109 protein-coding genes and 1 rRNA gene (1 of these 110 only partly in view) are annotated in these 112,779 nt (G+C 70.2%); 77 read left to right on the plus strand and 33 right to left on the minus strand.

Annotated elements, in window-relative coordinates:
* The 9 genes from rrf to ACIBI4_RS07375 form a co-directional block, all read left to right on the plus strand.
* Positions 1-94 (plus strand): 5S ribosomal RNA (rrf, locus tag ACIBI4_RS07335); the annotation flags it as partial.
* A gap of 81 nt (positions 95-175) precedes the next feature.
* A complete protein-coding gene (locus ACIBI4_RS07340) occupies positions 176-820 on the plus strand; it encodes an HAD family hydrolase (RefSeq protein WP_399202670.1) in 645 nt (214 codons plus the stop codon).
* 43 nt (positions 821-863) lie between these two features.
* The gene (locus ACIBI4_RS07345) at positions 864-2,063 is read left to right on the plus strand and encodes an MFS transporter (protein ID WP_399202671.1); all 1,200 of its coding nucleotides are present in this window, start codon (positions 864-866) and stop codon (positions 2,061-2,063) included.
* Positions 2,032-3,201 (plus strand): acetoin utilization protein AcuC, encoded by a 1,170-nt coding sequence (locus tag ACIBI4_RS07350; protein ID WP_399202672.1) that lies wholly within the window; start codon positions 2,032-2,034, stop codon positions 3,199-3,201. The genes ACIBI4_RS07345 and ACIBI4_RS07350 overlap by 32 nt, the downstream gene beginning before the upstream one ends.
* A 124-nt stretch (positions 3,202-3,325) precedes the next feature.
* Entirely contained in the window at positions 3,326-4,141 is an 816-nt protein-coding gene (locus ACIBI4_RS07355) for a phosphatase (protein ID WP_399202673.1), read from the plus strand.
* A 130-nt stretch (positions 4,142-4,271) separates the two neighbouring features.
* Positions 4,272-4,481 carry a helix-turn-helix domain-containing protein gene (locus ACIBI4_RS07360; protein ID WP_176954010.1) on the plus strand — a complete coding sequence of 70 codons (210 nt, stop codon included), beginning with the start codon at positions 4,272-4,274 and terminating at the stop codon, positions 4,479-4,481.
* 121 nt (positions 4,482-4,602) lie between these two features.
* Positions 4,603-4,701 carry a 30S ribosomal protein bS22 gene (locus tag ACIBI4_RS07365; RefSeq protein WP_003948845.1) on the plus strand — a complete coding sequence of 33 codons (99 nt, stop codon included), beginning with the start codon at positions 4,603-4,605 and terminating at the stop codon, positions 4,699-4,701.
* A 223-nt stretch (positions 4,702-4,924) separates the two neighbouring features.
* Positions 4,925-6,019, plus strand: coding sequence for an NAD-dependent epimerase/dehydratase family protein (locus ACIBI4_RS07370; protein WP_399202674.1), 1,095 nt, complete (start codon positions 4,925-4,927; stop codon positions 6,017-6,019).
* Positions 6,020-6,033: 14 nt separating this feature from the next.
* A complete protein-coding gene (locus ACIBI4_RS07375) occupies positions 6,034-7,131 on the plus strand; it encodes a lysophospholipid acyltransferase family protein (RefSeq protein WP_399202675.1) in 1,098 nt (365 codons plus the stop codon).
* Positions 7,132-7,188: 57 nt separating this feature from the next.
* Here the strand turns inward: ACIBI4_RS07375 and ACIBI4_RS07380 are convergent, their stop codons facing one another.
* The 3 genes from ACIBI4_RS07380 to ACIBI4_RS07390 form a co-directional block, all read right to left on the minus strand.
* Positions 7,189-8,376, minus strand: coding sequence for a DUF5667 domain-containing protein (locus ACIBI4_RS07380; RefSeq protein WP_399202676.1), 1,188 nt, complete (start codon positions 8,374-8,376; stop codon positions 7,189-7,191).
* Between the two features lie 279 nt (positions 8,377-8,655).
* On the minus strand, positions 8,656-9,465 hold the full coding sequence (locus ACIBI4_RS07385; protein WP_399202677.1) for an ECF subfamily RNA polymerase sigma factor, BldN family: 810 nt from the start codon (positions 9,463-9,465) through the stop codon (positions 8,656-8,658).
* A 350-nt stretch (positions 9,466-9,815) separates the two neighbouring features.
* Positions 9,816-10,757 carry an HAD family hydrolase gene (locus ACIBI4_RS07390; RefSeq protein ID WP_399202678.1) on the minus strand — a complete coding sequence of 314 codons (942 nt, stop codon included), beginning with the start codon at positions 10,755-10,757 and terminating at the stop codon, positions 9,816-9,818.
* Positions 10,758-10,862: 105 nt separating this feature from the next.
* On the opposite strand from ACIBI4_RS07390, the gene ACIBI4_RS07395 reads away from it, so the two are divergent.
* The 6 genes from ACIBI4_RS07395 to hemB all read left to right on the plus strand — a co-directional run bounded on the left by ACIBI4_RS07395 (position 10,863) and on the right by hemB (position 17,570).
* On the plus strand, positions 10,863-11,144 hold the full coding sequence (locus ACIBI4_RS07395) for a glutaredoxin family protein (protein ID WP_399202679.1): 282 nt from the start codon (positions 10,863-10,865) through the stop codon (positions 11,142-11,144).
* 305 nt (positions 11,145-11,449) lie between these two features.
* Positions 11,450-12,217 (plus strand): redox-sensing transcriptional repressor Rex, encoded by a 768-nt coding sequence (locus tag ACIBI4_RS07400; protein ID WP_399202680.1) that lies wholly within the window; start codon positions 11,450-11,452, stop codon positions 12,215-12,217.
* Positions 12,214-13,851 carry a glutamyl-tRNA reductase gene (locus ACIBI4_RS07405; RefSeq protein WP_399202681.1) on the plus strand — a complete coding sequence of 546 codons (1,638 nt, stop codon included), beginning with the start codon at positions 12,214-12,216 and terminating at the stop codon, positions 13,849-13,851. Before ACIBI4_RS07400 ends, ACIBI4_RS07405 begins: the two co-directional genes overlap by 4 nt.
* Positions 13,848-14,807 carry a hydroxymethylbilane synthase gene (gene hemC / locus ACIBI4_RS07410; RefSeq protein ID WP_399202682.1) on the plus strand — a complete coding sequence of 320 codons (960 nt, stop codon included), beginning with the start codon at positions 13,848-13,850 and terminating at the stop codon, positions 14,805-14,807. The genes ACIBI4_RS07405 and hemC overlap by 4 nt, the downstream gene beginning before the upstream one ends.
* The gene (locus ACIBI4_RS07415) at positions 14,804-16,483 is read left to right on the plus strand and encodes a uroporphyrinogen-III synthase (RefSeq protein ID WP_399202683.1); all 1,680 of its coding nucleotides are present in this window, start codon (positions 14,804-14,806) and stop codon (positions 16,481-16,483) included. The genes hemC and ACIBI4_RS07415 overlap by 4 nt, the downstream gene beginning before the upstream one ends.
* 88 nt (positions 16,484-16,571) lie before the next feature.
* Positions 16,572-17,570, plus strand: a complete 999-nt coding sequence (gene hemB, locus ACIBI4_RS07420) for a porphobilinogen synthase (RefSeq protein WP_399202684.1) — start codon at positions 16,572-16,574, stop codon at positions 17,568-17,570.
* Here hemB and ACIBI4_RS07425 read toward each other — a convergent pair.
* From ACIBI4_RS07425 to ACIBI4_RS07435, 3 genes are read right to left on the minus strand one after another with little or no spacing between them, the layout of a single operon-like run.
* Positions 17,552-18,145 carry a hypothetical protein gene (locus ACIBI4_RS07425; protein ID WP_399202685.1) on the minus strand — a complete coding sequence of 198 codons (594 nt, stop codon included), beginning with the start codon at positions 18,143-18,145 and terminating at the stop codon, positions 17,552-17,554. The genes hemB and ACIBI4_RS07425 overlap by 19 nt on opposite strands.
* Before the next feature lie 60 nt (positions 18,146-18,205).
* Entirely contained in the window at positions 18,206-18,631 is a 426-nt protein-coding gene (locus tag ACIBI4_RS07430) for a VOC family protein (RefSeq protein WP_399202686.1), read from the minus strand.
* Positions 18,632-18,657: 26 nt separating this feature from the next.
* Positions 18,658-19,473: a DUF4253 domain-containing protein gene (locus ACIBI4_RS07435; protein ID WP_399202687.1), complete on the minus strand. Its 816-nt coding sequence runs from the start codon at positions 19,471-19,473 to the stop codon at positions 18,658-18,660.
* 239 nt (positions 19,474-19,712) lie between these two features.
* Between ACIBI4_RS07435 and ACIBI4_RS07440 the strand changes: the two genes are divergently transcribed.
* On the plus strand, positions 19,713-20,927 hold the full coding sequence (locus tag ACIBI4_RS07440; RefSeq protein ID WP_399202688.1) for a PLP-dependent aminotransferase family protein: 1,215 nt from the start codon (positions 19,713-19,715) through the stop codon (positions 20,925-20,927).
* Positions 20,928-20,986: 59 nt separating this feature from the next.
* On the opposite strand, the gene ACIBI4_RS07445 is transcribed toward ACIBI4_RS07440, so the two are convergent.
* Entirely contained in the window at positions 20,987-21,526 is a 540-nt protein-coding gene (locus ACIBI4_RS07445; protein ID WP_399202689.1) for an RBBP9/YdeN family alpha/beta hydrolase, read from the minus strand.
* Between the two features lie 123 nt (positions 21,527-21,649).
* Here ACIBI4_RS07445 and ACIBI4_RS07450 point away from each other — a divergent pair, with 123 nt between their 5' ends.
* Positions 21,650-22,090 carry an Lrp/AsnC family transcriptional regulator gene (locus ACIBI4_RS07450; RefSeq protein ID WP_399202690.1) on the plus strand — a complete coding sequence of 147 codons (441 nt, stop codon included), beginning with the start codon at positions 21,650-21,652 and terminating at the stop codon, positions 22,088-22,090.
* A gap of 65 nt (positions 22,091-22,155) precedes the next feature.
* Here ACIBI4_RS07450 and argS read toward each other — a convergent pair whose 3' ends face one another.
* The gene (gene argS, locus ACIBI4_RS07455; protein ID WP_399203218.1) at positions 22,156-23,919 is read right to left on the minus strand and encodes an arginine--tRNA ligase; all 1,764 of its coding nucleotides are present in this window, start codon (positions 23,917-23,919) and stop codon (positions 22,156-22,158) included.
* Positions 23,920-24,049: 130 nt separating this feature from the next.
* On the opposite strand from argS, the gene lysS reads away from it, so the two are divergent.
* Entirely contained in the window at positions 24,050-25,876 is a 1,827-nt protein-coding gene (gene lysS / locus ACIBI4_RS07460) for a lysine--tRNA ligase (protein WP_399202691.1), read from the plus strand.
* A gap of 111 nt (positions 25,877-25,987) precedes the next feature.
* On the opposite strand, the gene ACIBI4_RS07465 is transcribed toward lysS, so the two are convergent.
* The 3 genes from ACIBI4_RS07465 to ACIBI4_RS07475 all read right to left on the minus strand — a co-directional run bounded on the left by ACIBI4_RS07465 (position 25,988) and on the right by ACIBI4_RS07475 (position 29,396).
* Entirely contained in the window at positions 25,988-27,376 is a 1,389-nt protein-coding gene (locus ACIBI4_RS07465; RefSeq protein ID WP_399202692.1) for a DUF2637 domain-containing protein, read from the minus strand.
* 200 nt (positions 27,377-27,576) lie between these two features.
* Complete coding sequence (locus tag ACIBI4_RS07470; RefSeq protein ID WP_399202694.1) at positions 27,577-28,332, minus strand: DUF3558 domain-containing protein; 756 nt, start codon at positions 28,330-28,332, stop codon at positions 27,577-27,579.
* Between the two features lie 212 nt (positions 28,333-28,544).
* Positions 28,545-29,396 (minus strand): DUF3558 domain-containing protein, encoded by an 852-nt coding sequence (locus ACIBI4_RS07475; protein ID WP_399202695.1) that lies wholly within the window; start codon positions 29,394-29,396, stop codon positions 28,545-28,547.
* A 216-nt stretch (positions 29,397-29,612) separates the two neighbouring features.
* Between ACIBI4_RS07475 and ACIBI4_RS07480 the strand changes: the two genes are divergently transcribed.
* Positions 29,613-30,806 carry an RtcB family protein gene (locus tag ACIBI4_RS07480; protein WP_399202696.1) on the plus strand — a complete coding sequence of 398 codons (1,194 nt, stop codon included), beginning with the start codon at positions 29,613-29,615 and terminating at the stop codon, positions 30,804-30,806.
* Positions 30,807-30,852: 46 nt separating this feature from the next.
* Here the strand turns inward: ACIBI4_RS07480 and ACIBI4_RS07485 are convergent, their stop codons facing one another.
* From ACIBI4_RS07485 to ACIBI4_RS07495, 3 genes are all read right to left on the minus strand, one after another.
* On the minus strand, positions 30,853-31,722 hold the full coding sequence (locus tag ACIBI4_RS07485; RefSeq protein WP_399202697.1) for an LAGLIDADG family homing endonuclease: 870 nt from the start codon (positions 31,720-31,722) through the stop codon (positions 30,853-30,855).
* A gap of 155 nt (positions 31,723-31,877) precedes the next feature.
* The gene (locus ACIBI4_RS07490) at positions 31,878-32,585 is read right to left on the minus strand and encodes an AAA family ATPase (RefSeq protein ID WP_399202698.1); all 708 of its coding nucleotides are present in this window, start codon (positions 32,583-32,585) and stop codon (positions 31,878-31,880) included.
* Positions 32,586-32,633: 48 nt separating this feature from the next.
* Positions 32,634-33,107 (minus strand): hypothetical protein, encoded by a 474-nt coding sequence (locus ACIBI4_RS07495; RefSeq protein WP_399202699.1) that lies wholly within the window; start codon positions 33,105-33,107, stop codon positions 32,634-32,636.
* 270 nt (positions 33,108-33,377) lie between these two features.
* Between ACIBI4_RS07495 and ACIBI4_RS07500 the strand changes: the two genes are divergently transcribed.
* Entirely contained in the window at positions 33,378-34,154 is a 777-nt protein-coding gene (locus tag ACIBI4_RS07500) for an SDR family NAD(P)-dependent oxidoreductase (protein ID WP_399202700.1), read from the plus strand.
* Positions 34,155-34,213: 59 nt separating this feature from the next.
* Here ACIBI4_RS07500 and ACIBI4_RS07505 read toward each other — a convergent pair whose 3' ends face one another.
* Positions 34,214-37,801: an AfsR/SARP family transcriptional regulator gene (locus ACIBI4_RS07505; protein ID WP_399202701.1), complete on the minus strand. Its 3,588-nt coding sequence runs from the start codon at positions 37,799-37,801 to the stop codon at positions 34,214-34,216.
* Positions 37,802-38,113: 312 nt separating this feature from the next.
* Between ACIBI4_RS07505 and ACIBI4_RS07510 the strand changes: the two genes are divergently transcribed.
* Together ACIBI4_RS07510 and ACIBI4_RS07515 are read left to right on the plus strand one after the other, a co-directional pair.
* Positions 38,114-39,136: an NADP-dependent oxidoreductase gene (locus ACIBI4_RS07510; RefSeq protein ID WP_399202702.1), complete on the plus strand. Its 1,023-nt coding sequence runs from the start codon at positions 38,114-38,116 to the stop codon at positions 39,134-39,136.
* Positions 39,133-39,729 carry an NAD(P)H oxidoreductase gene (locus ACIBI4_RS07515; RefSeq protein ID WP_399202703.1) on the plus strand — a complete coding sequence of 199 codons (597 nt, stop codon included), beginning with the start codon at positions 39,133-39,135 and terminating at the stop codon, positions 39,727-39,729. Before ACIBI4_RS07510 ends, ACIBI4_RS07515 begins: the two co-directional genes overlap by 4 nt.
* A gap of 114 nt (positions 39,730-39,843) precedes the next feature.
* Here the strand turns inward: ACIBI4_RS07515 and ACIBI4_RS07520 are convergent, their stop codons facing one another.
* Positions 39,844-41,292, minus strand: a complete 1,449-nt coding sequence (locus ACIBI4_RS07520) for an FAD-dependent oxidoreductase (RefSeq protein WP_399202704.1) — start codon at positions 41,290-41,292, stop codon at positions 39,844-39,846.
* 103 nt (positions 41,293-41,395) lie between these two features.
* Between ACIBI4_RS07520 and ACIBI4_RS07525 the strand changes: the two genes are divergently transcribed.
* Together ACIBI4_RS07525 and ACIBI4_RS07530 are read left to right on the plus strand one after the other, a co-directional pair.
* Positions 41,396-42,073, plus strand: coding sequence for a TetR family transcriptional regulator (locus ACIBI4_RS07525; RefSeq protein WP_399202705.1), 678 nt, complete (start codon positions 41,396-41,398; stop codon positions 42,071-42,073).
* Between the two features lie 4 nt (positions 42,074-42,077).
* Positions 42,078-42,509: a GNAT family N-acetyltransferase gene (locus tag ACIBI4_RS07530; protein ID WP_399202706.1), complete on the plus strand. Its 432-nt coding sequence runs from the start codon at positions 42,078-42,080 to the stop codon at positions 42,507-42,509.
* A gap of 66 nt (positions 42,510-42,575) precedes the next feature.
* Here the strand turns inward: ACIBI4_RS07530 and ACIBI4_RS07535 are convergent, their stop codons facing one another.
* Positions 42,576-43,673: a magnesium and cobalt transport protein CorA gene (locus ACIBI4_RS07535; protein WP_399202707.1), complete on the minus strand. Its 1,098-nt coding sequence runs from the start codon at positions 43,671-43,673 to the stop codon at positions 42,576-42,578.
* A 225-nt stretch (positions 43,674-43,898) separates the two neighbouring features.
* On the opposite strand from ACIBI4_RS07535, the gene ACIBI4_RS07540 reads away from it, so the two are divergent.
* Positions 43,899-44,441, plus strand: coding sequence for a hypothetical protein (locus tag ACIBI4_RS07540; protein WP_399202708.1), 543 nt, complete (start codon positions 43,899-43,901; stop codon positions 44,439-44,441).
* Positions 44,442-44,491: 50 nt separating this feature from the next.
* Here ACIBI4_RS07540 and ACIBI4_RS07545 read toward each other — a convergent pair whose 3' ends face one another.
* Positions 44,492-45,088 (minus strand): hypothetical protein, encoded by a 597-nt coding sequence (locus tag ACIBI4_RS07545; RefSeq protein WP_399202709.1) that lies wholly within the window; start codon positions 45,086-45,088, stop codon positions 44,492-44,494.
* Positions 45,089-45,446: 358 nt separating this feature from the next.
* On the opposite strand from ACIBI4_RS07545, the gene hemL reads away from it, so the two are divergent.
* From hemL to ACIBI4_RS07600, 11 genes are all read left to right on the plus strand, one after another.
* Positions 45,447-46,763, plus strand: coding sequence for a glutamate-1-semialdehyde 2,1-aminomutase (gene hemL / locus ACIBI4_RS07550; RefSeq protein ID WP_399202710.1), 1,317 nt, complete (start codon positions 45,447-45,449; stop codon positions 46,761-46,763).
* A complete protein-coding gene (locus ACIBI4_RS07555; RefSeq protein WP_399202711.1) occupies positions 46,760-47,452 on the plus strand; it encodes a histidine phosphatase family protein in 693 nt (230 codons plus the stop codon). The genes hemL and ACIBI4_RS07555 overlap by 4 nt, the downstream gene beginning before the upstream one ends.
* Positions 47,453-47,664: 212 nt before the next feature.
* A complete protein-coding gene (locus tag ACIBI4_RS07560) occupies positions 47,665-48,867 on the plus strand; it encodes a hypothetical protein (RefSeq protein WP_399202712.1) in 1,203 nt (400 codons plus the stop codon).
* Between the two features lie 66 nt (positions 48,868-48,933).
* The gene (locus tag ACIBI4_RS07565; protein WP_399202713.1) at positions 48,934-49,533 is read left to right on the plus strand and encodes a TlpA family protein disulfide reductase; all 600 of its coding nucleotides are present in this window, start codon (positions 48,934-48,936) and stop codon (positions 49,531-49,533) included.
* Positions 49,534-49,538: 5 nt separating this feature from the next.
* Positions 49,539-50,318, plus strand: coding sequence for a cytochrome c biogenesis CcdA family protein (locus ACIBI4_RS07570; protein WP_399202714.1), 780 nt, complete (start codon positions 49,539-49,541; stop codon positions 50,316-50,318).
* 1 nt (position 50,319) lies between these two features.
* Positions 50,320-52,065 carry a cytochrome c biogenesis protein ResB gene (locus ACIBI4_RS07575; protein WP_399202715.1) on the plus strand — a complete coding sequence of 582 codons (1,746 nt, stop codon included), beginning with the start codon at positions 50,320-50,322 and terminating at the stop codon, positions 52,063-52,065.
* A complete protein-coding gene (ccsB, locus tag ACIBI4_RS07580) occupies positions 52,062-53,141 on the plus strand; it encodes a c-type cytochrome biogenesis protein CcsB (protein WP_399202716.1) in 1,080 nt (359 codons plus the stop codon). Before ACIBI4_RS07575 ends, ccsB begins: the two co-directional genes overlap by 4 nt.
* 103 nt (positions 53,142-53,244) lie before the next feature.
* The gene (locus ACIBI4_RS07585) at positions 53,245-53,850 is read left to right on the plus strand and encodes an RNA polymerase sigma factor (RefSeq protein WP_399202717.1); all 606 of its coding nucleotides are present in this window, start codon (positions 53,245-53,247) and stop codon (positions 53,848-53,850) included.
* Positions 53,847-54,923 (plus strand): CU044_5270 family protein, encoded by a 1,077-nt coding sequence (locus tag ACIBI4_RS07590; protein ID WP_399202719.1) that lies wholly within the window; start codon positions 53,847-53,849, stop codon positions 54,921-54,923. Before ACIBI4_RS07585 ends, ACIBI4_RS07590 begins: the two co-directional genes overlap by 4 nt.
* Before the next feature lie 20 nt (positions 54,924-54,943).
* Positions 54,944-55,459: an SRPBCC domain-containing protein gene (locus ACIBI4_RS07595; RefSeq protein WP_399202720.1), complete on the plus strand. Its 516-nt coding sequence runs from the start codon at positions 54,944-54,946 to the stop codon at positions 55,457-55,459.
* A 17-nt stretch (positions 55,460-55,476) separates the two neighbouring features.
* Positions 55,477-56,445, plus strand: coding sequence for an isopenicillin N synthase family dioxygenase (locus ACIBI4_RS07600; protein ID WP_399202721.1), 969 nt, complete (start codon positions 55,477-55,479; stop codon positions 56,443-56,445).
* 24 nt (positions 56,446-56,469) lie between these two features.
* Here ACIBI4_RS07600 and ACIBI4_RS07605 read toward each other — a convergent pair whose 3' ends face one another.
* The gene (locus ACIBI4_RS07605; protein ID WP_399202722.1) at positions 56,470-56,874 is read right to left on the minus strand and encodes a PLD nuclease N-terminal domain-containing protein; all 405 of its coding nucleotides are present in this window, start codon (positions 56,872-56,874) and stop codon (positions 56,470-56,472) included.
* A gap of 85 nt (positions 56,875-56,959) precedes the next feature.
* Between ACIBI4_RS07605 and ACIBI4_RS07610 the strand changes: the two genes are divergently transcribed.
* Genes ACIBI4_RS07610 through mqnP form a run of 3 tightly spaced genes read left to right on the plus strand, consistent with a single transcriptional unit; the run spans position 56,960 to position 59,768 of the window.
* A complete protein-coding gene (locus ACIBI4_RS07610) occupies positions 56,960-58,411 on the plus strand; it encodes a menaquinone biosynthesis decarboxylase (RefSeq protein ID WP_399202723.1) in 1,452 nt (483 codons plus the stop codon).
* A complete protein-coding gene (locus ACIBI4_RS07615; RefSeq protein WP_399202725.1) occupies positions 58,408-58,860 on the plus strand; it encodes a hypothetical protein in 453 nt (150 codons plus the stop codon). The genes ACIBI4_RS07610 and ACIBI4_RS07615 overlap by 4 nt, the downstream gene beginning before the upstream one ends.
* Positions 58,857-59,768 carry a menaquinone biosynthesis prenyltransferase MqnP gene (mqnP, locus tag ACIBI4_RS07620; RefSeq protein ID WP_399202727.1) on the plus strand — a complete coding sequence of 304 codons (912 nt, stop codon included), beginning with the start codon at positions 58,857-58,859 and terminating at the stop codon, positions 59,766-59,768. Before ACIBI4_RS07615 ends, mqnP begins: the two co-directional genes overlap by 4 nt.
* 13 nt (positions 59,769-59,781) lie before the next feature.
* Here mqnP and ubiG read toward each other — a convergent pair whose 3' ends face one another.
* On the minus strand, positions 59,782-60,561 hold the full coding sequence (gene ubiG / locus ACIBI4_RS07625) for a bifunctional 2-polyprenyl-6-hydroxyphenol methylase/3-demethylubiquinol 3-O-methyltransferase UbiG (RefSeq protein ID WP_399202728.1): 780 nt from the start codon (positions 60,559-60,561) through the stop codon (positions 59,782-59,784).
* 96 nt (positions 60,562-60,657) lie between these two features.
* Positions 60,658-61,101 carry an SRPBCC family protein gene (locus tag ACIBI4_RS07630; protein ID WP_399202730.1) on the minus strand — a complete coding sequence of 148 codons (444 nt, stop codon included), beginning with the start codon at positions 61,099-61,101 and terminating at the stop codon, positions 60,658-60,660.
* A 131-nt stretch (positions 61,102-61,232) separates the two neighbouring features.
* Here ACIBI4_RS07630 and ACIBI4_RS07635 point away from each other — a divergent pair, with 131 nt between their 5' ends.
* A complete protein-coding gene (locus ACIBI4_RS07635) occupies positions 61,233-61,637 on the plus strand; it encodes a hypothetical protein (RefSeq protein WP_399203220.1) in 405 nt (134 codons plus the stop codon).
* Positions 61,638-61,664: 27 nt separating this feature from the next.
* Here ACIBI4_RS07635 and ACIBI4_RS07640 read toward each other — a convergent pair whose 3' ends face one another.
* Positions 61,665-62,192 (minus strand): rhomboid family intramembrane serine protease, encoded by a 528-nt coding sequence (locus tag ACIBI4_RS07640; protein ID WP_399203221.1) that lies wholly within the window; start codon positions 62,190-62,192, stop codon positions 61,665-61,667.
* A gap of 224 nt (positions 62,193-62,416) precedes the next feature.
* On the opposite strand from ACIBI4_RS07640, the gene ACIBI4_RS07645 reads away from it, so the two are divergent.
* Entirely contained in the window at positions 62,417-63,103 is a 687-nt protein-coding gene (locus ACIBI4_RS07645; RefSeq protein ID WP_399202731.1) for a UbiX family flavin prenyltransferase, read from the plus strand.
* Here the strand turns inward: ACIBI4_RS07645 and ACIBI4_RS07650 are convergent.
* The gene (locus ACIBI4_RS07650; protein ID WP_399203250.1) at positions 63,100-63,237 is read right to left on the minus strand and encodes a hypothetical protein; all 138 of its coding nucleotides are present in this window, start codon (positions 63,235-63,237) and stop codon (positions 63,100-63,102) included. The genes ACIBI4_RS07645 and ACIBI4_RS07650 overlap by 4 nt on opposite strands.
* Before the next feature lie 140 nt (positions 63,238-63,377).
* On the opposite strand from ACIBI4_RS07650, the gene ACIBI4_RS07655 reads away from it, so the two are divergent.
* From ACIBI4_RS07655 to ACIBI4_RS07675, 5 genes are all read left to right on the plus strand, one after another.
* Positions 63,378-63,833: an Lrp/AsnC family transcriptional regulator gene (locus tag ACIBI4_RS07655; protein ID WP_399202732.1), complete on the plus strand. Its 456-nt coding sequence runs from the start codon at positions 63,378-63,380 to the stop codon at positions 63,831-63,833.
* Between the two features lie 103 nt (positions 63,834-63,936).
* Positions 63,937-65,100 carry an aminofutalosine synthase MqnE gene (gene mqnE, locus ACIBI4_RS07660; RefSeq protein WP_399202733.1) on the plus strand — a complete coding sequence of 388 codons (1,164 nt, stop codon included), beginning with the start codon at positions 63,937-63,939 and terminating at the stop codon, positions 65,098-65,100.
* A gap of 6 nt (positions 65,101-65,106) precedes the next feature.
* Positions 65,107-65,631 (plus strand): GNAT family N-acetyltransferase, encoded by a 525-nt coding sequence (locus ACIBI4_RS07665; protein WP_399202734.1) that lies wholly within the window; start codon positions 65,107-65,109, stop codon positions 65,629-65,631.
* A 61-nt stretch (positions 65,632-65,692) separates the two neighbouring features.
* Positions 65,693-65,980, plus strand: coding sequence for a DUF4229 domain-containing protein (locus ACIBI4_RS07670; RefSeq protein ID WP_399202735.1), 288 nt, complete (start codon positions 65,693-65,695; stop codon positions 65,978-65,980).
* 371 nt (positions 65,981-66,351) lie between these two features.
* Positions 66,352-67,665, plus strand: a complete 1,314-nt coding sequence (locus tag ACIBI4_RS07675; protein ID WP_399202736.1) for a dicarboxylate/amino acid:cation symporter — start codon at positions 66,352-66,354, stop codon at positions 67,663-67,665.
* Positions 67,666-67,758: 93 nt separating this feature from the next.
* On the opposite strand, the gene ACIBI4_RS07680 is transcribed toward ACIBI4_RS07675, so the two are convergent.
* Both ACIBI4_RS07680 and ACIBI4_RS07685 read right to left on the minus strand, forming a co-directional pair.
* The gene (locus ACIBI4_RS07680) at positions 67,759-68,394 is read right to left on the minus strand and encodes a disulfide bond formation protein B (RefSeq protein WP_399202737.1); all 636 of its coding nucleotides are present in this window, start codon (positions 68,392-68,394) and stop codon (positions 67,759-67,761) included.
* Complete coding sequence (locus ACIBI4_RS07685) at positions 68,394-68,558, minus strand: DUF5993 family protein (RefSeq protein WP_399202738.1); 165 nt, start codon at positions 68,556-68,558, stop codon at positions 68,394-68,396. Before ACIBI4_RS07685 ends, ACIBI4_RS07680 begins: the two co-directional genes overlap by 1 nt.
* 214 nt (positions 68,559-68,772) lie before the next feature.
* On the opposite strand from ACIBI4_RS07685, the gene ACIBI4_RS07690 reads away from it, so the two are divergent.
* A complete protein-coding gene (locus ACIBI4_RS07690; RefSeq protein WP_399203222.1) occupies positions 68,773-69,390 on the plus strand; it encodes a TetR/AcrR family transcriptional regulator in 618 nt (205 codons plus the stop codon).
* 3 nt (positions 69,391-69,393) lie between these two features.
* Here the strand turns inward: ACIBI4_RS07690 and ACIBI4_RS07695 are convergent, their stop codons facing one another.
* Entirely contained in the window at positions 69,394-70,260 is an 867-nt protein-coding gene (locus ACIBI4_RS07695) for a MaoC/PaaZ C-terminal domain-containing protein (protein WP_399202739.1), read from the minus strand.
* Positions 70,261-70,486: 226 nt separating this feature from the next.
* On the opposite strand from ACIBI4_RS07695, the gene ACIBI4_RS07700 reads away from it, so the two are divergent.
* Positions 70,487-72,103, plus strand: coding sequence for an alpha/beta hydrolase (locus ACIBI4_RS07700; RefSeq protein WP_399202740.1), 1,617 nt, complete (start codon positions 70,487-70,489; stop codon positions 72,101-72,103).
* A 138-nt stretch (positions 72,104-72,241) separates the two neighbouring features.
* On the opposite strand, the gene ACIBI4_RS07705 is transcribed toward ACIBI4_RS07700, so the two are convergent.
* On the minus strand, positions 72,242-72,445 hold the full coding sequence (locus ACIBI4_RS07705) for a cold-shock protein (RefSeq protein WP_052580872.1): 204 nt from the start codon (positions 72,443-72,445) through the stop codon (positions 72,242-72,244).
* A 328-nt stretch (positions 72,446-72,773) separates the two neighbouring features.
* Between ACIBI4_RS07705 and ACIBI4_RS07710 the strand changes: the two genes are divergently transcribed.
* Positions 72,774-73,622 carry a menaquinone biosynthetic enzyme MqnA/MqnD family protein gene (locus tag ACIBI4_RS07710; RefSeq protein WP_399202741.1) on the plus strand — a complete coding sequence of 283 codons (849 nt, stop codon included), beginning with the start codon at positions 72,774-72,776 and terminating at the stop codon, positions 73,620-73,622.
* Positions 73,623-73,640: 18 nt separating this feature from the next.
* Here the strand turns inward: ACIBI4_RS07710 and ACIBI4_RS07715 are convergent, their stop codons facing one another.
* Positions 73,641-74,684: an alpha/beta hydrolase gene (locus tag ACIBI4_RS07715; RefSeq protein WP_399202742.1), complete on the minus strand. Its 1,044-nt coding sequence runs from the start codon at positions 74,682-74,684 to the stop codon at positions 73,641-73,643.
* Between the two features lie 226 nt (positions 74,685-74,910).
* On the opposite strand from ACIBI4_RS07715, the gene ACIBI4_RS07720 reads away from it, so the two are divergent.
* The 6 genes from ACIBI4_RS07720 (at position 74,911) to ACIBI4_RS07745 (ending at position 83,091) form a co-directional block, all read left to right on the plus strand.
* Complete coding sequence (locus tag ACIBI4_RS07720) at positions 74,911-76,674, plus strand: protein kinase (RefSeq protein WP_399202743.1); 1,764 nt, start codon at positions 74,911-74,913, stop codon at positions 76,672-76,674.
* Positions 76,675-76,765: 91 nt separating this feature from the next.
* A complete protein-coding gene (gene mqnC, locus ACIBI4_RS07725; protein WP_399202744.1) occupies positions 76,766-77,965 on the plus strand; it encodes a cyclic dehypoxanthinyl futalosine synthase in 1,200 nt (399 codons plus the stop codon).
* A gap of 7 nt (positions 77,966-77,972) precedes the next feature.
* Complete coding sequence (locus ACIBI4_RS07730) at positions 77,973-78,563, plus strand: imidazolonepropionase-like domain-containing protein (RefSeq protein ID WP_399202745.1); 591 nt, start codon at positions 77,973-77,975, stop codon at positions 78,561-78,563.
* Between the two features lie 262 nt (positions 78,564-78,825).
* Positions 78,826-79,521 (plus strand): demethylmenaquinone methyltransferase, encoded by a 696-nt coding sequence (locus ACIBI4_RS07735; RefSeq protein ID WP_399202746.1) that lies wholly within the window; start codon positions 78,826-78,828, stop codon positions 79,519-79,521.
* A 4-nt stretch (positions 79,522-79,525) separates the two neighbouring features.
* Positions 79,526-80,461 carry a glutaminase gene (locus tag ACIBI4_RS07740; RefSeq protein WP_399202747.1) on the plus strand — a complete coding sequence of 312 codons (936 nt, stop codon included), beginning with the start codon at positions 79,526-79,528 and terminating at the stop codon, positions 80,459-80,461.
* Between the two features lie 413 nt (positions 80,462-80,874).
* A complete protein-coding gene (locus tag ACIBI4_RS07745) occupies positions 80,875-83,091 on the plus strand; it encodes a hypothetical protein (RefSeq protein WP_399202748.1) in 2,217 nt (738 codons plus the stop codon).
* A 54-nt stretch (positions 83,092-83,145) separates the two neighbouring features.
* Here the strand turns inward: ACIBI4_RS07745 and ACIBI4_RS07750 are convergent, their stop codons facing one another.
* Both ACIBI4_RS07750 and ACIBI4_RS07755 read right to left on the minus strand, forming a co-directional pair.
* Positions 83,146-83,466, minus strand: a complete 321-nt coding sequence (locus ACIBI4_RS07750; RefSeq protein ID WP_399202749.1) for a PASTA domain-containing protein — start codon at positions 83,464-83,466, stop codon at positions 83,146-83,148.
* A 116-nt stretch (positions 83,467-83,582) separates the two neighbouring features.
* Complete coding sequence (locus tag ACIBI4_RS07755; protein ID WP_399202751.1) at positions 83,583-84,113, minus strand: GNAT family N-acetyltransferase; 531 nt, start codon at positions 84,111-84,113, stop codon at positions 83,583-83,585.
* A gap of 99 nt (positions 84,114-84,212) precedes the next feature.
* Here ACIBI4_RS07755 and ACIBI4_RS07760 point away from each other — a divergent pair, with 99 nt between their 5' ends.
* Entirely contained in the window at positions 84,213-85,526 is a 1,314-nt protein-coding gene (locus tag ACIBI4_RS07760) for a geranylgeranyl reductase family protein (RefSeq protein WP_399202752.1), read from the plus strand.
* Position 85,527: 1 nt separating this feature from the next.
* Here ACIBI4_RS07760 and ACIBI4_RS07765 read toward each other — a convergent pair whose 3' ends face one another.
* On the minus strand, positions 85,528-85,863 hold the full coding sequence (locus tag ACIBI4_RS07765) for a DUF952 domain-containing protein (protein WP_399202753.1): 336 nt from the start codon (positions 85,861-85,863) through the stop codon (positions 85,528-85,530).
* A 102-nt stretch (positions 85,864-85,965) separates the two neighbouring features.
* Here ACIBI4_RS07765 and ACIBI4_RS07770 point away from each other — a divergent pair, with 102 nt between their 5' ends.
* Positions 85,966-86,490: a hypothetical protein gene (locus ACIBI4_RS07770; protein ID WP_399202754.1), complete on the plus strand. Its 525-nt coding sequence runs from the start codon at positions 85,966-85,968 to the stop codon at positions 86,488-86,490.
* A 40-nt stretch (positions 86,491-86,530) separates the two neighbouring features.
* Positions 86,531-86,953, plus strand: a complete 423-nt coding sequence (locus ACIBI4_RS07775) for a hypothetical protein (RefSeq protein WP_399202755.1) — start codon at positions 86,531-86,533, stop codon at positions 86,951-86,953.
* Positions 86,954-87,051: 98 nt separating this feature from the next.
* Here ACIBI4_RS07775 and ACIBI4_RS07780 read toward each other — a convergent pair whose 3' ends face one another.
* Positions 87,052-87,840 carry a C40 family peptidase gene (locus ACIBI4_RS07780; RefSeq protein ID WP_399202756.1) on the minus strand — a complete coding sequence of 263 codons (789 nt, stop codon included), beginning with the start codon at positions 87,838-87,840 and terminating at the stop codon, positions 87,052-87,054.
* Positions 87,841-88,536: 696 nt separating this feature from the next.
* Here ACIBI4_RS07780 and ACIBI4_RS07785 point away from each other — a divergent pair.
* From ACIBI4_RS07785 to recQ, 15 genes are all read left to right on the plus strand, one after another.
* On the plus strand, positions 88,537-88,923 hold the full coding sequence (locus tag ACIBI4_RS07785) for an NADH-quinone oxidoreductase subunit A (RefSeq protein ID WP_399202757.1): 387 nt from the start codon (positions 88,537-88,539) through the stop codon (positions 88,921-88,923).
* An 18-nt stretch (positions 88,924-88,941) separates the two neighbouring features.
* On the plus strand, positions 88,942-89,496 hold the full coding sequence (locus ACIBI4_RS07790) for an NADH-quinone oxidoreductase subunit B family protein (RefSeq protein WP_003998928.1): 555 nt from the start codon (positions 88,942-88,944) through the stop codon (positions 89,494-89,496).
* Positions 89,493-90,230, plus strand: coding sequence for an NADH-quinone oxidoreductase subunit C (locus ACIBI4_RS07795; protein ID WP_399202758.1), 738 nt, complete (start codon positions 89,493-89,495; stop codon positions 90,228-90,230). Before ACIBI4_RS07790 ends, ACIBI4_RS07795 begins: the two co-directional genes overlap by 4 nt.
* Positions 90,230-91,552 (plus strand): NADH-quinone oxidoreductase subunit D, encoded by a 1,323-nt coding sequence (locus ACIBI4_RS07800; protein ID WP_399202759.1) that lies wholly within the window; start codon positions 90,230-90,232, stop codon positions 91,550-91,552. The genes ACIBI4_RS07795 and ACIBI4_RS07800 overlap by 1 nt, the downstream gene beginning before the upstream one ends.
* Positions 91,553-91,581: 29 nt before the next feature.
* Entirely contained in the window at positions 91,582-92,304 is a 723-nt protein-coding gene (nuoE, locus tag ACIBI4_RS07805) for an NADH-quinone oxidoreductase subunit NuoE (RefSeq protein ID WP_399203223.1), read from the plus strand.
* Positions 92,301-93,653 (plus strand): NADH-quinone oxidoreductase subunit NuoF, encoded by a 1,353-nt coding sequence (gene nuoF / locus ACIBI4_RS07810; protein WP_399202760.1) that lies wholly within the window; start codon positions 92,301-92,303, stop codon positions 93,651-93,653. The genes nuoE and nuoF overlap by 4 nt, the downstream gene beginning before the upstream one ends.
* Entirely contained in the window at positions 93,650-96,148 is a 2,499-nt protein-coding gene (locus tag ACIBI4_RS07815) for an NADH-quinone oxidoreductase subunit G (RefSeq protein ID WP_399202761.1), read from the plus strand. Before nuoF ends, ACIBI4_RS07815 begins: the two co-directional genes overlap by 4 nt.
* Complete coding sequence (gene nuoH, locus ACIBI4_RS07820; RefSeq protein WP_399202762.1) at positions 96,145-97,518, plus strand: NADH-quinone oxidoreductase subunit NuoH; 1,374 nt, start codon at positions 96,145-96,147, stop codon at positions 97,516-97,518. Before ACIBI4_RS07815 ends, nuoH begins: the two co-directional genes overlap by 4 nt.
* Positions 97,511-98,206 carry an NADH-quinone oxidoreductase subunit NuoI gene (gene nuoI / locus ACIBI4_RS07825; protein ID WP_399202763.1) on the plus strand — a complete coding sequence of 232 codons (696 nt, stop codon included), beginning with the start codon at positions 97,511-97,513 and terminating at the stop codon, positions 98,204-98,206. Before nuoH ends, nuoI begins: the two co-directional genes overlap by 8 nt.
* Positions 98,203-99,024, plus strand: coding sequence for an NADH-quinone oxidoreductase subunit J (locus ACIBI4_RS07830; RefSeq protein ID WP_399202764.1), 822 nt, complete (start codon positions 98,203-98,205; stop codon positions 99,022-99,024). Before nuoI ends, ACIBI4_RS07830 begins: the two co-directional genes overlap by 4 nt.
* A complete protein-coding gene (nuoK, locus tag ACIBI4_RS07835; protein ID WP_399202765.1) occupies positions 99,021-99,320 on the plus strand; it encodes an NADH-quinone oxidoreductase subunit NuoK in 300 nt (99 codons plus the stop codon). Before ACIBI4_RS07830 ends, nuoK begins: the two co-directional genes overlap by 4 nt.
* Before the next feature lie 16 nt (positions 99,321-99,336).
* Complete coding sequence (nuoL, locus tag ACIBI4_RS07840) at positions 99,337-101,235, plus strand: NADH-quinone oxidoreductase subunit L (protein ID WP_399202766.1); 1,899 nt, start codon at positions 99,337-99,339, stop codon at positions 101,233-101,235.
* A gap of 5 nt (positions 101,236-101,240) precedes the next feature.
* Positions 101,241-102,824: an NADH-quinone oxidoreductase subunit M gene (locus tag ACIBI4_RS07845; protein ID WP_399202767.1), complete on the plus strand. Its 1,584-nt coding sequence runs from the start codon at positions 101,241-101,243 to the stop codon at positions 102,822-102,824.
* Positions 102,821-104,503: an NADH-quinone oxidoreductase subunit NuoN gene (gene nuoN, locus ACIBI4_RS07850; protein WP_399202768.1), complete on the plus strand. Its 1,683-nt coding sequence runs from the start codon at positions 102,821-102,823 to the stop codon at positions 104,501-104,503. Before ACIBI4_RS07845 ends, nuoN begins: the two co-directional genes overlap by 4 nt.
* Before the next feature lie 270 nt (positions 104,504-104,773).
* Positions 104,774-106,687 (plus strand): DNA helicase RecQ, encoded by a 1,914-nt coding sequence (recQ, locus tag ACIBI4_RS07855; protein ID WP_399202769.1) that lies wholly within the window; start codon positions 104,774-104,776, stop codon positions 106,685-106,687.
* A 117-nt stretch (positions 106,688-106,804) separates the two neighbouring features.
* Here recQ and fahA read toward each other — a convergent pair whose 3' ends face one another.
* Positions 106,805-108,034 (minus strand): fumarylacetoacetase, encoded by a 1,230-nt coding sequence (gene fahA / locus ACIBI4_RS07860; protein WP_399202770.1) that lies wholly within the window; start codon positions 108,032-108,034, stop codon positions 106,805-106,807.
* Positions 108,035-108,191: 157 nt separating this feature from the next.
* Between fahA and ACIBI4_RS07865 the strand changes: the two genes are divergently transcribed.
* From ACIBI4_RS07865 to ACIBI4_RS07880, 4 genes are all read left to right on the plus strand, one after another.
* Entirely contained in the window at positions 108,192-108,998 is an 807-nt protein-coding gene (locus tag ACIBI4_RS07865) for an HAD family hydrolase (RefSeq protein WP_399202771.1), read from the plus strand.
* A gap of 271 nt (positions 108,999-109,269) precedes the next feature.
* Entirely contained in the window at positions 109,270-110,280 is a 1,011-nt protein-coding gene (locus ACIBI4_RS07870; RefSeq protein ID WP_399202772.1) for a polyprenyl synthetase family protein, read from the plus strand.
* Between the two features lie 238 nt (positions 110,281-110,518).
* Complete coding sequence (locus tag ACIBI4_RS07875; protein WP_399202774.1) at positions 110,519-111,778, plus strand: outer membrane lipoprotein carrier protein LolA; 1,260 nt, start codon at positions 110,519-110,521, stop codon at positions 111,776-111,778.
* A gap of 172 nt (positions 111,779-111,950) precedes the next feature.
* On the plus strand, positions 111,951-112,779 hold the 5' portion of the coding sequence (locus tag ACIBI4_RS07880) for an alpha/beta hydrolase family protein (RefSeq protein ID WP_399202775.1). It continues 629 nt past the right edge of the window; the window shows 829 of its 1,458 coding nt (coding positions 1-829); the start codon lies at positions 111,951-111,953; the stop codon falls past the right edge of the window.

The raw sequence follows: 112,779 nt of genomic DNA on the forward strand, positions 1-112,779 counted from the left end.
AACGCCCGGTTACATTCCGAACCCGGAAGCTAAGCCTCACAGCGCCGATGGTACTGCAGGGGGGACCCTGTGGGAGAGTAGGACGCCGCCGAACTAATTTTGATAAAGCCTCAACCCCCAGACATTGTCTGGGGGTTGAGGCTTTTTTGCGTTCTGTCCGTTTACAGTTCGTCGTATGCGCTACGACCTGGTGATCTTCGACAACGACGGCGTCCTCGTGGACAGTGAGCCGATCTCCAACACCATCCTCGCCCAGTACCTGACCGAGCTCGGTCACCCCACCACGTACGAGGAATCGCTCAGGGACTACATGGGGGCCGCCGTGCACCGCGTGCACGACCTCGTGCGCGAGCGGACCGGTCAGGAGCTGCCGGCCGACTTCGACGAGAACCTGCATCAGCGGGTGTTCTCCGCGTTCGAGCGGGAGCTCACGCCCGTCGCCGGCACCGAGGATGTGCTCGGGAAGCTCACCGCCGAAGGGATCTCGTACTGTGTGGCCTCCTCCGGGAGTCACGAGCGGATCCGGGTCGGACACCGCACGACCGGGCTCGACCAGTGGTTCGAGGAGGAGTGGATCTTCAGCTCCGAGGACGTGGGGCAGGGGAAGCCCGCGCCGGACCTGTTTCTGCACGCCGCCGACCAGATGGGGGTGCCGCCGGAGCGCTGTGCCGTCGTCGAGGACAGTCCGCTCGGCGTGCAGGCCGCGCGGGCTGCGGGGATGGATGTGTACGCGTATACGGCGATGACTCCCTCCGAGCGGCTGGCCGGGGCCAACGCGTACTTCTTCGACATGGGACAGTTGCTCGAATTGTTGCGCTGATCCATCTACCCGTCGGTAGGCGGCGGCTCTACGCTGTGCGGCCATGACAGAAGCGCGGCTGCGGCAGGGCAGAGCCTCCCTGGTGTTCAGTTTCTTCGTGCAGGGCGTGACCTTTGCGCTGCTCGTGACCCGGATTCCGGCGATCCAGGACCGGTACGGGATATCCGACGGGCTGCTGCCCGCCTTCCTGGCCGCCGTGCCGGTCCTCGCCGGTGTCGGCAGTGTCGTGACCGAGCATCTGGTGAAGCGGATCGAGCCGCGGCTGATGCTGCGGTGGTCGCAGCCGGTCGTGTTGCTCTCGCTGCTCGGTGTGGGTGCGGGGAGCGAGCTGTGGGAGGTCGCGCTGTCGCTCGGGGCCTTCGGGCTCGCGGTGGGTGCGCTGGATGCCTCGATGAACATGATCGGGGTGAGCCTGCAGCACGCGTACGGGCGCAGCATCATGCTCGGTTTCCACGCGGCGTACAGCCTCGGCGGGATCGTCGGGGCCTCGCTCGCCTGGGTGGGGGCGCACTGGGATCTCTCGCTGTTCGTGTCGTATCTGCCGGTGGTGGTGGTTCTTGCGCCGGCGGCGCTGATCGGGAGCCGGTGGTACGCGGACGGGGGCCGGCCCGCGGCCGCCGAGGGTGGCAAGGGTGTCGCGCAGCCCGTGGTGTTCAAGGCGCTGCTGCCGCTGTGCCTGGTGATGACGTTCGCGTATATCGGGGACTCGACCGTCTCCAATTGGAGCGCGAAGTATCTGGAGGACGTGCTCGGCAGCTCCGATGAGGTCGCGACCGTTCCTTACAACGTCTATATGGTGACGACGCTGCTGGGGCGGGCCGTCGGGGATCTCGGGGTGCGCCGGTTCGGTGCGGTGTCCGTGGTGCGGGGCGGGACGGTGCTCGCGGCGCTCGGCTTTGCGGTAGTGGCCGTGGCGCCCGGGGCGTGGACGGGGATCGCCGGGTTCACGCTGCTCGGGTTCGGGCTGTGTGTGATCGTGCCGCAGACGTTCGCGGCGGCCGGGCGGATGTTCCCCGAGGATTCGGATACGGCGATCGCGCGGCTGAATATCTTCAACTACGTGGGCTTCCTGATCGGTTCGCCGCTCGTCGGGGCGATCGGGGACGCGTGGAGCTACCGGGGCGCGATGCTCGTGCCGATGGTCCTGGTGCTGCTGACGCTGGTGTACGCCCGGTCCTTCGCGGCCGGTGCCGACCGATACGGTGAGGGACATGAGCGGCCGCGCGCAGTTGATGTGGGATGACGCAGTCACGGGGTACGACTTCGGGCCCGAGCACCCGATGGATCCCGTACGACTGGACCTGACCAGGAAGCTGATCGGCGCCTTCGGCCTGGACCAGGAGCTGAAGGTGGTGGCCGCGCAGCCGGCCGGGGACTCGACGCTTCAGCTGGTGCACCGTGAGGACTTCATCGCCGCGGTGAAGGCGGCGTCCGCGGATCCGGGCGCCGCGGATCCTTCGTACGGCATCGGGACGCCCGACGATCCTGCGTTCGCGGGCATGCACGAGGTGTCCGCGCTGATCGCCGGGCAGTCCGTGGCGGCGGCCGAGGCGATCTGGCGCGGTGACGTGGCGCACGCGGTGAACTTCGCGGGCGGACTGCACCACGCGATGCCCGGGGGCGCGGCGGGTTTCTGCATCTACAACGACGCGGCGCTGGCGATCGCGCGGCTGCTTGAGCTGGGCGCCGAGCGGGTCGCGTACGTCGATGTCGACGTGCATCACGGGGACGGGGTGCAGGCGGCCTTCTGGGACGACCCCCGCGTCCTGACGATCTCGCTGCACGAGCACCCGCGGACCCTCTTCCCGCAGACCGGCTGGCCCGAGGAGACCGGGGGCGGGGCGGGTGAGGGCAGTGCGGTGAATGTGGCGCTGCCCGCGGGGACCAGCGACGCGGGGTGGCTGCGGGCCTTCCATGCCGTGGTGCCCGAGCTGATCGGGGACTTCCGGCCGCAGGTGCTGGTCACACAGCACGGGGCCGATACGCATTTCGAGGATCCGCTGGCGCATCTGGCGATCTCGCTGGACGCGCAGCGCATGGTGCAGTCCGCCTGTCATGATCTGGCGCATGAGCACGCGGACGGGCGGTGGCTTGCGCTCGGCGGCGGGGGCTACGCGATCGTCGATGTCGTGCCGCGGTCGTGGACGCATCTGACGGCGATCGCCGCGGGGGCGCCGGTCGATCCGGCGGCCGAGGTGCCGGAGGAGTGGCGGCATGAAGTCTTCGCGCGGACGCGGCAGTTGGCGCCGGCGCGGATGACGGACGGGCGGACCCCGAAGTGGCTGGACTGGGCGTCGGGTTACGACCCGGCGGACCGGCTCGACCAGACGATCCTGGCCACGCGGCGGGCGGTGTTCCCGCAGCGAGGGCTGCTGGCCTGAGCGCGGGAGTGCGCCGGGCCCGCGGACGAGGCGCGGCGCGCGGCACAGGGCGTTGTTAGCCCAACTGTGGGGTATTTAGTTTGTTTTGGGGCCTTCATGCCGTCAACTGCGCCAACATCAAGGGGTGTTGAGCGCCGGCGCCTTACGCGCGCATCTGCTGGCGGCCCGGCTCGCCGGCCCCATCGCCACCTCGCGGGAGAAATCTCTCCGCAACTATCGGCTGTTCGCGGCCCGGGACCCCAGAATGCTCCTCGGGCTCGATCCTCAAGGAGCTTGGGCGGCAGGGGACTTGCTGGCCTTGATGGCCGACAGGTGCGGAGTCTCGCCCGACCCGCGGGAGTGCGAGGGCGGCGATGTCATCGACCCCGAGCTCACCCTCGCGGCCCTGAACGCCTTCGCCGCACGGCTCGCGGCGGCTGCGGAGCGTCAGCTCCCGGTGCTCTTCGGGACCGGCCATCCGCACCGGCTTCTCGGCTTCTACGGTGCCCTGGCAGACGCTCTGTCGGCGGCGGGATGTGCTGTTCTCACCCCTGCGCAGGGTTGCAGTGTCGACATAACGACTCGGTTTGGTCTACGCACGTACAACCTTGATTACGTACGAGGAGTCGCGCTGCTGCGCGAAGCCGGCGCGGAAGGCGCCGGGCGTGAGCCGGGCGCACACAGTCACTCCCCGCTGCCGGTTCGGACCGCCCTGGGTGCCGCCGCGGCTGCCCGCGGACCGCTGCCCGGCCTTGTCGTGGGGGACCACGGATGGGTCTGCGGTGCAGGTCAGCTGGGTATTGAGGCGATCGGCCTGGCAGATACGGATGATCCGGCGCTGTTCGTCGGAGAGGCCGAGGGGCGCGTGTCCGTCGCCGTTCCGCTTGATGACGCTGTGCGGTCTGATTACTACCGACCGCTTACTCGCTACGTACTCAATCGGGCGGGTCTGTCACAGTAGAGGACCGATCGCAGCACCTCTTCCCCACTCGCACCACCCGCCCCTACTCTGGGGAGTGAGCGCATGGCGACGAGGAGTCACCGGAAGGGGAAGCCGGTGCCCGTCCATGTGCGGAAGGTTCAGGTGTGTCATGGCTGCTGACCAGAGGCCTCTTTCCGAGGTGGCGTTCCTGACCGTGGCGGAAGTCGCCTCGGTGATGCGCGTATCGAAGATGACCGTGTACCGCTTGGTGCACAGCGGTCATCTGCCCGCGATCCGGGTGGGGAGGTCCTTCCGAGTCCCGGAGAACGCGGTTCACGAGTACCTTCGCGATTCCTATGTGGGGGTGGAGACGGCCTGATCGAGCCCTCGCGGGAACCTCGATTACGGGCTTGGAGCTCGGGCGGGTAGGCTTGCCCCTCGTAGGTCGTGTGGGCCTAGTCTGCCCCGCACCGAGTGAAGAGAAGTGAGCGAGGGTAGTCGTGGGCTCTGTTATCAAGAAGCGGCGTAAGCGGATGGCCAAGAAGAAGCACCGCAAGCTGCTCAAGCGCACTCGCGTTCAGCGTCGCAACAAGAAGTAAGCGACGCTGGAACAGCGCTCTGTGGCCCTCTCACCGTCCGGTGGGAGGGCCACAGCCGTTTTCCGGCCTTTCGTTTCCGGTCGTTTCCGGCCCCCGTTTCCCGTTTCCTGTGGCTGTGGTCACTTCGTGCATCGGTCGGTCATCACAGCGCAACATCGACCCGATACGGTGGCGATGGCGCGCGGTTCTACGGGGCGGTACACGGGGAAGGCAGGAGCTGATCTTGGGCAAGGTCGTGCTCGTCACCGGGGTGGCCCGGCAGCTCGGCGGTCGTTTCGTACGGCGGATCCAGCGCGACCCCGAGGTGGACCGGGTGATCGCCGTGGACGCGCAGGCGCCCGCGCATCTGCTCGGCGGCGCGGACTTCGTCCAGGCCGACATCCGCCAGCCCGCCATCGCGCGGGTCCTCGCCGAGCACTCCGTGGACACCGTGGTGCACATGGACGTCAGCGGGACGCCGTTCGGCGGCGGCAGCCGTGGCTCGGTCAAGGAGACCAACGTCATCGGCACGATGCAGCTGCTCGGTGCCTGCCAGAAGTCGCCCACGGTGAAGCGGCTCGTGGTCAAGTCCTCGACCAATGTCTACGGCTCGGCGCCGCGCGACCCCGCCGTGTTCACGGAGACCACACCGCCCAAGTCGCTGCCCAGCGGCGGCTTCGCGAAGGACGCGGTCGAGGTCGAGGGGTACGTGCGCGGCTTCGCCCGGCGCCGGCCCGACGTGGCCGTCTGCGTGCTGCGTTTCGCCAACATCCTCGGGCCGACCGCCGAGACCCCGCTCGCCGAGTACTTCTCGCTGCCCGTCCTGCCGACCGTGTTCGGCTATGACCCGCGGCTGCAGTTCGTGCACGAGGACGATGTGATCGAGGTGCTGCGGATCGCGTCACACGATCCCGTCCGCGGCACCCTGAACAGCGGGACGTTCAACGTGGCAGGGGACGGGGTGCTGCTGCTCTCCCAGTGCTCGCGGCGCCTCGGCCGGCCGACCGTGCCCGTGCTGCTGCCCGCCGTCACCTGGGCCGGGACCGCGCTGCGCACGGTCGGGCTGACGGATTTCTCGCCGGAGCAGGTACGGCTGCTCACACACGGCCGGGTCGTCTCGACGGTGCAGATGCGCGAGACACTGGGGTTCCGGCCGAAGTACGGCACCGCCGAGACCTTCGCGGACTTCGCCCGCAGCCGCGGGCCCGGGCTGCTGCCGCCCGAGGCCCTGGCCGCGGCGGTCGATCGGGTCGCCACGGTGCTGCCCTCGGGCGGCGGCGCGGCGGCCGGGGGATCAGGCGGCGACAGCAGTACGCACCCGACGCAGAGCGCCAACTGAGGAGCGCAGGAGCAATGGCGGACGCCAAGGTCATTCCGTTCGACGACGACCGGTCGCGCGGTGGTGCCAAGGGGCAGGGACCGGGGCGGCGGCGGTCGTCGCGGCGTGCGGGGCCGGGTGCTTCGGGTACTTCGGGTACGGCTTCCGGTGCCGCCGAGCCCGTCTCCGTACGGGAAGTGCGCGGGGCCTCCGAGCAGCCGGTGCAGGCGGTGCCCGGGCAGGGGCAGCAGGCGTCCGCGCGGGCCGAGGTGCCCGCGTCGACCGGTGGCGGGGGCGGCTGGGAGCGGAAGCTCGCCGGCGGGCTCGCGTTCCTCCGGCGGCGGATCACCGGGGAGTACGAGGTCGACGAGTTCGGGTACGACGAGGAGCTCACCGACCAGGTCCTGATGTCCCTGCTGCGGCCCGTGTACGAGAAGTACTTCCGGGTCGAGGTGAAGGGGATCGAGAACATCCCGGCCGACGGCGGTGCGCTGATCGTCGCGAACCACTCCGGGACCCTGCCGCTCGACGGTCTGATGCTGCAGGTCGCCGTGCACGACAACCATCCGGACCAGCGGCATCTGCGGCTGCTCGCGGCCGACCTGGTGTTCATGCTGCCGGTGGTCAACGAGCTGGCCCGCAAGGCCGGGCATACGCTCGCGTGCGCGGAGGACGCGCAGCGGCTGCTTGAGGCCGGTGAGCTGGTGGGTGTGATGCCCGAGGGGTTCAAGGGGATCGGCAAGCCGTTCAGCGAGCGGTACAAGCTGCAGCGCTTCGGGCGGGGCGGCTTCGTGTCGACGGCGCTGCGGGCCGGGACGCCGATCGTGCCGTGTTCGATCGTCGGGGCGGAGGAGATCTACCCGATGATCGGGAACGCGAAGACGCTGGCGCGGGTGCTCGGCTTCCCGTACTTCCCGATCACGCCCACGTTCCCGTGGCTCGGGCCGCTCGGTGCCGTACCGCTGCCGACGAAGTGGACGATCCAGTTCGGTGAGCCGATCCCGACGGACGGATATCCGCCGGAGGCGGCGGAGGACCCGATGCTGATGTTCAACCTGACGGATCAGGTGCGGGAGCAGATACAGCACACGCTGTACAAGCTGCTGGTGCAGCGGCGGTCGGTGTTCTTCTGAGGACATGACGAAGGTGGGCACCCTTTTCGCAAAGGGTGCCCACCTTCGTACGACCTGCTACTCCGCGTCCTCGCCATCGATGCCGAGGCCCGGAAGGAGGCCCGGCAGGAGCGGAGGCAGGGTGATGTCGGGCTCCGGGGACTTGCTGCCCTTGCCGGAGGGGCTGGGGCTCGCCTCGTCCTTCGGCGGGTCGAGGAGACCGCCGGTGGAGCCGCCGAGGAGGCCGTCCTCCTCCTCGCCCGCGCTGGGCGGCGGCTTGGGCTTGCTCTCGCCGCTGGGGCTGCTGCCCTCCGTCCCCGCGGTGCTGGGCGTCGAGCGCTCGTCCCCTTCCGGGCGGCCGCTGTCGGTGCCGCGGCCCGGCTGCTCCTTGCCGCCGCCCGATGAGGGCGGGGTGGGCAGCAGGGACTCCAGCGGGCCGACCTCACGCTCTATGGCGTCGAAGACCGAGGCGACCTCATCGCCCACATCCGTCAGCTGCGGCGGCAGCGCACTGCGCAGAGCGCTCCAACTGCCGCGGTGCGACTGCGAGAACGTGGAGAGCGCCTGGATGGGGGCGAGCGAGCCGTCCCGGGCATAGGCCTCGCTGAGGAGGCGGTGGCCCTCGGAGGCGTCGTGCTTCATCCCGTTCAGCGCGCGTCGCACCTCGCCCAGCGACTCGTGGTCCAGGGGGCCGGACCGGCCGCGCTCCATCAGGCGGCGCGCCTCGGACAGGCGCGTGGACGCCTGGTCGAGGTAGAGCTCGCCACGCGAGGAGTCATTGTCGGCCAGGCCGAGCTTGAAGTCCTCCATGCCGCGCTTCAGCCCGTACAGCGAGTCGCCCGGCAGGGCGTCGGAGCTGGCGGCGGCGACGCCGCTGAACGCTCCGGCGGCCACGCCGACGGTGAGCCCGCCCGCGGCGATGCCCTTGGAAAGACGGGACCGCGGCCGGAATCTGCTCGCCGGGCTCGCCCGGTGGGCGCCCTTGCGTGCGCGCTGTTCCGGAACCGAAGCCTCGCCGCCCGCGAACATCGCCTCCATCGCGGCCACGAGCTGCGCCCGCTGCACGACCTTGACCTCGGGGTCGAGCTCGGGCTTGGGCAGCTCGGCGAGACCGTCCGCCAAGGCCAGCATCCGGCCCTGCTCCGAGGGTTCGGACCGGTCAGTCGCCTGCGACTGCTGTGCGGCCGCCGTGCCCTGGTCGGACTGATCCTCCAGGGCCTGGGCGAAGGCGTTCGCCCGCCGGTGTGCCGAGACATTCGCGATCACTGGCGGCACCTCCTCTCATCAAGACGTCCGACTCCCCAGGGGGTCCTGAGGGTTGCACGCCCGGCGCGGGTCCACTCCAACGAGTGAGGGGACCCGTCCAGGCTGCGACCACAGGGAGCCTGCATCCCGCACAACGACCGTCGCGGCACTTGGGTTACGGACGAAAGATGATCGGACCGCTGTCTCTTGAAGTGAGGCATCCGCTCGTCACAAGGGGTGAGTTGGGAGTTACGGGCCGTGGGGGGAGAGGGGCTCGTGAGGCGCGTGAGGCGCGCCCGCTCAGCGTGCGTCGTCCGGAAGGAGGCGGGCCAGGGTGCGCACGGCGCGGTACTGGAGGGTCTTGATCGCGCCCTCGTTCTTGTTCATGACCCGTGCGGTCTCGGCGACCGACAGACCCTGGAGGAAGCGCAGGGTCACGCATTCCTGCTGCTGCGGGTTGAGGCGGCGGACGGCTTCGAGCAGGGCCGCGTTGGAGAGGGACTCGAGGACCGAGTCCTCCGGGCTGCGCTCCACCTCGTTGGCGTCGAGCATCTCGCCGGTGGTGACCTCGAGCCGGAAGCGGCTCGACTTGAAGTGGTCGGCCACCAGATTGCGCGCGATGGTCACCAGCCAGGCGCCGAAGTCGCGGCCCTGCCAGGTGAAGGTGCCGATCCGGCGCAGGGCGCGCAGGAAGGTCTCGCTGGTCAGGTCCTCCGCGGTGGCCTTTCCGCCGGAGCCGACGCGGTAGTAGATGTACCGGTACACCGTGTCGCTGTACTGGTCGTACAGCCGGCCGAAGGCATCCGCCTCGCCGGCCTGGGCGCGCTCGACGAGCTCCATCATGCGCGCGCTGTCACTGTCGGCGGCGGGGCGGCGGGTGGTCGTGGACGTACCTCCCGTGGTGCGCCGACGTCTGCCGACCGAGGCGGTACTGCTCTCGGCCAGCGCATAGCAGGGACCGGCCGGGCCGCTTGCGACAGCGACCGGCACGGCGAAGGCGGGGACGGCGTACGCGGTGGGGACGAAGCCGCGCAACAGGTCCAGATGCGATTGGACCGTTGCGCGCAGCGTAGCCAGGCCCGAGGCGTCAACCCCGACGTGTGGGTACACGGGACTCCCAGAGGCAGAGCTTCCATCACGTGCAGTGGTGGACCGTTCACCCGTCGTAGCGACTGGTGGGGTCCTCAATGCGTCTGAGGAGAATAACGCTTCGTACAGGCAGCACTACACCCAGTTGCTCAAATCACCGGTTCCGTCTCTTCTGTTACCTAGTGCGGGCGGTTCAAGTACCACTGAGTGACCGGTTGTTGATCAGATGAGACCGTGATCTGTCTTTGCCCAGGGCCTGTTGTGGTCACTTTCCGCGAGGTCGCGTCAAGACGACTGGCGGGAGCGGTGCGCGGGTAAGAGACAGGGATTGCCGGTGTGGCGCGCCGATTCGCGCGCATATGCGGGTCGTCTCAGCGACGGCGGCGGTGGACCGCGATGGCGGCGGCCGTTCCGCCCGCGAGCGCGCCGACGCCGGCCGCGGCCGGAATGCCGACCTTGGCCGCCTTGCGGCCCGTCCGGTAGTCGCGCAGCCGCCAGTCCCGCTCGCGCGCGTGCTTGCGGAGTTTGCTGTCGGGATTGATCGCGTACGGATGTCCCACGAGCGACAGCATGGGGATGTCGTTGTGCGAGTCGCTGTACGCGGCGCAGCGGTCGAGGTCGAGATCCTCGGCGGAGGCCAACGCCCGTACGGCTTCCGCTTTCGCGGGGCCGTGCAGCGGTTCGCCGACCAGCTTGCCGGTGTAGACGCCGTCGACGGACTCGGCGACGGTGCCGAGGGCGCCGGTGAGGCCGAGGCGGCGGGCGATCACCGTGGCGATCTCGACGGGGGCGGCCGTCACCAGCCAGACCTTCTGGCCCGCGTCCAGGTGGGCCTGGGCCAGGGCGCGGGTGCCGGGCCAGATGCGCTCGGCCATGTACTCGTCGTAGATCTCCTCGCCGATGGACATCAGCTCGGAGACGCGGTGGCCCTTCACGATGGACAGGGCGCTGTCGCGGGCGTCCTGCATGTGCTCCGGGTCCTCGACGCCGGCCAGCCGGAACCAGGCCTGCTGCCAGGCGAAGCGGGTGAGCTCGCGGCGCTGGAAGAACTTCCGCTTGTACAGGCCGCGGCCGAAGTGGAAGATCGCGGCGCCCTGCATGACCGTGTTGTCGAGGTCGAAGAACGCGGCGGCTCTGTCGTCGCCCTCCACGGGGAAGGGCGTCTCCTCCTCGGCGGCGGGCTGGTCCTGCTCGTACTGCTCGTGCAGTTCCTGCTCGGATTTGCGGGCGGCCTCGGCCGAGGCCTCGCCTGCCAGGACGCTGCGCGCGGTGGCGGAGCGCCTACGGGGGGTGAGCCATCCCAGAGCGGCCATGTCGTGAGCATAGCTATTTCGGGCGGGCGTGCCGGATGCGGGCTGTGAACAGTGCGCTACCGAAGCGTTAAACCGGCCGGGGGCGCGGGGTTGGACAATGGGGGAATGAGCCCACTGTTTCGGCGGAGTCCGAGGAAGAACCCGGCGCAGAGCACGGTCACCTTGATCGGGAAGCCGGGGTGTCATCTCTGCGAGGTGGCGGCGGAGGTGGTCCGTGGCGTGTGCGCCGAGACCGGGGCCTCACTGGTGATGGAGGACATCACGCAGGACGCGGAGTTGCGCCGTAAGTACTGGGAGCAGATTCCGGTGGTCCTGGTGGACGGCGAACAGCATGACTTCTGGAAGGTGGATCCGGACCGGCTGCGGCGCGCGCTCGGCGTCGCGTGAGCGTCCGGTGAGGGTCCGGTGCCCGGAAAGTCCTTTAGGATCGGGGGCGGTTTGGTCTCGGGGGCGAGGAATCGTGAGGAGTGTGTGCGGTTTTGCCCCTGTTTCGTATGTCGAGAGCGCGGTGTCGCGCCGGTCGTCGCTTTGGTTCCACTCCGGCGCACAACTCGTGCGTGACCCCGGTCACTTTGGCCGGGCAAATCGGACACCATCTTTGTGCACGCGTTCACAAAGACATAGCCTGCATTCGACGGGGCGGTCCAGGGACACAAGACCGCCTGCAGCCCCGCTCTACCCGCAGGAGCACCGTGGCAACTGGCCGAACTCACCGACCGGCGACCCGCAGCCGAGGGATTCCCGAGGCCACCGTCGCCAGGCTTCCGCTGTATCTGCGCGCCCTGACCGCGCTGTCGGAGCGCTCCGTTCCCACGGTCTCCTCCGAGGAGCTCGCGGCTGCCGCCGGGGTCAACTCCGCGAAGCTGCGCAAGGACTTCTCCTACCTCGGGTCCTACGGGACGCGTGGCGTGGGCTATGACGTCGAGTACCTCGTCTACCAGATCTCCCGCGAGCTCGGGCTCACGCAGGACTGGCCCGTCGTGATCGTCGGTATCGGTAACCTCGGTGCGGCGCTTGCCAATTACGGCGGTTTCGCGTCCCGCGGGTTCCGGGTGGCCGCGCTGATCGACGCCGACCCCGCGATGGCCGGGAAGCCCGTCGCCGGGATGCCCGTGCAACACACCGATGATCTGGAGAAGATCATCGACGAGAACGGTGTGTCGATCGGTGTCATCGCGACGCCCGCCGGTGCCGCCCAGCAGGTCTGCGACCGTCTGGTCGCCGCCGGTGTCACCTCGATCCTGAACTTCGCCCCGACCGTGCTCTCGGTGCCCGACGGCGTGGACGTGCGCAAGGTCGATCTCTCGATCGAACTGCAGATCCTCGCGTTCCACGAGCAGCGCAAGGCCGGCGAGGAGAGCGAAGCGGCCGGTGCCGCAGCGCCCGCCGCGCGGACGGCCGCCGAGCAGGGCGACCGGAAGGGACCCGACGGGGACGTACCCGCCGTGATGCCCGCATGAGTCTCCTCGTCGTCGGTCTCAGCCACCGCAGCGCACCCGTGAGTGTGCTGGAGCGGGCTGCCCTGAGCGCGGACGCCCAGCTGAAGCTGCTGCAGGACGCGGTGGCCGCCGAGCCCACCGCCGAAGCCGCGGTGCTCGCGACCTGCAACCGGATCGAGCTCTACGCCGACGTGGACAAGTTCCACGCCGGTGTCGCCGAGCTCTCCACGCTGCTCGCCCAGCACTGCGGTGTCGGGCTCGAGGAGCTCACTCCGTATCTCTATGTGCACTACGAGGACCGGGCCGTCCACCACCTGTTCTCGGTGGCCTGCGGGCTCGACTCGATGGTCGTCGGCGAGGGCCAGATCCTCGGGCAGATCAAGGACGCGCTGGCCAACGCGCAGGAGCAGCACACCGCGGGCCGGCTGCTCAACGATCTCTTCCAGCAGGCCCTGCGGGTCGGCAAGCGCGCGCACTCCGAGACCGGGATCGACCGGGCCGGGCAGTCGCTCGTCACCTTCGGTCTCGAGCAGCTCGCGGACGGGCGTCCGGTCGCCGAGTGGGCCGCCGGCAAGCGCGCCCTGGTGATCGGTGCCGGTTCGATGTCCTCGCTCGCCGCGGCCACGCTCGCGCGGGTCGGCGCCGCCGAGGTCGTCGTCGCCAACCGGACCTACGAGCGGGCCCAGCACCTCGCCGAGCTGCTCGTCGAGCAGCACCCCGCGCTGGCCGCGCGGGCCGTGGCCATGGACGCCGTGGCCGATGAGCTGACACGAGTCGACATCGCCGTCTCCTGCACCGGCGCGACAGGTCTCGTCCTGACCGCGGACGTGATCACCACCGCGCTCGCCGGTCCGGTGCCCGCCGCCGTCGGCGCGCACGCCGCGCACTCCTCCGATCTGCGCGCGCCCGACGGCAGCCTCGTCGCACGCCTGGCCGCCGCGGCCGCGCGCGACGGGCGGATCGCCGAGGGGCACGACGTCACGCACGAGGGCCACGAGGCCTGCCCGGTCGGGCTCGACGACGCCGGGCACGCCGACTCCCTCGATCTGCACGGCAGTTGGGCGGACAACGGCACCGCGCTTGAGCGCGAGGCCGGTCTCGTTCGGGATGGGGCGAAGGCTCATGTCCCGCACCCGGGTGTGCGCCTCGCGCTGCTCGACCTCGCGATGCCGCGGGACATCGACGCCGCCGTGCACGCGATCGCCGGGGCGCACCTCGTCGACATCGAGTCGCTCGCCGAGGCCTCCGCCGACGCCCCGATGGCCGCCGACGTCGACATGGTGCGCGGCATCGTGGCCGACGAGGTCGCCGCGTTCGGCGCCGCGCAGCGGGCCGCGCAGATCACGCCGACCGTCGTGGCGCTGCGCACCATGGCCGCCGAGGTGGTCGACAACGAGGTGGCGCGGCTGCGCGGACGCCTTCCCGACCTGGACGAACGACAGCAGGCCGAGGTCGTGCAGACCGTGCGCCGCGTCGTCGACAAGCTCCTGCACGCTCCGACCGTGCGGGTCAAGCAGCTCGCGGGCGAGCCCGGCGGTGCCGGGTACGCGGACGCGCTGCGCACCCTGTTCGACCTCGACCCCGAGACGGTGGCAGCCGTGTCGAAGGCCGGACCCGCATACCTCGCCGAGATCAAGAAAAAGGGGCGGGCATGACCCAGCAAGCACTCCGGCTCGGGACCAGGCGCAGCAAGCTCGCCATGGCCCAGTCCGGTCATGTGGCCGACGCCGTACGCCAGTTGACGGGCCGCGAGGTCGAGCTCGTCGAGATCACCACCTACGGTGACACCTCGCGTGAGCACCTCGCGCAGATCGGCGGCACCGGGGTCTTCGTGACCGCGCTGCGCGACGCGCTGCTCGCCGGCGAGGTCGACTTCGCCGTGCACTCGCTCAAGGACCTGCCGACCGCGCAGCCCGACGACCTGGTGGTCGCCGCGATGCCGCGCCGCGAGGACCCGCGCGACGTCCTGATCGCCCGCGACGGCCTGACCTTCACCGAGCTGCCCGACGGCGCTCGCGTCGGTACCGGGTCGCCGCGCCGGATGGCCCAGCTCAACGCGTACGCCCGTAATCACGGGATGCGCATCGAGACCGTGCCGATCCGCGGCAACATCGACACCCGCGTCGGATACGTGCGCAAGGGCGAGCTGGACGCGGTCGTGCTGGCCGCCGCCGGGCTCAGCCGCATCGGCCGCACCGACGAGGTGACCGACTTCCTGTCGGTCGACACCGTTCTGCCGGCTCCCGGTCAGGGAGCCCTGGCGATCGAGACCCCCGCGGTCAACGCGGACCTCATCGCCATGCTCGGCGAACTCGACGACCCGTACACCCGGGCCGCCGTGACCGCCGAGCGTTCCCTGCTCGCCGCCCTGGAGGCCGGCTGCTCCGCACCTGTGGGTGCGCTCGCCGACCTCTTGTCCGACGGACAGGTTGTCAAGGAAATGCGCCTGCGCGGCGTCGTCGGCACGACCGACGGCTCGGCGCTGGTGCAGCTGTCCACCACCGGTCCCGTACCCACCACACATGACCAGGCCATGGCGCTCGGACGCGAACTCGCGGACGAGATGCTGGCCAAGGGTGCGGCCGGTCTGATGGGGGAGCGAGCACATTGAGCCCCACCGCCTCTGCCAATAAGGGCTATCCCGACCAGGGTTATCCCGCAGCACCCGCCACCGGGCACGTCACCTTCCTCGGTGCCGGCCCCGGCGATCCGGGCCTGCTGACGCTGCGCGCCGTCGAAGCACTCGCCGTCGCCGACGTGCTGATCGCCGAGCCCGCAGTGCTCGACGTCGTCCGCACTCACGCCCGCGAGGGCGTCGATGTGCAGGGCACGGCTGCGCCGGGCTCGCCTGACGAATCATCAACGGCGGCTGACGCGGCCAATCTTGTCATGGCGTCCGCGCGGGGCGGCAGGCGGGTCGTGCGTGCCGTGACCGGGGATCCGGGCCTCGACGCGAACGCCGCCGACGAGATGCTCGCGTGCGCATCGGCCGGTATCCCCTTCGAGGTGGTACCGGGTATCGCGTCCGCCGTCGGTGTGCCCGCGTACGCGGGAGTGCCGCTGCGGGACGGGTCCGTGACCGATGTGCGCTTCGTCGACGCCCGTACGGCGTCCGAGCGCTGCTGGACCGAGGTCGGTGCGTCCGACGGCACGGTCGTCGTCTCGACGACCCTGGAGACCGTGGCCGCGGCGGCGGGTGAGCTGGTGTCCGCGGGCCGCAAGCCCGACACCCCGCTGACCGTCACCGTCGCGGGGACGACGACGCGGCAGCGCACCTGGAACGCGACGCTCGGCACGGTCGCGCAGGTGCTCAAGCAGGCCAAGGTGCTGCCCTCGCCCGAGGGGCACCAGCCCGTCATAGCCGTGGTCGGTGAGCGTTCCGGTGCCGCCCGGCGTGACGAGCTCTCGTGGTTCGAGTCGAAGCCGCTGTTCGGCTGGCGGGTGCTCGTGCCGCGCACCAAGGAGCAGGCTGCCTCGCTCTCCGACCAGCTCGTCTCGTACGGCGCCGTGCCGCACGAGGTCCCGACGATCGCCGTCGAGCCGCCGCGTACGCCGCAGCAGATGGAACGCGCGGTCAAGGGGCTCGTGACCGGCCGCTACGAGTGGATCGCCTTCACCTCGGTGAACGCGGTCAAGGCCGTGCGCGAGAAGTTCGAGGAGTACGGGCTCGATGCCCGCGCCTTCGCCGGGATCAAGGTCGCTGCGGTGGGCGAGCAGACGGCCGCGGCGCTCATCGCGTTCGGTGTGAAGCCGGATCTGGTGCCGTCGGGTGAGCAGTCCGCCGCGGGTCTCCTGGAGGACTGGCCGCCGTACGACCCGGTCTTCGACCCGATCGACCGTGTCTTCCTGCCGCGCGCCGACATCGCCACCGAGACGCTGGTCGCGGGTCTGATCGACCTCGGCTGGGAGGTCGACGACGTCACGGCCTACCGCACCGTGCGGGCCTCGCCGCCGCCGGCGGACACGCGTGAGGCGATCAAGGGCGGTGGCTTCGACGCCGTGCTCTTCACGTCGTCCTCCACCGTGCGCAACCTTGTCGGTATCGCGGGCAAGCCGCACAACGTGACGGTGATCGCGTGCATCGGTCCGGCCACGGCCAAGACGGCCGAGGAGCACGGGCTGCGCGTGGACGTGATGGCCCCGGAGCCGTCGGTGCACAAGCTGGCCGAGGCGCTGGCGGAGTTCGGTGCCTCGCGTCGCGCGGCGGCCGTCGAGGCCGGGGATCCGGTGACGCGGCCGTCCGAGAAGCGGCCGGGCGCGCGCCGGCGCCGGGTGGCGACGCAGTAGGTTCGGGTGCGGCGGGGCGGGTGGTATGTCCCCGCCTGCCCCGTCGAGGCCTGTCCCCGCCGGCCCCGTTGACGAGAAGGTGAACACGATGACTACGTACGGTTCGTTTCCCGGGACGCGGCCGCGGCGGCTGCGCACCACCCCCGCCATGCGGCGCATGGTCGCCGAGACGCGGCTGCATCCCGCGGATCTGATCCTCCCCGCGTTCGTACGGGAGGGGATCAGCGAGCCCGTCGCCATCTCGTCGATGCCCGGGGTCGTGCAGCACACCCGGGACACCCTGAAGAAGGCGGCCGTCGAGGCCGTCGAGGCCGGGGTCTCCGGGATCATGCTCTTCGGGGTGCCGGTCGACGAGAAGAAGGACGCCGTCGGGACGGCGGGCACGGACCCGGACGGGATCCTGCAGCTCGCCATCCGTGACGTACGGACCGAGGTCGGCGACGACCTGATCGTCATGTCCGACGTCTGCCTCGACGAGACGACCGACCACGGCCACTGCGGTGTTCTCGACGCCGAGGGCCGGGTCGACAACGACGCGACGCTCGAGCGGTACGCGGAGATGGCGCAGGTGCAGGCCGACGCGGGTGCGCACGTGCTCGGCCCCAGCGGCATGATGGACGGTCAGGTCGGTGTCATCCGCGACGCGTTGGACCAGACCGGCCACGAGGACGTGTCGATCCTCGCGTACACCGCGAAGTACTCCTCCGCGTTCTACGGCCCGTTCCGCGAGGCCGTTGCCTCCTCGCTCAAGGGCGACCGCAAGACCTACCAGCAGGACCCGGCCAACCTCCGGGAATCCCTGCGGGAGTTGGCGCTCGACCTCGAAGAGGGCGCGGACATGGTGATGGTCAAGCCGGCCGGTCCCTATCTCGATGTCCTGTCGAAGGTCGCCGACGCGGTGGACGTGCCGGTGGCCGCGTACCAGATCAGCGGCGAGTACTCGATGGTCGAGGCCGCGGCCGAGAAGGGCTGGATCGACCGCGACAAGGCGATCATGGAGACCCTCACCGGGATCCGGCGCGCGGGCGCGAACATGATCCTCACCTACTGGGCGGTGGAGGCGGCGCGTCAGCTCCGGTCGAGCTGAGGCCGGTCCACGTACTCCGTGGTGACGAGGTCGCCGTAGGTCTTGCGCAGCAAGGGCTCGGCGACCTCCGGTTTGTCCACGCCGACCATGACATGGCCCTCCTCGGCCGCGTCGATCGTCCGGATCGCGAATTCGCCGTCCCAGCGCTTCATGTCGTCGGCGATACGGTCCTTGAGCGCTTCGAGCTCCGCCTGCGAGGCGGTCGTGGCGCGCAGGCGTACGGACACGTTCTCGGGGATGCCGCGGCAGGCGACGCGGTCGAAGGCGGCGTCCGGTATGCGGTACAGGATGAGGGCCCGGCCGTCGTGGTCGACGCGCAGGCCGGTGTAGACGTGCCGGAAGCGCTCCTGCGCGACCTTGTCGATATGGGCCAGCGCGACCTCGACGGCGTCCTTCGCCTCGGGTGCGCGCGGGCCCTTGCAGGACGAACTGCCTTGCCGCGTACGGACGGTGGGCTTGTCCTCCGCGTCCTGCCCCGCGCAGCCGGCCAGGCCGAGCAGGCCGGTCGCTGTCGCGAGGGTCAGGGCGAGGGTGGTGGCCGGCCGGGAGTGCCGTGCTGATCGTGTGCGCATCATTCTCGCCTCCGCGGATCTGACGCCGGGACCGGCCACCGGGTTCCGCTTCCCTCCGCTCTACTACTCCTCTTCCTCCTCTTCCTCCTTTTCCTCCTTGAACACGGCCTCGACGTTGTTCCCGTCCGGGTCGTTCACGAAGGAGCAGTACGCCCGGTACTCGGGCCACAGCCGCGGTGCCTCGCGCTCCGTGCCGCCCGATTCGAGCGCCGCCTTGTGGAACGCGTCCACCTCGGCCCGGCTGCGGGCCGTGAACGCGACGTGCAGCCCGCGGGTCGCCTCCTGCGGGGTCGGCGCGGTGTACATCCCGAAGGAGGGCGTGTCCGCATCGGAACGCCAGAGCTCCGCGGCGTTGCCCTCGTAGGCCTGGATGGAGACGTCGAGGGGCGCGAGGGCGGCGGCGTAGAAACGCTCGCTGGCCTTGAAGTCGCTCACGAGGAGGGTGACGTGGTGGATGAAGGGGAAGGGGGGCTGCGGCTGCTCGGTCATGGGCGGGAGCCTAGCTCCGTCCCTGTTCAGTCCCACCAGAACGACCAGGTGCGGGCCGTGAGCAGCTCTACCGCGTAGGTCTCGGGGGTGGTGGCGGGACCGGACTGGTCGATGGTGTCCGGGCAGAACGCGTAGTGCTCGGCGGCGAGTTGCTCCGCGGCGGTACGGGTCGTCGGCGGGGCGGCGACCGAGAGCAGCATCGTGTCGAAGCCGAGGGCGACGAGCCGGACGCCGAAGCGGTCCTCCCAGGAGCGCATGACCGCGCACAGCCGGGCCACGTCGTTCTCGTGGTTGAGCGGGCCCGTCCAGCCGATCGCGGCCGGGATGTCGGCGCTGCGCCGGGCCGGGACCAGGGCGATCCGGGCGTGCGGCAGCCATGCGACGCCGTCCGCCCCGGTGACGTACTCCGAGAGCTCCTCGGCGTCTGCATCCGGGTCGCAGGCGGGGGTGAGGGCGGGGGTGGCGAGGCCGTGCCAGGCCGGCGGGGTGTCCTCGTCCGCCTCCTCGGCTGCGTACGCCTCCCAGAAGCCGGCCAGGACCTCCTCGGCGTCGTGGTTGCCCGGGTGCGACATCATCCGCGGGCGCAGGTGCCCGAGCGTCCGGACGCCGCTGCCGCCCGCCCGGTCCGCGAGGAGCACCGGCAGCAGTCCGTGGCGCCGCGCGGGCAGCACTCCGGCCCAACTGCGGGGCCCTGCAGGGGAGTCGGCGATCCAGAGCAGAGGCTGGTCCGAGGGTCCGTCCGCGGTCGTGTCGACCAACCCGCCGGGCGGCAGGCGCAGACCCAGGGTGGTGCCCGTCGGATCGGCGGCGATCTGCGGCAAGGGATTCGGGAGCGAGGCCATGGTGACGACGGTAGGCGGCGGCACTGACATTGCGGCGGGGCGCCGGGCTGCGGGCGGGTGGCCGGGGAGTCGGCGGCCATTGCTCGGCGCCCTGCTGCGGCGGCCTGGCGGCGAACGCGCGTCCGGATCGTGGAATGTTGGATGTACACGGCAGGCAGCGTCCTTAGGCTGCGTGCGAGAGGCGCAAGCCGTCGCACGCCATCAGCGGCGTGCTGTCGACCGCAGAAGGAGCCGCCGCCGTGACCGTCGTTGAGCAGAGTGCCGCTGCATTCGTTCCCGCACCGCCGCTGGCCGCACGGGCACGGAACGTAGGGGGATCGCCCGTGCGCGACATCCTCGCCGTCACCGCGCGGCCCGAGGTGATCAACTTCGCGGGCGGGCTGCCCGCGCCCGAGCTGTTCGACGTGGCCGGGGTGGCCGACGCGTACGCGCAGGTGCTCGCGGAGAGTGCCGGGCAGGCGCTGCAGTACTCGACGACCGAGGGCGAGCCCACGCTGCGGGCCGCGCTCGCGGCGCGCAACAGTGCGCGCGGACTTCCCACGGACGCCGACGACTTGCTGATCACCAGCGGCTCGCAGCAGGCCCTGTCGCTGCTCGCGACGGCGCTCGTCGAGCCCGGGGACACGGTGGTCGTCGAGAGCCCCACCTACCTTGCGGCGCTGCAGGTGTTCGCGTTCGCGGGCGCGCGCGTGGTCGCCGTCGCTTGCGACGAGGACGGGATCGACCCCGAGGCCCTGGACGAGGTCGTGGCGCGGGAGCAGCCCAAGATGCTCTATACGATCCCGAGCTTCCAGAACCCGACCGGCCGGACCATGACCGCCGAACGGCGCGCCGCCGTCGCCTCGGTGGCCGCGCGGCGCGGGCTGTGGATCGTCGAGGACGACCCGTACGGGGAGCTGCGGTTCGAGGGCGAGCGGGTGCCGTGGGTCGCCACGTATCCGGGCGCCGAGGACCGGACCGTGCTGCTCGGCAGCTTCTCCAAGGTGATGGCGCCCGGGATGCGCCTCGGCTGGCTGCGCGCCCCGGGCGAGCTGCGGCGGGCGTGCGCGGTCGCCAAGCAGGCCGCCGATCTGCACACACCGACCGTCAACCAGCTCGCCGCCGCACGGTACTTGGCGGACCGTGACCTCGACGCGCACGTGGCGAAGGTCGCCGCCGCCTACCGCGAGCGGCGCGACGCGCTCCTCGACGGGCTCAAGGACGCACTGCCCGAGGGCTCGGTGTGGAACCGTCCCGAGGGCGGCATGTTCCTGTGGGCCCGCCTCCCGGAGGCGTACGACACCACGGAGTTGCTCCGTTCCGTGGTCGAGCACGAGGTGGCGTACGTGCCCGGGGCCCCGTTCTTCGCCGGGGCGCCGGACCGCTCCACGATGCGGCTGTGCTTCGTGACGCACGCGCCGGAGGAGATCGCGGTGGGTGTGGAGCGGCTGGGGCGGGCGCTTCGGGCGGTCTGATCAGCCGGTCGGGTTCGCCCTGATCAGCCGGTCGGATCGGCCGGTCGGGTTCGCCCTGATCAGCCGGTCAGGCCGGTGAGGAGCCGGCGCCCCTCGGGCCAAGTGCCCAGTCCGCTCGCCGAGTTGAGATGGCCGCCCCCGTCCGTCAGGTGAAGGTCCGCCTTCCACTGGTGCGCGAAGTGGGTGGCCATCTCTGCGGTGCAGTACGGGTCGTCGGGGCTGCCCACCACCAGGGCCGGGCAGGGCAGCGGGCGGGCGGCCGAGGCGAGGAACGTCGAGGCCGCCTCGCGGGGGAACGCCGGGCCCTCCGGGTCGGGCGGTGCGACGAGGAGGGCGGCTCGGACGCGGTCCGGTGCCGTCCCGGTCAGCCAGTCCGCGGCCGCCCAGCAGCCCAGGCTGTGCGCCACCAGGACCACCTCGTCGGAGGGGAAGCGGTCGTACGCGTTCTGCACGGCCGCGATCCAGTCGGAGCGGTCCGGAGCGGACCAGGACGCCGGGGCGATCCGTACGGCCGCGGGGCCCGACTCCTGTTCCCACAGGGTCTGCCAGTGCTGTTCGTCCGAGCCGTCGATGCCGGGGATGAAGACGTACGCGACCACTGCCTGCCACCGTTTCCTTCGTCGTCCCGTACCGTTCCGGGAGCGCCTGGCGCCGATTCTGGGGGAAGCGGTCGGACGGCGGGGGCCGCGCAAGTGATCTCAAGGCAGGGGGCGGGCAGAACGATGGAATCACTCGACCGTACGGACCGCGAGATCCTCGCGCTGCTCCAGAACGAGGGCCGGCTCAGCGGAGCCGAGGTCGGACGCCGGGTGGGGCTCTCGCAGCCCGCGGCCAGTGCGCGGATCCAGCGGCTCGAAAAGTGCGGGGTCATCGCCGGGTACCGGGCCGTCGTCGACCCGGTGGCGCTCGGCCTGAACATCCACGCCGTCATCCGGCTGCGCACGACGCATGCCCAGCTCTCCCGCGCGCTCGACCTCGCCGCGGCGACCCCGGAGATCACCTCCACCGTACGGATCACGGGCGAGGACTGTCTGATCTTCGACGTGCACTGCCCGCAGGCCGGACGCCTGGAGGAGGTCGTCGACTCCCTGGCCCGGTTCGGGCCGGTGACGACCTCGCTGGTGCTGCGGACGTATCCCCCGAAGCCGCTCACCGCTCCCTAGCGGCCGAGGGCAACGCGAAGGGCCCCGCCGGAATCCGACGGGGCCCCTCACCTGCGTACCGCGAATCAGAGCTTCTCGGGCGTCCGGATGCCCAGCAGGCCCATGCCCTTCGTCAGGGTGCGGGCCGTCAGGTCGACCAGGAACAGCCGGTTCTCCTTCTGGGCCTCGGTGTCGGCCTTCAGGACCGGGCAGTGCTCGTAGAACTTCGTGAGCAGCGTGGCCAGCTGGTACAGGTACGCGGCCACCTTGTGCGGTGCGTACTCCGCGGCCGCCTCGAAGACCGTCTCGCCGAACGCGTCCAGGTGCAGGCCGAGGGCACGCTCGGCCGGGGCCAGTGCGACCTCGGGGTGAGCGGCCGGCCGCGTGTCGCCCGCCTTGCGCAGGATCGACTGGATACGGGCGTACGCGTACTGCAGGTACACCGACGTGTCGCCGTTGAGCGAGACCATCTGGTCCAGGTCGAACTTGTAGTCCCGGTTCGCGGACGTCGACAGGTCGGCGTACTTCACGGCGCCGATGCCCACGTACCGCCCGTTCTCGACGATCTCCGCCTCGGTCAGGCCCACCTTCTCGGCCTTCTCGCGCACCACGGCGGTGGCCCGCTCGGCGGCCTCGTCCAGCAGGTCCTCCAGCTTGACCGTCTCGCCCTCACGGGTCTTGAACGGCCGGCCGTCGGCGCCGAGCACCGTGCCGTAGCCCATGTTGTGCGCGGTGACCTCGTCGGTCAGCCAGCCGGCCCGCCGGGCCGTCTCGAAGACCATCTTGAAGTGCAGGGACTGCCGCACGTCCACGACGTAGATCAGGTCCGTGGCCTTCAGGTCGAAGACCCGGTTGCGGATCGCGGAGAGGTCGGAGGCCGCGTAACCGAAGCCGCCGTCGGCCTTCTGCACGATCAGCGGGACCGGCTGGTCGTCCTTGCCCCGGATCTCGTCGAAGAAGACGACGAGGGCGCCCTCCGAGCGGACCGCGACACCGGACTCCTCCAGCATGCGGGCGGTCTCGGGCATCAGGTCGTTGTACGCGGACTCGCCGACGATCTCGTCGTCACGGACCTCCATGTCCAGCTTCTCGAAGACCGAGTGGAAGTAGACCTTCGACTCGTCCACGAACTGCTGCCAGAGCTTCAGGGTCTCCTCGTCGCCGGACTGCAGGGCGACGACCCGCTTGCGCGCCCGCTCCTTGAAGCCCTCGTCGGAGTCGAAGACGGCACGCGAAGCCTTGTAGACCCGGTTCAGGTTCGACATCGCCTGCTCGCCGTCGACCTCGTCGGCGGGGGCCAGCTCGCCCGGGTGCTCGATCAGGTACTGGATGAGCATGCCGAACTGGGTGCCCCAGTCGCCGATGTGGTGCCGGCCGACCGTCTGCTCGCCGGTGAAGTCGAGCATGCCGCGCAGGGCGTCGCCGATGACCGCCGACCGCAGGTGGCCGACGTGCATCTCCTTCGCCACGTTCGGCTGCGCGTAGTCGATCACCGTGAGGCCCGGGGCGGCCTTGGGGGCCACGCCGAGCCGGTCGGCGTCCGCGTACCGGGCCGCGAGCGTCTCGGTGATCGCCTGGTCGGAGACGGTGATGTTGAGGAAGCCGGGGCCCGAGACCTCGATGTCGGCGAGGAGGCCGCCGCTCTCGATCTCCGCCACGACCTGGGTGGCGAGCTCCCGCGGGTTCGCCTTGGCCTTCTTGGCCAGGGCCAGGATCCCGTTGGCCTGGTAGTCGGCCCGGTCGCTTCGGCGCAGCAGCGGGTCGGCGGAGCCGGCCTCAGGCAGGGCTGCCGTGAGGGCGTCCGCGATGCGCTGCTGGACGTTGGAGGCGATCGAGCTGACCGGGGCCATGGGGTGCCGTTCCTTCTTGGGTTGCTTGGACAACCCGAATTCTCCCATGAGACGTGGACGGGGTTCGCGTCCATTACCGCTCAGGGGAAGGAAGGCGAGAGGCGGGCGGGCCCGATACTCGCGGCGGGGAATGGCGGGCTTCTGGGAGAATGGGTGCGCGCGGGGAGCAACCGCGTCCAGACCCGAACCGAAAGGCCCCACGACCGTGGCCCAGAGCACAGGTGCGGAACCCCAGTCGAACGCAGACTGGGTGTCCCGTTACGCCGACGACGTCATCGCCGAGTCGGAGCGTCGTGCCCCGGGCAAACCGGTCGTGGTCGCCTCCGGCCTGTCCCCGTCCGGGCCGATCCACCTCGGCAACCTGCGCGAGGTCATGACCCCGCACCTGGTCGCGGACGAGATCCGGCGGCGCGGGTACGAGGTGCGGCACCTGATCTCGTGGGACGACTACGACCGGTACCGCAAGGTGCCCAAGGGCATCGAGGGCGTCTCCGACGAGTCCCACCAGCAGCACATCGGCCGGCCGCTGACGTCCGTGCCCGCGCCCGCCGGGTCCGCGTACCCGAACTGGGCCGAGCACTTCAAGGCCGCGATGACCGCGTCGCTCGCCGACCTCGGCGTCGAGTTCGACGGGATCAGCCAGACCGAGCAGTACACCTCCGGTGTCTACCGCGAGCAGATCCTGCACGCCATGAAGCACCGCGGCGACATCGACGCGATCCTCGCGCAGTACCGCACCAAGAAGGCCCCCGCCAAGAAGCAGGGCCAGAAGCCGGTCGACGAGGCCGAGCTGGAGGCCGCCGAGGGTTCGGGCGCCGCCGGCGAGGACGACGGCAGCGGTTCCGGCGCGGGGTACTTCCCGTACAAGCCGTTCTGCGGCGGCTGCGGCAAGGACCTGACCAAGGTCACGTCGTACGACGACGACACCACCGAGCTGGCGTACGTCTGCGAGGAGTGCGGGCACACCGAGACGGTCCGGCTCTCCGAGTTCAACCGCGGCAAGCTGGTCTGGAAGGTCGACTGGCCCATGCGCTGGGCGTTCGAGGGCGTGATCTTCGAGCCGTCGGGTGTGGACCACTCGTCGCCGGGGTCGTCGTTCCAGGTCGGCGGGCAGATCGTGACGCTGTTCGGCGGCAAGCAGCCGATCGGTCCGATGTACGCGTTCGTCGGCATCTCCGGCATGGCCAAGATGTCCTCGTCGAAGGGCGGGGTGCCCACCCCGGCCGACGCGCTGGAGATCATGGAGCCGCAGATCCTGCGCTGGCTCTACGCCCGCCGCCGCCCGAACCAGTCGTTCAAGATCGCCTTCGACCAGGAGATCCAGCGGCTCTACAACGAGTGGGACAAGCTGGAGGCCAAGGTCGCCGACGGCTCCGCGCTGCCGGCCGACGCCGCCGCGTACAGCCGTGCCGCCCGCACCGCCGCCGGCGAGCTGCCCCGCACCGAGCGCCCGCTGCAGTACGGCACGCTCGCCTCGGTCGCCGATGTGACGGCCGGGGACGCGGAGCAGACCCTGCGCATCCTCACCGAGCTGGACCCGGAGAACCCGGTGGCGGACCTCGCCGTGGTCCGCCCGCGCCTGGACAAGGCCGAGGCGTGGACCGCGAAGTACGTGCCGGCCGAGTCCCGCACCATCGTGCGGACCGCCCCGGACGCGGAGGCGCTGGCCGCCCTTGACGACCACAAGAAGGAGTCGCTGCGCCTCCTCCTGGAGGGCCTCGACGAGCACTGGTCGCTCGACGGTCTGACGCACCTCGTCTACGGCGTGCCGAAGGTGCAGGCCGGATTCGCGGCCGACGCCGGACCGAAGGAACTGCCGCCGGAGATCAAGGCCGACCAGCGCGCGTTCTTCGCGCTCCTGTACCACCTCCTGGTCGGCCGCGACACCGGCCCGCGCCTGCCCACGCTGCTGCTCGCGGTGGGGGCGGACCGGGTGCGGAAGCTGCTCGGCGCCTGACACCCGTCGCGCGAACGGCGCCGTCCCCTCGGGGGCGGCGCCGTTCTGTGCTTACGGGGGCGTGTCCTGTGCTTACGGGGGCGTGTCCTGTGCCTACGGGGGCGTACGGAGCTACGCGATGGACTCCTCCGCGTCCAGCTCCTGCTGGTAGCGGGCCCGGAAGTCGCGGATGAACGGGCGCAGGGTCGACTCCGTGAGCGGGCCTCCGCTGCGGCCCTTCACGCCGTACAGGTCCTGGAGGTAGATCCCGAACTGGCGGGCGTTCGGGAAGTCGCCGTGCTCGCTGACGTACTTGCGGAACGCGTTGAAGTACGCCTCCTCGCGCGTGACGTCGTCCGGCAGACCGGGCGGCGCCGGGGGCTCCTCCTCCGCCTCGGACTCGGCGACGGCGTCCAGGAGCTCCTCCGCGGGCAGCTGCTCCTGGCGCTGGCCCGGGATGTTCAGCGGACGGGTGCGGTTCGGGCCCGTGGGGATACGGAACTCACCGGTCTGCGAACTGTCGAAGGCCTCGGCGGGCTGCTCCTCGTACCACTCCTCGTAGGGCGGCTCGGGGGAGTACGTCTGCTCGTACCGCTCCTGCTGGTGCGAATGCGGCTGCTGCTGCGGGTCGAAGGCCTGCTGCGGATTGAGGCCCTGCTGCGGGTCGAGGCCCTGCTGGTCGTACGGGTGTTGCTGGGGGGTCGCGAACCACGGGCTGTCGTGGTTCGTGGGCCACTCCTGGGGGATCTCCACGGGCTGCGGCGCGGCCTGGACGGCCTGCGGGACCTGAGGCGCCTCCAACTGCGGCGTGGGCGCGGGCAGTTGGGGCACCTCGATGCCCGCCGCCGCGAGGCCCGCCGGCGCGGTCTCCGCCAGCGGGACGCCGTAGCGCGCCAGACGCAGCGGCATGAGGGACTCGACCGGGGCCTTGCGGCGCCATGCGCGGCCGTAGCGCGAGCGCAGCCGGGCGCGGTAGACGAGGCGCTCCTGTTCGAGCTTGATCACGGCGTCGTACGAGCGGAGCTCCCAGAGCTTCATCCGGCGCCACAGCAGGAACGTCGGCCCGGGCGAGAGCAGCCAGCGCGTGAGGCGGACGCCCTCCATGTGCTTGTCGGCCGTGATGTCGGCGATCCGGCCGATGGCGTGCCGCGCGGCCTCGACCGAGATCACGAACAGGACCGGGATCACCGCGTGCATCGCCGTACCGAGCGGATCGGGCCAGGCCGCCGCACCGTTGAAGGCGATCGTGGCGGCGGTGAGCAGCCACGCCGTCTGCCGCAGGAGCGGGAAGGGGATACGGATCCACGTGAGCAGCAGGTCGAGGGCGAGCAGGACGCAGATGCCCGCGTCGATGCCGATCGGGAAGACCAGTGAGAACTTCCCGAAGCCCTTCTCCTCGGCGAGCTCGCGCACGGCCGCGTACGAGCCCGCGAAACCGATCGCCGCGATGACGACCGCTCCCGCGACCACCACCCCGATCAATATCCGGTGTGTCCGCGTCAGCTTCAACGGCGCTGCCACCCGTGATCCCCTCCAAGTGCCTGCCCGCGCTTGCCGCCGCCCGGGCCCGTTTGCGCGCAACAGCCTGGCACACGTGTGCGGGTGGGCGTGGGCCGGTATCGCCGAAAGCCCGGCCATCGGGTGAACGGCCGGGCTCTTGACGTGCGGTTTTGCGGCGTTATGACGTGCCGTCCCGAGACGGCGTGCGGTCTGTCGACTCGCTACGAGGACTTGCTGGACGCCTTGTCCGACGGCTTCTTCGACGGGGAGTCCGACGGCGAAGCGCCCTCCGCGCCTTCCTTGTTGGCCGCCGTCACCGAGGCCACCACTTCCTTCGCGGCCTTCTCGGCGTCCTTGGCCATGTCCGTGGCCTTCGGAGCCTTCTCGCCCGCGAGACCGGCGCCGTTGTAGTCGAGCGTCACGACGACGTTCTCGATGCGGGTGACGACCGTCTGCTGCTTGTAGTCGCCCAACTTGCCCTTGTCGAGGTCGTAACGGACCGTCGTGGCCTGGTCGCCGACACCGGCGGCGGGCTCCGACTTCACGTTCTTCGCGCCCTCGGTGCCCGAGGCCGCGGCGACCTGCTTCTTGAAGTAGTCCTTGGCGCGGTCCTCGGCGCTGCCCAGGCCCTGTTCCGATTCGAACCGCATCAGCGACGCGGAAAGCCAGCGGAACTGGGAGCCGTCAACACCGTTGGTGTCCAGGCCCGTCCAGGAGCAGCTGCTCCGCGTGGTGACATCGGTGGACTTGCCCGTCTTGCCGGACTTGTCCTCGACCTTGGGCACCAGATCCTCGACCGTCTTCTCGGACAGGACCTTGCAGGCGGCGGGCAGCTGCTTGTACGCGGCCGCCTCCAGACTCGCCGGCTTGTCCTTGCCCTCAGCGCCCTTCGAGGCGGAGGAGCTCGCGCCGGAGTCGCTCTTGCCGCCGTCGTCGCCCGAGCCCGAGGAGCACGCAGCGGCGGCGGTCAGCGCCACCGGAACTACGGCACAGGCGGCGAGTATGCGGGTGAATCGCGGTCCTTTTCGGTGCATGGTTCCTTCGCTCATCATTCGTGCGGGTCCGTTCCGGGGCGCCAGGTGCGGCAGGAGCCCCCTGTGGTTCCGCCCAGCCACGGTACGCGGTGGTGCGCAGCGCCGTGGCGGAACGGACCCCGGACCGCGTGACCCAGGCCACCCCCGGCCCGCACTCACTCCGTGAACTGCTCGGCCAGCCGCCCGCCCAGAACCCTTGCCCTGTCCTGCAGTTCCTTGCTGTCCGGCGTCTCCCGCACGGAAGCGGGCTGCGCGCTGTACTCGATGGTCACCAGCACGTTCGACGTGCGGAACACCACAGTCACCATGCGCCGCCGGGCCGCCGAATCGGCCGCGCTCAGCTCGTCGTCGAGGTACGCCTCGTCGGCCAGATCGTCGAGCACGCGCGGTTCGAGACCCTCCGGGGGAGTGGACGAAGCGGAGGCGGACGGGTCCTTGTCACCGCTCTTGCCGTCCTCGGCGTCCGCGTCGCCCGCATCGTCCGACGGGTCCTCGGAGGCCGACTCCGACGCGTCACCCGAAGGCTCCTCGTCCGACCCTTCCTCCGCCGGCTCCGGCAGATCCGCCGCGATCTTCAGATCGAGGAACAGATCCGTCGCGAGCTCGTCATCGCTCACCGCCGGGTCGTACGACACCACGCGCTCGAAATCGACATGCAACCGGTGCGTCGCGTCCGCCGACTCCACCGTCCAACGGCAGCCCGCCCGGCGGTCGGTGTCGAAGGTGACCGTCGCCGCACCCGCGTACGCCTTCTCGCGCCGCTCGTCCGCCAGGTCCTTGATCCCCGGCAGCATCGCGTCCAAAGTGTCGCGCCCCACCGCGTTGCACGGCTCGGGCAGCGTGTCGTACTTCCCGGGCGCCGCCTCCGCGGGCGAGGTCGCGAAACCCTCGGGCTTGTCGTCGTCCGCGCCCGCGCCGCCACCGTCGGAGGTGCAACCCGTGAGCAGCACGGCGGCGAGCGCGGCCGCACCCGCCAGATAACCCTTGTGGCTGCGCCTGTGCCGCACGGTGCGGGCCCTCCTTCGGACACGGTTCGGGTGCTGTACCGCTGGTCTGGGACGGCCCCGTACGGCGAAAAGCGATGGCGCCGCGCGGAGACCGGTGAACATAATGTGTATCGCACGCGCCGCTGTGATGGCCGGTCAGCCGCCCCTTTTGCTGCCCTTGGCCCCGGTATTTGCGCTCCAAGACTTTTCTTCATTCATACGGGGATTGTGAGTTCCATGAGTTACGTAGAGGTGCCCGGGGCGAAGGTCCCCATCCGGATGTGGACGGATCCGTCCACGGTCGAGTCCGGCGCGATGCAGCAGCTGCGCAACGTCGCGACGCTGCCCTGGATCAAGGGCCTCGCCGTCATGCCCGACGTGCACTACGGCAAGGGCGCGACGGTCGGTTCGGTCATCGCGATGCACGGCGCGGTCTGCCCGGCGGCGGTCGGCGTCGACATCGGCTGCGGCATGTCGGCGGTCAAGACCTCGCTGACGGCCAACGACCTGCCGGGCGATCTCTCGCGGCTGCGCTCGAAGATCGAGCAGGCGATTCCGGTGGGGCGGGGGATGCACTCGGATGCCGTGGATCCGGGGCGGATGCATGGGTTTGCCACGTCGGGGTGGGGGGAGTTCTGGGGGCGGTTCGACGGGGTGGCCGGTGCAGTGAAGTTCCGCGAGGAGCGGGCGAGGCGACAAATCGGGACACTTGGCTCGGGAAATCATCTGGTTGAAGTTTGCACTGATAGCGAGGGTGCGGTCTGGCTGATGCTGCACTCCGGATCTCGCAACATCGGGAAGGAGCTGGCGGAGCACCACATCGGTGTCGCTCAGCGTCTCCCGCACAACCAGGGCTTGGTCGACCGCGACTTGGCGGTGTTCGTCTCGGACACCCCGCAGATGGCGGACTACCGCAACGACCTGTACTGGGCGCAGGAGTACGCCAGGTACAACCGGGCGATCATGATGGCGCTGCTCAAGGACGTGATCCGCAAGGAGTTCAAGAAGGCGAAAGTGACCTTCGAGCGGGAGATCAGCTGTCACCACAACTATGTGGCTGAGGAGCGTTATGAGGGGATGGACCTGCTCGTCACGCGCAAGGGCGCCATCCGGGCGGGCTCGGGCGACTACGGGATCATTCCCGGGTCCATGGGTACGAGCTCGTACATCGTGAAGGGCCTGGGCAACGAGAAGGCCTTCAACTCGGCCTCGCACGGGGCGGGTCGGCGGATGAGTCGCAGCGCGGCGAAGCGCCGGTTCACGGTGCGGGATCTGGAGCGGCAGACGCAGGGCGTCGAGTGCCGCAAGGATTCCGGTGTACTCGATGAGATCCCGGGTGCGTACAAGAACATCGACCAGGTGATGGAGCAGCAGCGCGACCTTGTTGAGGTTGTGGCGAAGCTCAAGCAGTTCATCTGCGTCAAGGGGTGAAGCCGGAGCGGGGTGCCGAAGGTATGGGCGCCCCGCTCCGCGTGCGCTACTGGGGCGGCATCGGCACCTTGCCGGTGCGAAGTCGCCAAAGCCGCATGGAGCAGCTCTGTTCCGTTCGACCCAGTGTCTTGGCTGCGGCTGCGGGGTGATTGAGTCGCAGCAGCTCGCGATCGTCCGTCTCGGTCCAGCGTCGACGAGGTGGAGCGATCCTCATGTCTGCCGGGCGCACCCAGGTCTGGATCGAGGCGGCGTTGGCCTTCTTGTGGTCCAGTGCGAGGCAGTCGGGATAGTAGAGATGACCGGCCAACTGCTGGGCGTGCTCCTTGAAGTACGTGGTCACGTAGACCTGGTCGCGGGCGTTGGGGCGGACATTGCGCTGTGTGCCAGTGATCTCCCTGCCGAAGCGGCACACGTACTCGGCCATGGAGGAGCTGGCAGTCGTGAAGGAGATGAACGGGATGCCTTTGCCGGTCCACCCAACGGACCCGTCGGCATCGAACAAGCCGCGAACGTAATCGACCTGGGAGAACTCGGCGCAAGGCGGCTTGATGATCAGCGACTTCTTGCCGTACGGGATCCCGAGTTCGTTGATGATGGTCCGGGCTTCCAGTGAACACAGTGACCACGTGGCCGAGTGGTGTTGTTCGGCGAAGTTGGTGGCGCGGACTCTTTCGCTGATGGAGCTGTAAAACGGGGTCAGGCGCTGGAACTTGCGGAGGATGTGGATGTCCCGCGCGTTGATTTCGGCGGTCAGCCTGCCCTTCTGCCCCGGCCCTTGGGCAAGGTGCCCATCGGCTTGAAGGAAGCCGAACATGTAGGCGTACTCGGGGATTTCGAGGTCCATGAACCTCGCCGACTCGGCGTCAGAGCCTTCGTCCAAGGCGAGTTGACGCGCGCTAGTCTCGTGCTCAGCCATGAGGAAGCGGTCCTTCCATGATGGTGAGGCCCTCGGTCCGGGTTGCCGCCCGGCCGGGGGCCGTATTTCTGCTGGTTGTGGCTGAGATTAGATAGCGCGTTCGTGCGTGGTGGCGGGATGGAACTCGTTCACTCGTACGTGTGTACGTCCGCGCCCTATCCCACAATGTGCCGCAAATACCCCTGCGGATCCGCCAGATACCGCCGCCAGTGATCCACCAGCTCCAGCTCGTCCCACCGCACCCGCCGTATCCCGTGCTCCCCCACCTCGACGATGTCCGCGCCGGGCAGAGCGGTGAGGAGTGGGGAGTGGGTGGCGCAGATGATCTGGCCGCCTTCGCGGGTCAAGTGGTCGATGTGGCCGAGCAGTTCGAGGCAGGAGGCGAAGGAGAGGGCGGCTTCCGGCTCGTCCATCACGTACAGCCCTGGGGTGAGGAACTTGCCGCGGAAGGCGGCGAGGAAGCCCTCCCCGTGGCTGCGCTCGTCCGGCGCGAAGCCCTCGCGGTGCAGCGCGTCAAGGGCCGTCTCGGCGCGCAGGAAGAAGCCCTTGCGCGCCGACCAGCTGCGCACCATGCGCCGCCCGCCGGCTGCCGCGTCGAAGCGCAGCCGCTCGCCGAGCGCGGACTTGGGGCGATGGCTCGCGTACTTCCAGTCGTGCGAGCCGCCGTACGGATCGAGGCCGAAGGCTTCGGCGAGCGCTTCGGCCAGGGTGGACTTGCCCGACCCGTTCTCCCCCACGAGAAAGGTCACCGGCGCCGTGAAGCGCAGCCCCTCGCGCAGCAGCTGCCGCACGCAGGGCACGCTCCACGGGTACTCCTCGGGGTCCAGCCCGTCCCCCTGGGCATAAGCACGCTCGACGATCACGCTTCGAGCCTGCCACGGGGGTCGGACAACGGGACGGAGCGCGAGGCCTCAGAAGAAGTAGGAATCCCCGGTGTCGAGCGTCAGCACCTTGTGCCGGTTGTTCTCCGCATTGCGGTCGGAGACGCCGCCGTTCCACAGGGTGTCGATCCGTACGGTCGCCTCCTCCGGCACGCCCTTGAGCTTGAGGTCGAGTGCGAGTTCGTCGCTCCAGCCGCCCGCCTTGATCTCTCCGGTGGAGCAGAGCACCGTGCGCGGTCCGCCGCGCAGGCACTGCTCCGGCAGCTTCTGGCGGCTCGCCAGCGGCACCGAGTAGCGCAGCCGCACCGTCGCGTCGTTCACGCCGGCCGGGCCGTGGTTCTGCGGGGTCAGCCAGATCCCGAGCCGGCCCTCCCACAGTGACGCGTAGCCGTGGTACGCCACGTCGGCCTCCGGCGCCGCGGCCTCGGCCGGCACCGCCACGGCCAGTACGGCGGCGGCCACCGTCGCCGCGGCCAGTCCCGCACCGTTCGATCGAGCTCGCATCTCCCGCTCCCACCGTTCCCGTCCGCGCCCGGCAGCTCCCGGAGCCCGGACTGACCGCCTGTCCGATACGCGCGCAACTTACCGATACTTCGCAATTGGCCGTGACCATGACGGAGTTCGGCGCGTACGGATGACCGCATGGCGAGCGGTTGACCGGGCCGCTGGGCGATCCGGTTAGCCTGACCGCGATCGACTCCGGTCACCCCGGACCACCGACACCGGTCACCCCGGACCACCGCACCCGCACTCTCCGCCTCCCAGGAGCAGCCCATGACCTCCGCCGCAGCCCGCCGCACCGCCGTCGTCACCGGCGCGAGCAGCGGCATCGGTGCCGCCACCGCCCGCAAGCTGGCCGAAGCGGGCTTCCGCGTGGTGCTCACGGCGCGCCGCAAGGACCGCATCGAGGCCCTCGCCGCCGAGCTCACCGCGGCCGGCCACGCCGCCGACGCCCGGGCCCTCGACGTCACCGACCGCGCGGCCGTCGACGCCTTCGCGGCCGCCCTCATGGCCGAGGGCGCCGTGCACGTCCTCGTCAACAACGCGGGCGGCGCGCTCGGCGCCGACCCCGTCGCCACCGGCGACCCGGAGGACTGGCGCCGGATGTACGAGGTCAACGTCATCGGCACGCTCCACATGACGCAGGCCCTGCTCCCCGCCCTCACCGACAGCGGCGACGGCACGGTCGTCGTCCTCTCCTCGACCGCGGGCCATGCCACGTACGAAGGCGGCGCGGGCTATGTCGCCGCGAAGAACGGCGCCCGGGTGCTCGCCGAGACCCTCCGCCTCGAACTGGTCGGCCGGCCCGTCCGCGTGATCGAGATCGCGCCCGGCATGGTCAAGACGGAGGAGTTCGCTACGACCCGCTTCGGCGGCGACGAGGAGAAGGCCGCCAAGGTGTACGCGGGCGTTGCCGAGCCCCTCACCGCGGACGACGTGGCCGACACGGTCGCCTGGACCGTCACCCGGCCCAGCCACGTCAACATCGACCTGCTCGTGGTCCGCCCCCGCGCCCAGGCGTCGAACACGAAGGTCCACCGGGAGCTGTGACAACTGGGCAGTGGCCGGTAGTCCTCGGCCGCCGCCCCTATCCGGCTGCGAGGGGTGTCCTACGGGGCGAACTCCTCCGCCGGGGTCTTGTAGCCGCGGTCGTACGCCGCCGTGTAGGCCTCGTCGCCGAGTGCGGCACGGGCACGGGCGGCGGCACGGTCGACATCCCTGCGTTCGCCGGGCGGCAGCGGGGAGTCCACGGAGGCGCGCAGGGCCGCCGCGGTGCCGAGTGCCTCGGCGGCGCGCTCGGCCGCACTCCGCTCCGTCACACCTCGTTCAGCCGCGCCCCGTAGGGACCAGGCGCCTGCCAGGCCCTCGACGGCGAAGGCGATGGCGCGGGCGTCACCGGTACGACGGGCCGCGGTGAGGCTCTCGGTGTGCAGGGACTCGGCCAGCCGGTCGTCGCCGCGCACCTCGGCCACGTAACCGCACTGCGCGAGGAGCAGGGCCGTGCCCGAGTCGACGCCGAGCCGCCGGTTCCAGGCGAGCCAGGGGGTGAGCAGGCGCTGGGCGGTGTCGAGGTCGCCTCGGTGGCGGGCGCCGAGCGCGAGGCCGATCTCGGCGAACTGGCGGGCGGGCGCGTTCCCTTGGCCGGCGGCCAGCCGCACGGCCCGTTCGTGGTACTCCGTTGCGCGCTCCTCCTCGCCGGTCAGCAGCGCGATCCGGCCGAGGCGCGACAGACTGAACGACGCCTGGGTCCACAGCTCCAGCTCCTCCGAGGCCCGCAGTGCCTTGTGGTGCAGCCGGGCCGCCGAAGGGTAGTCGCCGGTGATCTCCGCGAGCACGCCCAGCTGTTCGGTGGCCTGCGCCTGGCCCCACTGGTCGCCGAGTGTGCCGAAGCGCTCCGCGCCGGCTTCGGCGGCCTCGCGCAGCGATGCCAGGTCGCCCTCGTACAGCGAACGGGTCGCCCAGGTGCTGAGCGCCGCCGCCTCACCCCAGGGGTCACCGAGCGCGCGGAACTCGGCCTCAAGGTCGCGCAGCCGTCCGCGGTCCTGCATCTGTGTGAACCCGCACCGCGCGAAGGCGAGGAACCAGCGGCCGCGGGCATCGGCGTCGTCGAAGGCGTCCGCCTGGTGGGAGGCGTCGCCCGTGACCAGGGCGAGTGCGGCGCGGCGGATCCGGGCGGAGGCGAGGGTGCCGTGGTCGGTGACCTGGCCGTCCGGCCCGGTCGTCTCGGCGGTGGCGAGGACGCGGTTGAGGACGGCCAGACCCTCGCTGATGCGGCCGCTCAAGTACCAGTACCACGTAAGGGAGTTGACGGCGCGCAGGGCTGATGTGGGATCCGCGGTGTGGTCGAGGGCCGCGTGGAGGTTGCGGGACTCCGCCTGGAGCCGGTGCAGCCAGGCGCACTGGGCGGGGCCGTGCAGGGCGGGCGCCGCGCGCTCGGCGAGCTCCCGGTAGTGCACGGCGTGCCGCTCCCGTACGGCGGCCTCCTCACCCGCGGCGGCCAGCTGCTCCAGGCTGTACGCGGCCACGGACTCGAGCATCCGGTACCGCGCTCCCTGATCGCCGTAGGCCACGGTGACCAGGGAGCGGTCGACGAGGCGGGTGATCAGGTCGACGGTTTCGTGAGCGGTGATGGGGTGGGCGTCGGGTTCGGCGTCGGCGTTGGCGCTGGCGTTCGCGTCGGCGTCGGCGTCGGACTCAGCTTCGGCTTCGGCGGGTGAGGTCGGGGTGGCTGTCTCCGGGGTGGCTGTCTTCGGGGTGGCGCAGACCGCTTCGGCGGCGTCGAGGGTGAAGCCGCCCGCGAAGACCGCGAGCCGGCGCAGGACCGTGCGCTCCTGCGGGCCGAGCAGTTCCCAGCTCCAGTCGATCATCGCGCGCAGGGTGCGCTGACGGGCGGGCGCGTCCCGGCGGACCTGGCTGAGCAGCCGGAACCGGTCGTGCAGCCGCTCCGCGAGGGCCTCGACGCCGAGCGCCCGGACGCGGGTCGCGGCGAGTTCGAGCGCGAGCGGGATGCCGTCGAGGCGGCGGCAGATGAGCTCGACCGCCTCGCGGTTCGCCGCGGTGAGGCGGAAGCCGGGGGCGGCGGCCGCGGCGCGCGCGGCGAACAGGTCGACGGCCTCGGGAACGGCGAGCGGGGCGACCGCCTCGACCGTCTCGCCCGCGACGTTCAACGGCTCCTGGCTGGTGGCGAGCACCCGCACCCCAGGTGCGCCGCGCAGGAGTTGGCCGACCAGGGCGGCGACCTCGTCCACCAGGTGCTCGCAGTTGTCGAGGACGAGCAGCACCGCACGATCGGCCAGCGCACGGACGAGCCGCGAGCGGCGGTCCTCCGGATCCACGGGACCGGCCACCGTCTCGTCCCGCAGCCCCAGCGCGGCCGCGACGGCGGCCTCCGGATCACTCCGCACACCGGCGAGCTCGACGAGCCAGACACCGTCGGGGAGGTGCGGGCAAGGGGTGTCGGTGCGTTGGGGTGAGGGGGTGACTGGGGGAGTGGGCGGAGGGGTAGTCGGGGGAGCGGTCGGTGGCGCGGCCCGTGGAGCGGTCGGTGGGACGAGATGTCCGGCCGCCTCCAGCGCGAGCCGTGTCTTCCCGACTCCACCGGGCCCGGTCAGGGTGACCAACCGCTCCGCCACGAGCGCCGCACACACCTGCGCAACGGCCGCCTCCCGCCCGATCACGGCGTCGGTGCGGGCGGGGAGGTTGGTGGTGGGGCGGGGTGGGGGCGCAGCGGACGTTGTGGGCGGGGTGGGTACCGGAGAGGGGGCGAGTGTGGGTGTGGGCGTGAGCGTGGCGGCTGACGCGAGTGGTGGTGCGGAGTGGAGGGGCGACCCGAGTGGGAGGGGTGGCTCGACCCGAACGGACCCGGCCGAAGTCACCCCCGCCCCAACGGACCCGGCCGAAGTCAGCCTTGCCTCACCGGACCCGGCCGCCCCTCGAACGCCCACCTCAAGCCCTGGGTCCTGCCGGAGCATCGCCTCGTGCAGTGCGCGCAACTCCGGGCCGGGGTCCACGCCGAGTTCGTCTGCGAGGCGGCGGCTCAGGGCGTGGTACGACGCGAGTGCCTCGTTCTGGCGTCCCGAGCGGTACAGCGCACGGAGGTGGACGGCCCGCAGTCCCTCGCGGAGGGGGTGCTCCTTCGTGAGCGGAGTCAACTCGTCGGCCAGCAGGGCGTGTTCACCGAGGTCGAGCCGGAGTGCGGCCAGCTCTTCCTGCGCGGTGAGCCGCTGTTCCTCCAGGCGTGCGACGGCCGCCCGGGCGAACCCGGCGTCTCGGAACTCCTCGAACGCGAGGCCCCGCCACAACCCCAGGGCATCGCTCAGCAGCGCCCGGCGGGCGCGCGGGTCCTCGATCCGCTGTGCCTGGGCGACGAGTCGGCCGAACCGGCCGGCGTCCACGTCCTCCTCGGCGACCGCGAGCCGGTAGCCGCCGGGCCCATGTTCGACCAGCGCGCGCCCGCCGGGCTCGCCCTGCTCCAGGGCACGCCGCAGTTGGGACACCTTCGTCTGCAGGGCGTTGGCAGGGCGCGCGGGCAGCGCCGCGCCCTCCCACAGGTCCTCGACGATCCGGTCCACCCCGACGGGCTGCCCCGCGTGAGCGAGGAGCACCGCGAGCAGCCCGCGCACCTTGGCCTCCGGTACGGCGACCGCCGCCCCGTCCCCCGCCCGTACTCCCAGGATCCCCAGCACCTCGAAACGCATGACGCCCACGCTAACCGGCGCGCGGGGCCGGGGAGTCGGCGACGGCGGAAGCGAAGGGGAGGCCTGGTGACAGCCGGACCGAGTGCCGGGCGTCCGGACCGGCACCTGGCCCTGACCTGCCCGTCCGCCCGCCGTCAGTCGGCCGTCAGCCGGCCCATGTGCCGGCCCGTGCGCGGACCATGCGCACACCGAAAGCGGCCCGCAGGTGTTCCGTGAGCGGCCTCCCGCACGGTGGTTCCCGTGACCACACCGGTCACCCCACCGCCGGGCACGCCGCCGCGACCCCGGCCCTCCCGCTCCGGAAGGCACACCATGTCCACCCTCCTCCGCTCCCGTGAGATCCGCCTCGCTGCCCGCCCCGTGGGTGAGCCGACCGCCGCCACCTTCGAGTCGGCGACCGTCGACATCCCTGAGCCCGCCGACGGCCAGATCGTGGTCCGCAACACCTGGATGTCCGTCGACCCGTACATGCGGGGCCGGATGGACGATGCCCCCTCCTATATCCCGCCCTTCGTGCTGGGAGCCGCCCTGGAGGGCAGCGCTCTCGGTGAGGTGATCGCCTCGCGCTCCGCGGCGGTGCCGGTCGGGGCGACTGTCAGCCACTTCCTCGGCTGGCGCGAGCACGCCGTGCTCGACGCGGCCGACGCCACCGTCGTCGATCTCGCGCTCGCCCCGCCCGAGGCCTGGCTCGGACCGCTCGGCACCACCGGCCTGACCGCCTATGCCGCCCTCACCCGGACCGCCCCCGTACGCGAGGGAGACGTCGTCTTCGTCTCCGCCGCGGCCGGAGCCGTCGGCAGCGTCGCCGGCCAGCTCGCCCGCAAGCTCGGTGCCTCGCACGTCATCGGCTCGGCGGGCGGACCGGCCAAGACGAAGAAGCTGCTCGACACCTTCGGTTTCGACGCCGCGCTCGACTACCGCCAGGGCGCCCTGGACCAGCAGCTCGCCCAGGCCGCACCGGACGGGATCGACGTCTATCTCGACTCCGTGGGCGGTGACCATCTGCAGGCGGCTGTCGGTGCGGTGCGCACCGGCGGCAGGATCGCCTTGGTGGGCGCGGTCAGTGGCTACAACGCCACCACGCCCGTGCCCGGCCCGGACAACCTGTATCGCGCCGCGATCAAGGAGGCCACCTTGCGAGGCATGCTCGTCACCAGTCACTTCGACCTCTTCCCCGAGTGGATCGGCAAGGCGGCGAGCTGGCTCGCCGACGGTTCTCTGCGCACCGAACAGACCGTCGTGGACGGCCTCGACCAGGCCCCCGACGCCTTCCTCGGCGTCCTGAACGGAGCCAACACGGGCAAGATGCTGGTCCGCCTGGAGGCAGCCCGATGAACCCCACCCCCACTCCTGAGCCCACCGCCCTCCTCGTCGTCGCCCACCCCCGTACCGACTCGCTCACCGCCGAGATGGCGCGCCGGGCCCAAGCTCGCCTGGAGGGCTCAGGGTTCGTGGTGGACGTGCTCGACCTGTACGCCGAGGGCTTCGACCCGCGGCTCGGACCCGAGGACGAACCCGACTGGGCGGACCGGGAGAAGGAGTACTCCGCCGAAGTGCAGGCGCATATGCGGCGGGTGGCCGCGGCCGAGGTGCTGGTCGTCGTCTTCCCTCTCTGGTGGTTCGGTCCGCCGGCGATCCTCAAGGGCTGGATCGACCGGGTGTGGAATCACGGCTTCGCCTATGGACGGTCCCGGCCGCGGCTGGCCGGGAAGCGGATGCTCTGGCTCACGGGAGTGAGCTACACCGAGGCGGACTTCCTGTCGCTCGGCTGGGACCGGACGGTCACGCACACCCTGCGGACGGGCATCTCCGAGTACTGCGGGATCACGGAGGCCGCCGTCCACTTCGTGTACGACTCGCTGCACGCCGACGAGCCCGCCCTCAAGGCGGCGGACGAGGCGGTCGGCGCCCTCCTCGACCGGCCTTGACCGGCCCTGGCCGGCCACGGGAGCGCCGGGCGGCGCGCGAGCGGCACCGGGCGGGTGGGGATGCGAACTCCGCATCCCCACCCGCCCGTTCAGGCCATGACCCGTCCCAGGGACTCAGTCCCGGGCCCAGGCCACATACCCGTCGGGCCGCACCAGCTGCAGCGGCGCCTGCTCGCCCTCCGCCCACTGGGTCCGTATGCAGTCATCCCCGGCCAGCGTCTCCAACTCGGCGGGGAGCTCCGTGTCCTTGGGAGCCGTCAGGACGAACTGCCCTGTGCGCAGTGCCTCGTAGAGCCGGGTGCCGTCGGCCAGTACGCCGTCGGCTGCTCGGTGGCCGACCAAGGCGTGGGCGCCACGCGGCGCGTCGTACACGTACCCGACGCCGGTGATCTGGCCGATCGCCTTGCGGCTGACCGGTGCCGCGTTGTTGACCACCTTGGCGGCCAGCCAGCGGACCGCGAGCTGGGCCGGGTTGTGCGCCATCGCGAGGCGGACGATCGCGCCGCTGCTGCGCAGTACCGCGGAGCCGACGGGGTGCCGCTCCTCCTGGTAGGTGTCGAGGAAGCTGTCGGGGGCGCGGCCCGTGAGGACGGCGGCCAGCTTCCAGCCGAGGTTGTTGGCGTCCTGCAGGCCGGTGTTCATGCCCTGGCCGCCCGCGGGGGAGTGGGTGTGGGCGGCATCGCCGGCGAGGAAGACGCGGCCCGTGCGGTACTGCGGGACCTGCCGCTCGTCGCTGTGGAAGCGGGAGATCCAGCGCTCGTCGTGCATGCCGAAGTCGGAGCCGAAGGCGCGGCTGATGATGTCCTTCAGCTCGTCAAGGGAGGTGGGTGCGTCGTCCGGGATCTCGGCGCGCTCGCGGTTCCAGCCGCCCACCCGCCAGTACCCGTCACCGAACGGGATCATGAAGCCGAAGGCGCCCTTCCCGCCGTCGACCGCGACCGTCAGCTCCGGCTCGCTCTCGAGCAGGACGTCGGCGAGGACGATCGAGCTGATCACGGACTCGCCGGGGAACGGCTGCCCGACGGCTTCGCGGACCGCGCTGCGCACCCCGTCCGCCCCTACGACATAGGCCGCGCGGTGCGTGGTGCTCGTGCCGTCCGCGCTGCCGCGCACCTCAAGAGTGACGCCTTCGTCGTCCTGGGTCAGACCGGTGACCTCGGCATCGTGCACGAACCGCACCCCGTGCTCGGTCGCCCTGCGGTGCAGCAGCTTCTCCACCTCGTACTGCGGGGTGATCAGGAGGAACGGGAAGCGCGAGGGCAGGACGGAGAGATCGAGGGAGAGGGAGCTGAACAGGCGGAGCTGTGTGAGCTGCTGCCCGGTGGGGAGCAGCTCGTCGGCGAGGCCGCGGGTGTCGAGGACTTCGAGCGTGCGGGCGTGCACTCCGAAGGCGCGGGTCAGATTGCTGAGCCCGGCGGGGCGCTTCTCCAGAACGGTGACCCGTATCCCGGCGGCGGCGAGGTCGCCGGCGAGCAGCAGGCCGGTGGGGCCCGCGCCGACGATCACGACGTCTGCGGGGGTGGTGCCGTGCTGGTCGGTGCGGGTCTCGGTCGTGCCGGTCATGGCCGCCTCCTCGGGATACCAACGCTTGTTGGTCAACGCTTGTTGGCAACAGTACGAGGCCCGGCGGTGGACTGTCAACACCCGTTGGCCTACGCTTGTTGGCATGCAGAAATCCGAGACATCGACGAGGCCCGAGACCACGGGCACCGAACCTCGACCCCAACCCCGCCCGCGCCGCTCCGATGCCACCCGCGCCGCGATCCTGGCCGCCGCGCGCGAGCGCTTCGCGGCCGACGGCTACGAGCGCGCGACGATCCGCGCCATCGCCAAGGACGCGTCCATCGACCCGTCGATGGTGATGCGTTACTACGGCAGCAAGGAAGGTCTCTTCGCGGCTGCGGCCGACATCGACCTGAATCTGCCTGCGCCGATGGATGTACGGGTCCAGCTGGACGGCGGCGGCAGCGGTGCCGGCGTCCCCGCCGACCGGATGGGGCGCTTCCTCGTCTCGCACTTCCTCGACCGCTGGGAGCAGGACGAAGTCCTCACCGCGCTCCTGCGTGTAGGCGCCACCAACCCCGCGGGTGCCGAGCGCATGCAGCAGATCCTCAAGGACCAGATCGGCCCGATCGCCGCCCAGGTGTGTCCGGATCCGGCCGACGCACCGCGCCGCGCGGCGCTGGTCGCCTCGCAAATACTGGGCATGGCGCTCGCCCGCTTCGTCCTGCGCTTCCCGCTGGCGGTCGAGATGTCGAAGGAGGAGATCGTCGACTGGCTCGCACCCACGATCCAGCGCTATCTGACCGCCCGCAGCCCGAGCCCCGATCGCGCTCTACTCTGACCCCGTGAAGATCATCGATATCGAGCCGTCCGACCCGCGCCTCGTCACCGACGTCCTGCCCGTCCTGAGCGAGCTCCGCCCGCACCTCACCGAGGAGCTGCTGCACACCACGTACGAACAGGGCCATCCGCAGGGGCTCCGGTTCAGCGCCGCGTACGGCGACGACGGGCGGTGCGCGGGCGTCGCCGGCTGGCGGATCGTCTTCAACACCAGCTCACTGAAGAAGCTGTACGTGGACGACCTGGTCACGTCCGCGAGCGCGCGCTCCGGCGGGGTGGGCCACGCGCTGCTCACGTACCTGGAGGAGCACGCGCGCGAACAGGGCTGCCACGAGCTCGACTTGGACTCCGGCACCCACCGCACCGACGCGCACCGCTTCTACCTGCGCGAACGGATGGCGATCACGGCCTTCCACTTCAGCAAGGACCTGGACTGAGCGACGTCAGCCAGGTCGGGACCGAGCGACTTCAGCCAGGACCGGGACCGAGCGGCGGCCACCCCGCTACAGCCACCCCCTGCGCCGGAACGACCGGTGCACCAGGAAACACGCCACCGCCGTCACCGACAGCATCAGCAAGTACCCGTAGCGCCAGCCCAGTTCCGGCATGTGCTCGAAGTTCATGCCGTACACGCCGCACACCATCGTCGGTACGGCGATCACGGCGGCCCATGCGGTGATCTTGCGCATGTCCTCGTTCTGCGCGACGGTCACCTGCGCCAGATGGGCCTGCAGGATCGAGTCGAGCAGGGAGTCGAAGGACGCGATCTGCTCGACGGTGGTGGCCAGATGGTCGCCGACGTCACGGAAGTACGCCTGCACCCCCGGGTCGATCAGCGGACTGCGCCGTTCCGCCAGCGTCGCCAGCGGCCGGGCGAGTGGCTGCGCGGCCCGTTTCAGCTCCAGGAGCTCGCGCTTGAGCTGGTAGATGCGCCCCGGGTCGACCCGGCCCGCCTCCGGTGAGAAGACCTGTGTCTCGACGGCGTCGACATCGAGCTGCACGGCGTCCGCGACGCTCAGATATTCGTCGACCACGAAGTCCGCTATCGCGTGCAGCACCGCCGAAGGACCCTTGGCCAGCTGCTCGGGGTCCGCTTCGAGGCGCTCGCGCACCGGTCCCAGCGAGCCGTGCCGCCCGTGCCGGACCGTGATCACGAAGTCCCGGCCGGTGAAGACCATGATCTCGCCGGTGTCCACGACCTCGCTGGTCGCGGTCAGCTCGTCGTGCTCCACATAACAGACCGACTTGAACACGGCGAAGAGCGAGTCGTCGTACGGGTCCACCTTGGGCCGCTGATGCGCGTGCACCGCGTCCTCGACGGCCAGCGGATGCAGCCCGAACGGCTCGGCGAGCGCGGCCACCTCCTGCTCGTCCGGCTCGTGCAGTCCGATCCAGACGAAGCCGTCGCCCTCCTCGCGCACCCGCCGCAGCGCCTCCGGCCCCGACAGGCCCGCCCAGGAGCCGGACTGCCGCTTGCCGCCGCGGTACACCACGCAGTTGACCACCGCGCTGCCCAGCGGGGAGCGCGCCGGGTGGCTGAGGTCCACCGTTTTGCGCTGCACACGGCGCACGATGCGGCGCAGCTTGCGGATCATCGGCATCTGCGGAAGTCCCCCTCTGTCCTGTCCCGTCTGCGCAGCCTGCCACGCTCCTGCCCGTACGTCATCGGTCCATGCCTTGCCATCACCGCGGTGACCTGCGGTGATTACGGTACGAAAGGGATTGCGCATGCGGGCCGACGGCAACCTGCTTACAGTCGACACCCGGAGAACTCCGCCCGTACGGCGAGAGCCCCTGGCTCGGGGAGCCGAAGGAGAGCACGCGAAATGAGCAGCGGCATACCGGACGACTCCAAGCACGCCCGTCGCAGGCGCCTGCGGGCCACGGCGCGGGTGCGCGCCCACCGCGTGGAGATGGCCCTCGACAAGGCAAGGGCCCGTGCGGCCCAGGCGATCGGGCCGCACCCCGAGAGCGTCGCGGCACACCGCCAGGCGGCGGCGTCGGCGCAGCGCGAGCTGGCGGAATTGGACGCGCAGGGACGGGTGTTCACACGGCGGGACACCGGTGCGCGGGTGGTGCTGCGCGATACGCAGTCCACCGCGGGTGCGGGCGCGTCTGGGAGCGGTGACCGCTACGAGGTCGAGTGTCTGACGCACCGGAGCGATCCGCTGTACTTCGAGGACGCGGCGGCGGCGCAGCGGGCCGCTCGGCATTCCGATACGTGGTGTGAGGCGTGCCGTCAGCTGGCTGCCACGCCGCATACGGTGCGGGCTCGTGCGCGGAAGGTGCTCGCGCCTGCGAAGGGGGAGGTGCGGTATGTGCCGCCCTCGCCGGAGGGCCGGATGCGGTTCGATCCGCCCGCGGTGTGAGCGCTGCGTCCGAGCTCCGCTCGGATCGCCTCAAGCGCCGGTGGGGCCGATCACGGCCACACCAGGCAGTAAGGCTGATGCCCCGCCTCATGCAGCCGATGGCTGAAGTCCTGCCACTCGTGCAGCAGTTGGTACACGTTGAACGCGTCCCGCGGGCCCCCGCGGTCCGGGACCGTCGACCAGATGAAGGCGGCCGCGCCGACGGCCTCCTCGCCGATGCCCCGAAGGGGGTCGACGACGGTCATCGGGAGCTTGACGACCGCGTAATCGGGGTGGAGCACGACCAGCTCCAGCGGCGGGACCTTGTGCAGCGGTATGCCCTCGATGCCCGTGAGGACCATCGCGGCCATCGTCTCCGGCTTGATCTTGGTGAACATGCCGCCCATGCCGAGCTCGTCACCCCCGAGCTCCTCGGGGCGCATGGAGATCGGGACGCGGGCGGCGGTGGCCCCGTCAGGGGCGCCGAAGTACTTGTAGGTCACCCCCACCCGGCCACTCCTGATCCGCGCGTGCTCGGTGTCCTGCGGGCCGGCCGCCGGTGCCTCGCTGTCGTGCTGGTCGCGCCGGTGCTTCCCGCGACGGGCACGTCGCGGTCCGAGGGCACCCTGGTCACCGGTCCCCTCGCCCAGTCCGCCACCGCGCTGCATATCTCCACCCGACTGATGCCGCCTATTTGGTAACCCGGCCCCGGCCCCGCGACCCGATCATCGTGCCAATGACCTCCCCCGGATGAGTATGGCAAAACACGTGTACGCGATCGTGATTCGAGGACAAGTCACCTGGTCGTGTGAGTTGCCTCTACGATACGCAGATTTCCGTGTCCTCAGCCGGTCCCTGCACGCATAAATGATCACCTTCGGATGCCGAAGTGATCACCGCCGTGCGTCGGCCGGACGCCGGGGTGATCCCCGCCGGGTCCACCATGTGGCCGCAGGCTATACCCGGGGGCCTACGCTGAGAGGGCCCGCTGTCCGTGAACCGAGAGAGCCCGAGAGACCCGACGTGATGCACCAGGTGCCGGAACCCAGCCAAGCCCCCGTTTCGCAGGCGCTCTTCGACCGCGCTTCCCGGGTCACGCCCGGCGGCGTGAATTCTCCGGTCCGCGCCTTCCGGGCCGTGGGCGGTACGCCCCGCTTCATGGTGTCCGGTCAGGGTCCGTACCTCACGGACGCCGACGGCAAGGAGTACGTCGACCTCGTGTGCTCCTGGGGGCCGATGATTCTCGGCCATGCTCAGCCCGAGGTGATCGCCGCGGTCCAGGAGGCCGTCGCCCGCGGCACCTCCTTCGGTACGCCCGGTGAGGGCGAGGTCGCGCTCGCCGAGGAGATCGTCGCCCGGGTCGCCCCGGTCGAGCAGGTGCGTCTGGTGTCCTCCGGCACCGAGGCCACCATGTCCGCGATCCGCCTCGCCCGCGGGTTCACCGGCCGCGCCAAGGTGATCAAGTTCGCCGGCTGCTACCACGGCCACGTCGACGCGCTGCTCGCCGCGGCGGGCTCGGGCCTCGCCACCTTCGCGCTGCCGGACACCCCCGGCGTCACGGGCGCGCAGGCCGGCGACACCATCGTGCTCCCGTACAACGACATCGAAGCCGTCCGCGCCGCCTTCGCCGCGCACCCCGGCGAGATCGCCTGTGTGATCACCGAGGCCTCGCCCGGCAACATGGGCGTCGTACCGCCGCTGCCCGGCTTCAACCAGGGCCTCAAGGACGTCTGCTCCGCCAACGGTGCGCTGTACATCTCCGACGAGGTCATGACCGGCTTCCGTACGAGCAAGGCCGGCTGGTTCGGTGTCGACGGCGTCGCGCCCGACCTGATGACCTTCGGCAAGGTCATGGGCGGCGGCTTCCCCGCCGCGGCCTTCGGCGGCCGCGAGGACGTCATGGCGCACCTCGCTCCGGCCGGCCCCGTCTACCAGGCGGGCACGCTCTCCGGTAACCCCGTCGCCACCGCCGCGGGCCTCGCCCAGCTGCGCCTCCTCGACGACGCCGCGTACGCCAAGGTCGACGCGGTCTCCGCCGAGATCCAGGGGCTCGTGACCGGCGCGCTGGCCAAGGAAGGCGTGGCGCACCGGCTGCAGACCGCGTCCAACATGTTCTCGGTGTTCTTCACGGAGAACGAGGTGCGCAATTTCGAGGACGCCAAGGGCCAGGACTCGTTCCGGTTCACCGCGTTCTTCCACTCGCTGCTCGCCGACGGCGTCTACCTTCCGCCGTCCGCGTTCGAATCCTGGTTCGTGTCCACGGCGCATGACGAGCGGGCCGTCCAGCGCATCGCGGACGCGCTCCCCGCCGCCGCCCGCGCCGCCGCGGAGGCCACCGCATGAGCTCGCTGCACGACGGCACGGAGCTGACCGTCGTCCACCTGATGCGCCACGGCGAGGTGCACAACCCGGACGGCGTCCTCTACGGACGCCTGCCCGGCTACCACCTCTCCGAGCTCGGCCGGCAGATGGCCGACCGGGTCGCCGAGCACCTGGGCGGACGCGACATCACCCATGTCGTCGCCTCCCCGCTGGAGCGCGCGCAGGAGACCGCGACGCCCATCGCCAAGGCGCACGGCCTCGACGTCGCCTCCGACGAGCGGCTCATCGAGGCGGACAACGTCTTCCAGGGCAAGACCTTCGGGGTCGGCGACGGCGCGCTCAAGCGCCCGGAGAACTGGAAGCACCTGGTCAACCCGTTCAAGCCGTCCTGGGGCGAGCCGTATGTCGAGCAGGTCGTGCGCATGATGGGCGCGCTCGACGCGGCGAAGGACGCGGCGCGCGGGCACGAAGCGGTGTGCGTGAGCCACCAGTTGCCGATCTGGATCGTGCGCAGCTTCGTCGAGAAGCGCCGGCTGTGGCACGACCCGCGCCGCCGCCAGTGCACGCTCGCCTCGCTGACCTCGTTCACGTACCGCGGCGACAAGATCGTCTCGGTCGGCTACAGCGAGCCCGCAATCGATCTGGTGCCCGCGCACCTGCGTGCGGGTGCGAAGCCTGTGAAGGGCAAGGACAAGGCCTTCGGGGCCTAGATATTTCGCGTACGGACGAGGAGGGTCGGTCACCGCACGGTGGCCGGCCCTCCTTCTCGTGTGCCGCCGACCGCCTGGCAAACCGGCTCGGTCACAGGATCTCCTCGTACGGAACGCAAAGTTTGCGCAATCCGCTGGAACCTCGGTGCCGCTCTGTGCCTCTAAGGGGGCGTCCACCGTAAACGGGGAGCAACACGGAGGCAGGGGACAAAATGCAGCACATGACCCGAAGGGGAGTGTTCGGGCTGGGAGTCGGGGCCGCGGCGGCCGCCGCCGGCCTCACCGCCTGCAGCACGAAGGAGCGGGACAGCTCGCGGCCGGGTGACCACCGGCCCGCAGGGAACTCCAAGTCCCCTTCCGCGGACGGCAAGTTGATCGGCGACGGCTCCACCTCGTACACGGGGAAGCAGCCGCACCAGCCACCACCGCCCACACCGCTCGAACCGGGCGAGATACCCCCGCAGTTCGTCGTCTTCTCCTGGGACGGCGCGGGCGAGATAGGCAACGGCCTCTTCCCGCGCTTCCTCAAGCTCGCCGAGCAGCACGACGCGAAGATGACGTTCTTCCTCTCCGGCCTCTATCTCCTGCCGGAGTCCAAGAAACGTCTCTACCGCCCGCCGAACAATGCCGTCGGCGCCTCGGACATCGGCTATCTCAAGGACGAGAACATCAAGCGCACCCTGAAATACGTGCGCCAGGCCTGGCTCGACGGACATGAGATCGGCACGCATTTCAACGGCCACTTCTGCGCGGGCTCCGGATCGGTCGCCAACTGGACGTCCGCGCAATGGAAGGACGAGATCCGCCAGGCCAAGTCCTTCGTGCAGCAATGGCGTACGAACACGGGCTGGACCGATCTGCCGCCGCTGCCCTTCGACTACGACAAGGAACTGACCGGCGGCCGCACCCCGTGCCTGCTCGGCCAGGACAAGCTGCTGCCGGTCGCACGCGAGCTCGGCTGGCGCTACGACGCCTCGTCGCCGGGCGGCCGCCAGCGCTGGCCGCAGAAGAAGCAGGGCGTATGGGATCTGCCACTGCAGTCCATGCCCTTCCCCGGCCACTCCTTCGAGGTCCTCTCGATGGACTACAACATCCTCGCCAACCAGTCCGTGAACTCCACGCAGGCCCCGCCCGCCAACTACCCGGGCTGGCGCAAGCAGGCGACCGAGGCGTATCTCGCCGGGTTCAACCGCGCGTACGAGACAAATCGGGCACCGTTCTTCGTGGGCAACCACTTCGAGGAGTGGAACGGCGGGATCTATATGGACGCCGTCGAGGCCGTCATCAAGAACATCGCGGACAAAAAGGACGTGCGCCTGGTGTCCTTCCGGCAGTTCGTCGACTGGCTCGATGTTCAGAAGCCGGAGGTCCTCGAGAAGCTGCAGGGCCTGGACGTGGCGCAGAAACTGGCCTGAACTGGGTGTTCCGCGGCTTTCGGGGGGCGCCCGAAACCGCAGAAACCGTCATGCGAAACTTTTCACATGAGTCTTGGACGTCCTGCCTCCCGACGTGCCCTTTTCGCAGCGGGGACCGCGCTGGCCGCGCTCGCGCTGAGCGCGTGCACCGACGGCGGTACGCAGGGTGGCGGTGGGGACACGAACTTCGTCGCCGGCAAGGGGGGCATCCGGACCTCGGCCGAGGGTGAGCGGGCCGCTGCCCCGGAGATCAAGGGCGAAACCCTCGAAGGCAAGCAGCTCGATCTGGCCGATTACAAGGGCAAGATCGTCGTCCTCAACACCTGGGGCTCGTGGTGCGCGCCCTGCCGGGCCGAGGCCAAGTACCTGAAGTCGGTCTCGGAGGAGACGAAGTCCCAGGGGGTGGAGTTCGTCGGGATCAACACCCGTGACCCCGAGAAGGGCCCGGCTCTCGCCTTCGAGGAGGACTACGAGATCCCGTACCCGAGCTTCTACGACCCCATGGGCAAGCAGATCCTGAAGTTCCCGCAGGGCAGCCTCAGCCCGCAGTCCATCCCCAGCACGATCATCATCGACCGCGAGGGGAAGATCGCAGCGGGATTCTCCGGGCCCGTCAGCGACAAGCGCCTGTACGAGATGATCGACCCCGTACTCGCGGAGAAGTGACCTCCGTGCCCCCCACCGCCGTAACTGCCCTGGCCGCGGCCACCGACCCGAACGCCACCGTGCTCGGGGGCGCGCTCCTTCTCGCGATCCCGATCGCGCTGCTCGCCGGTCTCGTCTCCTTCTTCTCGCCGTGCGTGCTGCCGCTCGTGCCCGGCTACCTCAGTTACGTCACCGGGGTCACCGGCGCCGATCTGGAGGAGGCCAAGCGGGGGCGGATGGCGGCGGGGGCCTCGCTGTTCGTGCTCGGCTTCACCTTCGTCTTCGTCTCCGGAGGCGCCCTCTTCGGCGGCTTCGGCTCCACGCTCCTGGAGCACCGCGAGGTCATCTCGAAGGTGCTCGGCGCGCTGACCATCGTGCTCGGCCTGTTCTTCATGGGCGCCATGCCGTTCCTGACCCAGCGTGAGTTCCGCTTCCACAAGAAGCCCGCCACGGGTCTGATCGGCGCCCCCATGCTCGGCGTCCTGTTCGGCGTCGGCTGGACCCCCTGCATCGGCCCGACGCTGATGTCCGTGCAGACGCTCGCCCTGACCGAGGCCAGCGCCGGGCGCGGAGCCCTGCTCACCGTCGCGTACTGCCTGGGCCTCGGCCTGCCCTTCATACTGGCCGCCATCGCCTTCCGCCGGGCGCTCGGCGCCTTCGCCTGGGTCAAGCAGCACTATGTGTGGGTGATGCGGATCGGCGGCGCGATGCTGATCGTCACCGGCCTGCTGCTCGTCACCGGCGCCTGGGACCGCATCGTGCAGGAGATGCAGGTCTGGACTTCCGGCTTCACCGTGGGGATCTGAAATGAGCAAGACGGACACCACAGCCCCCGACACCGAGGACCTCGGCGCCGCCGGCTCCCAGCTGTCCACCGCACCCAAGGAAGAGCTGCCCAACCTGCCCGCGCTCGGGGTGATCGGCTGGGCCCGCTGGTTCTGGCGGCAGCTCACCTCGATGCGGGTCGCGCTGATCCTGCTCCTGCTGCTCTCGCTCGCCTCGATCCCCGGCTCGCTGATCCCGCAGAACAGCGTGGACGAGCTGAAGGTCGAGCAGTTCAAGCGGACCCACGAGTCCCTGACACCGTTCTACGAGAAGCTGCAGCTCTTCGACGTCTACAGCTCGGTGTGGTTCTCGGCGATCTACATCCTGCTGTTCATCTCCCTGATCGGCTGCATCGTCCCGCGCACCTGGCAGTTCGTCGGCCAGCTCAAGGGCCGCCCGCCGGGCGCGCCCAAGCGGCTCACGCGCCTGCCCGCGTACACGACGTGGCGTACCGAGTCCTCGCCCGAGGACGTACGGGACGAGGCGCTGAAGCTGCTCAAGGGCCGCCGCTTCCGTGCGCACATCGAGGGCGACGCGGTCACCGCCGAGAAGGGCTATGCCCGCGAGGCCGGGAACCTGCTCTTCCATATCTCGCTGATCGTGATGCTGATCGCGTTCGCGGTCGGGGTCCTGTTCAAGTCCGAGGGCGGCAAGCTGATCGTGGAGGGCGACGGGTTCGCCAACACGCTCGTCCAGTACGACGACTTCCAGTCCGGCTCGTTCTTCGACAACGACGACCTGGAGCCGTTCAGCTTCCGGCTCGACAAGTTCGAGGACGCCTACGAGCGAAGCGGCCCGTCCAAGGGCACCGCCCGTACCTTCAAGGCGCACGTCACGTACACCGAGGGTGTCGACGGGCCCGAGAAGAAGAAGGCGATCGAGGTGAACTCGCCGCTCACCGTCGGCGACTCCACCGTCTATCTGATCGCCCACGGTTACGCGCCCGTCGTCACCGTCAAGGACGCCCGCGGCAAGGTCGTCTACAGCGGTGCGACACCGCTGCTGCCGCTCGACGCCAACATCACCTCCACCGGCGCCATCAAGATCGCCGACGGCTACCGCAACAAGGACGGCAAGAAGGAGCAGCTCGGCTTCAACGCCTTCTTCGTGCCGACCTTCGCGGGTGACGGCAAGGGCGAGATGTTCTCGCAGTTCCCGGCCCCCGACTTCCCCGTCCTGGCGCTGTCCGCGTACCACGGTTCGCTCGGCATCGACTCCGGCATCCCGCAGAACGTGTACCAGCTGGACACGTCCAAGATGAAGGAGTTCAAGGACAAGAAGGGCGAGCTCTTCAAGCAGCGTCTGCTGCCCGGCGAGACCATGCAGCTGCCCGACGGCCAGGGCTCCGTCACGTACGAGAAGGAGCTCCGCGAATGGGCCTCCTTCCAGGTCAAGCAGCAGCCGGGCAACATCTGGGCGCTGGCCGGCGCAATCGCCGCGATCGCCGGTCTCGTCGGCTCCCTGTTCATCCAGCGCCGCCGCGTGTGGGTGCGCGCGGTGCGCGGCGACGACGGTGTGACCGTCGTCGAGATGGCGGGTCTGGGCCGCAGCGAGTCCGCGAAGGTGCCCGAGGAACTGGGCGACCTGGCCGCCGTCCTGCACACGAGCGCACCCAGTGCGCCGGATCCCGCATCCGAAGACCCCGCATCCGAAGACCCCGCATCCGAAGCCTCCGCATCCGAAGACTCCTCATCCGAAGCTGTTCCTGCCGAAGGGGCTGAGAAGTGACTCTCGCCGCCGCCACCAACGAGAACCTGGCGTCGATCAGCAACACGCTGGTCTATTCGTCGATGGCCGTCTACACGCTGGCCTTCCTCGCCCATATCGCCGAGTGGGTCTTCGGCAGCCGCAGCAAGGTGGGCCGTACGGCCGCCGCGCTCACGCAGACCACGGCCGCCGCCGAGGCGCCGAAGGTGCAGGTCCGCTCGGGCGGCGGGACCGCCACTCTGGAGCGCCCGAAGGTCGTGACCCGCTCGGCGAGCGGCTCGCGCGACGTGCCCGACGGTCCGGGGGCGCACGGCGGCACGGAGCAGGGCGACTTGTACGGCCGCATCGCCGTCGCGCTCACGGTCCTCGCCGCGCTCGTCCACATCGGCGGTGTGGTCACCCGCGCCATGTCCGTGATGCGGGCGCCGTGGGGCAACATGTACGAGTTCTCGATCACCTTCTCCGCGGTGGCCATCACCGCGTACCTGGTGCTGCTCTTCCTCGGCAAGAACGTCCGCTGGATGGGCCTGATCCTCGTCACCACGGTCCTGCTCGACCTCGGTATCGCCACGAAGTGGCTGTACACCGCGAGCGACCAGCTGGTCCCGGCCCTCGACTCGTACTGGCTGTGGATCCACGTCTCCACCGCCATCTTCTGCGGCGCGGTCTTCTACATCGGCGCGGTGGGCACGGCCCTCTACCTCTTCCGCGACTCCTACGAGGCCAAGCTGGCCCGCGGCGGCGAGCCCGGCAGCTTCGCCCGCTCGGTCCTGGAGCGCCTGCCGTCCGCGGCCTCGCTCGACAAGTTCTCGTACCGCGTCAACGCCGCGATCTTCCCGCTGTGGACGTTCACGATCATCGCGGGCGCGATCTGGGCCGGCGACGCCTGGGGCCGCTACTGGGGCTGGGACCCCAAGGAGGTCTGGTCGTTCGTGACGTGGGTGACGTACGCCTGCTACCTGCACGCGCGCGCGACCGCAGGATGGAAGGGCCGCAAGGCCGCCTACCTGGCGCTCTTCGCCTTCGCCACGTTCCTCTGGAACTACTACGGCGTGAACATCTTCATCACCGGCAAGCACTCGTACGCCGGGGTCTGAGCACCGGTCTGAGCACCGCCTTCCTCCGCGTCTTTCCACGACGGCCGGTTTCCGCAAGCCTCTTGCGGGAACCGGCCGTCGCGCTGTGGACAGGGGGAGGGGTGTGGACACGAATCTGCGCGCCGCCATCAGAGCGGGGGACTCCGATGCCTTCGCCCGGCTCTTCGACGAGTACGCCCGCTCCGTCTACAACCACGGCTACCGCCTCACCGGGAACTGGTCGACGGCCGACGACATCGTCTCGCTGACCTTCCTGGAGGCGTGGCGGCTGCGCGCCCGGGTCGACGAGGACGGCGGGTCGCTGCGGCCCTGGCTGCTGGGCATCGCCACCAACGTCGCCCGCAACACACGCCGCGCCGCCCGCCGCCACGAGGCGGCCGTGAGCCGGCTGCCCGCGCCCGAACCCGTCGCGGACTTCGCCGACGAACTCGCGGGCCGGATCGACGACTCGGCATCGCTCGCGGCGGTACGGACCGCGATGGCCGCGCTGCGCCGCCCCGAGCGCGAGGTGCTCGCGCTGTGCGTCTGGGGCGGTCTCGACTACGCGTCCGCCGCCGCGGCGCTCGGGATACCCGTGGGGACCGTCCGCTCCCGGCTCTCCCGGGCCCGTACGAAACTCGCAAAAGCGCTGGAACCGCCCGCGCCCCGCGGACAGGTAGGAGGTGGCCGCATCTCCGCGGTCGAGGCCATCCAGGAGGGGAACCGATGAACGACTTCCCGTCCCTCCCCGAGAGGGATCCGTCCGGGCGGGCACTGCCCGAGCGGGAGCTGCCGGAGGGCCGCCGAGACCTTCTCAGGGAGCACCTGTTGAACGAGATCAGGAACGAGTCCCGGCAGGACACGGCCGGCCCGCGCCGCGCCTGGCTGCGCCCGGCCTTCGCCGGACCCGCCGTGGCCGCGGCGGTGGCGCTCGTGGTGGTCGGCGGCTTCGCGCTCGCGGGCGGCGGCGAACAGGGCGGCCAAGGGGGCGGCGAGCGGGGCGGCGAGGGGGGCGCCCCGCCCGCCGCGGCGCCCGGCGCCCCGCGGAACGCGGCCCAGCTGCTCGACCGGGTCGCCACCGTCGCCGGGCGCGAGGAGGCGACGGCGGTCCGCGACGACCAGTACGTGTACGTGCGGACGAAGGCGGCCTGGACCGTGCAGGAGGCGTGCGAGGCGGCCGTCCTGGAGAAGCCCTCGCGGCGCGAGGTGTGGTTCGCGGTGGACGGCAGGCGGCCCGGGGTGCTCCGGGCGGAGCGCGAGGGCCCGCAGACCATCCACCTCGACACCCCGACACCGGGCGTCCCCTCGAACACGTACTACCGCCACCTGGAGACCCTGCCGACCGACCCGTCGAAGATGCTCGACTGGCTGCACAAGGCGAGCCAGGGCGGCAAGAGCGAGGACCAGAACACCTTCGTGCTCGTCGGTGACCTGGTGCGGGAGTCCCTGATCCCGCCGAAGGTGGCGGCGGCGCTCTACCGGGCGGCCGCGCAGATCGACGGCGTGACCCTGGTGAAGGACGCCACCGACGCGATCGGCCGCAAGGGCATCGCGGTCGGCCGCGTGGACGAGCAGTCGGGCCTGCGCCAGGAACTGCTCTTCGACCCGAAGACGTACGCGTACCTGGGCGAGCGCGGCGTCACCACGCGCGCCACCGACGGCGGCACCGAGCAGCTGCCCGGACAGCCCGAGAAGAAGTGCCCGGGCATGCCCGCCGGCCAGATCACCGCCAATACGGCGGTGATCGAGCGCTCGGTCGTGGACAGCGCGCCGAAGGCCGCCGAGCCCGTGCGGAAGTCCTGAAACAGCGGGAGGCTGGTGCCATGAGCGAAGCCGCAGATGTGGTCGCGCACGGCACCAGCCGTACCGAGGGCAGCACGCAGACCCTCCACTTCGTGCTGCACCTGCCCCACCCCGTGGAGCGGGTCTGGACCTCCCTGGTCAGGCCCGACGAGCTGCGCGGCTGGCTGGCCGCCGCAGAGGTGCTCGAACCCCGGCTCGGCGGCGCGGTCACGCTGCGCTGGCTGAACAACGAGACGGACCCCGTGCACACGGGCCATGTGACGGCCTGGGACGTCGAGCGGATCGTGGAGTACACGATCGATCTGCACGGCCGCTGCCGCTTCCACCTGGAGCACGCGGCCCCCGACACCCCGTCCTCGGTCCTCCGCTTCACCAACGAGTTCGAGGGCGACGACTCCCTCCGCCTGGACTGCCTGGCGGGCTGGCACGACCACTTCGAGTACCTCGCCGAGGAACTGGACGGCCGGCCGAAGGACTGGTCGACGTGGACGCCGGGGCGGTGGCAGGAGCTGCGGGAGTCTTACGTGAAGGGGTGAGCGGGCAGTCTGGACCCGTGACCGTGACCTCACGCATCCCCACCCTCGACCTGCGGCCCTGGCTCGCGGGTGACCCCACCGCACGCGCCGGTCTTGCCGCCACCGTCGACCGCGCCCTGCAGAACGCCGGCTTCCTGCTGGTGACCGGGCACGGGGTCGACCCGGACCTGCGCACCCGGATCCGTACGACGGCCCGGGAGTTCTTCCTGCTCCCGGACGAGACGAAGGCCGCGTACGCCGTGCAGGTCGGCGAGCGCGGCTGGCTCGGCCCGGGCGCCGAGGCCAACGGCTACGCGGAGGGCACCGAGACCCCGCCCGACCTCAAGGAGTCCCTGTCGTTCGCGGCCGAGGACCCGACGGGGGAGGCGGCGGTCGATGCTGAGTGGTTCAAGCCCAACACATGGCCCGCCGAAGTCCCGTCCCTGCAGGGCCTGGTGGAGGCGTACCTACGGCAGATGCGCACCCTCTCCGACCGGCTGCTCACCCTCCTCGGTGCCGCGCTCGGCGAGCCCGAGGACTTCTTCACACGGCACACCGGGCACCCCACCTGGGGTTTCAACATCAACTGGTATCCGGCGCGGGACGTCGTGGGGGAGCCGCAGGAGGGCCAGTTCCGGATCGGACCGCACACCGACTTCGGGACGGTCACCGTGCTCGACCGGCAGGACGGCAAGGGCGGTCTGCAGGTCTTCACGGACGACGGCGGCTGGCAGGACGCGCCGTACGATCCGGCCGCGCTGACCGTGAACATCGGCGATCTGATGGCCCGCTGGACCGGCGACCGCTGGCGCTCGGGCCGCCATCGCGTGCTGCCGCCGCCCGCCGACGCACCGGCCGAGGAGCTGATGTCGCTCGTGTACTTCTACGAGTGCGACCTGGGCACCCGGGTGGAGCCGCTGCCCGCGCCCACGGGCCGTATCGCCCACGAGCCGGTCGACTCGCACACGTATCTGCGGGCGAAGCTGGACGCGATCAGCGTCGAGTAGGCGGGTGGAGCGGGCGGGAGGCGGCTACTTGCCGGGCTCGTCCTTCGGCCCGTCCTCGCCGCCCGCCTCGCGCTTCTTCAGCTCCTCCTCGCGGCGGCGCAGATCCGCCTCCCAGTCCTTGAGGACGGCCTCGTCCTTGTCGTTCTCGTCCTTGATGGACTTCAGGAACTCGGGGTTGTCGTCCGGCGCCACCCACGTGGTGCGGTGGTTGCGGTGCCACTCCGACGGGGTACGGCCGCCCTGCGGCGGGGTGCGGACCTTGCCCGCGGCCAGCCAGACGATCGGGCCGACGATCCAGAAGAGCAGGATGATGAAGACCCAGGCGATCTTCGGCAGGTGCTTCGCCTCGTCCTCAGGGGTGTTCAGACAGTCGATGAACGCGAAGATCGTCAGCGCGAGCGGGATCAGGAACATCAAGACCCGGAGCATGGTGGCGCTTCCCCCAAGAGGCAGGTGCGGGGCATACGGCCCCCGGTGATGGGGCCAGGGTATCGGGTGCCGGATACTGGGAGGTATGGCTTATGACGATCTTCGCTCCCTGCTCCGTGCCCTGGAGCGCGAGGGCGACCTGAAGCGCATCAAGGCCGAGGTCGACCCGTATCTGGAGGTCGGTGAGATCGTCGACCGGGTCAACAAGGCGGGCGGCCCGGCTCTCCTGTTCGAGAACGTGCGCGGCTCGTCGATGCCGCTCGCGATGAACGTGTACGGGACGGACCGGCGGCTGCTGAAGGCGCTCGGCCTGAAGTCGTACGGGGAGATCAGCGAGAAGATCGGCGGGCTGCTCAAGCCCGAGCTGCCGCAGGGGTTCATCGGCATCCGCGAGGCCTTCGGGAAGCTCGGCGCCATGACCCACGTACCGCCGAAGAAGGTCAAGGACGCCCCGGTCCAGGAGGTCGTCCTCACCGGCGACGACGTGGATCTGGAGCAGTTGCCCGCGCTGTTCACCTGGCCGGAGGACGGCGGCTCCTTCTTCAATCTGGGGCTCACACACACCAAGCACCCGGAGACGGGCGTACGGAACCTGGGCCTGTACCGGCTGCAGCGCCACGACAAGCGCACCATCGGGATGCACTGGCAGATCCACAAGGACAGCCGGAACCACTACCAGGTGGCCGCGAAGAAGGGCGAGAAGCTGCCCGTCGCGATCGCTTTCGGCTGCCCGCCCGCCGTCACGTACGCCTCGACCGCCCCGCTGCCGGGTGACATGGACGAGTACCTGCTCGCCGGGTTCATCCAGGGCAAGCGGGTCGAGATGGTCGACTGCAAGACCGTGCCGCTGCAGGTCCCGGCGAACGCCGAGGTCGTCATCGAGGGCTGGCTGGAGCCCGGGGAGATGCTCCCGGAGGGGCCGTTCGGCGACCACACCGGGTTCTACACGCCGCAGGAGCCGTTCCCCGCGCTGAAGATCGACTGTGTGACGATGCGCAAGCGGCCGCTGCTGCAGTCCATCGTGGTCGGCCGGCCGCCGACGGAGGACGGGCCGCTGGGCCGGGCGACCGAGCGCTTCTTCCTGCCGCTCCTCAAGATCATCGTGCCGGACATCGTGGACTACCACCTGCCCGAGTCGGGCGGCTTCCACAACTGCGCGATCGTCGCGATCGAGAAGAAATACCCCAAGCACGCACAGAAGGTGATGCACGCCATCTGGGGTGCGCACATGATGTCCCTGACGAAGCTGATCGTCGTGGTCGACGCGGACTGCGACGTGCACGATCTGCACGAGGTGTCCTGGCGGGCGCTCGGGAACACGGACTACGCCCGTGACCTGACGGTCGTCGAGGGCCCGGTCGACCACCTCGACCACGCCTCGTACCAGCAGTTCTGGGGCGGCAAGGCGGGCATCGACGCCACGCGCAAGCTGCCCGAGGAGGGCTACACGCGGGACGGCGGCTGGCCGGAGATGGTCGAGTCCGATCCCACGACGGCGGCGATGGTCGACCGCCGGTGGAAGGAGTACGGGCTTTGAGCACCGGACCGGCCCTGTTCCTGGGCGACGAGGACTACGTCGCCCTGGTGCGGCCCGAGATCGACCCGGCGGACCCGGAGGTGCGGCAGGCCGCCGCGCAGGCCGGCGTCACCCCCGAGGAGTTCGCGGGACCGTCCGGCACCTGGGCCGTGCTGTGGGAGCTCGGTGGCGAGGGTGACGGCTTCGAGCTGCCCGGCGTCCGCGATGCCGAGCCCGTGGCCTTCGCCGAGGCGCTGCGGGCCGAGCTGGCGGCGGACCAGGGCGAGTTCACCGTCGACGGCGGCGCCGCCCTGCGGATCGACGGCAGGCAGGCCGGTGACGCCTGGGTCCTCACCGCGTACCTCACCCCGCCGGGCGACGAGCCGAGCACGCTCTCCGTGGTGACCGGCCCGCTGCCGGCCGCCGGACTCCTGGCCGACCTCGACGCCTTTCTGGAGAGCCTCGCATGATGACGACCGCCGACGAGGTCGTGGGTCCCGAGCCCTCCGGCCGGGTCAAGGCGTTCCTGCGCCTGGTGATGATCGAGCACTCGGTGTTCGCGCTGCCCTTCGCGTATATCGCCGCGCTGACCGCGATGTTCCAGCTCGACAAGAACGTCCACTGGGGGCGGCTGCTCCTCGTCACCATCTGCATGGTGGGTCTGCGCACCTTCGCGATGGCCGCGAACCGGATCATCGACCGCGAGATCGACGCCCGTAACCCGCGCACGGCCGGGCGTGAGCTCGTCACCGGTGCGGTGTCGGTGAAGTCGGCGTGGACCGGCGCGCTCGTCGCCGTCGTGATCTTCCTGGGCTCGGCGGCGCTGCTCAACCCGCTCTGCCTGGCGCTCGCGCCGCTCGCCGTCGTGCCCATGGTCGTCTATCCGTACGGCAAGCGGTTCACGAACTTTCCGCACGCGATCCTGGGCCTCGCCCAGGCCATCGGCCCGATCGGCGCCTGGCTCGCGATCACCGGCGAGTGGTCCTGGGACGCGGTGATCCTCGGGCTCGCGGTCGGTGTCTGGATCGGCGGCTTCGACCTGATCTTCGCCTGCCAGGACGTCGCGGCGGACCGGGCGGAGGGCGTGCGGTCGGTGCCCGCGCGCTTCGGGATCGCGGGCGCGCTCTACGGGGCGCGGGCCGCGCACGTCGTCACGATGGCGCTCTTCGCCTGGTACGCGTACGCGACCGACGCCGGGTTCTTCTTCTGGCTGGGCCTGATGATCGTGGCGGCGGCCTTCGCGTACGAGCACTCGATCGTCACGCCGCGCGACCTGTCGCGCCTGAACCGGGCGTTCTTCACGGTGAACGGGTTCATCGGGATCGCGCTGTTCGTGTGCGCGCTGCTCGATCTGATGGTGCGCGGGCTGACCCTCTAGCCGTACGGGGTGCTCACTCGCCCTTGACCGCCCAGCCCGCGTAGGACATCCCGAGGTTGCGGGACTCCTTGAACCGCAGCGCGCGGGCCACGTCGCCGTAGCCGATCTCGCCGCGGGCGCGGCGGCGCAGGGTGCGGAGCAGGGCGAGCGGGTTGTCGGCGGGTGCCAGGCCGACGAGGCCGCGGGGCCGCAGGCCGTGGTCCTGGAGGACGGGGCGCAGTTCCGCGGGCTTGATGAACTTGTCCCAGACGTGCAGGTTCGGTGTCATGATCCGGGTGGACTCGAAGTCCTGGAAGATCTTGATCGCCACGAGCCAACTGAGCGGTGTCCGGTTGATCGTGTCGAAGAGATACAGCCCGCTGGGCCGCAGCACGCGGGCGGTCTCGGCGATCACCTGCTCCAGGTCGTCCACGTGCTCCAGGACATCGCAGCAGTAGACGAGGTCGAAGCTCGCGTCCGGTACGGGCAGCGCCTCGCCGGTGCCGACCACGTAGTCGATCGCGAGGCCGCTCCTCGCCGCATGCCGGCGCGCGGCGGAGATCGAGGGCTCGGAGGGGTCGACCCCGGTGACGTGGAAGCCGAGCGCGGCGAACTCCTCGGCGAGCAGCCCGCCGCCGCAGCCGACGTCGAGCACCCTCGCGCCGGCCGGATCGATCTTCCGTTCGTCGAGGAGCACCCGGCGCATGAAGCCGAAGCGCACCGGATTGAGGCCGGTCCGCAGCAGATTCGGCAGGGCGTCGTCGGCCCACCAGTCGTCGTTCCACTGGTCGTAGACCGCGTTGTCGATGCTCATCGAGCACCACCTCCGGGCAGAGCGCTCTGCTGCCGAGCATTCTCGTCGTGCGGGAGGGGCGCAAGCCGGTTCCCTCGTGAGGGGGACGGCCGGGTGTCAGGGCTTCGCGGCCATACGGCGGGCCAGCTCGGCCAGCCGGTAGCGCTGGACCTTCGTGGCCTGCCCGATCACCAGGCGGCGCAGCAGCCTCGGATACGTCACGCGGACCGTCTCGGTGACGCGGGTCCCCTCGCCCTGAGGCTCCAGATCGACCGTCGCCGTCAGGCGGACGCGGCCGGGGCTGACGACCTCGCTGAGGATCTGCCGCTCCGGCTTCGGGAACGTCATGGTCACCTTGATGGGGTTGTCCCAGTGCAGGGGTCCGAGCGGAAACCGCTCCACCGCCACGTACCGCACGGCGTCGCCCTCCTGGACCACGTCCCGTACGGCGACGACCAGGGGCGAGAGGCCGATATAGCTCTCGGGGCGCGCGAGGTGCTCGAAGATCCGCTCGGGCGGGGCCTCGACGCTGACGTGGTGGCTGAACTCCTCGGTGGACACGGCGACATCATGCCCCCACAGGTGTGAACTGTCAGTGACTGTCGTAAAGTTCGGCCGGATCATCGGGACGCATACCCAGGGGGAAGTCCGTGCAGCTCAAGCTCAAGCCCCGGTCGTCGGCCGGCTGGACCATGACGGTCTTCGGGGTCCTGGCCGCCGGTATGGGCATCGTGGGTCTGATAGCCCCCGACGTGCTCATCAAGGTCATGGGTTTCGCCGCGGAGCCCGACGGGGGGCGGCCCGACGGCGACCACACGCTGACGTTCCTCACCGCCTCCTCGATGGCGGCGCTCAACATGGGCGTCTACTACGTGCTCGCGGCGGGCGCGGACTGGACCGCCTTCTTCCGCTGGACCGTCCCGTTCCGTCTCCTGACCTTCACGGTCTTCACGGTGGCGGTCCTCGTCGACCGGGCACCCGCGGGGTTCATCGGGGTGGGCCTGTGGGAGGGCGTGGGCGCCGTGGCGACGGCGGTGGCGCTGCGCGCGGACAAGCGGCGTGCGGGTGCGGCGGCCGTGGCGGCTCCGGCGAACTGAACGTCAGGCGGCTTCGGCGAACCGATGTCAGGCGGCGGGGTCGGTGCGGCGGAACACGAACGCCGCAAGGACACCGCCCAGCAGGCCGAACAGATGCCCCTGCCAGCTGATGCCCTCGGTCGTCGGCAGGACGCCCCACAGGATCGAGCCGTAGACCACGCCGACCAGCAGACCGATCACCACGTCGACCGCGCGGCGGTCCACGAAGCCGCGTATCAGCAGATAGCCGAAGAGGCCGAAGACGACGCCCGAGGCGCCCGCCGTCACCGAGTGCGCCGGGGCCGTGAGCCACACGCCCAGGCCGCTCGCCACGGTGATCAGCGCGACCACCGAGAAGAAGCGGCGCAGGCCCGAGAGCGCGGCGAGGAAGCCGAGGACCAGGAGCGGCATGCTGTTGGCGATCAGATGGTCCCAGCCGTAGTGCAGGAAGGCCGCCGGGATCACATCCCGCAGCTCGCCCGGCTCGCGCGGCGCTATGCCGTAGGTGTCGAGGGCGTGCCCGCTCGCCACATCGACCGCTTCGAGCAGCCACAGCAGCCCGAGCCACGCGGCCATGACCAGACCGGCCGCCTTCGCCCGGTCGCGGCCGCGCGGCCGCGGTGCGGCGGGCGGGACCGGCCCCGAAGGGCCGTATCCGGATCCCGGCCCATACCCCTGTCCGTTTCCGTACGACATGAGCGGTCCCCCTTGCCTGCGGGCCGTCCGAGCAGCACGGCCCTCACTTCGCTCAACGCATGGGAGGCGCGGCCTGGTTCCGGGCCTACGGATAGGCTCGGCCCATGAACGAAGGCGAGCGCATTCCCTGGGTCGTAGGGGTTTCCGGGGCCTCCGGGACGCCGTACGCCGCCGCGGTGCTGCGCGGACTGCTCGCCGCGGGCGAACCGGTGGATCTGGTGGTCAGCCGTGCCTCACGGCTGACGCTGCTCGACGAGACCGGCATCGCGTACCGCGACGCGCACTGGCGCGAGGACCTGGCGCAGTGGCTGGCGCGGGGGGCCGACGGGAAGCCCGGGACTTTTACGGGCATCGGCCTGGACGATGTACGGCACTGGGCCGCCGGTGACCTTGCGGCCGGGCCGAGTTCGGGCTCGTACAGGACCAAGGGGATGCTGATCGTGCCCGCCTCGACGGCCTGTGTGGCCGGAGTGGCGCTCGGTCTGTCGAAGGATCTGCTGCAGCGGACGGCGAGCGTGACGCTCAAGGAGAGCCGCAAGCTGGTGGTGGCGGTGCGCGAGACACCGCTGAACGGCCAGACGCTGAAGCATCTGGTGAGCCTGGACGAGGCGGGAGCCGTGGTGCTCCCGGCCTCGCCGGCGTTCTACGCGGGGGCGACGCACATCCAGGATCTGGTGGACTTCGTCGCCGGGCGGGTGCTCGACGCGGCGGGAGTGCCGCACGGGCTGTACCGCCGGTGGGAGGGCGAACTGGGCGGGGGCTCCCGTGAGGGGGAGCCCCGTGGCGGTTAGCGCTTGGCGGCGCGCGCCGTGCGGGACACCTTGTCCGCGCGGGCGGCTGCGGTCGGGGACTTGTGGGCACGCGAGCGGTCGGCCAGCTCCTGCAGCGAGCGCATGTGGGCGTAGGCCATCTCGAGCGTGTACACGGTGAAGCAACTCCTATAGATCTAGATCATCGTTGATCTGAATACGTCTGACTGAGAGAATCGCAGGGGGATCACCCTGCATGCCTTAGATTTTAGACCTAAAATCGTGTGATTGCTAATCAATGGAAGGTGCCCGGCGTATGGACGCGGTGGACAGGCAGCTCATCCAGGCCCTCAGGGAGAACGGCCGGGCGTCGTACGCCGAACTCGGCCGTCTCGTAGGTCTGTCGGGTCCCAGCGTCACCGACCGGATCAACCGGCTGGAGAGCGCCGGAGTGATCACCGGCTACCGGGCGACCGTGGACTCCGCCTCGCTCGGCCTCGGCGTGACGGCCCTCATCGGCATCTCGCTCTCCGACGCCACCGACCACGAGGACGTGGCGCGCCGGCTCAAGGACCTGCACGAGATCGAGGACTGCTGGTTCATCGCCGGCGACGACTCGTACATGCTCAAGGTGCGCGTCGGTGACGTGGACGGTCTGGAGAAGACCATCCGCCGGCTCAGCGGCACGAAGGGCGTCTCGCGCACCCGCACCACGATCGTGCTCTCCACGAAGTGGGAGAACCGCGTCGGGGAACTGCCCGAACAGCTCTGACGCCGCGCCGCGGAACGCTACGGGGGGCCGCCCCGCCGGACCGTCGGCGGCGGGGCGTACCGTGGGTGGTCCGCACAAGACGTAGTAATTGGAAGGCGGCCACGTGGACGCGGGACTCAAGCGAGAGCTGGAAGACAAGGTCCGCTCCGGCGAGCGGCTGTCCCGCGAGGACGGCATCGCGCTCTACGAGAGCGACGACCTGGCCTGGCTCGGCGGCCTGGCCCACGAGGTGCGGACGCGGAAGAACGGCGACGTCGTCCACTTCAACGTCAACCGCCACCTCAACATGACGAACGTGTGCACCGCGTCCTGCGCGTACTGCTCGTTCCAGCGCAAGCCGGGCGAGAAGGACGCGTACACGATGCGCATCGAGGAAGCCGTCCGCCTCGCCAAGGCGATGGAGAACGACAACCTCACCGAGCTGCACATCGTCAACGGCCTGCACCCCAACCTGCCGTGGCGCTACTACCCGCGCTCGCTCTCCGAGCTCAAGAAGGCCCTGCCGAACGTCTCGCTGAAGGCCTTCACCGCCACCGAGATCCACCACTTCGAGACCATCTCCGGGATGTCGGCCTCCGACATCCTCGACGAGCTGATCGAGGCGGGCCTCGAATCCCTCACCGGCGGCGGCGCCGAGATCTTCGACTGGGAAGTGCGCCGGCACATCGTCGACCACCGCACCCACTGGGAGGACTGGTCGCGCATCCACCGCCTCGCGCACTCCAAGGGTCTGAAGACCCCGTGCACGATGCTGTACGGGCACATCGAGGAGCCGCGCCACCGCGTGGACCACGTGCTCCGGCTGCGTGAGCTGCAGGACGAGACCGGCGGCTTCCAGGTCTTCATCCCGCTGCGCTACCAGCACGACTTCGTCGACATGCAGGACGGCAAGGTCCGCAACAAGCTCCAGGCCCGCACCACCATGGCCACCGGAGCCGAGGCGCTCAAGACCTTCGCGGTCTCCCGCCTCCTCTTCGACAACGTGCCGCACGTCAAGGTCTTCTGGGTCATGCACGGCGTGCAGACCGCCCAGCTCGCGCTGCAGCACGGCGCGGACGACATGGACGGCTCCGTCGTCGAGTACAAGATCACGCACGACGCGGACAACTACGGGACGCCCAACAAGCTCTCCCGCGAGGACCTGCTCGACCTGATCCGCGACGCCGGCTTCCAGCCCGTCGAGCGCAACACGCGCTACGAGATCATCCGCGAGTACCCGGGCCCGGACGCCGACCGCCGCGAGTCGCCGCAGCCGATGCGGGTCTGACGCCCCGTGTCCCTGCGCTTCGAACTGGACCCCTCCATAGGTCCGGAGCTCCGTGACGGCCTGCTCGCGCTCTGGGCCGATGTGTCCGACGCGGGCGGGGCCGTCGGCTTCGTACCGCCCGTCACGCACGAGGACATCCGGCCCGAGCTGGTCAAGCACTTCATCGCGATGGCGGAGGGGCGGATGCGCCTCCTCGTCGGTTACGACGCGGAGGGCCGGGTCGCCGCCACGGCGTTCCTGGCGTTCAACACCCACCGCCTCATGCGGCACTGGATCTGGGCGTACACCGTGATGGTGCACCCCCGCCACCAGGGCAAGGGGTACGGGCGTGACCTGATGGCCGCCGTCGAGCAGGCCGCACGCGGCTTCGGCGGGATCGAACTGATCCGGCTCACCTGCCGCGGCGGCACCGGCATCGACCGGTTCTACGCGTCCTGCGGATACAAGGAAGCCGGCCGCGTCCCCGGCGCGATCCGCGTCGCACCCGGCGACGACCGCGACGACATCACCATGTACCTGCCGCTGTATTGAGCCCGAACCGCCCATGGTTCACTGGTCGGGCAGTAACCCGTAGAAGGAAAAGAGGCCAGCCGTGGCACCCAAGATCAATGCCACTCTCCGCTACAGCCTGATGCGCATCGGCGTCTTCGCCGGCAGCTTCCTCGTCCTGTGGGCCCTGGTCTACTTCGGCGTGCTGCCCCGCGGCCTCGGCGACTCCAACTACCTGTGGGTCCTGCTGCTCGCCATCGTCATCTCCGCCCCGCTCAGCTTCGTACTCCTCCGCAAGCAGCGCGACGAGATGTCCGAGCAGATCGTCACGCGCGTCGACCGCGCCAAGACCCGCCTGGCCGACAACCGCAGCATGGAAGACGGCATCTGAGGCGGAACGCCACGCCGTATCCGACGTAAAGAGTCTGTAAGACGCGTCACACTCGACGACCCCCGGGCCCATGGTTCCGGGGGTTTCGCCGTCCCGGACCCCGCGAACCCAAAGCAGCCCTTTGAGTTCCTCAAAGTTCAAGTGTTAACGTACTGAGCATGAAGACAGCAGCTGCGCCCCGCGACCCGAAGAGCGTTCCGCTCGTCGCGCGCCTGCATGTCGATCTCTGCCGCTGCATGTCCGCGGCCTGTTGCCGCGCTTGAGCTAGCGACACAATGCAGCGGCGCCGCTTCTTGTCACTTGGCTGACGCCGCTCCACTTTGAAGTCCGTACGTCCCCATGCCCCCGCGCACCTCAACTGGAGTGCCCCCGTGTCCTCGACTGTCAAGGACTCCCCGCAGAAGTCCTCCGGCTTCCGCATACCCGTGCCCTTCTGGGCGCAGATCCTCATCGGCCTCGTGGTCGGTATCGGCCTCGGCGCCATCGCCCGCAACGGCGATGTCACCTGGCTCGTCACCACGCTCGACAAGATCGGCTCGATCTTCGTCCAGCTTCTGAAGCTGGCCGTCGCGCCGCTCGTCTTCTTCGCGATCCTCGTGTCGATCACCAACCTCCGCAAGGTGAACAACGCGGCCCGCCTGGCCTCGCGCACCCTGCTCTGGTTCATGATCACCTCGCTGATCGCGGTGACCATCGGCCTCGTCATCGGCCTGGTCACCAACCCCGGCGCCGGCACCGGCCTCACCCCGAAGGACGGCGCCAAGCCGGAGCACACCGGCTCCTGGATCGACTTCCTGACCGGCATCGTGCCGACCGACATCATCACGCCGTTCACCGAGCTGAACGTGCTCCAGATCGTCTTCATGGCCGCCGTCGCCGGTATCGCCATCCTGAAGATCGGCGAGAAGGCCAAGCCGGTACTCGACCTCAGCGAGTCCATCCTCGCGCTGCTGCAGAAGGCCCTGTGGTGGGTCATCCTGCTCTCCCCGATCGGCACCATCGGCCTCATCGGCACCGCCATCGCCACGTACGGCTGGGACCTGATCAGCAAGTACGCGACGTTCACCGCCGACATCTACATCGGCTGCGCCCTGGTCCTCTTCGGCGTCTACCCGCTGCTGCTCGCGACGGTCGCCAAGGTCAACCCGCTGCAGTTCTTCAAGGGCGCCTGGCCCGCGATCCAGCTGGCCTTCGTCTCCCGCTCCTCGGTCGGCACCATGCCGCTCACCCAGAAGGTCACCGAGCGCCTCGGCGTCCCGAAGGACTACACCTCCTTCGCCGTCCCGTTCGGCGCCACGACCAAGATGGACGGCTGCGCCGCGATCTACCCGTCGATCGCCGCGATCTTCGTCGCGCACATCTTCGACGTGCAGCTCGGCATCAAGGAGTACCTGCTGATCGTCTTCGTCTCGGTCATCGGCTCCGCGGCCACCGCGGGTCTGACCGGCGCGACGGTCATGCTCACCCTGACCCTCTCCACCCTGGGCCTGCCCATGGAGGGCGTGGGTCTGCTCCTGGCGATCGACCCGATCCTGGACATGATGCGCACCGCCACGAACGTGGCCGGCCAGTCCGTGGTCCCGGTCATCGTCGCGGCCCGCGAGGGAATCCTCGACAAGGAGGCCTACGGCAAGGCCACGGCCTCCCCGGTCGACGAGCCCCAGCTGGCCCCCGCGGCGGCCTGATCCCCGCACTGCCCGGTGCCCGTACCCCCGTTGCCGGGGGTGCGGGCACTTCGGTGTCCGGGGGCCGGTCGGTGAGGCCCTCGCCGTTGCGGGTCAGTCGGTGATGCCCACGTCCTCGAAGAACCGGTAGCTCTCCGGGTCGTCCGGCAGGAACCAGTGGAAGCCCTCCAGGAGGAACACCGCGACCAGGTTCACCACGATCACCAGGCCCATGAAGCCGAGCACGGCGAGGCCCGCCGTGCGGTACAGCGGTGTGGCGGGGAGACGGGTGGCCGCGGTCTGGTGGGCGAAGGCGAGGACGATGCCGATGGCGACCACCGAGGCCATGAAGAGGATCCACGCCCATACGTACATGTGCAGGCCGAGCACCGGACTTCCGTAGCCCTCGTCGCCGGGCAGGATGTGCAGCATCGTCTGCCGCCAGGACGTGAAGCCGCCCGCCATGACGGCCACGAGGGCCAGGCCCCAGCCCGTCATGTAGTCGCGGCCTGTGAGGGTCCCGGTCATGCCGCGGCGGACGATCCAGGCCGCGCCGAGCGCCGCGAGCAGCATGAACATGCGCTGCACCATGCAGAGCGGGCACGGGTAGTCCCAGCTGAGGAACTGCACGCCGAGCCCGCCGCAGACGACGCCGGTCCAGCCGGCGGCGAAGAGGCAGGCGAACCAGAACTGCACCTTGCCGAGGACGTGCGGGGTGTCCGCGTCCGCGGTCGCCGTGGTGGGAGTCATCAGTAGCTCAGCCCCAGCCCGAGGCTGCTCGTGATGTGGTGCGACAGGAGGGCGAGGGTGGCGCCCAGAACCACCCACCAGATCGCGAGTACGGTCCTGCGCGGGCGGTCCTGGAACAGGACCACCAGGGCGGCGAGGAGGCCGCCGAAGATGAGGGTGTCCATGGGTGCGGACGGTAGGGGCGCGGCGCCCCCGGGCGGCCGAGGTGCCGCCCGGCATCCGGGAACGGTCACCCGCGCGGCGGGCAGCGGCGTCCCGGGGCGGCCCCGTTGCCCGCATGCGTAGGCTGACCCCAGGCGCAGTGGGCAATGGGGGAAGGCGGGCGGGGTGCAGGGCACGGACGTGGGGAAGAAGGCGGGCGGACGGCGGGGCAAGAGGATGCCCAGGGCCGAGCGGGAGCGGCAGATGATGGAGGCCGCCGTCGCCACGTTCGGGCGCCGTGGCTACCGTGCCGCCTCGATGGACGAGATCGCCGAGCTGGCCGGGGTGTCCAAGCCGCTCGTCTATCTCTATCTGAACTCGAAGGAAGACCTTTTTACGGCGTGTATCCGGCGCGAGGCCGCGGCGCTCGTCGAGGCGGTGCGCGGCGGGATCACCCCGGGCGAGCCCGCCGACCAGCAGCTGTGGGCGGGGCTGCTCGCGTTCTTCACGCACACCGCCGAGTGCCCCGACGGCTGGGCGGTGCTGCACAGCCAGGCCCGTACGCACGGGGAGCCGTTCGCGCGCGAGGTGGAGGTCATGCGTGAGGAGATCGTCGCGTTCGTGACGCTCCTCATCGCCGAGGCGGCCCGCGAGGCGCACAGCGATCCGACGCTTCCCGAGGGCGAGGTGGCGCCGCTCGCCGAGGCCTTGGTGGGCGCCGCCGAGGCGCTCGCGGTGTGGGCGAACGCGACGCCGGGGGTGTCGGCGAAGGACGCCGCGACCACGCTGATGAACTTCGCGTGGTCGGGCCTGGCGAACCTCATGCACGGAAAGCCCTGGGCTCCGCCGAAGTAGGGCTCAGGCGAGGCGTCCCGACACCTTGCCCGTCAGATGCAGCCGGCCGTCCGCGCCCCGCAGTTCGAAGGCCCGGCCCGCCGGTTCGCTGCCGTACGTGACCGTGCCGGGCAGCAGCACGGGTGCCTTGAAGTCGACGCGGAGGTCCACGGGACCGTCGAGCGGCTGCTCGGCGAGACAGCGCGCCGCCGTCCACATGCCGTGCGCGATCTGCCGGGGGAACCCGAAGGCCCGCGCGGTGAGCGGGTGCAGGTGGATCGGGTTGCGGTCGCCGGAGACGGCCCCGTAGCGCCGGCCGAGGGCGGCGTCCAGCTGCCATGTCGCCTGTACGGGCAGGGGGTCGGTCTCCGCGCGGGCGGCGGCCTTGGCCGGGGCGGAGCCGTCGGGCGTACGGTGCCGCGCCAGGTAGGTGGACCGGGACATCCACACCGTCTCGCCCCGCCCGGCGCACCGCGCCCGTGTGACCACGGTCGCCTCGGTGCCACGCCGGTGCGGCGTCAGCTTCTCGGTGTGGACGAGGAGTTCGAGCCGGTCCGCCACCCGCAGCGGCGCCGCCTCCTGCCGTATCTCGATGGACGTGTGGACGAGACCGAGCAGCGGCAGCGGGAAGTCGCGCGCCGCCATCAGCTTCATCGCCAGCGGAAATCCGAGGACGTGGGGGTACGTGACCGGCAGCCGCCCGTCCGCCGTGAACCCGCACAGCTCCGCGTACGCCGCGAGCCGCCGGGGATCCACCGCCGCGTCGTCGAGCGCGATCGAGTGCTCGGGCAGCGGTGCGTCGGCGCGGGGCCGCTTCAGCGGGGAGCGCAGGGCGCCGGCGATGAGTACGGGCGCGAGGTGAGGGCTGCGCGCCAGGCGCACGACGGTCATCTGTGAAAGCTCCTGACCAGGACAGGGACGGGCGACGGCGCAAAGTTACTGGAGGGTCAGGAGGTCGTCGAGGTCTGGGGCGGAGCTGATCCGGACCCGGGGGTCCGGCCGGGGCTTCCCGGCCCCACCCGGCCCAGGTCCGTCATGCGCCGGAACGGCCCGGATGCCCGAGTCGTCCACCCCGCCTATCGTGGCCCAAGGGGCACCCCCATCGAAGGGCTGCCGGATGCACATACGCGCCATCGCCTCACTCGCCGCCCTGGCTGTCTTCGGGACCGGCGCCGCGGCGGCCGGAACCGTGGGACGGGACGGCTCCGACGGCGAGGACCGGCAGCCGGATCTGCAGAGCTTCTACAGTCAGCGGATCAAGTGGGGCAAGTGCCCGGACCTCGCGCACGCGCCGAAGGGCCTGGAGTGCGGCAAGGTCAAGGTGCCGCTGGACTACGCGGACCCGGGCAAGGAGACCCTCAAGCTTGCGGTGGCCCGCTTCCGTACCTCCGCGAAGAAGCCGCGCGGTTCGGTCGTCCTGAACTTCGGCGGCCCCGGCGGCCCCGGGGTGCCCGGCCTGGCGGCCGGCGAGAAGACCTTCGGCGAGCTGACCAACGCGTACGACGTGGTGAGCTTCGACCCGCGCGGCGTGGGCCTCAGCTCTCCGGTGACCTGCGGGGACGGCTCGGACATGCCGCAGCTGGAGCCCGGCCAGGACGAGGACGACACCGCGCTCGCGCTGGACATGCTCAAGGCCCAGTACGAGGTCTGCCGCAAGCACTCGGGACCGGTGCTCGCGCACATGGGGACCGTCAATGTCTCGCGCGATCTCGATGTCCTCCGCGCGGCACTCGGCGACAAGAACCTCAACTACCTCGGCTTCTCGTACGGGACACGGCTCGGTGCCGTCTACGCCGCGCAGTTCCCGGAGAGGACCGGCCGGATGGTCCTCGACGGCGTGGACACGCTCACCGAACCGCTGACCGACCAGGCGCTGGTCGGCGCGGAGGGCCAGCAGACGGCTCTCGACAACTTCGTCACCTGGTGCGCGCGGAACACCGGCTGCGCGCTCGGTCCCAACTCGCGCGAGGCCAAGGAGAACGTCGTCAAGCTGGTGCAGCAGCTCAACCGCTTCCCGGCGGAGACGCCCTTCGGGATGTTCACCGGCGACGACCTGGTGGCCTCGCTCGGCCGCGCGCTCTACAACCGCGACATGTGGCCCTACCTCTCGCAGGGCCTGCTCTCCCTGATCCTCGACGGCGACCCGCGGTCCCTGATGCGGATCACGGGCGCCCTGGTGCTGCCCGAGCCGGGCGAGGTGCCCCCGTTCGCCCTCCGGGACAAGACCTCGTACGGCCGCGACACCTCGTACGGCCGCGACCTCGGCCCGTACGAGGAGAACGTCCCCTTCGACAACTTCAACGCCTCCCTCGTCGCCGTGAACTGCGCCGACGACCCGGACCGGCTGACGGCCGCGGACCTTGAGGACACGGAGCGGATCGAGCAGCTGGAGAAGGAGTTCGAGAAGGCCTCCCCGGTCTTCGGGCCGACCCGGCTCTACGAGGTGATGCTCTGCGCCGGACGCCCCAAGGGCACGGACTTCGTCCGGAACATCAGGAACGTCGACACCCCGGACCTGCTCCTGGTCGGCACGCGGGGCGACCCGGCCACCCCGTACCAGTGGACGACGGAGACCGCACGCCGCCTCGGTGACGCGGCGGTCGTGCTCGACAACAAGGGCGAGGGGCACACGGGATATGCCTCGTCGAAGTGCGTCCGCGGAAAGGTGAATGACTTCCTGCTGCACGGCGACCTGCCGAGCAGAGGTTCGTCGTGCGGCCCGGACGAGAGCTGATGCGGGAAATTCCCGGAATTCCGGCCGGGAAAAGGCAGGAGCCCCACATCCCCGCAAAGCGGGGAGGGGGCTCCTTGGGTGGTGCAATCCGTGCCCGGCCGTCATTCGGCCGGGCGGATCAAGCGAGTGTCAACCAGATTAGATCGGGGTGACGTTCTCGGCCTGCGGGCCCTTCGGGCCCTGCGTGACGTCGAAGTTCACGGCCTGGTTCTCCTCGAGGGAGCGGAAGCCGGACGCGTTGATCGCGGAGTAGTGGACGAAGACATCCGGGCCGCCGCCTTCCTGGGCGATGAAGCCAAAGCCCTTTTCAGCGTTGAACCACTTGACGGTTCCGGTAGCCATAAAGCCCTCCTATGGGCTCAAAGGGTCGCCCTGCTCCCAGAACCTGCGACGAGTGTCACCACTACTGCGAAAGTCTGAAAACGACGAGAGCCCGCGGTCACATGCTCCGCAGGCTCTGTACTGCAAGGGAAACCAAACTGCAACTTGCGTCGAGCCTAGCACGCAGTCTCGGGCGAGCGATAGAGGGCAAGATCACGTCACTCGTACGTTTGACGGCGTCGACACGCGCGTTGACCAACAGTGATGTTTCCGTACAAAACGGACGGTCTCCGCGATCCGGCCCGCCCCCGGCGTCCCGGCGCCACCGAGCCGGGTCTAGCCTCGCGATGTGGACAATTCTCCCAGCCGGCCGCGGGTCGGCCACATCCAGTTCCTGAACTGTCTGCCCCTGTACTGGGGACTCGCCAGGACCGGCACCCTGCTCGACCTGGAGCTGACCAAGGACACCCCGGAGAAGCTCAGCGAGCAGCTGGTCCGCGGTGACCTGGACATCGGTCCCATCACCCTCGTCGAGTTCCTCAAGAACGCCGACCGGCTGGTCGCCCTGCCCGACATCGCCGTGGGCTGCGACGGTCCGGTGATGTCCTGCGTGATCGTCTCGCAACTGCCGCTCGACCGTCTCGACGGGGCGCGCGTGGCACTCGGATCCACCTCGCGCACCTCCGTACGCCTGGCGCAGCTGCTGCTCGCCGAGCACATCGGCGTACGGCCCGACTACTACACGTGCCCGCCCGACCTCGGCCTGATGATGCAGGAGGCCGAGGCGGCCGTCCTGATCGGGGACGCCGCGCTGCGCGCGAACCTGCACGACGCGCCCCGGCTCGGCCTGCAGGTGCACGACCTCGGCGCGATGTGGAAGCAGTGGACGGGACTGCCCTTCGTCTTCGCCGTCTGGGCGGCCCGGCGCGACTACCTGGAGCGCGAGCCCCAGGTCGTACGGCAGGTCCACGAGGCGTTCCTGGCGTCGCGCGATGTCTCGCTCGAAGAGGTCGCGAAGGTCGCGGAGCAGGCCGCGCGCTGGGAGTCCTTCGACGCCGCCGTCCTGGAGCGGTACTTCACGACGCTCGACTTCCGCTTCGGCGCGGATCAGCTGGCGGGTGTCACCGAGTTCGCCCGCCGCGTCGGCCCGACGACGGGCTTCGCGGCGGATGTGCAGGTGGACCTGCTCGGCGCGTAGGCGGCGGGCCGGCCGGGATCAGCCCGCCGTGGGGCCCGGGACGTACCGGCTGATCTGTTCCAGCGGGCCGTCGAACAGGGCGGCTCCGTACTTGTAGCCGTCGTGTCCGGCGTTCGCGATCATGTGCAGACCGAGGGCGACCGGGCCCTTGTCGTAGCGCGCGATGAAGTCCTTGATACGGGGCAGGTCCCGGGTCTCCTTGTCGCCCATCAGCATCGTGATGCGCACCTTCACCGGGCCGCCCCGCCGGATCAGGTCCGCGGCGAGTTGCTCGGGGTTGTCGGCCTGCTTCTCCTTCTCGTGGCCGTTCCACAGGGGTGAGTCCGGGAACGTGTCCGGGCCGCCCGCGATGGCGAAGCCGAACCTGTCCGGGTGCTGCAGCGCCGTCTTGATGCCGATGTAGCCGCCGGAGGACGAGCCGAAGAAGCCCCAGGCGGACGGGGACGCGAACGTCCGGAAGTTCTCCTTGACCAGCTCCGGGACGTCCTCGGACATCCACGTCCCCATCTTCGGCTGACCCGGGATGTCCGCCCCGTCGTAGTAGTTGTCCCGGTTGGGGTTCTGGACCGGCATCACGATGATGTACGGCTTGCTCCGCCCCTGCGCCACTGCCTGGGCGACCTTCTCCTGGAGCGCGAAGTCCGTGCCCCACCAGTAGTTGTTGGGGAAGCCGTACGAGCCGGGCAGGGCGATCAGGACCGGGAAGGCGCTGTGCGCGTACTTCGGGTCCTTGTACTCCTTGGGCGCCCACACCCAGACCTTGCCCGTGAAGCCCGACTTCGCGCCGTGCAGGGTCGTGACCCCGATCGTGGTGCCGTCGGCGAGGGTGCGCTGGGTCTCCCACTCGCGCGGGTTCGTGGGCAGCCGCACGCCGTCCGTGCCCTGGTGTGCCCTGGCCTGCTGTGTCGCCTGCCCCGTCTGCTCCGGGCCGCCGAAGCTCGTCCGCTCGCGCTGTCCGTCCGGCCGCAGTACGGCGACGAGGGCGGCGGCGATGGCGACGGTGGTGATCACCACCGTGACGTACGGGCGCTTCAGGCGCTTCAGGCGCTTCAGGCGGCTCATGAGGTTCTCCGGCGGGTGGGTTCGGGGGTGGGTTCAGGGGTGGTTTGTGGGGTGGCCGGGCGCTGAGGCCCGAGGCTTTTTCCGGACAGAAAGAGCGAAACGGGGCAGATGGGGTTGCGTGGGGCGGATGGTGATCCGGGACACTGCGGCGGCCCCGGCCGGGCCTACGCTGCTGGGTGCGGGGTACAGCGCGAGTAGGACGGCGAGACCGGGGGAGGCCGACAGCATGCAGCCGCTCGAAGCGGGTGAACCCACCACCATCGGCCCGTACCGGCTGCTCGGACGGCTCGGCGCCGGCGGCATGGGGCGGGTCTATCTGGGGCGCAGCGCCGGCGGGCGGACCGTCGCGGTCAAGGTCGTGCATCCGCACTTCGCGCTCGACCAGGAGTTCCGCGAGCGCTTCCGGCGCGAGGTCGAGGCCGCCCGCCGGGTCGGCGGCGCCTGGACCGCGCCGGTGCTCGACGCGGACGCCGAGGCCTCCGTGCCCTGGGTCGCGACCGGCTATGTGGCCGGGCCCGCCCTGTCCGACGCGGTCGGCGAGCGCGGCACGCTGCGGTCGCTGCCCGATCACTCGGTACGGGTCCTCGGCGCGGGACTCGGCGAGGCCCTCGCGGCCGTGCACGGGCTCGGCCTGGTCCACCGCGACGTCAAACCGTCGAACGTCCTGCTCGCCCTCGACGGCCCGCGGCTCATCGACTTCGGGATCGCCCGCGCCACGGACGGCACCGCCTCGCTCACCTCGACCGGCGTCTCGATCGGCTCGCCCGGCTATATGGCGCCCGAGCAGATCCTCGGCCAGGGCGTCAGCGGCGCCTCGGATGTCTTCTCGCTCGGTGCGGTCCTCGCGTACGCGGCCACCGGCTCGGCGCCCTTCACCGGTGACTCATCGGCGGCGCTGCTCTACCAGGTCGTGCACACCGAGCCCGAAGTCGCGCTGCCCGGCGGCGACTTGCGTGAGGTGATCCTCGACTGTCTCGCCAAGGACCCCGCCGACCGTCCCGCGCCCCAGGAGGCCGCCCGGCGCCTGGCGCCAGGCGGCGCGGCCTCTCTGGTCGCGGCCGGGTGGCTGCCGGGTGCGCTGGTCGAGCAGGTCAGCCGAAACGCCGTACGCCTGCTGGACCTTGAGCCGGACGCCGAGGCACCGCTGTCCGGACCGGTCGCGTTCAGCAAGCCCTCGGTCGGGGGTGGGCCGGCCGGCGAGGTGGCCGGGGCTTTCGGGCCGCCGGATCCTTCGTACGGGGACGGGGGCGCCCCGCCGTCGGGCGAACCGTCCGCCGCGGGTGCCGTGTCCGCCTCCGTCGTCTCGCCCGCCGAGCCTCCGACCGCGGGCGCCGGGCCCTCCGACGCCACGCCCGGACGGGTCGCCGTCTCCGTCACCGCGGCGAGCACACAGGGCGAGAACGGGCGCGGCCGCAGGGTCAGTTGCACGCTCGCGCTCGCCGTCGCCAGTGCCGTCGCGGCGGTCAGCCTGGGCACCGTCTTCGTCTTCAACCTGCTCCCGGACAACAACGACAAGGGGGCGCAGGGCGCCGACCAGGGCGGCAAGAAGCCCTCCGCCTCGTCCGCCCCGGCCACCACGGCACCGTCCACCACAGCCCCGTCCACCGAAGCCCCGACCGCCGAGCCGACGGGTGCGGCCGAGATCCCCGAGCGCTACCTCGGCACCTGGCAGGGCAAGGCCCAGGCCCTCGGCAACCTGCCCGCGGGCACCGTCGAGGTGACGGTGAAGGAGGCGAAGCCGGGCGAGGAACTGGGCAGCGCGAGCATGACCGACGAACTCGGCCTGAGCACCTGCACCGACATCCTGATCCTGAAGTCCGTCACCGAGAAGGAGCTGATCGCGACGGGCAAGGCCAAGGACAGGACGGACGCGCGCTGCACGAAGAACGACCACACCGTGCGTCTGACCCCGGTCGGCGACGATCTCCAGTACTCCTCGGAGAACCCCGACGGCGGCGACCCGAAGGCGCGCCTCTCGAAGACCGGCTGACCAGGCGGACGGGCCCGGTCCCCCGGACAGGTCCCGATCCCCCTGGCGTAGGCTGGATCGGTCCGTCCTCCCCGTCCGAAAGGGACACCCGGTGACCGAGAAGGCCGCACTCCAGTCGATTCTCGACCGCGCCGCCGAGGGTGGGCGGATCACCCCCGAAGAGGCCCTCGACCTCTACCGGCACGCCCCGCTGCACGCGCTCGGCGCGGCAGCGGACGCCGCGCGCCGCCGCCGCTACGCCGGTACGGAGCACATCGCGACGTACATCATCGAGCGGAACATCAACTACACGAACGTCTGCGTGACGGCCTGCAAGTTCTGCGCCTTCTACGCCCCGCCCAAGGACACCGACAAGGGCTGGACCCGCGACCTCGACGACATCCTGCGCCGCTGCGCGGAGACCGTCGAGCTCGGCGGTACGCAGATCATGTTCCAGGGCGGCCACCACCCCGACTTCGGCGTCGAGTACTACGAGGAGCACTTCTCGGCGATCAAGAAGGCGTACCCGCAGCTCGTCATCCACTCCCTCGGCGCCTCCGAGGTCGAGCACATGGCGCGTATCTCGGGTGTGAGTGCCGAGGAGGCCATCCGCCGGATCCACGCGGCCGGTCTCGACTCCTTCGCGGGCGCCGGCGCGGAGCTGCTCCCCGCGCGTCCCCGCCAGGCCATCGCCCCGCTCAAGGAGTCGGGCGAGCGCTGGCTGGAGATCATGGAGATCGCGCACAACCTGGGTGTGGAGTCGACCTCCACGATGCTCATGGGCACGGGCGAGACGAACGCCGAGCGCATCGAGCACCTGCGGATGATCCGTGACGTCCAGGACCGCACGGGCGGCTTCCGCGCCTTCATCCCGTACACGTACCAGCCGCAGAACAACAAGCTGAAGGGCCGGACGCAGGCCACGCTCTTCGAGTACCTGCGGATGATCGCCATCGCCCGCCTCTTCCTCGACAACGTGGCGCACATCCAGGGCTCCTGGCTCACCACCGGCAAGGAGGTCGGCCAGCTCACGCTGCACTACGGGGCGGACGACCTCGGCTCGGTGATGCTGGAGGAGAACGTGGTCTCGTCGGCCGGTGCCAAGCACCGCTCGAACCTCCAGGAGATCATCGAGATGATCCGCACCGCGGACCGTGTCCCGGCGCAGCGCTCCACGACGTACGAGCACCTCGCGGTGCATGACGACCCGGCGAACGACCCGGTCGACGCGCGCGTCGCCTCGCACATCTCGTCCACGGCGATCGAGGGCGGTACGGCGCACCCCGAGCTGAAGCTCCTCCCGGCCAACTGAGCGCGCCTTGCCGACCCTTCACGTCACGTCCGACGGCGCCGTCCTCGTCGAGGGCGACACCGTCGCGGCGCTCGGCACGCCCGGCGAACTGACCGCCGCGCATCCGTCCGCACGGGTGCGGCAGTGGCCCGGCATCCTCACGCCCGGCCTGCTCAACCCGTACGGGCCCGAGATCCTCGAGTCCACGTACCACCCGGATCCGCGCGAGGCGGAGGAGTTCGGCACGGTACCGATCGGGGGCGCGCGGGCCCGCGAGATCTTCCGGGCCGAGCCGTCGCGCCTGGGCCCGTCCGCCCGCCGCGGCGTCCAGCGCCTTCTGGCGCACGGCACGGTGGCGATCGCCGGTGAACTCGCCTCCCGTCCGGCGCTCGACGCGGTACGGGGCGTGGGCCTGGTCTTCGCTGCCCGCCCGCAGCAGCTCCCCGGCCCGGTGTCACTGTCACCCCGGCCGCTGGTCCTGCTCCCCCCGCTCGTGGTGGGAGGGCCCGCCCGGTTCGCGGTGTTCGACGTGCCGTCCCGCGAGGAACTGGTCCGCCTTGGGGCGGGCACGTGTGTGGCTACGGTGATCGGCGGCCGACTGGTCTATCGGGCTCACTGACGCCGGTTTTCTTCCCCCACCCCGCCCCTTCCCGAAACTGGGGGCTTCGCCCCCAGACCCCCTTTCGCGCTGAACGCGCTCGTCCTCAATCGCCGGACGGGCTGAATTTTCAGCCCGTCCGGCGATTGAGGACATCCGAACGAAGTTCGGATCCGGGGTCCGGGGCGCAGCCCCGGTTTCGGGAAGGGGCGGGGTGGGGGAAAAGCCCGCCGCAGGCGCCACCCGCCCGCGCCCAAGAACGCCACCCTGCGACAATGGGCAAGTGACCCGCGCATCCCTGGAAAAGCAGCCGCACGAAGTCGCCGAAATGTTCGACGACGTCGCCGAGAAGTACGACCTCACCAACGACGTGCTCTCGCTGGGGCAGGACCGGCGATGGCGCAAGGAGGTCGCCAAGGCGGTCGACGCGCGCCCCGCGCAGAAGATCCTCGACCTCGCCGCCGGCACGGCCACGTCGAGTCAGCCCTTCGCACAGGCCGGTGCGTACGTGGTGCCGTGCGACTTCTCGCTCGGCATGCTCCGCGTCGGCAAGCGCAACCACCCGCACATGCCGTTCACCGCGGGCGACGCGACGAAGCTGCCGTTCAAGGACGACACCTTCGACGCCGTCACCATCTCCTTCGGCCTGCGCAACGTGCAGGAGACCGACCGGGCGCTGCGCGAGCTGTACCGCGTGACCAAGCCCGGCGGCCGCGTCGTCATCTGCGAGTTCAGCCACCCCACTTGGGCCCCGTTCCGCACCGTCTACACCGAGTACCTGATGCGCGCGCTGCCGCCCGTGGCCCGCGCGGTCTCCTCCAACCCCGACGCGTACGTCTATCTCGCCGAGTCCATCCGCGACTGGCCGGACCAGCCCGCCCTCGCGGCGAAGCTGCAGAAGGCCGGCTGGGACAAGGTCGCGTGGCGCAATCTGTCGGGCGGCATCGTCACGCTGCACCGGGGCTTCAAGGCCGGCTGAGCCGATGCCGTACGACCTCGCGGCGCCGAAGGCCGAGCACTACCTGTCCGTACTCGAGGAGATCGCCGCCGGTGTCGAACCGGGCGGCGGCCGCTCCGCCGACTACATCCCGGCGCTCGCCTGCGTCGCACCGGACCGCTTCGGGATGGCCGTGGCCGATCTCGACGGCGGGGTGTGCGGCGTGGGGGAGTGGCGCACGCCGTTCTCCACGCAGTCGATCACCAAGGTGTTCGCGCTCGCCCTCGTCCTCGCGCACGAAGGCGCCGAGGTCTGGGAGCACGTGGGGCGCGAGCCGTCCGGCAACCCGTTCAACTCCCTGGTGCAGCTGGAGTACGAGCACGGCGTCCCGCGCAATCCGTTCATCAACGCGGGCGCCCTCGTCGTCACCGACCGCCTGCAGACCCTGACCGGGGACGCGAGCGCCGACCTGCTGGCGTTCCTGCGGGCCGAGAGCGGGAACGAGGAGCTCGGCTTCGACCTGGAGGTCGCCGCCTCCGAGGCCGCGCACGGCGACCGCAACGCCGCGCTCGCGCACTTCATCGCCTCGTACGGCCATATCCGCCAGCCCGTGCCGCCGCTCCTCGACCACTACTTCCGGCAGTGCTCGATCGAGATGAACTGCGCCGATCTCGCCCTGGCCACCGGCTTCCTGGCCCGCCACGGGGTCCGCGCCGACGGTTCGCGGCTGCTCAGCCGCAGCGAGGCCAAGCAGGTCAACGCGGTGATGATGACCTGCGGGACGTACGACGCGGCGGGCGACTTCGCGTACCGCGTCGGGCTGCCCGGCAAGAGCGGTGTGGGCGGCGGGATCGTCGCGGTGGTGCCGGGGCGGTGCACGGTGTGCGTGTGGAGCCCCGGGCTCGACGCGCGCGGGAACTCGGTCGCGGGCGTCGCCGCGCTCGACCGCTTCACGACGCTCACGGGGCTGTCCGTCTTCTGAGAACGGCGGGGTGGGTTCCGGGTGTTCTGTTGCGATCCGGGATCCCTTACGGCAAGAGGGAGTTGACGGGAACCGGCGCAGGGGCAAGCTGTGTCCGTCAACAGTGCGGAATTCCGCTCCCGCACCGCCCGTACCTTCCGTCCCCGCTGCTCAGGAGCCCGGCCTTGTCCTCGTACTGCCCAGATTGCGGCACCCCGTTCCAGGAGGAGGCCCGCTTCTGTATGAAGTGCGGGCGGGAGAGAGGGGAGCTGCCGTCGGCGGATGCCGCATCTGATGCCGCACCTGATGCTCCGGCCGCCCCGCCGGTCGCCGCGCCTGTCGCCGCGCCTGTCCTTCCGCCGCCGCCAACCGGCGTGCCGGGAACGCCGGTCGGGCAGGGAGCGCCGGTCGGGCCGGTGGGGCAGGCCGTACCGGTGGGGCAGGTACCCGCCGGGCCGCCCCCGCCCGCCTACCTGCCCGCACCCACCGGCCCCTCGCCTCTCGGCGCCTACCTCGGGCGGGCCTTCCGCGGGGGCTGGGCCGCGTCCGCGCAGGCCGCGCTCTGGCCCGTCGGGATGCTCCTGATCGCCTCGGTCGCGCTGGCGATTCCGTCGTACGGGCAGGAGGACGAGGTCGTCGTCTCCTTCACCGACCGGCTGCGGCTCGCCCTCGCGCTGCTGCTGCAGGGGCTCGGCGGCGGCTTCGAGGTGAGCGGGTCGGACGGATCGGGCGGTCCGGGCTCCAACCCCTTTGAATCCGGCGGCGATTCGGGCGGCGGGCTCTTCGAGAGCGGCGGCTCGGAATCCGGGACGGCCGCCCTGTCGGTGGCCCCGCTGACGCTCACCGCGCTGTGGGTCGTGGCCCTGCTCATCGGCGTACGCATCCTCCGCAACCGCCTGGCCGCCGTACCCCCGGCCTCGCGTACCGCGGGACTTGAGGCGGCCCTGCGGACCGCGCTGCTCGCGACCGGCGCGGTCCTGGTACTCGCGCTGTTCGCGCAGCCCGCGATCGACGGGGTCGAGGTGTCCTCGGCGCCGTTCCTGTCCGCGCTCGGCACGCTCGCGCTCTCGCTCGCCACGGCCGTCGCGGTCCTCCACCGCGACGACCTCGCGGAGTGGCTCTCGGTGCGCCCGGGGATCCAGTCCTTCGTACGGGCCGGGGCAACGGCCCTGCGCGCCCTGGCCATTGTCCTCGCGCTGGCCGCGCTCACCGCGTACCTCTGCCTCGCTTCCCTCGACGACATGGAGAAGGAAGGGCTGCTCCTGCTGCTCGCGTTCCTGCCGAACATCGGCGCCGCGGCGCTCGGCATCGGCTGGGGCGGCTCGCTCGAGTTCACGGCGCGCGGCAGCTCGTCCTTCGGCGGCGGCGGTACGGAGTCCGAGACCATCGGGCTCTCCGAACTGGCCGACGGCGTGGGCGACTGGGCCCTGGTGGGCGGCCTCGTCCTGGGCGCCGTCTGCGCCCTCGTGGTGGGCGCGCTCGGCGCCCGCCGGCACCCGAACCGCGGCGAACAGGCCCTGGTCACCGGCCTGTTCTTCGCGCTCCTGCTCGTGGTGTGCGGGCTGTCCGGGCTCGGCGTCGAAGGCGCGGTGGAGAGCTTCGCGGATCTCGGCGGCGAGGGCGGCGCGGAGGTCGCGCTGAGCATTCCCGAGGTGCTGCTCTTCGGGATCCTGTGGCTGTCGGCGGCGACGTTCCTCGGGCCGTACGTGCTGCGGATGGCGGGCAGCGGGCCGGGCGCCCCGCCCGCTCCTCCGGTTCCGTACGGGGGGTACGCGCCGTACGGGCAGCCCGTTCCCGAGTACGGTCCGGTGGCCGCTCCGGAGGCTCCCGCGCCTGATGCGCAGGGTGCCCAACCGGCTTCCGCGCCCGAGGTGTTGAACAGTCCCGGATACGGCTACCCGCCCGAAGCTCAGGCCCAGACCCCGGCGCCGTACGCCGCGTACTCCGAACCCACCCACACCGACCCGCCCCAGCGCTCGCGTGTCCTCCTCTGGGCCGTCACGCTCACCGCCGCGCTCGCGCTCGGTGCCGGGGCGACGGCCGGGTTCCTGCTGCTGCAGAAGGACGACGGGGATCCGGCGGCCAAGGACGACGCCAAGCCCTCCGCGTCCGCCTCCGCCTCCCCGAGCGCGGAGCCGAGCACCGCCGAGCCCTCGCCGTCCGACAGCGCCACGGCCGAGCCCTCCGCCTCGGCGAGCGCGGGCGCGGGTACGGACACCCATATCGTCTTCGACCCCGCGGGCTTCTCGCTGGCCGTCCCCACCGCGTGGAGCCGCGCCGGCGAGGAGAACGGGCAGACCACGTACGCCGGTCCGACCGGATTCGCGCACTTCCTGATCGGGATCGTCCCGGACGCGCCGGTGTCCTCGTACGAGAACTTCCTGACGATCGAGAAGAAGTCGCAGAAGAAGCCCGACTACCAGCGGATCCGGCTGGAGAAGAACACGTATCACGGGATGCCGGGCGCGCTCTGGGAGTACACGTACACCGAGGAGGAGACCGGACGCACCGTGCACGCCATCGACCAGGGGTACGTGGCCGAGGACGGCACCGAGTACGCGATCTACCTCACGGACTACGAGGAGAACTGGGCGCTCGGCGGCCAGGAGATCTTCGACGAGGCGCTCGCCACCTGGCGCGTGACCGACTGAGGTCCGCCGCCCGGTGGTTCACGCCACCGGGCGGCCCGTCAGCTCGCGCACCTCTCAGCGCACCGGAAGAATCCACTCGCCGCTGCCCCCGGGCTCGTCCAGCTCGCGCTGCATGCCGCCGCGCGGCGGGCGCGGGGTGCGCGGCTCGCGGACTCCGCTGCCGCCCTCGCCCTCGTCGGGCCCGAAGTCGAACCAGATCGTCACGACCGCGCCGAACGGCACCCGCGCGCCCGGCTCGGGAAACTGCCGTACGACGTAATCGGTCACCATGAAGGGGAAGTCGGTCTCTCGCGGCGCCTCGACCAGCAGACCCGCGAGCGCGGCCTGTTCGCGGACGTCCATCGCCATCTGACCGACGAACTTCGGGACCGTCACTACTTCGGGTTTTCTGCGCAAAGCCGTCACCCCCAGCCGTACCGGAAGCGTAAACGGCTACCGGTCCGTCCGGAAGGCGCCGGACGGACCGCCCGGTTGCGCGGGTGCCCGCGTGCTCAGAGCGCCAGCCGGTAGCGGTGCCCCCGCCTCTTGCCCACCGGCGTCAGGAACACCTCCGCCAGCTCCATCCCGAGCCGCTCGACCACGGCGATCGACCGGTGGTTCTCCGCGTTGACCATCGCGACCACCTCCGGCACTCCGGCCGCCCGCAGCCGCTCCAGCGTGGTCAGCGCGGCGCCCGTCGCGAGCCCCTGCCCCCACGCGGAGCGCCCCAGCCGCCAGCCGATCTCTATCGCACCGACCGGGCCCCACTCCGGATGCGGCCACGGCTGCGCGCCCGTGAACCCGGCGACACCGCCGTCCTCGTCGAGGATCGTCCAGAAACAGAAGCCGAGCTCCGCGTCATGACGGCGCTGGCGGGCCGTGAGCTCCTCGTACACCGACACCTCGGCGGCCTTCCCGCCGTGGAACTCCATCACCTCGGGGTCGTCGAAGACCCGGTGCCAGGCGTATGCGTCCTCCTCGGTCGGGACCCGCAGGCGCTCGGCGGGCAGGGGTGAGAGGGAGTGGGGTGGACGTGGCGTCATCCGGGCAGCCCTTCGGTTCGTGATCAAGTCGCTCTCATAGACTGCCCTTGTCCAGTGCATTCGGCACCGAGAATTCGTGACTCCTGGGGAGAACCCGCCGTGACCGAGCCGCTCGCCCCGAAGACCCAGCCGCTCTCCGCCGACTCCTCGCACACGGCGGACGTCATCGTCGTGGGTGCCGGGCCGGCCGGATCCACCACCGCGTACTACCTGGCGAAGGCCGGACTCGACGTCCTGCTCCTGGAGAAGACCGCGTTCCCGCGCGAGAAGGTCTGCGGCGACGGTCTGACCCCGCGCGCCACCAAGCAGCTGGTGTCGATGGGCATCGACATCTCCGAGGAAGCCGGCTGGCTGCGCAACAAGGGCCTGCGCATCATCGGCGGCGGCGTACGGCTCCAGCTCGACTGGCCGGAGCTGGCCTCGTACCCGGACTACGGACTCGTCCGCAAGCGCGACGACTTCGACGAGCAGCTCGCGCGCCAGGCGCAGAAGGCGGGCGCGCGCCTGTACGAGCGCTGCAACGTCGGCGCCCCGGTCCTCGACGACCGCACCGGCAACATCACGGGTGTGCACGCCAAGCTCGGCGAGGACAAGCGCGAAGTCACCTTCCACGCCCCGCTGGTGGTCGCCGCGGACGGCAACTCCTCCCGTATCTCCCTCGCGATGGGGCTGCACCGCCGCGAGGACCGCCCGATGGGCGTCGCCGTGCGTACGTACTTCGAAAGCCCGCGGCATGACGACGACTACCTGGAGTCCTGGCTGGAGCTCTGGGACCGCCGCGGCGCCGAGGACCGGCTGCTGCCCGGCTACGGCTGGATCTTCGGCATGGGCGACGGCACCTCCAACGTCGGCCTCGGCATCCTCAACTCCTCCAAGGCCTTCCGCGAGCTGGACTGGCGCGAGGTCCTCAAGGCGTGGTGCGCCTCGATGCCGGAGGACTGGGGCTACACGCCCGAGAACATGACGATGCCGATCCGCGGCGCCGCCCTCCCCATGGCCTTCAACCGCCAGCCGCACTACACGAAGGGCCTGCTCCTCGTCGGCGACGCCGGCGGTCTGGTGAACCCCTTCAACGGCGAGGGCATCGCGTACGCCATGGAGTCGGGCCAGATCGCCGCGGACGTCATCGTCCAGGCGCACGCCCGCGCGACCCCCGCGCAGCGCGAACTGGCCCTGGCCCGCTACCCGAAGGTCCTCAAGGAGACCTACGGCGGCTACTACACGCTGGGCCGCGCGTTCGTGAAGCTCATCGGCAACCCGAAGGTCATGAAGATCGCGACGCAGCGGGGCCTGACGCATCCGATGCTGATGCGTTTCACGCTCAAGATGCTCGCGAACCTCACCGACCCCTCGGGCGGCGACGCGATGGACCGCATCATCAACGGGCTGTCGAAGGTGGCCCCGAAGGCCTGAGTCACGGGGCGGGCGGCCAGCTCTCCAGCGCGACGACGGCTTCCGTCGGGACGGGCCCGTAGATGTGCGGATACACGGGCCCGCCGGGAGCAGCCTCTTCATGCCGTACGGGGGCGGTGAGCTTGTCGCCGTCGATCACGAGCACGACGAGCTCACCGTGTGGACCCTTGCCCTCGCCGTACAGGAACTCCGCCACGGCGGGCAGTTGCTCCCGCGTCGAACAGTGGATGAACCCCTCCTCGGCGAGGGTGCGCCCACGCGTGGACTGCTCGTACGAACCCGCGCGGACGGCTTCGTTCCAGAGGGAACGTTCGGTGAGGTGGAGGAGTTCGGTCACGGTGGGGGACTCTAGCCGCTGTCGGGCAAGGACCCTGAAGTGATCGAGTAGGGTCCCCTCACCGCGGCGGGCCTCTTCGGTGGGGCCCGGCGGTTCGAAGGGGTGGGGACCTTGACCGAAGCCATGGCGAGTGGGAGTACCTGGCAGCTCAGCGCCGAGCAGGGCGGTGAGCTCGGTGGGCGCTGGTGGAAGTGGGCGCTGTCGGCACCGGATTCCAAGAGCCCGGTGCGGGATACGACCGGCGAGCACGCGGCATGGAGCCAGCCGGACGACCTGTGGTTCCTCGCCGGTACGTACGGCGGCAAGGTGACCCGGACCTGCGAAGTGCCGTCCGGGCGACCGCTGTTCTTCCCTGTGCTCAACATCCAGCACGCCGTCAGCTATTCGGATCGCCGGCCGCGTCTGCCGGTCGCGCACGCGTCGGCCCACCTCAACGGTGTTCCGCTGGAGCTGAGGGAGTTCGAGGGGCGCTTCCGGTACGCGTTCAAGCGTCATCTCACCTGGGGCGTGTGGGGTGCCATCAATCCGCTGAGCCCTGGGCAGTACGTCCTGGAGATCAAGGCGGATACGGGCAAGGGATTCTGGGTGGACACGACGTACCACCTCGCGGCGGCCTCGTCGCGCTGACGAGTCCGCGGCGTGACGCGCTGCGCGGTACCGTCCCCGCATGACTCAACGGGGGCGCATCATCAGCGGAGTGCTGGCCGGATTGCTCGCCATATGGGCTTGTGTCCTGTTCTTTCAGGAGCCCGTGCTCACGTTCCACTCGGAGGACACCGAGATCACGTGTGACTCGGTGGTGAACGCCGGGTGGCCCGAGAGGCTTGTGGCGGATTCTGCGACCAGCCGGTCGTACACGTTCAGCGTCACCAAGGGGGAATTGCCCGAATGGGGGGAGATTCCCGGGCAGTCCGTGGACAGTTGGGAGCAGCGGGACCGGATCGAGTCCGAGTGCGACCGCAGGCGGACCACGTACGCGGCCGGGATGGCGCTGCTGCTCGCCCCGGCCGCCGTGCTGGCGAGCGTCGCGCTGTTCGGTGGGCGCCGGGTGCGGGTTCTGCAGGGGGTAGCGGGGGCTGACGGCCCGTAGGCGCGTGACAGGCAATGCGAAGGGCCGCTGCATCCCCCGAGAGGAAGCAGCGGCCCTTCGCCGCATGAGTGGTATGCCCGGATTGCCCGGACGAACCGTCAGAGAACGCGCACAGCGCCCGAAGCCGGGTAGCCCGACAGGTCCTGGATGACGACGCCCTTCGAGGGGTTGGCCGCGTCCAGGTACTGGCCGTTACCGATGTAGACGCCCGTGTGGTACGCCGAGCCCTTGCCGCCCCAGTAAAGGATGTCGCCCACCTGGAGGTTGGACGTGCCGACCTCGGTGCCGACCATCGACTGGTCCTGGGAGACGCGGGGGAGGTCCACGCCGGCCTGCTTGAAGGCGGCCTGGACGAGGGAGGAGCAGTCCCAGGCGTTGGGACCGGTGGCGCCCATGACGTAGGCGTCGCCGAGCTGGGCCTTCATGAAGGAGATGACGGCGGAGACCGAACCGGAGGCGGGAGCCGAGGCGGTGGAGGCCGAAGCGGTGCTGAGCGTGGTGCGCTCGGAGTCGCGGGCGGCGCGCTCCTCGGCGGCGCGCTCGGCGGCGGCCTTCTTCTTGGCCTCGGCCTTCGCCTCGGCCTTCTTCTTCGCGTCCTTGGCGTCCTTCGCGGCCTGCTCTGCCGCCGCGTCCTTGTCCGCCTGGAGCTTGTACGCGTCGGCCGCCTGCTGCGTGGCGTCGGCCGTCGCGGCCGCCGCGGTCGCCAGGTCGGCGGTGAGCGTGGGCATTTCGATGGTCTCGGTCACCGGCTCGGCCGCGTTCGCCATGCCTGTGGTGCCGGCCACCGCGAGGGTGCTGAGGACGCCACCGGCAACTCCGGCGCGCAGCTTGGTGACGCGCTGCGGGCGGGGCTTCCGGTGGCTGGGTATGTGAGCGGTGTGGGACATGAGAACAACCGCTATCAGGGCGTCAGGGTTCCCTTCAAGAAACGTGTGCTGCGCCACAGTTGGCGGGGATCAAGCCGAATCCCGCGCGTGTCGGCCCTTATTGACGCCGTAACGGGCAATTTGGACAGCCTTGATCGGCGCTGTGATCACGGGTTTCCCGAATAACGCCCGATTTGCCCTTCACCTACCACCGCTCGTCCTCGTTGGCCAAGCCCCGCTTTTCGGCGGCCTTACAAGTGTGGCGCAGGTCACGGAATGGTCACCGCGACAACCCTCGACGGGAGTTCACCGTCCGGGCCCTGATCGATCGTGAACGCGTGCACGCGTCCGCACCGCGTCAGCCGCCGTACGAAGAGGTCCCTCGCGAGAGGGAAGGCTGGCCTTATCAGGTCCCTGGATCCAGCACCAATTTGCTTGCCGTCGCCAAGACTTGATAGAGGGCGCGACCTCGTGACCAGCGGTAACGAGCTAATTGATCACCATTGGTGATCACCTCGGAGCTTCGCGTATGAAGATCACCGCTCATCCGACTTCATGATCCTTCGTCAGGTGGTGGAGATCACAAAGGCGTTGTCGTACCCCGTGTCGCAGATCACAGACCGGCAGGCATAGGATGCGGGGCAGTTGGGCTTGTGAACTGCCTCACATAAGCACGATCTTGGACCAGTCAATGTCGACTGAGAGGAGCGAGGAGCGGTGAACGCCTATGCGCCCATCCTCGTACTGGGAGCCCTAGCGGCAGGCTTTGCGATCTTCTCCGTGGTCATGGCCACGCTTATCGGTCCAAAGCGGTACAACCGCGCCAAACTCGAAGCCTATGAGTGCGGTATCGAGCCGACGCCGACTCCGGCCGGCGGTGGGCGCTTCCCGATCAAGTACTACCTGACGGCGATGCTCTTCATCATTTTCGATATCGAGGTCGTCTTCCTCTATCCCTGGGCCGTCGCCATGGGGCAGTCCGGGGTCAACCAACCGTTTGAGCCGATGGCGGTGTTCCTGCTCGTGGAGATGCTGCTCTTCGTGCTCACCGTCTTCGTCGCCTACGCGTACGTGTGGCGGCGCGGCGGCCTGGAATGGGACTGAGGGGCTGAGGGGTCACCAATGGGACTCGAAGAGAAGCTGCCGAGCGGCTTTCTGCTGACGACGGTCGAACAGGCCGCGGGCTGGGTGCGCAAGGCATCCGTCTTCCCCGCCACCTTCGGTCTGGCGTGCTGTGCCATCGAGATGATGACGACGGGCGCGGGGCGCTACGACCTCGCCCGCTTCGGCATGGAGGTGTTCCGCGGTTCGCCCCGCCAGGCGGACCTGATGATCGTCGCGGGCCGGGTCAGCCAGAAGATGGCGCCGGTCCTGCGGCAGGTCTACGACCAGATGCCGAACCCCAAGTGGGTCATCTCCATGGGCGTCTGCGCCTCCTCCGGCGGCATGTTCAACAACTACGCGATCGTCCAGGGCGTCGACCACATCGTCCCCGTCGACATCTATCTGCCCGGCTGTCCGCCGCGGCCCGAGATGCTGATGGACGCGATCCTCAAGCTGCACCAGAAGATCCAGACCTCGAAGCTCGGCGTGAACGCCGAGGAGGCGGCCCGCGAGGCGGAGGAGGCGGCTCTCAAGGCGCTCCCCACCATTGAGATGAAGGGGCTGCTCCGGTGAGCGAGAACTCCAACGGCGTGAACCCCGAGAAGGACCTGGCCGCCTCGAACCTGCCGGGCCAGCGCGGCGACGGCGGCGAGGAGATCCGCGTCCAGCGCGGCATGTTCGGCGCCGACAATGGTGGCGATACATCCGGTTACGGCGGCCTCGTCCGTTCCGTACGGATGCCGGGTCCGAGCAGCCGCCCGTACGGCGGCTGGTTCGACGAGGTCGCCGACGAACTCGAAGGCGCCCTGGAGGAGCAGGACCTGCTCCCCGAGAACGCGATCGAGAAGACGGTCGTCGACCGCGACGAGCTCACCTTCCACGTCGTACGCGAGCACCTGCTCCAGGTCGCCCGCACCCTGCGCGACGACCCGGCCCTGCGCTTCGAGCTGTGCACCGGCGTCTCCGGTGTGCACTACCCGAACGACAAGGGCCGTGAGCTGCACGCCGTCTACCACCTGCGCTCGCTCACGCACGGCCGGCTGATCCGCGTCGAGGTCAGCGCCCCGGACAGCGATCCGCACGTCCCGTCCCTGGTCGGCATCTATCCGACCAACGACTGGCACGAGCGCGAGACCTACGACTTCTTCGGGCTGATCTTCGACGGTCACCCGGCCCTGACGCGGATCATGATGCCGGACGACTGGCAGGGCTTCCCGCAGCGCAAGGACTACCCGCTCGGCGGCATCGCGGTCGAGTACAAGGGCGCCCAGATCCCGGCTCCGGACCAGCGGAGGTCGTACAGCTGATGTCTACTTCACATGCCTCCGCACGGGAGACCACCGAGGGACCCGTATATACGGTCACCGGCGGCGACTGGGACGAGATCGCCCAGACCGCGGCCAGGTCCGACGACGAGCGCATCATCGTCAACATGGGCCCGCAGCACCCGTCCACGCACGGCGTGCTCCGCCTCATCCTGGAGATCGACGGCGAGACCGTCACCGAGGCCCGCTGCGGCATCGGCTACCTCCACACCGGCATCGAGAAGAACCTCGAGTACCGGACCTGGACGCAGGGCACCACGTTCGTCACGCGCATGGATTACCTGACGCCGTTCTTCAACGAGACGGCGTACTGCCTGGGTGTCGAGAAGCTGCTCGGCATCGAGGACGAGATCCCGGACCGCGCGAACATCATCCGCGTCCTGCTCATGGAGCTGAACCGGCTCTCCTCGCACCTCGTCTGCATCGCCACCGGCGGTATGGAGCTGGGCGCGACCACGATCATGATCTACGGCTTCCGGGACCGCGAACTGATCCTGGACCTCTACGAGCTGATCACCGGTCTGCGGATGAACCACGCGTACATCCGCCCGGGCGGTCTCGCCCAGGACCTGCCGCCGGGTGCGATGGACCGGCTGCGCGAGTTCGTGAAGACCATGAAGAAGAACCTTCCCGAGTACGACAAGCTCGCCACCGGGAACCCGATCTTCAAGGCCCGTATGCAGGACGTCGGTTACCTCGACCTCGCGGGCTGCATGGCCCTCGGCGCCACGGGTCCGATCCTGCGCTCGGCCGGTCTGCCGCACGACCTGCGCAAGACCGACCCGTACTGCGGCTACGAGACGTACGACTTCGAGGTCCCGACCTCCGAGACCTGCGACTCGTACGGGCGCTTCCTGATCCGGCTCGAAGAGATGCGGCAGTCGCTCAGGATCGTCGAGCAGTGCCTGGACCGTCTGGAGCCGGGTCCGGTCATGGTCGCCGACAAGAAGATCGCCTGGCCCGCGCAGCTCGCGCTCGGCCCGGACGGGCTCGGCAACTCGCTCGACCACATCAAGAAGATCATGGGCACCTCCATGGAGGCCCTGATCCACCACTTCAAGCTGGTGACCGAGGGCTTCCGCGTCCCGCCGGGCCAGGCGTACGCGGCCGTGGAGTCACCCAAGGGCGAACTCGGCGCGCATGTCGTCTCCGACGGCGGCACCCGCCCCTTCCGGGTCCACTTCCGTGACCCGTCCTTCACCAACCTGCAGGCCATGGCGGCGATGTGCGAGGGCGGCCAGGTCGCCGACGTCATCGTCGCCGTCGCGTCCATCGACCCCGTGATGGGAGGCGTCGACCGGTGACCGCTTCTTCTGAGGGCGTCAGCCTGGGCATGCCCCAGCTGCCGGCCCCCGACTACCCGGCCGACGTCCGTGCCCGGCTCGAAGCCGATGCCAAGGACGTGATCGCCCGCTATCCGGACTCGCGCTCGGCGCTGCTGCCGCTGCTGCACCTCGTGCAGTCCGAGGAGGGCCATGTCACCCGTACCGGCATGCAGTTCTGCGCCGATGCCCTCGGGCTGACCACGGCCGAGGTCACGGCTGTGGCGACGTTCTACACGATGTACCGCCGCAAGCCGTCCGGCGACTACCAAGTGGGCGTCTGCACCAACACGTTGTGCGCCGTCATGGGCGGCGACGCCATCTTCGAGGACCTCAAGCAGTACCTCGGCGTCGGCAACAACGAGACCACCGAGGACGGCAAGGTCACCCTCGAGCACATCGAGTGCAACGCGGCCTGCGACTTCGCGCCCGTCGTGATGGTGAACTGGGAGTTCTTCGACAACCAGACCCCGGGCAGTGCGCGACAGCTGGTCGACGACCTGCGTGCCGGGCGCGAGGTGCAGCCCACGCGCGGCGCGCGCCTGTGCACATTCAAGGACACCGCGCGCATCCTGGCCGGCTTCCCCGACCAGCGCGAAGGCGCGGTGGACGAGTCCGGCGGCGCCGGTCCCGCCTCCCTGGTGGGTCTGAAGCTCGCCAAGGGCGAGACCCCCGTGCCGCACCCCCGTGACGAGGTCGTATCCGACCGCACGGACACAGAGGAGGGGGAGTGATGACCTTGGCAGCCGAGATCAACGAGACGAGCCCCGAGAAGGTGCTCGCCCCGGTGCTCTCCGCGTTCTGGGACGAGGAGAAGCCCTGGACGATCGAGACCTACCGGCGCCATGAGGGATACGAGGGCCTGCGCAAGGCCCTCGCGATGTCACCCGACGACCTCATCGCGTACGTGAAGGACTCGGGTCTGCGCGGCCGCGGCGGCGCCGGCTTCCCGACGGGCATGAAGTGGCAGTTCATCCCGCAGGGCGACGGCAAGCCGCACTACCTGGTCGTCAACGCCGATGAGTCGGAGCCGGGCACCTGCAAGGACATCCCGCTCCTCTTCGCCAATCCGCACAGCCTGATCGAGGGCATGATCATCGCGTGTTACGCGATCAGGTCGAGCCACGCGTTCATCTACCTGCGCGGTGAAGTCGTCCCCGTGCTGCGGCGGTTGCACGAGGCCGTGCGCGAGGCGTACGAAGCGGGCTTCCTCGGCAAGGACATCCTCGGCAGCGGACTCGACCTCGACATCACCGTGCACGCAGGCGCCGGCGCGTACATCTGTGGTGAAGAGACCGCACTCCTCGATTCTCTGGAAGGCCGACGGGGTCAGCCCCGCCTCCGGCCGCCCTTCCCGGCGGTCGCGGGTCTGTACGCGTGCCCCACTGTCGTGAACAACGTGGAGTCCATCGCGTCTGTTCCCGCGATCCTCAACAAGGGCAAGGACTGGTTCAAGTCGATGGGCAGCGAGAAGTCCCCGGGCTTCACGCTGTACTCGCTGAGCGGCCACGTCACCAGCCCCGGCCAGTACGAGGCCCCGCTCGGCATCACCCTGCGCCAGCTGCTCGACATGAGCGGCGGGATGCGGGCCGGGCACCGCCTCAAGTTCTGGACGCCGGGCGGCTCTTCGACCCCGATGTTCACGGACGAGCACCTCGACGTCCCGCTGGACTACGAGGGTGTGGGCGCCGCAGGGTCGATGCTCGGCACCAAGGCGCTGCAGTGCTTCGACGAGACCACCTGTGTCGTACGGGCCGTCACGCGCTGGACCGAGTTCTACGCCCACGAGTCCTGCGGCAAGTGCACCCCGTGCCGCGAAGGCACGTACTGGCTGGTGCAGTTGCTCCGCGACATCGAGGCCGGCAAGGGCGTCATGTCCGACCTCGACAAGCTGAACGACATCGCCGACAACATCAACGGCAAGTCCTTCTGCGCCCTCGGCGACGGCGCCGCCTCGCCGATCTTCTCCTCGCTCAAGTACTTCCGCGAGGAGTACGAGCAGCACATCACCGGCAAGGGCTGCCCCTTTGATCCGGCCAAGTCGACGCTGTGGGCGGACAAGCACTCGGAGGTGAACGCATGACTGTGACCACCAGCGCTCCCTCCGGAGGCGGAGAGGCGGCGGTCCCGCCGGAAGATCTCGTCTCGCTGACGATCGACGGCGTCGACATCAGCGTCCCCAAGGGGACCCTGGTCATCCGGGCCGCCGAGGAACTCGGCATCGAGATCCCGCGCTTCTGCGACCACCCGCTGCTCGACCCGGCCGGCGCCTGCCGCCAGTGCATCGTCGAGGTCGAGGGCCAGCGCAAGCCGATGGCCTCCTGCACCATCACCTGCACCGACGGCATGGTCGTCAAGACGCAGCTGTCGTCGCCGGTCGCGGAGAAGGCGCAGAAGGGTGTGATGGAGCTCCTGCTCATCAACCACCCGCTGGACTGCCCCGTCTGCGACAAGGGCGGCGAGTGCCCGCTGCAGAACCAGGCGATGTCGCACGGCCAGTCGGACTCGCGCTTCGAGGGCAAGAAGCGCACGTACGAGAAGCCCGTGCCGATCTCGACGCAGGTACTGCTCGACCGCGAGCGCTGTGTGCTCTGCGCCCGCTGCACCCGGTTCTCGAACCAGGTCGCGGGCGACCCGATGATCGAACTGATCGAGCGCGGTGCGCTGCAGCAGGTCGGTACCGGTGAGGGCGACCCCTTCGAGTCGTACTTCTCCGGGAACACCATCCAGATCTGCCCGGTGGGCGCGCTCACCTCGGCCGCGTACCGCTTCCGCTCGCGCCCCTTCGACCTCGTGTCCTCGCCGTCGGTGTGCGAGCACTGCGCGGGCGGCTGCGCCACGCGTACCGACCACCGGCGCGGCAAGGTCATGCGGCGGCTCGCCGCCGACGACCCCGAGGTCAACGAGGAGTGGATGTGCGACAAGGGGCGGTTCGGGTTCCGGTATGCGCAGCAGCGCGACCGGCTCACGACCCCTCTCGTACGGAACTCCTCCGGTGAACTGGAGCCCGCGTCCTGGCCCGAGGCGCTGGAGGCCGCGGCCCAGGGGCTGCTCTCCGCGCGCGGCCGCGCGGGCGTCCTGGCCGGCGGCCGGCTGACCGTCGAGGACTCCTACGCGTACAGCAAGTTCGCGCGCGTGGCCCTCGACACCAACGACGTCGACTTCCGTGCCCGCGTGCACTCCTCCGAGGAGGCCGACTTCCTGGCCGCTCACGTGGCGGGACGGGGCCGTGACCTCGACGGTTCGGGCGTCACGTACACGAAACTGGAGAAGGCCCCCGCGGTCCTGCTCGTCGGGATCGAGGCCGAGGAGGAGGCGCCCGGCGTCTTCCTCAAGCTGCGCAAGGCCTGGCGCAAGTCCGGCCAGCGCACCTTCGGTCTGGCCACCCACGCGACGCGCGGTCTGGAGAAGGCCGGCGGCACGCTCCTTCCCGCCGCTCCCGGCACCGAGACGGAGTGGCTCGACGCGCTCGCCTCCGGCGTCGGACTCGGCGAGGAGGGCGCCGTCGCGGCCGAGGCGCTGCGCGGCGAAGGCTCCGTGATCGTGGTGGGTGAGCGGCTCGCGTCCGTCGCGGGCGCGCTGACCGCGGCGATGCGGGCGGCCACCGCGACCGGCGCGCAACTGCTGTGGATCCCGCGCAGGGCGGGGGAGCGTGGCGCCATCGAGGCGGGCGCGCTGCCTTCGCTGCTGCCGGCCGGCCGTCCGGCGACCGACCCGCGGGCGCGCGAGGAGGTGGCCGTGGCCTGGGGCCTGGCCGAACTCCCGCACCGCTACGGCCGTGACACCGGCCAGATCGTCGAGGCCGCCGCGACCGGCGAGCTCGGCGCGCTGGTCGTCGCGGGCGTCGAGGTCGCCGATCTGCCGGACCCGGCGCGGGCGCGCGAGGCGCTCGGCGCGGCCTTCGTGGTCTCGCTGGAGCTGCGGCCGAGCGAGGTCACCGCGGTCGCGGACGTCGTCCTGCCGGTGGCCGCGGTCGCCGAGAAGCCCGGCACCTTCCTCAACTGGGAAGGCCGCGCCCGGCCGTTCGAGGCCGCGCTCAAGCCGGACATGATGACCCGCACCCTGTCGCCGAGCGACGCGCGGGTGCTGCACATGCTCGCGGACGCCATGGACGTCCACTTCGCGCTGCCGGACAACGCGTCCATCCACCGCGAGCTGGACCGCCTCGGCCCCTGGACCGGTCCGCGGGCCACCGAACCCCTGGAGACCGGCGGGCAGGTGCCCCGTCCGGGCGCCGGCGAGGCGGTGCTCGCGGGCCACCGGCTGCTGCTCGACCAGGGCAGGCTGCAGGAGGGCGACGCGGCGCTCGCGGGCACGCGGCACGCGGCCGTCGCCCGGGTCTCCGCCGCCACGGCCGCCGAGGCCGGGGTCAAGGACGGGGACGAGCTGGCCGTCGGCGGGCCCGCCGGATCCGTGACGCTGCCGCTGCAGGTCACCGAGATGCCCGACCGTGTGGTCTGGCTCCCGATGAACTCCGTGGGCGGCGGCGTCACTTCGGACACCGGGGCCCGCCCGGGTGAGCTGGTCAGGATCGGCCCGGCCACGGGCGCTTCGGATGGCGCGGAGGTGGAGGCATGAGCCCCGCAGTGGCTCCCGCGGTGAGCATCGCCGCGGAGGATCTGTCGTTGTTCGGCACCGACCCGTGGTGGCTGGTCGCCATCAAGGCGGTCTTCTGCTTCGCGTTCCTGATGGTGACCGTGCTGTTCTCCATCGTGTGGGAGCGCAAGGTCGTCGCCTGGATGCAGCTGCGCATCGGCCCCAACCGCCACGGCCCGTGGGGACTGCTTCAGTCCCTCGCGGACGGCGTGAAGCTGATGCTCAAGGAAGACGTCATCGTCAAGCGCGCCGACAAGGTCGTCTATGTCCTGGCGCCGATCGTCGCGGCCATCCCGGCCTTCATGGCGATCGCGGTGATCCCCTTCGGGCCCGCGGGCAACGAGGTGTCGATCTTCGGCACGCGCACCACGATGCAGCTCACCGACCTGCCGATCGCGATGCTCTACATCCTCGCGGTCGCGTCGGTCGGCATCTACGGCATCGTCCTCGCGGGCTGGTCCTCCGGCTCGACGTACCCGCTGCTCGGCGGTCTGCGCTCCTGCGCCCAGATGATCTCGTACGAGATCGCGATGGGCGCCGCGTTCGCCTCCGTCTTCCTCTACTCGGGCTCGATGTCGACCTCGACGATCGTGGAGGCGCAGGGCGACCGCTGGTACATCCTGCTGCTTCCGGTCTCGTTCCTGCTCTACATCGTGACGATGGTCGGCGAGACGAACCGCGCACCGTTCGACATGCCGGAGTCCGAGGGCGACCTCGTCGGCGGCTTCAACACCGAGTACTCGTCCATCAAGTTCGCGCTCTTCATGCTCGCCGAGTACGTGAACATGGTGACGGTCTCGGCCGTGGCGACCACCCTCTTCCTGGGCGGCTGGCGGGCCCCGTACCCGGTCAGCACCTTCTGGGAGGGCGCCAACCACGGCTGGTGGCCGATGCTCTGGTTCGTCCTCAAGGTCCAGCTGCTGCTGTTCTTCTTCATCTGGCTCCGCGGCACGCTGCCCCGCGTGCGCTACGACCAGCTGATGAAGCTCGGCTGGAAGGTGCTCATCCCGGTCTCCGTCGTGTGGCTGATGCTCGTCGCCACCGTGCGCACGCTGCGCAACAAGAACATCGACTCCGCCGAGATCGTGATGTACGTGGGCGGCGGAGTCCTCACGCTCCTTGTGCTGTCGTTCGTGGTGGACATGTTCCGGTCGAAGCCCAAGGAACAGGAGCCGGAGACCGGGCAGGACCCGCAGGTCTTCGACCCGATGGCGGGCGGCTTCCCCGTACCGCCCAAGCCCGGCCAGACCCTTCCCCCGGTGCCGCGCCGACGGTCGCGCCAGGAACGGGAGTTGGTTGTCAGTGGCGGCGCGGATACTCCCAGTGACGGAAAGGAGGCGGACGGTGTCTGAGGAAATGTCCGAGGGAACAGGCAAGTCGGTCGAGCCGACGTCCGCAGGGCTGCCCGCGCAGCCCGGCGGGCCGGGCTCGGCGTCGGACGAGGGCAAGGACACGGCGCAGGGGTTCCACAATCCTGTGGCCGGGTTCGGTGTCACCTTCAAGGCCATGTTCAAGAAGCGGCTGACCGAGCAGTATCCGGAACAGCCGAAGACCACGGCGCCGCGCTTCCACGGCCGGCACCAGCTCAACCGGCATCCCGACGGGCTCGAGAAGTGCGTCGGCTGCGAGTTGTGCGCCTGGGCCTGTCCCGCCGACGCCATCTATGTCGAGGGCGCCGACAACACGGACGAGGAGCGCTACTCGCCGGGTGAGCGCTACGGCCGCGTCTACCAGATCAACTACGCCCGCTGCATTCTGTGCGGGCTCTGCATCGAGGCCTGCCCCACGCGCGCGCTGACGATGACGAACGAGTTCGAACTGGCCGACTCCAGCCGCGCGAACCTCATCTACACCAAGGAGCAGCTGCTCGCCGGGCTCGACGAGGGCATGGTCGACAGCCCGCACGCGATCTACCCGGGGATGGACGAGGGCGACTACTACCGGGGTCTCGTCACCGAGGCCGCGCCCGGTACGGAGCGCCAAGTGGCCGTCTCCAAGGGCGAGTCGGAGGCTGCCGAAGCCGAGGAGGTGGAGGCATGAGCACGCTCGCCGCGTACACCACCTCCACCGGTGAGGCCGTCCAGTTCTGGGTGCTCGGCACCGTCGCCGTGATCGGCGCGCTCTGCACGATCCTGATGAAGAAGGCCGTCCACAGCGCGCTGTGCCTGGCCGGCACCATGATCATCCTGGCGGTCTTCTACCTCGCCAACGGGGCGTACTTCCTGGGCATCGTGCAGGTCGTCGTCTACACCGGCGCGATCATGATGCTCTTCCTCTTCGTGGTCATGCTCGTCGGTGTCACCGCGGCGGACTCCCTGAAGGAGACCATCAAGGGCCAGCGCTGGCTGGCCCTGCTCTGCGGCCTCGGCTTCGCGGTGCTCCTCGTGGGCGGCATCGGGAACGCGGCGATCACGGAGTTCAGCGGACTCGCCGTGGCGAACGCCGCCGGGAACGTGGAGGGTCTCGCGGCCCTCATCTTCACGAAGTACGTGTTCGCCTTCGAGATCACCGGTGCCCTGCTCATCACGGCCGCCGTCGGCGCGATGGTGCTCACGCACCGCGAGCGCACCGAGCGCGCCAAGACCCAGCGCGAGCTGGCCGAGCAGCGCGTCCGCGAGGCCAAGCACCTGCCGCCGCTCCCGGCGCCCGGTGTCTACGCCCGGCACAACGCGGTGGACATCGCCGGTCTGCTGCCCGACGGCACCCCGTCCGAGCTCACGGTGATGCAGACCCTGCGCCAGCGCGGTCAGATCCGCGATGTGTCCGGCGAGGCGCTCAACGACCTGGCGGCCCTGGAGCAGCGCTCGGCCGAGCGGCTCGGCCGGGACCTCGATCGTGAAGAGGAGGCCGCGAAGTGAACCCGGTGAACTACCTGTATCTCGCCGCCCTGTTGTTCGCGATCGGCGCCACCGGCGTCCTGATCAGGCGGAACGCGATCGTCGTGTTCATGTGCATCGAGCTCATGCTCAATGCCTGCAATCTCGCGTTCGTGGCCTTCTCGCGGATGCACGGCAATCTCGACGGCCAGATCATCGCGTTCTTCACGATGGTCGTCGCCGCCGCCGAGGTCGTCGTCGGGCTCGCGATCATCGTGTCCCTGTTCCGTGCCCGCCACTCGGCCTCGGTCGACGACGCCAGCCTGATGAAGCTCTAAAGGGGCCGGGAGAATCGTGGAGAACTTGATTGCGCTGCTTGTCGCGGCGCCTCTGCTCGGAGCGGTGGTCCTGCTGTGCGGCGGGCGCCGGCTCGACAAGGCCGGCCATCTGCTCGGCACGCTGCTCGCGCTGGCTTCGTTCGTCGTCGGCGTGCTTCTGTTCATCGACATGCTGGGCCGCGACGGCGGCGACCGCGCAATGCACCAGCACCTGTTCAGCTGGATCCCGGTCGGCGGCTTCCAGGCCGATGTGGCCTTCCAGCTCGACCAGTTGTCGATGACGTTCGTGCTCCTGATCACCGGTGTGGGCTCGCTGATCCACATCTACTCGATCGGCTACATGGAGCACGACGAGCGGCGCCGCCGCTTCTTCGGCTATCTGAACCTGTTCCTCGCGGCGATGCTGATCCTCGTCATCGCCGACAACTACCTGCTCCTGTACGTCGGCTGGGAGGGTGTCGGCCTCGCGTCGTACCTGCTCATCGGCTTCTGGCAGCACAAGCCCAGCGCGGCCACCGCGGCGAAGAAGGCCTTCCTTGTCAACCGCGTCGGCGACATGGGCCTGTCCATCGCGATCATGCTGATGTTCACCACGTTCGGGACCTTCGCCTTCGGCGACGTGCTCGCGGGGGCCGATGACGCCGGCGAGGGCAAGGCCACGGCGATCGGTCTGATGCTGCTGCTCGCGGCGTGCGGCAAGTCGGCCCAGGTGCCGCTGCAGTCCTGGCTCGGGGACGCGATGGAGGGCCCGACCCCGGTCTCGGCCCTCATCCACGCCGCGACGATGGTGACCGCGGGCGTCTACCTGATCACCCGCTCCGGCGCGATCTTCAACGAAGCGCCGAATGCCCAACTCGCCGTCGTCATCGTCGGAGCTGTCACGCTCCTGTTCGGTGCGATCGTCGGTTGCGCGAAGGACGACATCAAGAAGGCCCTCGCGGGCTCCACGATGTCGCAGATCGGCTACATGATCCTCGCGGCCGGCCTCGGCCCGATCGGCTACGCCTTCGCGATCATGCACCTGGTGACGCACGGCTTCTTCAAGGCCGGGCTCTTCCTCGGCGCCGGTTCGGTCATGCACGGCATGAACGACGAAGTCGACATGCGGAAGTACGGCGGTCTGCGCAAGTACATGCCGGTCACGTTCATCACGTTCGGGCTCGGCTACCTCGCGATCATCGGCTTCCCGGGTCTGTCCGGCTTCTGGTCCAAGGACAAGATCATCGAGGCGGCGTTCGCGTACGACGACGGGATCCGCGGCTGGATCTTCGGCGGGGTCGCGCTCCTGGGCGCCGGCATCACCGCGTTCTACATGACGCGCGTGATGCTGATGACCTTCTTCGGTGAGAAGCGCTGGCAGCCGGATGCGGAAGGCAATGAGCCGCACCCGCACGAGTCGCCCAAGTCGATGACGATCCCGATGATCGTCCTCGCCTTCGGCTCGGTCTTCGCCGGTGGTCTCTTCTCGCTCAACGAGGCGTTCGTGAAGTGGCTGGAGCCGGTCACGACGTTCGAGCACCCGCACCCGGTGATCAGCGTTCCGGCCATCACCGGGGCGACCATGGTCGTGCTCCTGATCGGTGTCGCGATCGCCTGGTTCATGTACGGCAAGCGCCCGGTGCCGGTCACCGCGCCGCGCGGCTCGCTGCTCACCCGGGCCGCCCGCCGCGACCTGCTCCAGGACGACTTCAACCACGTGGTCCTGGTCCGCGGCGGCGAGCACCTCACGCGCTCGCTGGTCTACGTCGACCACTCCCTGGTCGACGGCGTGGTCAACGGCACGGCCGCCTCGTTCGGCGGGCTCTCCGGCCGGCTGCGCAAGCTGCAGAACGGCTTCGTCCGCAGTTACGCGGTCTCGATGTTGGGCGGTACGGCGGTACTGGTTGCCGCGACCCTGCTGATGAGGGCGGTCTGATCACGATGTCCTTTCCTCTTCTGACAGCGACGGCCGCGGTGCCGGCGATCGGTGCGATCGCCACCGCCGCCGTGCCCGCCGCCAAGCGCACCGCGGCCAAGTGGCTCGCGCTGTTCTTCTCGCTGGTCACGCTGGCCCTCGCGGCCGTCGTCATGATCCGGTTCAACACCGGCTCGGGCGCCGACCGCTACCAGCTGACCGAGTCGCACTCCTGGATCGCCGACTTCGGGGTCCGTTACGAACTGGGCGTGGACGGCATCGGGGTGGCGCTGATCGCGCTCACCGCGCTGCTCATCCCGTTCATCATCGTGGCGGGCTGGCACGACGCGGACCCGCAGGAGACCGGGAACACGAGGTGGCGCCCGACCCAGGGCTTCTTCGCCCTGATCCTGATGGTGGAAGCGATGGTGATCCTCTCCTTCGAGGCCACCGACGTCTTCCTCTTCTACATCCTGTTCGAAGCCATGCTCATCCCGATGTACTTCCTCATCGGCGGCTTCGGCGACCGCGCCCACAGCGGCTCGGACCAGAACGCGGCGGCCCAACGCTCGTACGCGGCCGTGAAGTTCCTGCTCTACAACCTGGTCGGCGGCCTCATCATGCTGGCCGCGGTGATCGGCCTGTACGTGGTGGCCGGCACCTTCTCGCTGACCGAGATCGCCGAGCTGCGCGCGGCCGGTGACCTGGAGATGGCCACCAACACCGAGCGCCTGCTGTTCCTCGGCTTCTTCTTCGCCTTCGCGGTGAAGGCCCCGCTGTGGCCGCTGCACACCTGGCTGCCGAACGCGATGGGCGAGGCCACGGCCCCGGTCGCGGTGCTCATCACGGCGGTGGTCGACAAGGTCGGCACCTTCGCGATGCTCCGCTTCTGCCTGCAGCTCTTCCCCGAGGCCTCGCAGTGGGCGACCCCGGCCATCCTGGTCCTCGCCCTGATCTCCATCGTGTACGGGGCGCTGCTCGCGGTCGGCCAGCGCGACATCAAGCGCCTGGTGGCGTACGCGTCGATCTCGCACTTCGGGTTCATCATCATGGGCATCTTCGCCATGACGACCCAGGGGCAGTCCGGCGCGACGCTGTACATGGTCAACCACGGCATCTCGACCGCCGCACTGATGCTGGTGGCCGGATTCCTGATCTCCCGGCGCGGTTCGCGGCTCATCGCGGACTACGGGGGAGTGCAGAAGGTGGCGCCGGTCCTGGCCGGCACCTTCCTGATCGGCTCGCTCGCCACGCTGTCACTGCCGGGGCTCGCCCCGTTCGTCAGCGAGTTCCTGGTCCTGGTCGGCACGTTCTCGCGCTATCCGGTGATCGGCATCATCGCCACGATCGGCATCGTGCTCGGCGCGCTGTACTCGCTGGTCCTGTACCAGCGCACGATGACGGGCCCGGTGAAGGTCGACGCGGTCAAGATGCCCGACCTGAAGCTGCGCGAACTCCTGGTCGTGGGACCGCTGATCGTGCTCCTCGTCTTCCTCGGCGTGTACCCGAAGCCGGTGACCGAACTGGTCGACCCGGCGGTCAAGCACACGCTGTCCGATGTCTACGGGGATGAGAACCCCGACCCCGAGCCGGAGGTGGCGGCCAAGTGAGCGCAACTGCCGTCCACAGCCTGTGGACAACTGACGGCCTGCGGGCCGTAGACGGCCTCTGGGCCACGGCCGCGGAGCCGGTCGAGATCATCAGCCCGCAGATCTCGTTCAGCCTGATCGCCCCCACGCTCATCGTGATCAGCGCGGCGGTGCTCGGCATCCTGATCGAGGCGTTCGTGCCGCGGCGCTCGCGGTACTACGCGCAGCTCTTCCTGTCCGTGGTGGCGCTGATCTCGGCGTTCGCCGCGGTGGTCGCGCTCGCGGCCGACGGGCGCGCCACCACGAACTCGGACGTCACGGCCATGGGCGCCCTGGCGGTCGACGGACCCGCCCTGTTCCTGCAGGGCACGATCCTGCTGGCCGGTCTGGTCTCGCTCTTCACCTTCGCCGAGCGCCGGCTCGACCCGGCGGCGCACGGCAACAAGGTGGACTCGTTCGCGGCCCAGGCCGCGTCCGTGCCCGGCAGTGACAGCGAACAGGCCGCGGTGAAGGCCGGGTTCGCCACGACCGAGGTGTTCCCGCTCGCGCTGTTCGCGATCGGCGGCATGCTGGTCTTCCCCGCGGCGAACGACCTCCTGACGCTCTTCATCGCGCTGGAAGTCTTCTCGCTGCCGCTCTACCTGCTCTGCGCCCTGGCCCGCCGCAAGCGGCTCATGTCGCAGGAGGCCGCGGTCAAGTACTTCCTGCTCGGCGCGTTCTCCTCCGCGTTCCTGCTCTTCGGCATCGCGCTCCTGTACGGATACGCGGGGACGGTGACGTACGGCGGGATCGCGGACGTCGTCGACGGCACCGTGCAGAACATGAACCCGGCGCTCGCCGACACCATGGGCAACGACGCGCTCCTCCTGATCGGCGCCGCCCTGATCCTGATGGGCCTGCTCTTCAAGGTCGGCGCGGTCCCGTTCCACATGTGGACCCCGGACGTGTACCAGGGCGCCCCGACACCGGTCACGGGCTTCATGGCGGCGGCCACGAAGGTCGCGGCGTTCGGCGCGCTGCTGCGTCTGCTGTACGTGGTCCTGCCCGGCCTGCGCTGGGACTGGCGCCCGGTGATGTGGGGCGTCGCGATCGTCACGATGCTGGTCGGCGCGATCGTCGCGATCACGCAGACCGATATCAAGCGGCTCCTCGCGTACTCGTCGATCGCGCACGCGGGCTTCATCCTCGCGGGTGTCATCGCCACCACCCCGGACGGCATTTCGTCGGTCCTCTTCTACCTGCTCGCCTACTCCTTCGTGACGATCGGTGCGTTCGCCGTGGTCACGCTGGTGCGGGACGCGGGGGGCGAGGCGACACACCTGTCGAAGTGGGCGGGTCTGGGGCGCCGTTCGCCGCTGGTCGCGGCCGTCTTCGCGGTCTTCCTGCTCGCGTTCGCCGGCATTCCGCTGACCTCGGGCTTCGCGGGCAAGTTCGCGGTGTTCAAGGCGGCGGCGGAGGGCGGCGCGGGAGTGCTGGTCGTGGTCGGTGTGATCTCCTCGGCCATCGCGGCGTTCTTCTACATCCGGGTCATCGTCCTGATGTTCTTCAGCGAGCCGAAGCCGGAGGGTCCGACGGTGGCGGTTCCGTCCCCGCTGACGATGACGGCCATCGGCGTGGGCGTGGCCGTGACCCTGGTCCTGGGCCTGGCCCCGCAGTACTTCCTGGACCTGGCGAATCAGTCGAGCGTGTTCGTGCGCTGATCCTGCCGGCCCGTGTCCGCCGCCCGGCTCCCCTTGGGGGCCGGGCGGTCGGCGTGATCAGCCCCATTCCAGCCCCGCCGGCGTTTGAGGCGATCCGAACGAAGTTCGGATGTGGGGTCCGGGGCGGAGCCCCGGTTTCGGGAAGGGGCGGGGTGGGGGAAAGATCCGCTTATCCACAGCCCTGTGGATAACTTCGGCGATGTCCGCGCGGACCCCTATCGTGAGGGGCGAGGTCGAAACACGGCCGAGCGCACACGGGGGGACAAAACCATGGACGGGACCGCAGTGATGGAAGAGGTCGACTTGACCATGGTCGAGCACACCGAGAGCGACGCACTCCGCACGCTCAACCGGATCTTCGGATACGACCGCTTCCGGGGCGACCAGGAAGCGATCATCGAGCACGTGGTCGCCGGCGGGGACGCCGTCGTCCTGATGCCGACCGGCGGCGGCAAGTCGCTCTGCTACCAGATCCCGTCGCTGGTCAGATCCGGCACCGGCATCGTCATCTCCCCGCTCATCGCCCTGATGCAGGACCAGGTCGACGCCCTGCGCGCCCTCGGCGTGCGCGCCGGATTCATCAACTCCACGCAGGACTTCGACGAACAGCGCATGGTCGAGGCCGAGTTCGTGGCCGGCGAGCTCGACCTGCTGTATCTCGCCCCGGAGCGCCTGCGCCTCACCTCCACCCTCGATCTCCTCTCCCGCGGCAAGGTCTCCCTCTTCGCCATCGACGAGGCGCACTGCGTCGCCCAGTGGGGCCACGACTTCCGCCCGGACTACCTCGCGCTCTCCGTCCTGGGCGAGCGCTGGCCCGACGTACCGCGGATCGCGCTGACCGCCACGGCGACCCGCGCCACCCACCAGGAGATCACCAAGAACCTCGGCATGGACGGCGCCCGCCACTTCGAGGCGAGCTTCGACCGGCCCAACATCCAGTACCGGATCGTCGCCAAGGACGATCCGAAGAAGCAGCTCCTGCGCTTCCTCAAGGAGGAGCACCCGGGCGATGCGGGCATCGTCTACTGCCTCTCGCGCAACTCCGTGGAGAAGACCGCCGAGTTCCTCAGCCGCAACGGCATCCCGGCGGTCCCGTACCACGCGGGGCTCGATGCGGGGACCCGCGCCCTGCACCAGTCCCGCTTCCTGCGCGAGGAAGGCCTGACGGTCGTCGCCACCATCGCCTTCGGCATGGGCATCGACAAGCCGGACGTCCGCTTCGTCGCCCACCTCGACCTGCCGAAGTCCGTCGAGGGCTACTACCAGGAGACCGGCCGCGCGGGCCGCGACGGCCTCCCGTCCACGGCCTGGATGGCGTACGGACTGCAGGACGTCGTCCAGCAGCGCAAGCTGATCCAGAGCGGCGAGGGCGACCTCGCGTTCCAGCGCCGGGCGGCCTCCCACCTGGACGCGATGCTGGCGCTGTGCGAGACCGTCCAGTGCCGCAGGGCCCAGCTCCTCGCCTACTTCGGGCAGCAGCAGGAGAGCCCGGCCTGCGGCAACTGCGACAGCTGTCTGACCCCGCCCGAGAGCTGGGACGGCACGGTCGCCGCGCAGAAGGTGCTCTCCACGGTCGTACGGCTGCAGCGCGAGCGCGGCCAGAAGTTCGGCACGGGACAGATCGTGGACATCCTGCTCGGCCGTAAGACCGCGAAGGTCATCCAGTTCGACCATGACCAGCTGTCGGTCTTCGGGATCGGCGAGGAACTGGCCGAGGCCGAATGGCGGGGCGTGGTGCGGCAGTTGCTGGCGCAGCGGCTGCTCGCCGTCGAGGGGGAGTACGGGACGCTCGTGCTCACCGAGGACAGCGGCTCGGTGCTCGCCCGGCAGCGCGAGGTCCCGCTGCGCAAGGAGCCCAAGAAGGCGCCCTCGGCGCGGGGTTCGGGCGCGAAGGGGGAACGGAAGTCCAAGGCCGCCGTCGATTTGCCCGAGGAGCTCCTGCCGCTCTTCGAGACGCTGCGTACGTGGCGGGCGGCGCAGGCCAAGGAGCAGGGCGTGCCGGCGTACGTGGTGTTCCCCGACGCCACGCTCAAGGAGATCGCCCTCAGCGCACCGTCCACGCTCGACGAGCTCAGCGGGATCAGTGGGGTGGGCGAGAAGAAGCTCGCCACGTATGGCGAGGCGGTGCTCGGCGTGCTGGCCGGGTGGGGTCAGGAGGAGCGCGGGGAGCCCGAGGGGGAATGAGCGCAGGGGCGCGCCGGGCCGGGTGCCTGGGCCCGGGGTGACCGTCGGCGTCCGGTCCGGTGGTGGGGCGGACCGGACGCCGAGCGGGGGCGGAGCTGAGCGTCGGTGGGGCTGAGGTCAGCCGGCGACGATCTTGCCGGTCACCTCGCCGAGGCCCACCCGGACGCCGTCCGGTCCGGGCGCCCAGGCGGTGAGCGTCACCACGTCGCCGTCCTCGAGGAACGTGCGCTTGCCGGTGGGGAGTTCCAGCGGGGTCTTCCCGTTCCAGGTGAGCTCGATCAGCGAACCGCGCTGGTGCGGCTCGGGGCCGCTGACCGTGCCCGAGCCGTACAGGTCGCCGGTGCGCAGCGAGGCGCCGCCGACCGTCATGTGCGCGAGCATCTGCGCGGGGGACCAGTACATGCCGGCGTACGGGGGCTCGGAGATCACCTCGCCGTTGAGGGTGACGGTGATCCGCAGGTCGTAGCCGCCGGGCTCCTCCTCGTCGGAGTCGTCCAGATACGGCAGGACCGGCACGTCGCGCTCCGGCAGCGGGACGTGGGCCGACTCCAGCGCCTCCAGCGGGGTGATCCAGGCGGACACCGACGTGGCGAAGGACTTCGCGACGTGCGGGCCGAGCGGGACGTACTCCCAGGGCTGGATGTCGCGGGCGGACCAGTCGTTCAGCAGACAGAGACCGAAGACATGGTCACGGAAGGAGGAGAGGGGGACGGGCGAGCCCATCGCGGAGGGTGCGCCGACCACGAAGCCGACCTCGGACTCGATGTCCAGTTTGGCCGAAGGGCCGAAGCCGGGTGCCGTCTGGGTGGGGGCCTTGCGCTGGCCGCTCGGGCGGATCACGTCGGTGCCGGAGACCACGACCGTGCCCGCCCGGCCGTGGTAACCCACGGGCAGGTGTTTCCAGTTGGGCAGCAGGGCGTCGCCGTCCGGGCGGAACATACGGCCGAGGTTGGTCGCGTGGTGCTCGCTCGCGTAGAAGTCGACGTAGTCGGCGACCTCGAACGGGAGGTGGAGCTCGACGGTGTCCAGGGGGTGCAGGAGGGGCGTCACGACCTCGCGGTGCGCCGGGACCGTCACCCACGCGGTGAGCGCGCGGCGGACGTCGCGCCAGGTCTGGCGACCCGCCGCGAGCAGCGGGTTCAGCGTGGGCTGGGCGAGCAGCGAGGCGTACGGGGAGCCCAGGGCGTGCGCGGCCGCGCCGGCGTCGAGGACCCGGTCGCCGAGGCGGACGCCGACCCTGCGCAGCGGTTCGCCGTGCGCGGTGGGCAGGGAGAAGACTCCGTACGGCAGGTTGTGCGGGCCGAAGGGGTCGCCCTCGGGGAGGTCGAGCGGGGTGGGCTCGGGCATGCTGCCTCGCTTTCCGTGTGCGGGTTGGCCACACCGTACAAGTGGGCGCGGTGTGTTGTCGGGTGCGGGTGGGTGGCGCCCGCGGCGGGCTCCGGGCTCCGCCCGGATCGCCTCGAACCCCGGCAGGGCTGAAGGTGATCCTCCGTATCCTGAACGCATGGCAAGACCTTCCCCGTACGACCTGATCGCCACCGACCTCGACGGCACGCTGCTGCGGCGTGGTGACACCGTCTCCGTTCGTTCGCGGGCCGCCCTTCGGCGGGCCGCGGAGGGCGGGGCGCGGCACATCGTGGTCACGGGGCGGCCCGTGCCGCAGGTGCGGCATCTGCTGCTGGAGCTCGACTACACGGGGCTCGCCGTGTGCGGGCAGGGCGCGCAGGTCTTCGACGCGGGCAGCAACAGCCTGGTGAGTTCGCTGACCATGGACCGCGAGCTCGCCGACGTGGCGCTCGGCAAGATCGAGGCCGAGGTCGGTGAGGTGTTCGCCGCGGTGAACCAGGACGGCATGGAAGGCCTGATGCTCATGGAGCCCGGGTACGAGATGCCGCACCCCACGCTGCCCGCGGTCCGGGTCGGCGGCCGGGCCGCGCTGTGGTCGGACCCGATCACCAAGGTCCTGATGCGCCACCCCGCGCTCTCCGACGACGAGCTCGCCGCGGCCGCGCGGACCGCGGCGGACGGCCTGGTCACGGTGACGATGGCCGGGCCCGGCACGGTCGAGCTGCAGCCGCTCGGGGTCACCAAGGCCACCGGCCTCGCGCTGGCCGCCGAGCGGATGGGGATCGCGCCGCGCGCGACGATCGCGTTCGGCGATATGCCCAACGACATTCCGATGTTCCGCTGGGCGGGCCACGGCGTGGCGATGGCGAACGCGCACGAGGATCTGAAGGCCGTGGCCGACGAGGTCACGCTCTCCAACGAGGAGGACGGAATCGCCGTGGTCCTTGAGCGGCTCTTCGGCTGAACCGGTGGGTTTCGCGGCCCTGCGGCGGCGGGCTTCCCGGCGCCTCGTGGACCGCCTCCGCAGCGCCTCCGCAGCGTCAGCGCGGCGTTCATCACGGTCATCCGAGGCGTTCAGCAGGGGTAAAGGAACGTCAAGGCCGCTCACCGTGATCGAAACACGACCGGATACGCTGACTTGAGTGATGGCAGCGACACATCGACAAACCGTGTCATCGACCGTGTGAGTGCCGTGTGACCGACCTTGTGTTCGTCAGCAGACAGGAGAACCCCTCGTGACCGTCGTCGGGCCGTTCGGGCTGAGCGTGCGGGACCAGGCCCTCGAAGCCGATGTCCAGGCCGGGTTGGCTGCTGTCGAGGAGGGGCTCCTCGACGCCACCAAGAGCGAGGTTCCGTTCATCACGGAGGCCGCGCAACATCTTGTCCGCGCGGGCGGCAAGCGGTTCAGGCCGCTGCTCGTGCACCTCGCCGCCCAGTTCGGCGACCCGTACGCGCCGGGTGTCGTGCCCTCGGCCGTCGTCGTCGAGCTGACGCATCTCGCGACGCTCTACCACGACGACGTGATGGACGAGGCGGACGTCCGCCGCGGTGTCCCGAGCGCCAACCAGCGCTGGGGCAATTCGGTCGCCGTCCTGACCGGCGACTTCCTCTTCGCCCGCGCCTCGTACATCCTCGCCGACCTCGGGCCGGACGCCGTCCGGATCCAGGCGGAGGCCTTCGAGCGCCTCGTCACGGGCCAGATCCTGGAGACGGCGGGCCCGATGGAGGGCCGCGACCCGGTCGACCACTACCTGGACGTGCTCGGCGGCAAGACCGGTTCGCTGGTCGCCGTCTCCTGCCGCTTCGGCGCGATGATGTCGGGCGCCGACGAGACCGTCGTGGACGTCCTGACGCAGTACGGCGAGCGGCTGGGTGTCGCCTTCCAGCTCGCCGACGACGTCCTGGACATCGCCTCCGACTCCCACGAGTCCGGCAAGACCCCCGGCACCGACCTGCGCGAGGGCATCCCCACCCTGCCGGTCCTGCTCCTGCGCGCTCAGGCCGAGCAGTACGGCCGCCCCGACGACCTCGCGCTGTGCGAGCTGCTCGACGGCGACCTCACCGACGACGCACGGCACGCCGAGGCCCTGGCCCGGCTGCGCGTGCACCCGGCCCTGGAGCAGGCCCGTCGCGACACGGTGCGCTACGCCGAGGAGGCCCGCGCCGCCCTCGCCCCGCTGCCCGAGTGCGACGCGAAGGCCGCGCTCGTGGAGCTGTGCGACGCGGTGGTGCACCGCGCGGGCTGAGAGCCTGTTTCCGAACCCCGCCTGCGCCCCGGCGGCACGGCAGGCCGGGGAGCCCGGACCCCAGGTCCGGCGGCCCGTCCCTTACGGGTGCAGGTGTACGTCACGCCTCGTATGTCATCCCACAGCAGTACGTGGAGTTGATTCCGGGGGCTGACGCTTCCGGGCGGGCGATTTGGTCGTATGGAGAAGGACAGACGACGACGTGAACCGCCCGCCGCACCACGGAGGTAAGGCACCCATGGCACCGAACGCACCCTACGAACCGGCTCCCGTCCGCGATGAGGCCGACGATCTGCGCAGCGGCCGGCGCAAGGCGGCGCGTTACCTCGTGCCCGTCGCCGTGGCCGGCGTCGCGGCGGCGACCATCGGCCTCGTACCGGCCCTCGCCAGCTCCGGCGACCCGGATCTGCCGGAGATCAGCGCACAGGAGCTCATCGAGAAGATCGCCGCGTCGGACACCGAGCAGCTCTCCGGCCACGTGAAGATCAGCACCGACCTGGGCCTGCCCTCCATCGCCGGGCTCGCCGACTCGTTCGCCTCCGGTCTCGGGGACGAGATGAAGGGCGGCAAGGACGTAAAGGGCGCCCCGGACCCGCAGAGCCTGCTGCTCGAACTGGCCACCGGCTCGCACAACCTGCAGGTCGCCACCGACGGCCCGGACAAGCAGAAGGTCACGCTGCTCGGCAAGGACTCGGACGTCAGCCTGATCCACAACGGCGACGACGCCTGGGTCTACGACAGCGGCAGCAAGGAAGCCGTCCACTCGAAGGCGGAGTCCGGCGAGGAGCACGGGAAGGACGAGCCGGCCGCGACCCCGAAGGAGCTGGCCGAGGAGGCGCTCAAGGCGGTCGACCCGAGCACGAAGGTCAGCGTCGACGGGACCTCGCGGATCGCGGGCCAGGACGCGTACAAGCTGAAGCTGGAGCCCAAGCAGTCCGGCTCCACGATCGAGTCGGTGACGATCGACGTGGACGCGGACACGTATGTGCCGCTGAAGTTCGCCGTGAACTCGACCGACGGCGGGAAGCCCGTGATCGACGCGGGCTTCACCAAGATCGACTTCTCGCAGCCGGCCGCCTCGGAGTTCGCCCTGCCGAAGGGTGCGAAGGTCACCGAGGCCGACGACCTGGAGAAGGACCTCGGCAAGCACGAGGGCAAGCACGACAAGGGTGACTGGGACAAGGGCAAGTGGGACGAGGGCAAGGGCAAGGACGGTGACCTCGGCGGCGGTATGAACGTCATCGGCGAGGGCTGGTCCACGATCGCCACCTTCGACACCGGCGGCCAGGGCATGCCCGACAAGGACGAGATGAAGGACGTGCCGGCCGAGGTCGGCGGTCTGCTCGACTCGTTCGGCGACAAGGTCTCCGGCGACTTCGGCTCGGGCACGGTCTTCAAGACCCGCCTGGTCAACGTCCTGATGACGGACGACGGCAAGGTCTACGCGGGCGCGGTCACCAAGGACGCGCTGGTGCAGGCGGCGAACGGCGCGAAGTAGCCGTACGGTGCGGTGAGCTGGGCCGGAGGGCGAAGTACTGCCCTCCGGCCCAGCTGTGTCCCCGGCCGCACACTATGAACAGAATCGCCCGCCCCATGGAACGCGGACGGCGGCGTTCCTAGCATCGCAGCGCTCGGCACGACGACGGCGTGCCCCTCAGTTCAGGAGCGGTGTGGTGCAGACCAGGAGAACGACTTCGAGACGCGGCGGAGTGCGCGGCGCCCTCGCCACGGCGGCCGCGGCCGCGAGCCTCCTCGCGGGTTCGCTGACCGTCGCGGGCCCTGCCCGGGCCGAGGCCGCACAGCTCACCTCCGACCCGGCCGCGTGTCCCGCGGCGATCGGGGACAAGGCGTCCTGCTACACGGGCCGGGACGCGAACGGCGCGTACTACGCGATGGCGATTCCCAAGGACTGGAACGGCGATCTCGTCGTCCACGCCCACGGCGGCCCCGACCTGGGCGACGCCTCCGACCCGGCGCGCAGCGTCGAGGACCTGGACCGCTGGTCGGTCATGGTCGACGAGGGCTATGCATGGGCCGGTTCCTCGTACCGCCGCGGCGGCTACGGCACGCGGATGGGCGCGATCGACACGGAGAACGTGCGCCGGCAGTTCGTCGCGGAGTTCGGCACGCCCGGGCGGACCTTCCTGCACGGGCAGTCATGGGGTGGCGATGTCGCGGCGAAGACCCTGGAGATGTACGGGGACAGGCGCGGCCCCTACGACGCGGCGCTGCTCACCAACGGGGTGCTCGCGGGTGGCTCGCGCGGCTACGACTACCGGGTCGATCTGCGCGTGGTCTACCAGTACTACTGCGACAACCTGCCCCGCCCCACCGAGCCGCAGTACCCCCTGTGGCAGGGGCTGCGCGCCGACTCGACGCTGACCACGACCGGCTTCCGGGCCCGGCTGCGCGAGTGCACCGGCTACGACCAGGCACCCGCCGAGCGCACCGCGCTGCAGCAGCGCAACCTCGACGACATCCTCGCGGTCACGAAGATCC

Source organism: Streptomyces sp. NPDC050418 (genome assembly GCF_044458745.1).
Classification (GTDB): domain Bacteria; phylum Actinomycetota; class Actinomycetes; order Streptomycetales; family Streptomycetaceae; genus Streptomyces.

Coding starts and splice junctions, on each gene's coding strand:
- ACIBI4_RS07340 (WP_399202670.1), top strand. CDS start 176: ATGCGCTACGACCTGGTGATCTTCGACAACGACGGCGTCCTCGTGGAC.
- ACIBI4_RS07345 (WP_399202671.1), top strand. CDS start 864: ATGACAGAAGCGCGGCTGCGGCAGGGCAGAGCCTCCCTGGTGTTCAGT.
- ACIBI4_RS07350 (WP_399202672.1), top strand. CDS start 2,032: ATGAGCGGCCGCGCGCAGTTGATGTGGGATGACGCAGTCACGGGGTAC.
- ACIBI4_RS07360 (WP_176954010.1), top strand. CDS start 4,272: ATGGCTGCTGACCAGAGGCCTCTTTCCGAGGTGGCGTTCCTGACCGTG.
- ACIBI4_RS07375 (WP_399202675.1), top strand. CDS start 6,034: ATGGCGGACGCCAAGGTCATTCCGTTCGACGACGACCGGTCGCGCGGT.
- ACIBI4_RS07390 (WP_399202678.1), bottom strand. CDS start 10,757: ATGGCCGCTCTGGGATGGCTCACCCCCCGTAGGCGCTCCGCCACCGCG.
- ACIBI4_RS07395 (WP_399202679.1), top strand. CDS start 10,863: ATGAGCCCACTGTTTCGGCGGAGTCCGAGGAAGAACCCGGCGCAGAGC.
- ACIBI4_RS07405 (WP_399202681.1), top strand. CDS start 12,214: ATGAGTCTCCTCGTCGTCGGTCTCAGCCACCGCAGCGCACCCGTGAGT.
- hemC (WP_399202682.1), top strand. CDS start 13,848: ATGACCCAGCAAGCACTCCGGCTCGGGACCAGGCGCAGCAAGCTCGCC.
- hemB (WP_399202684.1), top strand. CDS start 16,572: ATGACTACGTACGGTTCGTTTCCCGGGACGCGGCCGCGGCGGCTGCGC.
- ACIBI4_RS07425 (WP_399202685.1), bottom strand. CDS start 18,145: ATGATGCGCACACGATCAGCACGGCACTCCCGGCCGGCCACCACCCTC.
- ACIBI4_RS07430 (WP_399202686.1), bottom strand. CDS start 18,631: ATGACCGAGCAGCCGCAGCCCCCCTTCCCCTTCATCCACCACGTCACC.
- ACIBI4_RS07435 (WP_399202687.1), bottom strand. CDS start 19,473: ATGGCCTCGCTCCCGAATCCCTTGCCGCAGATCGCCGCCGATCCGACG.
- ACIBI4_RS07450 (WP_399202690.1), top strand. CDS start 21,650: ATGGAATCACTCGACCGTACGGACCGCGAGATCCTCGCGCTGCTCCAG.
- argS (WP_399203218.1), bottom strand. CDS start 23,919: ATGGCCCCGGTCAGCTCGATCGCCTCCAACGTCCAGCAGCGCATCGCG.
- lysS (WP_399202691.1), top strand. CDS start 24,050: ATGGCGGGCTTCTGGGAGAATGGGTGCGCGCGGGGAGCAACCGCGTCC.
- ACIBI4_RS07480 (WP_399202696.1), top strand. CDS start 29,613: ATGAGTTACGTAGAGGTGCCCGGGGCGAAGGTCCCCATCCGGATGTGG.
- ACIBI4_RS07485 (WP_399202697.1), bottom strand. CDS start 31,722: ATGGCTGAGCACGAGACTAGCGCGCGTCAACTCGCCTTGGACGAAGGC.
- ACIBI4_RS07495 (WP_399202699.1), bottom strand. CDS start 33,107: ATGCGAGCTCGATCGAACGGTGCGGGACTGGCCGCGGCGACGGTGGCC.
- ACIBI4_RS07500 (WP_399202700.1), top strand. CDS start 33,378: ATGACCTCCGCCGCAGCCCGCCGCACCGCCGTCGTCACCGGCGCGAGC.
- ACIBI4_RS07505 (WP_399202701.1), bottom strand. CDS start 37,801: ATGCGTTTCGAGGTGCTGGGGATCCTGGGAGTACGGGCGGGGGACGGG.
- ACIBI4_RS07510 (WP_399202702.1), top strand. CDS start 38,114: ATGTCCACCCTCCTCCGCTCCCGTGAGATCCGCCTCGCTGCCCGCCCC.
- ACIBI4_RS07515 (WP_399202703.1), top strand. CDS start 39,133: ATGAACCCCACCCCCACTCCTGAGCCCACCGCCCTCCTCGTCGTCGCC.
- ACIBI4_RS07520 (WP_399202704.1), bottom strand. CDS start 41,292: ATGACCGGCACGACCGAGACCCGCACCGACCAGCACGGCACCACCCCC.
- ACIBI4_RS07525 (WP_399202705.1), top strand. CDS start 41,396: ATGCAGAAATCCGAGACATCGACGAGGCCCGAGACCACGGGCACCGAA.
- ACIBI4_RS07535 (WP_399202707.1), bottom strand. CDS start 43,673: ATGCCGATGATCCGCAAGCTGCGCCGCATCGTGCGCCGTGTGCAGCGC.
- ACIBI4_RS07540 (WP_399202708.1), top strand. CDS start 43,899: ATGAGCAGCGGCATACCGGACGACTCCAAGCACGCCCGTCGCAGGCGC.
- ACIBI4_RS07545 (WP_399202709.1), bottom strand. CDS start 45,088: ATGCAGCGCGGTGGCGGACTGGGCGAGGGGACCGGTGACCAGGGTGCC.
- hemL (WP_399202710.1), top strand. CDS start 45,447: ATGCACCAGGTGCCGGAACCCAGCCAAGCCCCCGTTTCGCAGGCGCTC.
- ACIBI4_RS07555 (WP_399202711.1), top strand. CDS start 46,760: ATGAGCTCGCTGCACGACGGCACGGAGCTGACCGTCGTCCACCTGATG.
- ACIBI4_RS07560 (WP_399202712.1), top strand. CDS start 47,665: ATGCAGCACATGACCCGAAGGGGAGTGTTCGGGCTGGGAGTCGGGGCC.
- ACIBI4_RS07565 (WP_399202713.1), top strand. CDS start 48,934: ATGAGTCTTGGACGTCCTGCCTCCCGACGTGCCCTTTTCGCAGCGGGG.
- ACIBI4_RS07575 (WP_399202715.1), top strand. CDS start 50,320: ATGAGCAAGACGGACACCACAGCCCCCGACACCGAGGACCTCGGCGCC.
- ACIBI4_RS07590 (WP_399202719.1), top strand. CDS start 53,847: ATGAACGACTTCCCGTCCCTCCCCGAGAGGGATCCGTCCGGGCGGGCA.
- ACIBI4_RS07595 (WP_399202720.1), top strand. CDS start 54,944: ATGAGCGAAGCCGCAGATGTGGTCGCGCACGGCACCAGCCGTACCGAG.
- ACIBI4_RS07605 (WP_399202722.1), bottom strand. CDS start 56,874: ATGCTCCGGGTCTTGATGTTCCTGATCCCGCTCGCGCTGACGATCTTC.
- ACIBI4_RS07610 (WP_399202723.1), top strand. CDS start 56,960: ATGGCTTATGACGATCTTCGCTCCCTGCTCCGTGCCCTGGAGCGCGAG.
- mqnP (WP_399202727.1), top strand. CDS start 58,857: ATGATGACGACCGCCGACGAGGTCGTGGGTCCCGAGCCCTCCGGCCGG.
- ubiG (WP_399202728.1), bottom strand. CDS start 60,561: ATGAGCATCGACAACGCGGTCTACGACCAGTGGAACGACGACTGGTGG.
- ACIBI4_RS07635 (WP_399203220.1), top strand. CDS start 61,233: ATGACGGTCTTCGGGGTCCTGGCCGCCGGTATGGGCATCGTGGGTCTG.
- ACIBI4_RS07640 (WP_399203221.1), bottom strand. CDS start 62,192: ATGGCCGCGTGGCTCGGGCTGCTGTGGCTGCTCGAAGCGGTCGATGTG.
- ACIBI4_RS07645 (WP_399202731.1), top strand. CDS start 62,417: ATGAACGAAGGCGAGCGCATTCCCTGGGTCGTAGGGGTTTCCGGGGCC.
- ACIBI4_RS07655 (WP_399202732.1), top strand. CDS start 63,378: ATGGACGCGGTGGACAGGCAGCTCATCCAGGCCCTCAGGGAGAACGGC.
- ACIBI4_RS07680 (WP_399202737.1), bottom strand. CDS start 68,394: ATGACTCCCACCACGGCGACCGCGGACGCGGACACCCCGCACGTCCTC.
- ACIBI4_RS07685 (WP_399202738.1), bottom strand. CDS start 68,558: ATGGACACCCTCATCTTCGGCGGCCTCCTCGCCGCCCTGGTGGTCCTG.
- ACIBI4_RS07690 (WP_399203222.1), top strand. CDS start 68,773: ATGCCCAGGGCCGAGCGGGAGCGGCAGATGATGGAGGCCGCCGTCGCC.
- ACIBI4_RS07695 (WP_399202739.1), bottom strand. CDS start 70,260: ATGACCGTCGTGCGCCTGGCGCGCAGCCCTCACCTCGCGCCCGTACTC.
- ACIBI4_RS07700 (WP_399202740.1), top strand. CDS start 70,487: ATGCACATACGCGCCATCGCCTCACTCGCCGCCCTGGCTGTCTTCGGG.
- ACIBI4_RS07705 (WP_052580872.1), bottom strand. CDS start 72,445: ATGGCTACCGGAACCGTCAAGTGGTTCAACGCTGAAAAGGGCTTTGGC.
- ACIBI4_RS07715 (WP_399202742.1), bottom strand. CDS start 74,684: ATGAGCCGCCTGAAGCGCCTGAAGCGCCTGAAGCGCCCGTACGTCACG.
- ACIBI4_RS07720 (WP_399202743.1), top strand. CDS start 74,911: ATGCAGCCGCTCGAAGCGGGTGAACCCACCACCATCGGCCCGTACCGG.
- ACIBI4_RS07740 (WP_399202747.1), top strand. CDS start 79,526: ATGCCGTACGACCTCGCGGCGCCGAAGGCCGAGCACTACCTGTCCGTA.
- ACIBI4_RS07755 (WP_399202751.1), bottom strand. CDS start 84,113: ATGACGCCACGTCCACCCCACTCCCTCTCACCCCTGCCCGCCGAGCGC.
- ACIBI4_RS07775 (WP_399202755.1), top strand. CDS start 86,531: ATGACTCAACGGGGGCGCATCATCAGCGGAGTGCTGGCCGGATTGCTC.
- ACIBI4_RS07780 (WP_399202756.1), bottom strand. CDS start 87,840: ATGTCCCACACCGCTCACATACCCAGCCACCGGAAGCCCCGCCCGCAG.
- ACIBI4_RS07790 (WP_003998928.1), top strand. CDS start 88,942: ATGGGACTCGAAGAGAAGCTGCCGAGCGGCTTTCTGCTGACGACGGTC.
- ACIBI4_RS07800 (WP_399202759.1), top strand. CDS start 90,230: ATGTCTACTTCACATGCCTCCGCACGGGAGACCACCGAGGGACCCGTA.
- nuoE (WP_399203223.1), top strand. CDS start 91,582: ATGCCCCAGCTGCCGGCCCCCGACTACCCGGCCGACGTCCGTGCCCGG.
- ACIBI4_RS07815 (WP_399202761.1), top strand. CDS start 93,650: ATGACTGTGACCACCAGCGCTCCCTCCGGAGGCGGAGAGGCGGCGGTC.
- nuoH (WP_399202762.1), top strand. CDS start 96,145: ATGAGCCCCGCAGTGGCTCCCGCGGTGAGCATCGCCGCGGAGGATCTG.
- ACIBI4_RS07830 (WP_399202764.1), top strand. CDS start 98,203: ATGAGCACGCTCGCCGCGTACACCACCTCCACCGGTGAGGCCGTCCAG.
- ACIBI4_RS07845 (WP_399202767.1), top strand. CDS start 101,241: ATGTCCTTTCCTCTTCTGACAGCGACGGCCGCGGTGCCGGCGATCGGT.
- recQ (WP_399202769.1), top strand. CDS start 104,774: ATGGACGGGACCGCAGTGATGGAAGAGGTCGACTTGACCATGGTCGAG.
- fahA (WP_399202770.1), bottom strand. CDS start 108,034: ATGCCCGAGCCCACCCCGCTCGACCTCCCCGAGGGCGACCCCTTCGGC.
- ACIBI4_RS07865 (WP_399202771.1), top strand. CDS start 108,192: ATGGCAAGACCTTCCCCGTACGACCTGATCGCCACCGACCTCGACGGC.
- ACIBI4_RS07875 (WP_399202774.1), top strand. CDS start 110,519: ATGGCACCGAACGCACCCTACGAACCGGCTCCCGTCCGCGATGAGGCC.